95 protein-coding genes, 4 pseudogenes and 2 CRISPR repeat arrays (1 of these 101 running past the window's edge) are annotated in these 115,343 nt (G+C 39.8%); of the genes and pseudogenes, 27 read left to right on the forward strand and 72 right to left on the reverse strand.

What is annotated here, in order from left to right; all coding sequences use genetic code 11:
- The coding region (locus ACFSTH_RS06180; RefSeq protein WP_377793624.1) for an IS3 family transposase at positions 1–109 on the forward strand (109 nt) is incomplete at its 5' end.
- 55 nt (positions 110–164) lie between these two features.
- On the opposite strand, the gene ACFSTH_RS06185 is transcribed toward ACFSTH_RS06180, so the two are convergent.
- From ACFSTH_RS06185 to ACFSTH_RS06220, 8 genes are all read right to left on the reverse strand, one after another.
- Complete coding sequence (locus ACFSTH_RS06185) at positions 165–1,595, reverse strand: sensor histidine kinase (RefSeq protein WP_377770960.1); 1,431 nt, start codon at positions 1,593–1,595, stop codon at positions 165–167.
- Positions 1,579–2,268, reverse strand: a complete 690-nt coding sequence (locus ACFSTH_RS06190; RefSeq protein WP_377770725.1) for a response regulator transcription factor — start codon at positions 2,266–2,268, stop codon at positions 1,579–1,581. The genes ACFSTH_RS06185 and ACFSTH_RS06190 overlap by 17 nt, the downstream gene beginning before the upstream one ends.
- Before the next feature lie 126 nt (positions 2,269–2,394).
- A complete protein-coding gene (locus ACFSTH_RS06195) occupies positions 2,395–3,030 on the reverse strand; it encodes a TetR family transcriptional regulator (RefSeq protein WP_377770727.1) in 636 nt (211 codons plus the stop codon).
- A gap of 84 nt (positions 3,031–3,114) precedes the next feature.
- Positions 3,115–3,819 carry a response regulator transcription factor gene (locus ACFSTH_RS06200; protein ID WP_377770729.1) on the reverse strand — a complete coding sequence of 235 codons (705 nt, stop codon included), beginning with the start codon at positions 3,817–3,819 and terminating at the stop codon, positions 3,115–3,117.
- Positions 3,820–3,835: 16 nt separating this feature from the next.
- Positions 3,836–5,626: a sensor histidine kinase gene (locus ACFSTH_RS06205; protein ID WP_377770731.1), complete on the reverse strand. Its 1,791-nt coding sequence runs from the start codon at positions 5,624–5,626 to the stop codon at positions 3,836–3,838.
- 144 nt (positions 5,627–5,770) lie between these two features.
- Complete coding sequence (locus ACFSTH_RS06210) at positions 5,771–7,381, reverse strand: extracellular solute-binding protein (RefSeq protein ID WP_377770733.1); 1,611 nt, start codon at positions 7,379–7,381, stop codon at positions 5,771–5,773.
- A gap of 26 nt (positions 7,382–7,407) precedes the next feature.
- Positions 7,408–8,295 (reverse strand): carbohydrate ABC transporter permease, encoded by an 888-nt coding sequence (locus ACFSTH_RS06215; protein WP_377770735.1) that lies wholly within the window; start codon positions 8,293–8,295, stop codon positions 7,408–7,410.
- 33 nt (positions 8,296–8,328) lie between these two features.
- Positions 8,329–9,273 (reverse strand): ABC transporter permease, encoded by a 945-nt coding sequence (locus ACFSTH_RS06220; protein WP_377770737.1) that lies wholly within the window; start codon positions 9,271–9,273, stop codon positions 8,329–8,331.
- A 278-nt stretch (positions 9,274–9,551) separates the two neighbouring features.
- Here ACFSTH_RS06220 and ACFSTH_RS06225 point away from each other — a divergent pair, with 278 nt between their 5' ends.
- Entirely contained in the window at positions 9,552–10,982 is a 1,431-nt protein-coding gene (locus ACFSTH_RS06225; protein ID WP_377770739.1) for an endo-alpha-N-acetylgalactosaminidase family protein, read from the forward strand.
- 115 nt (positions 10,983–11,097) lie between these two features.
- On the opposite strand, the gene ACFSTH_RS06230 is transcribed toward ACFSTH_RS06225, so the two are convergent.
- Positions 11,098–12,003: an AraC family transcriptional regulator gene (locus tag ACFSTH_RS06230; RefSeq protein ID WP_377770741.1), complete on the reverse strand. Its 906-nt coding sequence runs from the start codon at positions 12,001–12,003 to the stop codon at positions 11,098–11,100.
- A 130-nt stretch (positions 12,004–12,133) separates the two neighbouring features.
- On the opposite strand from ACFSTH_RS06230, the gene ACFSTH_RS06235 reads away from it, so the two are divergent.
- Both ACFSTH_RS06235 and ACFSTH_RS06240 read left to right on the forward strand, forming a co-directional pair.
- Entirely contained in the window at positions 12,134–13,135 is a 1,002-nt protein-coding gene (locus ACFSTH_RS06235; RefSeq protein WP_377770743.1) for a Gfo/Idh/MocA family protein, read from the forward strand.
- Entirely contained in the window at positions 13,128–14,117 is a 990-nt protein-coding gene (locus ACFSTH_RS06240) for a Gfo/Idh/MocA family protein (protein ID WP_377770745.1), read from the forward strand. Before ACFSTH_RS06235 ends, ACFSTH_RS06240 begins: the two co-directional genes overlap by 8 nt.
- A 719-nt stretch (positions 14,118–14,836) precedes the next feature.
- On the opposite strand, the gene ACFSTH_RS06245 is transcribed toward ACFSTH_RS06240, so the two are convergent.
- The 3 genes and pseudogenes from ACFSTH_RS06245 to ACFSTH_RS06255 form a co-directional block, all read right to left on the reverse strand.
- Complete coding sequence (locus ACFSTH_RS06245) at positions 14,837–15,046, reverse strand: YgiT-type zinc finger protein (RefSeq protein ID WP_377770747.1); 210 nt, start codon at positions 15,044–15,046, stop codon at positions 14,837–14,839.
- Positions 15,047–15,092: 46 nt separating this feature from the next.
- Complete coding sequence (locus ACFSTH_RS06250; RefSeq protein ID WP_377770749.1) at positions 15,093–15,371, reverse strand: DUF4258 domain-containing protein; 279 nt, start codon at positions 15,369–15,371, stop codon at positions 15,093–15,095.
- A gap of 247 nt (positions 15,372–15,618) precedes the next feature.
- A pseudogene (locus ACFSTH_RS06255) lies at positions 15,619–16,041 on the reverse strand (family 4 glycosyl hydrolase); the annotation flags it as partial.
- Between the two features lie 30 nt (positions 16,042–16,071).
- Between ACFSTH_RS06255 and ACFSTH_RS06260 the strand changes: the two are divergent.
- A complete protein-coding gene (locus ACFSTH_RS06260; protein WP_377770751.1) occupies positions 16,072–16,410 on the forward strand; it encodes a helix-turn-helix transcriptional regulator in 339 nt (112 codons plus the stop codon).
- Here ACFSTH_RS06260 and ACFSTH_RS06265 read toward each other — a convergent pair.
- From ACFSTH_RS06265 to ACFSTH_RS06275, 3 genes are all read right to left on the reverse strand, one after another.
- Positions 16,403–17,251, reverse strand: coding sequence for a helix-turn-helix domain-containing protein (locus ACFSTH_RS06265; RefSeq protein ID WP_377770753.1), 849 nt, complete (start codon positions 17,249–17,251; stop codon positions 16,403–16,405). The two genes, ACFSTH_RS06260 and ACFSTH_RS06265, sit on opposite strands and share 8 nt — an antisense overlap.
- Positions 17,252–17,364: 113 nt before the next feature.
- Positions 17,365–18,216 carry a MurR/RpiR family transcriptional regulator gene (locus ACFSTH_RS06270; protein ID WP_377770755.1) on the reverse strand — a complete coding sequence of 284 codons (852 nt, stop codon included), beginning with the start codon at positions 18,214–18,216 and terminating at the stop codon, positions 17,365–17,367.
- A gap of 52 nt (positions 18,217–18,268) precedes the next feature.
- On the reverse strand, positions 18,269–20,122 hold the full coding sequence (locus ACFSTH_RS06275) for a patatin-like phospholipase family protein (RefSeq protein ID WP_377770757.1): 1,854 nt from the start codon (positions 20,120–20,122) through the stop codon (positions 18,269–18,271).
- Positions 20,123–20,326: 204 nt separating this feature from the next.
- Here ACFSTH_RS06275 and ACFSTH_RS06280 point away from each other — a divergent pair, with 204 nt between their 5' ends.
- Positions 20,327–21,316: an acrylyl-CoA reductase family protein gene (locus ACFSTH_RS06280; protein WP_377770962.1), complete on the forward strand. Its 990-nt coding sequence runs from the start codon at positions 20,327–20,329 to the stop codon at positions 21,314–21,316.
- A gap of 115 nt (positions 21,317–21,431) precedes the next feature.
- Here ACFSTH_RS06280 and ACFSTH_RS06285 read toward each other — a convergent pair whose 3' ends face one another.
- From ACFSTH_RS06285 to ACFSTH_RS06310, 6 genes are all read right to left on the reverse strand, one after another.
- A complete protein-coding gene (locus ACFSTH_RS06285) occupies positions 21,432–22,988 on the reverse strand; it encodes a stalk domain-containing protein (protein ID WP_377770759.1) in 1,557 nt (518 codons plus the stop codon).
- A 156-nt stretch (positions 22,989–23,144) separates the two neighbouring features.
- Positions 23,145–25,520 carry a FecR family protein gene (locus ACFSTH_RS06290; RefSeq protein ID WP_377770761.1) on the reverse strand — a complete coding sequence of 792 codons (2,376 nt, stop codon included), beginning with the start codon at positions 25,518–25,520 and terminating at the stop codon, positions 23,145–23,147.
- On the reverse strand, positions 25,517–27,292 hold the full coding sequence (locus ACFSTH_RS06295; RefSeq protein ID WP_377770763.1) for a CHASE2 domain-containing protein: 1,776 nt from the start codon (positions 27,290–27,292) through the stop codon (positions 25,517–25,519). The genes ACFSTH_RS06290 and ACFSTH_RS06295 overlap by 4 nt, the downstream gene beginning before the upstream one ends.
- A gap of 254 nt (positions 27,293–27,546) precedes the next feature.
- Positions 27,547–28,578 carry a formylglycine-generating enzyme family protein gene (locus ACFSTH_RS06300; RefSeq protein WP_377770765.1) on the reverse strand — a complete coding sequence of 344 codons (1,032 nt, stop codon included), beginning with the start codon at positions 28,576–28,578 and terminating at the stop codon, positions 27,547–27,549.
- 12 nt (positions 28,579–28,590) lie between these two features.
- Positions 28,591–29,124, reverse strand: a complete 534-nt coding sequence (locus ACFSTH_RS06305) for a chromate transporter (RefSeq protein WP_377770767.1) — start codon at positions 29,122–29,124, stop codon at positions 28,591–28,593.
- Positions 29,125–29,136: 12 nt separating this feature from the next.
- The gene (locus ACFSTH_RS06310) at positions 29,137–29,805 is read right to left on the reverse strand and encodes a chromate transporter (RefSeq protein ID WP_377770769.1); all 669 of its coding nucleotides are present in this window, start codon (positions 29,803–29,805) and stop codon (positions 29,137–29,139) included.
- A gap of 260 nt (positions 29,806–30,065) precedes the next feature.
- Here ACFSTH_RS06310 and ACFSTH_RS06315 point away from each other — a divergent pair, with 260 nt between their 5' ends.
- Positions 30,066–31,253 carry an ROK family protein gene (locus ACFSTH_RS06315; protein WP_377770771.1) on the forward strand — a complete coding sequence of 396 codons (1,188 nt, stop codon included), beginning with the start codon at positions 30,066–30,068 and terminating at the stop codon, positions 31,251–31,253.
- A gap of 7 nt (positions 31,254–31,260) precedes the next feature.
- Here ACFSTH_RS06315 and ACFSTH_RS06320 read toward each other — a convergent pair whose 3' ends face one another.
- From ACFSTH_RS06320 to ACFSTH_RS06335, 4 genes are all read right to left on the reverse strand, one after another.
- Positions 31,261–33,006: an ABC transporter ATP-binding protein gene (locus ACFSTH_RS06320; RefSeq protein WP_377770773.1), complete on the reverse strand. Its 1,746-nt coding sequence runs from the start codon at positions 33,004–33,006 to the stop codon at positions 31,261–31,263.
- Positions 32,996–33,793, reverse strand: coding sequence for a MerR family transcriptional regulator (locus ACFSTH_RS06325; protein ID WP_377770964.1), 798 nt, complete (start codon positions 33,791–33,793; stop codon positions 32,996–32,998). Before ACFSTH_RS06325 ends, ACFSTH_RS06320 begins: the two co-directional genes overlap by 11 nt.
- A 683-nt stretch (positions 33,794–34,476) precedes the next feature.
- A complete protein-coding gene (locus ACFSTH_RS06330) occupies positions 34,477–35,133 on the reverse strand; it encodes a hypothetical protein (RefSeq protein ID WP_377770775.1) in 657 nt (218 codons plus the stop codon).
- 134 nt (positions 35,134–35,267) lie between these two features.
- Positions 35,268–36,839: a sensor domain-containing diguanylate cyclase gene (locus ACFSTH_RS06335; protein WP_377770777.1), complete on the reverse strand. Its 1,572-nt coding sequence runs from the start codon at positions 36,837–36,839 to the stop codon at positions 35,268–35,270.
- A gap of 156 nt (positions 36,840–36,995) precedes the next feature.
- Here ACFSTH_RS06335 and ACFSTH_RS06340 point away from each other — a divergent pair, with 156 nt between their 5' ends.
- The gene (locus ACFSTH_RS06340; protein WP_377770779.1) at positions 36,996–38,159 is read left to right on the forward strand and encodes an alanine racemase; all 1,164 of its coding nucleotides are present in this window, start codon (positions 36,996–36,998) and stop codon (positions 38,157–38,159) included.
- Positions 38,160–38,276: 117 nt separating this feature from the next.
- Here ACFSTH_RS06340 and ACFSTH_RS06345 read toward each other — a convergent pair whose 3' ends face one another.
- Entirely contained in the window at positions 38,277–38,429 is a 153-nt protein-coding gene (locus ACFSTH_RS06345; protein WP_377770781.1) for a hypothetical protein, read from the reverse strand.
- A 153-nt stretch (positions 38,430–38,582) separates the two neighbouring features.
- Entirely contained in the window at positions 38,583–39,044 is a 462-nt protein-coding gene (locus ACFSTH_RS06350; RefSeq protein WP_377770783.1) for a thiol-disulfide oxidoreductase DCC family protein, read from the reverse strand.
- A gap of 441 nt (positions 39,045–39,485) precedes the next feature.
- On the opposite strand from ACFSTH_RS06350, the gene ACFSTH_RS06355 reads away from it, so the two are divergent.
- The 4 genes from ACFSTH_RS06355 (at position 39,486) to ACFSTH_RS06370 (ending at position 42,524) form a co-directional block, all read left to right on the forward strand.
- Positions 39,486–40,043: a S1C family serine protease gene (locus tag ACFSTH_RS06355; RefSeq protein WP_377770966.1), complete on the forward strand. Its 558-nt coding sequence runs from the start codon at positions 39,486–39,488 to the stop codon at positions 40,041–40,043.
- Positions 40,044–40,113: 70 nt separating this feature from the next.
- A complete protein-coding gene (locus ACFSTH_RS06360) occupies positions 40,114–41,367 on the forward strand; it encodes a ComEC/Rec2 family competence protein (protein ID WP_377770785.1) in 1,254 nt (417 codons plus the stop codon).
- Between the two features lie 20 nt (positions 41,368–41,387).
- On the forward strand, positions 41,388–41,603 hold the full coding sequence (locus ACFSTH_RS06365; protein WP_377770787.1) for a DUF3006 domain-containing protein: 216 nt from the start codon (positions 41,388–41,390) through the stop codon (positions 41,601–41,603).
- Between the two features lie 135 nt (positions 41,604–41,738).
- On the forward strand, positions 41,739–42,524 hold the full coding sequence (locus ACFSTH_RS06370) for a DeoR/GlpR family DNA-binding transcription regulator (RefSeq protein ID WP_377770789.1): 786 nt from the start codon (positions 41,739–41,741) through the stop codon (positions 42,522–42,524).
- 100 nt (positions 42,525–42,624) lie between these two features.
- On the opposite strand, the gene ACFSTH_RS06375 is transcribed toward ACFSTH_RS06370, so the two are convergent.
- Positions 42,625–44,031, reverse strand: a complete 1,407-nt coding sequence (locus ACFSTH_RS06375; protein ID WP_377770791.1) for a SulP family inorganic anion transporter — start codon at positions 44,029–44,031, stop codon at positions 42,625–42,627.
- Between the two features lie 112 nt (positions 44,032–44,143).
- Between ACFSTH_RS06375 and ACFSTH_RS06380 the strand changes: the two genes are divergently transcribed.
- Positions 44,144–44,683, forward strand: coding sequence for a recombinase family protein (locus ACFSTH_RS06380; RefSeq protein WP_377770793.1), 540 nt, complete (start codon positions 44,144–44,146; stop codon positions 44,681–44,683).
- Here the strand turns inward: ACFSTH_RS06380 and ACFSTH_RS06385 are convergent.
- From ACFSTH_RS06385 to ACFSTH_RS06405, 5 genes are read right to left on the reverse strand one after another with little or no spacing between them, the layout of a single operon-like run.
- Positions 44,680–45,453, reverse strand: coding sequence for a GntR family transcriptional regulator (locus tag ACFSTH_RS06385; RefSeq protein ID WP_377770795.1), 774 nt, complete (start codon positions 45,451–45,453; stop codon positions 44,680–44,682). The genes ACFSTH_RS06380 and ACFSTH_RS06385 overlap by 4 nt on opposite strands.
- Positions 45,454–45,484: 31 nt before the next feature.
- A complete protein-coding gene (locus ACFSTH_RS06390) occupies positions 45,485–46,507 on the reverse strand; it encodes a sugar kinase (protein ID WP_377770797.1) in 1,023 nt (340 codons plus the stop codon).
- On the reverse strand, positions 46,497–47,255 hold the full coding sequence (dagF, locus tag ACFSTH_RS06395; protein ID WP_377770799.1) for a 2-dehydro-3-deoxy-phosphogluconate aldolase: 759 nt from the start codon (positions 47,253–47,255) through the stop codon (positions 46,497–46,499). The genes ACFSTH_RS06390 and dagF overlap by 11 nt, the downstream gene beginning before the upstream one ends.
- 5 nt (positions 47,256–47,260) lie before the next feature.
- Positions 47,261–48,367: a DgaE family pyridoxal phosphate-dependent ammonia lyase gene (locus tag ACFSTH_RS06400; RefSeq protein WP_377770801.1), complete on the reverse strand. Its 1,107-nt coding sequence runs from the start codon at positions 48,365–48,367 to the stop codon at positions 47,261–47,263.
- Entirely contained in the window at positions 48,345–49,484 is a 1,140-nt protein-coding gene (locus ACFSTH_RS06405; RefSeq protein ID WP_377770803.1) for an amidohydrolase/deacetylase family metallohydrolase, read from the reverse strand. Before ACFSTH_RS06405 ends, ACFSTH_RS06400 begins: the two co-directional genes overlap by 23 nt.
- Before the next feature lie 219 nt (positions 49,485–49,703).
- On the opposite strand from ACFSTH_RS06405, the gene ACFSTH_RS06410 reads away from it, so the two are divergent.
- Positions 49,704–50,270: an SMI1/KNR4 family protein gene (locus ACFSTH_RS06410; RefSeq protein ID WP_377770968.1), complete on the forward strand. Its 567-nt coding sequence runs from the start codon at positions 49,704–49,706 to the stop codon at positions 50,268–50,270.
- 83 nt (positions 50,271–50,353) lie between these two features.
- On the opposite strand, the gene ACFSTH_RS06415 is transcribed toward ACFSTH_RS06410, so the two are convergent.
- The 3 genes from ACFSTH_RS06415 to ACFSTH_RS06425 are packed head-to-tail and all read right to left on the reverse strand — an operon-like array spanning position 50,354 to position 53,376.
- Positions 50,354–51,658 (reverse strand): ABC transporter substrate-binding protein, encoded by a 1,305-nt coding sequence (locus tag ACFSTH_RS06415; RefSeq protein ID WP_377770805.1) that lies wholly within the window; start codon positions 51,656–51,658, stop codon positions 50,354–50,356.
- 49 nt (positions 51,659–51,707) lie between these two features.
- Positions 51,708–52,538 (reverse strand): carbohydrate ABC transporter permease, encoded by an 831-nt coding sequence (locus ACFSTH_RS06420; protein ID WP_377770807.1) that lies wholly within the window; start codon positions 52,536–52,538, stop codon positions 51,708–51,710.
- Position 52,539: 1 nt separating this feature from the next.
- Positions 52,540–53,376, reverse strand: coding sequence for a carbohydrate ABC transporter permease (locus ACFSTH_RS06425; RefSeq protein WP_377770970.1), 837 nt, complete (start codon positions 53,374–53,376; stop codon positions 52,540–52,542).
- Positions 53,377–53,579: 203 nt separating this feature from the next.
- On the opposite strand from ACFSTH_RS06425, the gene ACFSTH_RS06430 reads away from it, so the two are divergent.
- Positions 53,580–55,448, forward strand: coding sequence for a sensor histidine kinase (locus ACFSTH_RS06430; protein WP_377770809.1), 1,869 nt, complete (start codon positions 53,580–53,582; stop codon positions 55,446–55,448).
- Positions 55,445–57,037 (forward strand): response regulator, encoded by a 1,593-nt coding sequence (locus ACFSTH_RS06435; protein ID WP_377770811.1) that lies wholly within the window; start codon positions 55,445–55,447, stop codon positions 57,035–57,037. The genes ACFSTH_RS06430 and ACFSTH_RS06435 overlap by 4 nt, the downstream gene beginning before the upstream one ends.
- Before the next feature lie 237 nt (positions 57,038–57,274).
- Here ACFSTH_RS06435 and ACFSTH_RS06440 read toward each other — a convergent pair whose 3' ends face one another.
- The 3 genes from ACFSTH_RS06440 to ACFSTH_RS06450 form a co-directional block, all read right to left on the reverse strand.
- Positions 57,275–57,451 (reverse strand): hypothetical protein, encoded by a 177-nt coding sequence (locus ACFSTH_RS06440; protein ID WP_377770813.1) that lies wholly within the window; start codon positions 57,449–57,451, stop codon positions 57,275–57,277.
- Between the two features lie 452 nt (positions 57,452–57,903).
- Entirely contained in the window at positions 57,904–58,782 is an 879-nt protein-coding gene (gene speE / locus ACFSTH_RS06445) for a polyamine aminopropyltransferase (protein ID WP_377770815.1), read from the reverse strand.
- 44 nt (positions 58,783–58,826) lie between these two features.
- Positions 58,827–60,191, reverse strand: a complete 1,365-nt coding sequence (locus ACFSTH_RS06450) for a multi antimicrobial extrusion protein MatE (RefSeq protein WP_377770817.1) — start codon at positions 60,189–60,191, stop codon at positions 58,827–58,829.
- Between the two features lie 177 nt (positions 60,192–60,368).
- Here ACFSTH_RS06450 and ACFSTH_RS06455 point away from each other — a divergent pair, with 177 nt between their 5' ends.
- On the forward strand, positions 60,369–61,175 hold the full coding sequence (locus ACFSTH_RS06455) for an endonuclease/exonuclease/phosphatase family protein (protein ID WP_377770819.1): 807 nt from the start codon (positions 60,369–60,371) through the stop codon (positions 61,173–61,175).
- Between the two features lie 313 nt (positions 61,176–61,488).
- Here the strand turns inward: ACFSTH_RS06455 and ACFSTH_RS06460 are convergent, their stop codons facing one another.
- Both ACFSTH_RS06460 and ACFSTH_RS06465 read right to left on the reverse strand, forming a co-directional pair.
- Complete coding sequence (locus ACFSTH_RS06460; protein ID WP_377770821.1) at positions 61,489–61,650, reverse strand: hypothetical protein; 162 nt, start codon at positions 61,648–61,650, stop codon at positions 61,489–61,491.
- A 378-nt stretch (positions 61,651–62,028) separates the two neighbouring features.
- The gene (locus ACFSTH_RS06465) at positions 62,029–62,988 is read right to left on the reverse strand and encodes a D-2-hydroxyacid dehydrogenase (RefSeq protein WP_377770823.1); all 960 of its coding nucleotides are present in this window, start codon (positions 62,986–62,988) and stop codon (positions 62,029–62,031) included.
- A gap of 178 nt (positions 62,989–63,166) precedes the next feature.
- On the opposite strand from ACFSTH_RS06465, the gene glpX reads away from it, so the two are divergent.
- Positions 63,167–64,141, forward strand: a complete 975-nt coding sequence (gene glpX, locus ACFSTH_RS06470; protein ID WP_377770825.1) for a class II fructose-bisphosphatase — start codon at positions 63,167–63,169, stop codon at positions 64,139–64,141.
- A gap of 88 nt (positions 64,142–64,229) precedes the next feature.
- Here the strand turns inward: glpX and ACFSTH_RS06475 are convergent, their stop codons facing one another.
- The 12 genes from ACFSTH_RS06475 to ACFSTH_RS06530 all read right to left on the reverse strand — a co-directional run bounded on the left by ACFSTH_RS06475 (position 64,230) and on the right by ACFSTH_RS06530 (position 77,582).
- A complete protein-coding gene (locus ACFSTH_RS06475; protein WP_377770827.1) occupies positions 64,230–64,487 on the reverse strand; it encodes a hemolysin XhlA family protein in 258 nt (85 codons plus the stop codon).
- Positions 64,488–64,664: 177 nt separating this feature from the next.
- Complete coding sequence (locus tag ACFSTH_RS06480) at positions 64,665–65,408, reverse strand: glucosamine-6-phosphate deaminase (protein ID WP_377770829.1); 744 nt, start codon at positions 65,406–65,408, stop codon at positions 64,665–64,667.
- A gap of 7 nt (positions 65,409–65,415) precedes the next feature.
- A complete protein-coding gene (locus ACFSTH_RS06485) occupies positions 65,416–66,678 on the reverse strand; it encodes a Gfo/Idh/MocA family oxidoreductase (RefSeq protein WP_377770831.1) in 1,263 nt (420 codons plus the stop codon).
- A complete protein-coding gene (locus ACFSTH_RS06490; protein ID WP_377770833.1) occupies positions 66,675–68,738 on the reverse strand; it encodes an alpha/beta hydrolase family protein in 2,064 nt (687 codons plus the stop codon). The genes ACFSTH_RS06485 and ACFSTH_RS06490 overlap by 4 nt, the downstream gene beginning before the upstream one ends.
- 63 nt (positions 68,739–68,801) lie before the next feature.
- Positions 68,802–70,028: a Gfo/Idh/MocA family oxidoreductase gene (locus tag ACFSTH_RS06495; protein WP_377770835.1), complete on the reverse strand. Its 1,227-nt coding sequence runs from the start codon at positions 70,026–70,028 to the stop codon at positions 68,802–68,804.
- A 52-nt stretch (positions 70,029–70,080) separates the two neighbouring features.
- Positions 70,081–70,911, reverse strand: coding sequence for a carbohydrate ABC transporter permease (locus tag ACFSTH_RS06500; protein WP_377770837.1), 831 nt, complete (start codon positions 70,909–70,911; stop codon positions 70,081–70,083).
- Positions 70,904–71,785 (reverse strand): carbohydrate ABC transporter permease, encoded by an 882-nt coding sequence (locus ACFSTH_RS06505; RefSeq protein ID WP_377770839.1) that lies wholly within the window; start codon positions 71,783–71,785, stop codon positions 70,904–70,906. Before ACFSTH_RS06505 ends, ACFSTH_RS06500 begins: the two co-directional genes overlap by 8 nt.
- Before the next feature lie 123 nt (positions 71,786–71,908).
- Entirely contained in the window at positions 71,909–73,270 is a 1,362-nt protein-coding gene (locus ACFSTH_RS06510) for an ABC transporter substrate-binding protein (protein WP_377770841.1), read from the reverse strand.
- Positions 73,271–73,780: 510 nt separating this feature from the next.
- Positions 73,781–74,956 (reverse strand): N-acetylglucosamine-6-phosphate deacetylase, encoded by a 1,176-nt coding sequence (locus ACFSTH_RS06515; RefSeq protein ID WP_377770843.1) that lies wholly within the window; start codon positions 74,954–74,956, stop codon positions 73,781–73,783.
- A 145-nt stretch (positions 74,957–75,101) separates the two neighbouring features.
- Positions 75,102–76,133: a LacI family DNA-binding transcriptional regulator gene (locus ACFSTH_RS06520; protein WP_377770845.1), complete on the reverse strand. Its 1,032-nt coding sequence runs from the start codon at positions 76,131–76,133 to the stop codon at positions 75,102–75,104.
- Between the two features lie 154 nt (positions 76,134–76,287).
- On the reverse strand, positions 76,288–77,316 hold the full coding sequence (gene splB / locus ACFSTH_RS06525; protein WP_377770972.1) for a spore photoproduct lyase: 1,029 nt from the start codon (positions 77,314–77,316) through the stop codon (positions 76,288–76,290).
- The gene (locus ACFSTH_RS06530; RefSeq protein WP_377770847.1) at positions 77,313–77,582 is read right to left on the reverse strand and encodes a transcriptional regulator SplA domain-containing protein; all 270 of its coding nucleotides are present in this window, start codon (positions 77,580–77,582) and stop codon (positions 77,313–77,315) included. The genes splB and ACFSTH_RS06530 overlap by 4 nt, the downstream gene beginning before the upstream one ends.
- A 151-nt stretch (positions 77,583–77,733) precedes the next feature.
- Between ACFSTH_RS06530 and ACFSTH_RS06535 the strand changes: the two genes are divergently transcribed.
- The 4 genes from ACFSTH_RS06535 to ACFSTH_RS06550 all read left to right on the forward strand — a co-directional run bounded on the left by ACFSTH_RS06535 (position 77,734) and on the right by ACFSTH_RS06550 (position 81,827).
- On the forward strand, positions 77,734–78,729 hold the full coding sequence (locus tag ACFSTH_RS06535) for a hydroxyacid dehydrogenase (protein ID WP_377770849.1): 996 nt from the start codon (positions 77,734–77,736) through the stop codon (positions 78,727–78,729).
- 36 nt (positions 78,730–78,765) lie between these two features.
- Positions 78,766–79,605 (forward strand): sugar phosphate isomerase/epimerase family protein, encoded by an 840-nt coding sequence (locus ACFSTH_RS06540; RefSeq protein ID WP_377770851.1) that lies wholly within the window; start codon positions 78,766–78,768, stop codon positions 79,603–79,605.
- 7 nt (positions 79,606–79,612) lie between these two features.
- Positions 79,613–81,022 carry an enolase C-terminal domain-like protein gene (locus ACFSTH_RS06545; protein WP_377770853.1) on the forward strand — a complete coding sequence of 470 codons (1,410 nt, stop codon included), beginning with the start codon at positions 79,613–79,615 and terminating at the stop codon, positions 81,020–81,022.
- A 157-nt stretch (positions 81,023–81,179) separates the two neighbouring features.
- Positions 81,180–81,827 (forward strand): metal-dependent hydrolase, encoded by a 648-nt coding sequence (locus ACFSTH_RS06550; RefSeq protein ID WP_377770855.1) that lies wholly within the window; start codon positions 81,180–81,182, stop codon positions 81,825–81,827.
- 71 nt (positions 81,828–81,898) lie between these two features.
- Here ACFSTH_RS06550 and ACFSTH_RS06555 read toward each other — a convergent pair whose 3' ends face one another.
- Positions 81,899–82,465: a TetR/AcrR family transcriptional regulator gene (locus tag ACFSTH_RS06555; RefSeq protein WP_377770857.1), complete on the reverse strand. Its 567-nt coding sequence runs from the start codon at positions 82,463–82,465 to the stop codon at positions 81,899–81,901.
- A 184-nt stretch (positions 82,466–82,649) separates the two neighbouring features.
- Here ACFSTH_RS06555 and ACFSTH_RS06560 point away from each other — a divergent pair, with 184 nt between their 5' ends.
- A complete protein-coding gene (locus ACFSTH_RS06560) occupies positions 82,650–83,423 on the forward strand; it encodes an SDR family NAD(P)-dependent oxidoreductase (protein WP_377770859.1) in 774 nt (257 codons plus the stop codon).
- Between the two features lie 179 nt (positions 83,424–83,602).
- A CRISPR array of direct repeats spans positions 83,603–84,425; the repeat unit is 32 nt; unit sequence ATTTCAATCCACGCACCTACGTGAGGTGCGAC.
- A 316-nt stretch (positions 84,426–84,741) separates the two neighbouring features.
- Here the strand turns inward: ACFSTH_RS06560 and cas2 are convergent.
- From cas2 to ACFSTH_RS06600, 8 genes are all read right to left on the reverse strand, one after another.
- Positions 84,742–85,032: a CRISPR-associated endonuclease Cas2 gene (cas2, locus tag ACFSTH_RS06565; RefSeq protein ID WP_377770974.1), complete on the reverse strand. Its 291-nt coding sequence runs from the start codon at positions 85,030–85,032 to the stop codon at positions 84,742–84,744.
- A gap of 46 nt (positions 85,033–85,078) precedes the next feature.
- Positions 85,079–86,110, reverse strand: coding sequence for a type I-C CRISPR-associated endonuclease Cas1c (gene cas1c / locus ACFSTH_RS06570; RefSeq protein WP_377770861.1), 1,032 nt, complete (start codon positions 86,108–86,110; stop codon positions 85,079–85,081).
- On the reverse strand, positions 86,107–86,766 hold the full coding sequence (gene cas4 / locus ACFSTH_RS06575) for a CRISPR-associated protein Cas4 (protein WP_377770863.1): 660 nt from the start codon (positions 86,764–86,766) through the stop codon (positions 86,107–86,109). Before cas4 ends, cas1c begins: the two co-directional genes overlap by 4 nt.
- Positions 86,756–87,619 carry a type I-C CRISPR-associated protein Cas7/Csd2 gene (gene cas7c, locus ACFSTH_RS06580; protein WP_377770865.1) on the reverse strand — a complete coding sequence of 288 codons (864 nt, stop codon included), beginning with the start codon at positions 87,617–87,619 and terminating at the stop codon, positions 86,756–86,758. Before cas7c ends, cas4 begins: the two co-directional genes overlap by 11 nt.
- 48 nt (positions 87,620–87,667) lie before the next feature.
- The gene (cas8c, locus tag ACFSTH_RS06585; protein WP_377770867.1) at positions 87,668–89,584 is read right to left on the reverse strand and encodes a type I-C CRISPR-associated protein Cas8c/Csd1; all 1,917 of its coding nucleotides are present in this window, start codon (positions 89,582–89,584) and stop codon (positions 87,668–87,670) included.
- Positions 89,581–90,303 (reverse strand): type I-C CRISPR-associated protein Cas5c, encoded by a 723-nt coding sequence (gene cas5c / locus ACFSTH_RS06590; RefSeq protein ID WP_377770976.1) that lies wholly within the window; start codon positions 90,301–90,303, stop codon positions 89,581–89,583. Before cas5c ends, cas8c begins: the two co-directional genes overlap by 4 nt.
- A 24-nt stretch (positions 90,304–90,327) precedes the next feature.
- A complete protein-coding gene (cas3, locus tag ACFSTH_RS06595; protein ID WP_377770869.1) occupies positions 90,328–92,784 on the reverse strand; it encodes a CRISPR-associated helicase Cas3' in 2,457 nt (818 codons plus the stop codon).
- Positions 92,785–92,920: 136 nt separating this feature from the next.
- Complete coding sequence (locus ACFSTH_RS06600) at positions 92,921–94,195, reverse strand: alpha-L-fucosidase (RefSeq protein WP_377770871.1); 1,275 nt, start codon at positions 94,193–94,195, stop codon at positions 92,921–92,923.
- 540 nt (positions 94,196–94,735) lie between these two features.
- Positions 94,736–95,096: direct repeats of the CRISPR family, unit length 32 nt; unit sequence GTCGCACCTCATGTAGGTGCGTGGATTGAAAT.
- 396 nt (positions 95,097–95,492) lie between these two features.
- Between ACFSTH_RS06600 and ACFSTH_RS06605 the strand changes: the two are divergent.
- Positions 95,493–96,120, forward strand: a pseudogene (locus ACFSTH_RS06605) (transposase); the annotation flags it as partial.
- A 257-nt stretch (positions 96,121–96,377) separates the two neighbouring features.
- Here the strand turns inward: ACFSTH_RS06605 and ACFSTH_RS06610 are convergent.
- The 7 genes and pseudogenes from ACFSTH_RS06610 to ACFSTH_RS06635 form a co-directional block, all read right to left on the reverse strand.
- Entirely contained in the window at positions 96,378–97,295 is a 918-nt protein-coding gene (locus ACFSTH_RS06610) for a hypothetical protein (protein WP_377770873.1), read from the reverse strand.
- A gap of 75 nt (positions 97,296–97,370) precedes the next feature.
- Positions 97,371–98,828 (reverse strand): peptidoglycan-binding domain-containing protein, encoded by a 1,458-nt coding sequence (locus ACFSTH_RS06615; protein WP_377770875.1) that lies wholly within the window; start codon positions 98,826–98,828, stop codon positions 97,371–97,373.
- Positions 98,829–98,841: 13 nt separating this feature from the next.
- Complete coding sequence (locus ACFSTH_RS06620; RefSeq protein WP_377770877.1) at positions 98,842–102,429, reverse strand: S8 family serine peptidase; 3,588 nt, start codon at positions 102,427–102,429, stop codon at positions 98,842–98,844.
- Between the two features lie 347 nt (positions 102,430–102,776).
- Positions 102,777–103,254: pseudogene (locus ACFSTH_RS06625) on the reverse strand (transposase); the annotation flags it as partial.
- Positions 103,200–103,499, reverse strand: a pseudogene (locus ACFSTH_RS21085) (hypothetical protein); the annotation flags it as partial. The pseudogenes ACFSTH_RS06625 and ACFSTH_RS21085, both read right to left, overlap by 55 nt.
- 32 nt (positions 103,500–103,531) lie before the next feature.
- Positions 103,532–105,067, reverse strand: a complete 1,536-nt coding sequence (locus ACFSTH_RS06630) for a response regulator transcription factor (RefSeq protein WP_377770879.1) — start codon at positions 105,065–105,067, stop codon at positions 103,532–103,534.
- A 4-nt stretch (positions 105,068–105,071) separates the two neighbouring features.
- A complete protein-coding gene (locus ACFSTH_RS06635) occupies positions 105,072–106,901 on the reverse strand; it encodes a sensor histidine kinase (protein WP_377770881.1) in 1,830 nt (609 codons plus the stop codon).
- Positions 106,902–107,086: 185 nt separating this feature from the next.
- Between ACFSTH_RS06635 and ACFSTH_RS06640 the strand changes: the two genes are divergently transcribed.
- The 3 genes from ACFSTH_RS06640 (at position 107,087) to ACFSTH_RS06650 (ending at position 110,264) form a co-directional block, all read left to right on the forward strand.
- On the forward strand, positions 107,087–108,436 hold the full coding sequence (locus tag ACFSTH_RS06640) for an ABC transporter substrate-binding protein (RefSeq protein ID WP_377770883.1): 1,350 nt from the start codon (positions 107,087–107,089) through the stop codon (positions 108,434–108,436).
- 98 nt (positions 108,437–108,534) lie between these two features.
- A complete protein-coding gene (locus ACFSTH_RS06645) occupies positions 108,535–109,416 on the forward strand; it encodes a carbohydrate ABC transporter permease (RefSeq protein ID WP_377770885.1) in 882 nt (293 codons plus the stop codon).
- Complete coding sequence (locus ACFSTH_RS06650) at positions 109,413–110,264, forward strand: carbohydrate ABC transporter permease (RefSeq protein WP_377770887.1); 852 nt, start codon at positions 109,413–109,415, stop codon at positions 110,262–110,264. The genes ACFSTH_RS06645 and ACFSTH_RS06650 overlap by 4 nt, the downstream gene beginning before the upstream one ends.
- 106 nt (positions 110,265–110,370) lie before the next feature.
- On the opposite strand, the gene ACFSTH_RS06655 is transcribed toward ACFSTH_RS06650, so the two are convergent.
- The 3 genes from ACFSTH_RS06655 to ACFSTH_RS06665 all read right to left on the reverse strand — a co-directional run.
- On the reverse strand, positions 110,371–110,697 hold the full coding sequence (locus ACFSTH_RS06655; protein ID WP_377770889.1) for a DUF4359 domain-containing protein: 327 nt from the start codon (positions 110,695–110,697) through the stop codon (positions 110,371–110,373).
- Positions 110,698–110,759: 62 nt separating this feature from the next.
- The gene (locus ACFSTH_RS06660) at positions 110,760–111,545 is read right to left on the reverse strand and encodes an aspartate dehydrogenase domain-containing protein (RefSeq protein WP_377770891.1); all 786 of its coding nucleotides are present in this window, start codon (positions 111,543–111,545) and stop codon (positions 110,760–110,762) included.
- Between the two features lie 238 nt (positions 111,546–111,783).
- Positions 111,784–115,343: the 3' portion of an InlB B-repeat-containing protein gene (locus ACFSTH_RS06665; protein WP_377770893.1), read on the reverse strand. It continues 2,320 nt past the right edge of the window; 3,560 of the gene's 5,880 nt are visible here — the last part of the coding sequence; its start codon lies beyond the right edge, outside the window; its stop codon occupies positions 111,784–111,786.

Here is a 115,343-nt window from a genome sequence, read left to right on the forward strand (position 1 = left end):
GGAATTATATGATTATGTGAACTGGTTCAACAAGCATCGCATCCATGGAACCTTAGGCTATTTGACGCCTGTTCAGTATCGCCAAGAAGCCCTTAAAAAAGTTGTCTGATTTACTGTTGACAATCCATTACTACCTAGTGAATCGGTGAGGTGACTATTACAAACTATTTATGATCATTCCTTTGAATAGAAAAACGGGAACCTTGTACATCACTACTTGTTACTGTAATCGACGCATCATTAGCTTCTGCTAACAAACGACAAATAGGTAAGCCCAAGCCAAGCCCTTGCTTCTTCTTCCGCTTACTATCTCCACGATAATAACGTTCAAATATAAAAGGCAATTCTGCGGCGGCAATCCCGTTACCATTATCGATTATTTCCAGCTTGTTATGATAAATAACTACACTTAACTGCGTAGCACCTGCATGCACACTATTATCCAACAAATTTAATAAAATTTGCTTCAAATGATACTCGTCAAACAGCCACGTTATATGTTGATCTACTTCTGAACGTAATGATATGATGATCGCTTGATTTGTATTTAATAAACGAAATTGTACGATCACTTGTTCAACTACAAATACGATCTTTAGCTCCCTTTGCTGAGCCGTTATATTGGATGATTCCAAATAAGAAAAATCAAGTAATTGATTGACCATTAATTGCAGTCGCTCTGTCTCTTGCATACTAATTTGCAAAAATTCAGCCGCTTCTTCCTCGATAACGACTTCTTCTTGCACCGCTTGAATCATCCCTCGTATCGACGTAATCGGCGTACGTAATTCATGAGAAATACTAGCGAGCATATCGGCTCGCATCTGTTCTAATTGTTGTAGCCGATTAGACATCGCTTGAAAAGCAGTAATCAACTGATTAATTTCCGCTTCTTTGATCCGTTCCGCTTTCGGAAGGTCTGGCTCATAATATCCACTCGTTATATCAATAGACGCATGAGATAATTGCCGTAACGGTTTCGTCAAGGAGCGAGCTAACAAATAAACGACTAGCCAGCCACATAAGGCGATCGCACCGATAGCAGCAATAAATAGCCAATACATATAAATATAGTGGGTATCCATTTTTTTAGTAACGTAATATTTGCCAGCCAACTGCTCATTCACAAAAAAAGCTACACCAACTCTTAAATATTTGCCCTTAGCTACAGTTAATAATTCCTTACTTGGCAGCGGCTCCTCGATAGCTGGCAAAGCAACTGACAGCAACACTTCCTTCGTTACACGATGGTTTTCGCCATACTCCTTTATTTGCTTATCTGCTAAATGATAGATTTGAATAAATAAATCCGCTGGAAAAGCAGGGACCATTTTAATAGCTTGCAGCTTATCCTGTGCATTCAAGCGTATTATTTTATTTGTTTGTTCTTGCTCTTTTGAATAATAAGATGCTAACAATTCGGCTCGTGCTTCCAACACAGCAAACTGTTGCTGGACAGCATTATCTTTTAACCAATGTAATCCAAGAAATAACACAATAATAAGTAAAGCTACTACGACCAATGTAAAGCGGCCTGTCCAATAGCGTAATAATGGTACTGTAGCACTTTTTTGTTTGTTACTGCTCCGTTTCATATACACGCAAACAATACCCTATCCCTTTCATCGTCATAATTTCTCCTTGTTGCTTCGGCCATAATTGTAATGCTTTGCGAATCCGTTTTATCGCTGCATCAACAGCTCGCTCACCGCCTACGAAGTCGATCCCCCATACTTGATCTAACAATTGCGCTCGACTAAAACATTGATTCGGATATTGCGCCATAAAACCAATCAATTGAAAATCACGAGGAATTAACGCTACTTCCTGCTGCGCGATCGTTAACTGCTGCTTCGTCGTATCTATTTGTAAACTACCTAAACGGATGTGATCCGCATCTGCCAAATATACGGAACGTCTTAATACCGCTTTTACTCGAGCAACTACTTCATTCGGATCAAATGGTTTGGCAATATAATCATCTGCTCCAAGGTCCAATCCTTCCAATCGATCTGTAATCGCCCCTCTAGCAGTAATAATTATAATTGGGCAGCCGCTTTCCAATCTTAGTTTTTGTAATAATGACCATCCATCTTCGGTTACCAGCATTAAATCTAGCAAAACCATATCGGGTTTAAAAGAACGAAAGACTTGCATCACTTCTTTGTCACCAGCATTACTTGCTACGATAAAGTCTGCTTTCTCCAAATATGCTTGCAGCAATTTCACTATATTTTGTTCATCTTCAATAAGTAATACTTTTTTCACTCGAGCCTCACTCCAACCAATCATCTATCGCTCTAGCATGGTACAATCCCTACTACTTTTCATTATATACGAGTAATATGTCAGTTAGATGACCAAACATCAAAAAAAAGCCAGCTAGCTTAGTCGCTACCTGGCTTCGAGTGATCGTTGTAAAAAAGCAATTACTTCTGATTTATATACTTCAATCGTATTTTGTTGTTCCTTACCTATATAAAAACGTTCCGCAGCATTTTCCACCAAATTAATAACCATTCTGGAAGTCCACTCCACATGCATATGAGCATATAGCTGCTTACTCTCGATTCCTTTTATTAAAATATGTTCAAACCAATCATAGTACGGCTGATAAATCGCTTCCCATTTTTCTAGCGAATTATCGATTGCTAATCCCGAATAGCACAGTACAATGACATCTCGATATGCTTCCGTAATATGAAAAGTTTCATCGACAAATACTTCTAGCTTGCGCCAAACATCACTTTCATGCTGCACTTTTTCTTTAATTGCACCTAACGTTATCGTTAGCAAATTATTCGCAATAGCTGGAATAAGTGCTGTTTTGGATTCAAAGTACAAGTAGAACGTTCCTTGCGCTACACCAGCTTTTTTGACGATATCAGAAATGGATGTCTTATCCAATCCTTTCTCTGATATAACCGCAATGGCTGATTGTAATATCTTCGCATACTTTCCATCTGCCGTTTGTTTTGCTTGTGTAGTCGTAGCATTCGAATCAGTTTTTTCATTAAATTGTTGCTCCATTCGGCTATCACCTCCGTCAATGAATGAATGTCATTCATTGTATCAGTTTTCAATGAAAACGTCAAGTTTCAGTCATCATGTCTATTATACCACTTCGCTATCTCGATATTGCCCCGGTGTCATTCCCGTCACTTTTTTGAATACTTTGAAAAACTGTCTTGGTCTATCATAGCCAACTGCTGCTGATATTTGATCGATCGGCAAATGGATTTGCGTTCGCAACAATTGTTTCGCTTGTTTAATCCGTAACTCACGCAAATAAGTAACAAAGCTGGTAGCAAGATCTCGTTTCATAATCGCACATAAATAATTTGGATGAATGCCAGCATGAGCTGCTACTTCATCTAATGATAAGTCTCGATCATAATGCTCATGAATATAGTCAACGATCGTATGCTTCAAGTTTTTATTAGAATCTGTTGCACCCAAATCCATGCTTACCTCTGCAATAATCGCTAACAATTCTTCTTTTTGCAGTGGTTTTAACAAATAATCTTGTACACCCAATCGTAGCGCTTGCCTGGCGTATTCAAATTCATCATAGCCTGTCAAAATAACGAATCGATCACAATTGTTGCGCTTTTTGCATTCCTCAATAAGTTCTAATCCAGACATTACCGGCATGTTGACATCTGTAATAATCAAATCAATAGTAAGCGATTCCAATTGTTTTAGCGCTTCTGGACCATTGGAGACGGCGACTATATCGATCTGTTCTATCGCTTCACTAATTATTTGCACGATGCCTCGAAGTATAATTGGCTCATCATCAACGATTAACAGTTTCATCACGTTACGCTCCTTTTTACTTACTGGAATCCATCCACATTTTTAAAGTCACTTTCGTTCCTTGCCCTTTATTTTGCTCAATAATTATACCAGACTGTTGTCCAAAATACATATTTATCCGTTCATGCACATTCGTTAAACCAATACCTATCGTGTCGTTGGACTCGCTGTTGCTAGAAGGATTGACAGACTCGCTTAGCGTAGCATCTTTATCTAACAAACTATGAGTGAGTGCCATCTTCACTTCTGCTAGCCTTGCTTCCGTCATCCCAGGTCCATTATCACTTATAGATACGATCGCATAATCTGCTTCGATTGTACATGTAATATAGATATGAACCGCTGCTAATGTTTGCGCTAGCGCATGAACAATACAATTTTCTACAATAGGTTGCAATATAAATTTCGGACAATGCAAAGTTTCGATTCGTTCATCATTGGTAATTTGGAAACTCATACGACCGCCGATTCTAGTTTGATGAATATGCAAATAATGAACGATATGCTGTAACTCGTCAGCTATCTTCACATACTCTTGATGTCGAGAAATACTATACCTAATAAATTTTGAAAAAACAAACGACAATTCGGCTACTTGCTTATTACCGTCCAATTGTGCCAGCATTCGAATAGTTTCAATCGTGTTATACAAAAAGTGTGGTTTAATCTGTGCTTGCAGCGCTGTATATTCCGCTTCCTTCCGCATAATTTCCGCTCGTTGTACTTTATTGATCAGTTCATCTACTCTTGCCAGCATATGATTATAGGAAGTTGTCAAATAACCAATTTCATCTTTTTCATTCACTGTACTCGTAAAGCTACGCAAATTGTTAGAATCTACTCGCTTCATATGTCTCGCTAATTTTGTAATTCTTCGACTAATCGACCTCGCCGACAAATAATAAACATAGGATAACATCATTAACAATGCTACTAATACAGCTAATAAAGTATACGTTTGCTTCTGAATATTAGAAAATACCGTTTCGCCAGAATCGATAATAATTAATCGTAATCCAATTTCGGACAAATAGAGCGCATGAATAAACGCCGGTGGCATTTTGCTGGTTGTATAAAATACCTCTTCGCTGCCTAGCAATCGATCTGTCCGTTCATTTTCTTCCTCTACGATAGAACGCAGCTGTTCTTTCGCTAGTACTATCGTATTGTTAGACATCAAGTAAGCTTGCGCCTGTTGATCAATAGGCAATTCAGTTATAAACTTCGTTACTATATGATGTTCGCTTTTGATTTCCATAAAGCCAACTTGTTTATCAAAGTTTTTGTTATATAATTTTTGATAAAATCGTAAATCAGACTGCCAAGCATCCCCATGAAAATTCAATTGCCATAGTCCACTTGCTGGTTTCAAACTGTTAATTTGTTGTAACAATTTCTGATCAGCAAATTCATCTTCTGACATAATTTCTGGCGGTACTTGCAGTATAGACGGCTGGTTCGAATACAAACTAATTTCTTTAATATGCGGGTTACCAAAATAAAGTAAAATGTAAATCGGTCGGATATATTTCAAAAAATCATAAACATAATCACCTTCATACCGGGGCAAGCCGCTTAAATAGTCATTAACGTTCGTATTATATTGAAACAATTGATAGGCTGATTCCATTTGAGTCAGTTGTACTTTCAAGTTATCATAGGACTGTTCAAATATTTGCTGTTTGCTTTTCACATATTGCTCTACCATCGTATTATATGACGTCGAGTACCACCACATCCCAAAAGCGATCACAGGTAATACAATAATAAAAAAATACCCGATAATTTGTTTTTTAACGATACCCAATGAAGTCACCACTTTTCCGACGATATGTTCAATGTATCAAATAATTCATCATTTGCATAGATATCCAGTTTGTTATAAGTAATCGCTTTTATTAACAATAAAGAAACCAGAGACTTTACAGCTCTATCCCTGGTTTCTTTCATACTATTTAAATAATTTTAATGATTCTACATATTTTTTATTCGCCCATTCTTCTAACTTTGCCATTCCCATTTTCTCTGCTTGTTCTACCATCTTTTGGAATTGTTGTCGTGCTTCTTCTTCCGTTTCTGCTAAATATACTTTCGTCTCTTCATTTTCAATCATCGTTTTAATATTTGTTGCAATCACACTTTCCTCGGTATCATTAGGTGGTGATTTGATAAGTCCCATCGCCCAATTAAATTCCGTGTTATCCATTAACTGACGCCGAACGACCACTTCTTCACTATCCGGTACGTACGTGCTAATTAGCTCATGAACAGCACTACCTGCCAGCATTCCCCAAGCAATTCCACGTTTACTCTTTTCTTCCTCGCTCATATAATTAAAGGTATAAATCGGGTAGCCATCATCAGGACTCATATTATAGTCCACACCTTCAATCCCGTAGAATGATAGTCTTTGTCCTTCCTCCGACATTAAAAACTGCGCTAATTTGATAGCAGCTGCTACATTTTTATTGTTTTTAGTAATAAATAGCCCTTGCCAGCCTGTATCCATCCGAATATAGCGAAATTCATCCGATAATTTTGTTGGGAAATTAGTCCACTTCATTCCTTGCGCTTCCGTCTCAGCATTGAGTGCATCTGCTACTTTCGTCGTCCACGTATAAGCAAATGCTTTACCACTTGTTGCTAATGCTTTCGTCTGATCTTCATTTTTTAGTGCATAGTTTTCAGCATTTGTAAAACCACGACGATACAGTTCATTCATAAACATATATGTTTTCTCAAGCTCTGGCGTTCGTAATGTGTGAATTATTTTTCCATCCTGCTCATCAAAGTGATCCCAAGCTGCCCCGAATTGCCATGCAAAAAAGTGCTTTTTCCAAAACGAGTTTAACGCTAAAGGAATCATCTCTGGATACTTTTGCTTTACTTTATCAAATAAGTTCAACATATCATCCAATGTATTAATTTCTGTTACGCCAACTTCTTCCGCTATATCTTTCCGATAAGCAATTCCCGCTCCCGATAATAAAGCATAATTTTTATTTTTTTCCCATTCTTCTGTCGTAGAAAAGTTGTTACGAATCGTGTAGAAGTTGCCATCTTCCATCGTATTAACCGCAATTCGTTCTTGATCGATCTCAAAATGTGGCGCATGTTCGTCAATTAAACTTTTCCAATCGTGCGATAACGATGGATCAGACATCCGCATCCATTGGTCACTCGTTGCTACCAAATCAGGCAATTCACCGGAGGCGATCATCAGTGGCAACTGTTTTTCATCTGCTGCAATCGTTACATTTAATTTCACGCCAGTTCGCTTCGTAATTTCTTTCGATACGCTACCTTCAAAATCTTTGACTGGCCACCAGTACTGGTCAATAAAAATATCCAGCTCTACTATTTCATCTTCCGCTTTCGCAGGTTCGCTAGAAGTTGCTGGCTGCTCTGTGTTAGCTGTTTCCTTCACCGCATTCGTTTGTTCCTGCTCGGTGGTATTTCCCTTCCCGCCCGAATTACTTGCACATGCAGAAAGAACCAACATCAGGCAAAGCATTATTATCGTACCCATCGACCAAAACCGTTGTCCTGCTCGTTTATTCATCGTTTCATTCCACCCCTTCAATAATTTTAACCTTTTACTGATCCCAGCATCATCCCTTGCACAAAATACTTTTGTAAAAACGGATAGACAGCCATCATTGGTACAATCGAAATAATCATCGCTGTCACTTGGACAGAAAACTGAGTCACAGCCGTTCCGGAACTATAAGAAGCTGTCGCTGCATCGCTAGGTCTAAAGCTAGCCTGATTCATTACTTCAATCATTCGAAATGATAACGTTCGTAACTTCTGACTTTGGACAAAATAAGCCGAATCTAACCAAGCATTCCACTGCCCAGAACCTAGAAACAGCCCCATTGTCGCTAATAACGGTAAAGAAAGTGGTAAAATTAAAGAGATAAATATTTTCAACTCACCCGCTCCATCCATCCGCGCCGATTCCCCTAATTCAGGTGGTATTTCGCGAAAAAAGGAGACCGCTATCATGAGAAAGAACAAACTTAACATCGATGGAATAATGTACACACCAAACTTATTAATTAACCCAATCGATCGCAATATAACGTAATAAGCAATTAACCCTCCCGATACGTACATCGCTACAACGAAAATAGAAAAATAAGTGCGGCGAAACATTAACCCGGGCTGAGCTAAACCATAAGCGACTAAACAAGTAAATAACACACTAACAATCGTTCCAATGATGGTTCGCAAAACCGATACAAAAAAAGCATCCACCCATTTTGGCTCTTTTAAGAAGTAGACATAATTTTCTAACGTAAATTGCCGAGGATAGAAATACATCCCACCGCCAGCAGCTGTATCACTACCAACGTTAAATGAAACGATAAGAATGTAATAAAATGGATAAACCATCATAATCGTGACGACAGCTAACAAAATATAATTGATCGTATCTACCCAAAAATCTTCCCTTGTACGCCACTTGCTCATCCACTATCAGCTCCTTCCTGCTCCGTACAACACTTAGTACAAACCTTCTCCTGACACTTTGCGTGATATATAATTACTACTCGTTACTAACAACACAGCTATCAACGATTGGATCAGATCAATCGCCGCTGCAAAGGCAAACCGCCCTTGTGACAAACCGATTTGAAAAGCATACGTTTGAATAATCTGTGATTTATCATGATTCAGTGCATTACCAAGTAACATCGACTGTTCAAAGTTAGACCCAACTAACCCGCCCCCAAGCATACTTCCAATCGATAAAATTAAAATAACGATAATCGAGCTTTTCATACCCGGTAAAGTAATATGCCATATTCGCTTCAACCGACCTGCCCCATCAATTTCAGCTGCTTCATACAATCCAGGGTCGATACCTGCAATCGCTGCTAAAAAAATAATCGTCCACCAGCCTGTTTCTTTCCAAATCGCCGTACCGACAGCTAACCCCCAAAAAGAATCTGGATTCGTTAAAACACCTATTGGCTTATTAATAATGCCAGTACTCAATAAAAAATCATTGATCAAACCAGTCTCTGTCGAAAAGAAAGCAAATGACATTCCCATCACGACAACCCACGAAATAAAGTGCGGCATATAACTTACCGTCTGAACAAATCTCTTTACAAAAGAATGCCTTACTTCATTCAGCATTAAGGCGAACACAATCGGAACTGGAAAAGAAAAAACCATTTTTAAAACACTTATCGCTAGCGTATTACGAACTAAATTCGGAAAATTATAATCGTTAATCAACTGTTCAAAATGTTTCAACCCGATCCAAGGACTCGTAAAAATACCGACGATACCACTTGTAATTTTGTAATCTTTAAATGCCATAATGACACCAAACATCGGTGTATATGAAAATATGAGTAAAAAAGCAATGCCTAGCCAAACAAAAACGTGAAATGGTAGTTGTCTTTTAAATAAACGTATCCGTTCTGTATTCGCTTTCATGCAAACCCTCCTCATTGCGACTACTTGCTTATATTGTAGTAAATCGCTTTCTGCAAACATAGCGTTCTTATTTAAGAATGGACGGTCATTTTTTAAGGTTTTATACATAAACGGAAGATAATACAGGAGATAACAACTAATATTACATCCTTTTTGTTGATTTAACACATTTTTCGTGGTTTTCACACACATTTATCGGATGTTATTTTTATGTTCTCTACGATATAGTAATAGATACGATACACATGTAACTTTACTTGGTTGAAGGAGTGAATGTAATGACTATACCTATTACTCATACAGCGTGGCGCAACATTTCGGGAAATTACTACGATTGGACGATTACGAAACAACCAGAAAGACCATACTTGCATGATTATTCCAAAACATTATCAATGAAGCTGGGAATGGCTAATCCCGATCAGCAAGGTGGTTCCATTGTTTACTGCACGTTTGAGCAAGCGCTTACTGTTATTAAAGAAACGGATAAACTAACGAGAGGTATCCCCAAAATATTTTATCTTGTTGGTTGGCAATATAATGGGCATGATGACAAATACCCAGCTTGGCACGAAGTCAACGAAGCGCTCAAACGACCGGAAGATGCGACTGCCCGAGACAGCTATTTATGGTTGATGGAAGAAGCGAAACAATATAATACAACTGTTAGTGTGCATGCCAATATGACCGACGCTTATCAGGATAGTCCGCTCTGGGAGGAATATACGAAGCAGGGAGCGATCGCTCGCTTTGAAACCGGAGAGTTTTTGGTAATTGGCAGCTATAACAATCGAGAAGCTTATCAAATTAGTTACAAAGAAGAATGGGAAAGTGGATTAGCGGTCGCACGTATCGATGCTTTAATTGAACTGCTTCAGCTTGACGAAGCAAAAACCGTTCATTTGGATGCTTTTTTTCCGCGAACTAACCCCAGTATGAATTATTCGGAAGAAGATCAATCGATCTATATGCGTAAAATCATTCGTTACTTCCGTGACCGTGATATTGATGTTACTAGTGAAAACTTTGGGCACTATCGTAACGATCCTTTTATTGGCTTACAACCGTGGTGCTGGTGGTTTGATATGACACGAGAAACGTTATTTATGGAACGACCAGCTGCTTTATTAACCGGTGCTTACATTCGAGACTACTGCTTGCCTGACATACCACGTCGTTATGATCTGGAATTTATGTTTGGGGCAACCATGCATGGGGAAGGCATTTTCTACGATGAGGAGAAAGGTACAATTGGAGATAGGTGGGATACTGCATTACTCGAAGAATTTTGTAAAACTACGCTGCGTTATCAATTTCTCAATCATTTCGAGCGATTGCAACTAGAAGGTGAAACGGAGCGGCGCATTGTCACATATAGCGATGACCTTGTACTCCATCTGTATGAACAAACGATGCATTACAAAGGATGTTTGCTACAAGAAAAAACCGATTTATTTATTCCGGCTCTTTGGCAAACTCATCTAGAAATTATCGCCTACAGCGACAGCGGCTATTTGTACCCACGCACCTGGACCTTGCCACCGCAGTGGCACCATGTGGATGCTGTCGATATATATACGATTACAAAAACAGGTCTTCAACCACTTCAATCCAGAGTCAAGCTAACGAGCAACTACCAACTCCAGCTTGATCTCGCTCCGAAAACAGCCCTTGCCATCGTACCCGCTGGTACTAACTGGGCAGAATAAATGTAGCCAAACTCCAATAACCAAACTACAAAGCAGGAATAACAACCTAACAGTTGCTTATTTCCTGCTTTTCTCTCTATCTATTCTGGCAAATCTTCTAGCGCAGTTATTTCGTTTAACGCTCACCATCAATTTTTTGTAAATACTGTTTCGGTGTACAGCCATTCATTCGTTTGAATAGGTTATAAAAATGGGTCATACTTTCTATTCCCACCATCCGAGCAATATCGGTAATTTTGTACGTACTCGTTACTAGTAGCCGTTCTGCTTTGGCAATACGTTTCCGATTGACGTAATCGACAAATGTCGAGCCCATCGCTTTTTTGAAATATTTGGAGAAATAAAAATAACTCATTCCAGCAATATCGCTCACTTGCTGCAAATCAATCGAATCACCCAAATGTTCCTCCACATATTCCAGTACAGGCTTCATCACGTTCGGGTCGATTAATTCATGCGGTTGCAGTAATCCTTTCGTATCCCCGCGCAACAATACAAGCATCAGATGTTTAATATACATCACCGTTGCAATTTCATAACCGCCTGCTTTATTCATCATCTCTTCATGTATATTGCGAATGAGCTGCGCTACTTGGCGCTGCACTTCCTTATTTTCTTGAAAAATGTAATTCAATCGTTCCAGCGGCTGATTCACTTCCGAAAAATGACGAAAGTATCGCATCATCGCTACATGAAAATAAGCTTCCAAATCAACATGCAGTACAATATAGACTAACTTCTCTTGAATCCTTGAAATGGATCGATGCAACTGCGAAGAACCGATGACGATGACTTCATCTTGCGCCAGTGTATACACTTGGTTAGGTGTTTGCATCTGATGCGTTCCTTGTTGCACCACAATAAACTCTACCTCTTTATGATGATGCCACTTCACTTTTTGTACGCCGGAAGCTATTTCTTCAGCCGTTAACGTTAGTTCATCAACTGTTTGTTCAAACTGCCAAACTTTAATAAACAATAATGGATTTTGATAATGAATTGGCTCTTTAATTATTTCCATTGTTAGCACCTTCTTGAGAGGCAAGACAAAATACAGTACAAACCCGACTATTATCGGCATATACTTATAAGCCCCAAAATTATACGATGTATACATTCCCTATTATACAATAGTTTAGGAGCGAGATACGATGAAAATAGCAATTGTCGGTTGTGGCGGGATGGGCAACGTTCATGCAAACAGCTATTTGAACATACCCGGTGTTACAGTGGTAGGCGTTCATGATATTATTTCAGACCTGTCCGAAAAATTAGCAAATCTAACTGGCGCAACGGTTTATGATAGTTATGATGCCATGTTAGAACAATCAGGTTGCGACATTGTAAGCGTTACATTGCCAAGTCATTTGCATATGGCGTTTTCAATACGTGCTGCGGAAGCAGGCAAACATGTAATTTGTGAAAAACCAATTGCACTTACCCTAGAAGATGCTCGAGTGATGATCGACGTTTGTCAGCAACAGAATGTTCATTTATTTGTTGGGCACGTCGTACGTTTCTTTCCAGAATATAATGAGATGCGAAACAAAATACAGGATAATTCTTTAGGTCGTATCGGCGTTGCGCATGCGAAGCGAATTGGCGCTCACCCCGGGACACTACGTCAATGGTTTATCGATGATCAATTAAGTGGCGGTGTTGTTATCGATTTAATGGTGCATGATCTTGACTTTATGCGCTGGTCCATCGGAGAAGTTCGTTCTGTATACGGATTGCGTACTGTACATGGCATGGTCGATTATGCCTCAGCAACATTAGTATTCGACAATGATGCAGTTGCAAACATAGAATCCTATTGGGGTTACCCTGGCTCCTTTACGACAGCAGCAGAAATTGCTGGTAGCAAAGGACTGGTCCAACATGACAGTTCGAACAACAAATCGATTAAAGTCGTCAGAACGACGACAGATGTAGAGAAAGGCCCGTTCGTTGAAGTGCCACAAAGCCCCGGCTATGTGTCTCCTTACCAATTAGAATTAGAACATTTTATCGACTGCATACGTAACGGTAGTGAGCCGATTGTATCCGCAGAAGATGCATATAAAGCACTTGAAATTGGACTTGCTGTAATGGAATCAGTAAATACAGGTCAAACGGTCTATCTTGCTAAAGGAGGCGCTCACAATGAGTAAACCAAAAGTTGGTATGATCAGTTTTGCACACTCGCACGCCTTTTCTTACTTGCACGCCCTACTTGCACTACCAGAAGTAGAAGTGATCGGTATTACGGATGAGAACGAAGAACGAGTAAAAGCGATTACGACAGAACACGGGCTTAGTTACTATAACGATTACAATGATCTACTGGCTATTGCAGAGTTAGATGCTGTCGTTATCTGTTCTGAAAATGTCCATCACGCAGAACATACTATTGCCAGTGCCAACGCCAAAAAGCATGTCATTTGCGAAAAGCCTCTCGGTATTTCTGTGACAGAAATGGAAGAAATGATCGCAACTTGTGAGCATAATGAAGTTCAGTTAATGACCGCTTTCCCATGTCGCTATATTCCGGCAGTCGTGAAAGCACAAGAAGCTGTACAACGTGGAGACATCGGTGAAGTACTTGCTATTAAAGGAACGAACCGTGGCACTATGCCTGGCAGATGGTTTGTAGATCCCGCCCTCTCCGGCGGTGGTGCATTACTAGACCATACAGTACACGTCATGGATTTAATGAATTGGATTACTGGTGCAAAAGTGAACGAAGTATATGCCTATGCTGCAACGTTATTTCATGAAGACCTGCCAACGGATGATACTGGCATGATTCATGTCAAATTCGACAATGGTGTCTTCGGCGTACTCGACACAAGCTGGTCACGTACAAAATCATTCCCAACATGGGGAGATGTAACGATGGAAATTGTCGGAACACTCGGTGCTATTTCTGTTGATAGCTTTGCGCAAAAAATCGATTTCTTCAGTGAAGATAGTGGAAAAGGTCACTACATCTATTGGGGCGACTCCATGGATTTCTATATGATCAAATCGTTCGTCACTGCACTAATCGAAGGTAACGCAGCTCCGATAAGTGGAGAAGATGGTTTAAAATCAGCTAGAGTTGCTTTGCTCGGCTACGAATCAGTGAAAAAAGGTCAGCCTGTTTTCATGTAACTTATAATCAACCACCCTTCTGATAAGCAGTAATGATGTTCAACTGCTATCAAATCAGAAGAGGTGTTTTTTCTTTCCATTATAGGAAATGTTTCTCGAGTACGCTAGGATGTGTCTGAGAACTAAATAATTTTATGCTATAATTTGAGAAAATGACTGGAGTATCAATTATTCGTAACCACTCATTACGACAAACTAGCTTCCTTCTTCCTTATGGAAAGGAATGCCGAGTTGTGCTTCATCTACGCACTATACTATTAATGGTTATTTCATGTCATAACTAGGTCATGTTCAAGATCAATGAATGGAGCGGTAAGCTTGTACGTTTTTTCGTACAAAGGTGCATTCTGATCGGCGGAATTTCGGTTGTTTGTACGTTTTATCGTACGAAACCCGTACGTTCAACCTATTATCGGGGTCACTTTATACGTTTTTTCGTATAAACTTGATTTTCTCCAATACTTATTTGAATGTTTGTACGTTTTATCGTATAAACTCCTACTACACTCCCTCTATTACAAATTTCACAGTAGATGTTAAGACCTCATGCGATAAAAGCCACGTCCGAGCGACCCAAGATCAATTGTTACAACACTTGGAAATGCACAAAACTGAACTCAAGATCGTCTTTTCACACTTATATACATGGATTCCTTTTTTAAACGGATGACGTGATGAGTTTTAGACACGTTCTAGATGTAAAAAGGAGCCTAATTGGGCTAGGCTCCTACGGCTTGCTCTTTATATGCTCTTTCCATACTTCTAATCGCCTGTGTGTCATTAGAATTAAAATATTCTTCTCCACAGTTGGAACATTTTGCTCCCTGCACCTTGACACTAATAATTCCTTCGATGTTTACTGGAATCTCAAGTTCTTGATTTGGAACTTCTTTGTGTCCACACATAACGCATTGGTCTATCGTGAACATAATAATCACGCTCCCTGTAGTAATAATTATACATTATTTTCAATTGCTAATCAATTACAGTTACAATAATTAATTTCGATGGATAATCGATTGAAACAACTACCGACCAATCAAATTTTCCAACGACTCGGTAATTATACCTATCTGCAATTACAGCAGACTCTGATACTTTTTTTATGTAAGTAGGATTTTTCAGAATGTAAATAATATCTTCTGTATTTATTCCTCTTTGGGACATTCTCAACCGAGCATGTCCTGTCTCAATGATTAAAGCATCGTTTTCTATCATACTCTGAATCATCGAAAATATTATTCGTTCATCCAACACTTCACCACATATCTATTATATTTTTTATTAGTATGACAACTTAATCTGCCTAATTAAGCGAGGTATGATATTCATTATCTAATTTGTCTTCACTATAATTTAAAACTTTATATGTACTCTTTAATGGTACTACACACAATTTAACAGCCTAGCACCGTTAGATTATCGGCACTAGGCTGTGGAGATAGCTTTTTATGGTAGTTATATTTTCACATTCACTATTTACTTGATATCATATCATTGACTAGACATACCAATAAGCAGGAATAATCTCTTTTTCACGCTCTAGTAGTTCCTGTATAATGTTATCGGTATCGCTAATGGAATGAACAAGTGGATCTGTCATCATCGCTCGTCTTAGCTTCGTAAAGCTTCTTTCTACTACCGCTTCTGCCGTTAGCTCGTGCGTATCTAACACCAACTCCTGCATTCCACGAATACCACGCGGCATCTCCCCTACAGCTACTGGCTTAACACCTTCCATAGAAACGTCGCATAACAACTCCAGAAAAGCATCATCGTTCATGTTGCTTACTGCCCCTTGATTGGTTGTGTTAATATAGTATTGCTTTCCGAGATCTCCTACCATATTTTCAATAACGTCCGTCGCATGATCTGGACCGAATGTTGCCATGAATTTAGTAATTGGAAGTTTTCCACTAATAAAAATGGCAATGGTCAATATATGGGAACGTTTGTGCCACAAGGACTAACGACAAAAAAGCAGGGGCTCGATCTCCTCCTGCCTGTGTTTGATTACATTCATCAGCATCTCCATCAACCATTACGAGTTGCTCAACTAACCAACATCGCTGGTATATCCGAAAAATATTTTATTACTTATTTTAAACATGCGCTAGACATTACACCCGGGCAATATATGAATCAAATTAAAATGAATCGCGCACGTGAATACTTATACGAAAATAAATATTCCATTCAGCATATCGCTTCTTTACTCGGTTATCCTGATCCGTTTACCTTTTCTAAAGCATTCAAAAAATACTATGACGTATCGCCGTCCAAATTTATGTAACCGCTATTTGTTTGCGATATTGGGTAGGAGATTGACCCACTTTTTGTTTAAACACTTGTGCAAAATATTCGGGATCATTAAATCCACTTTGATAAGCTATCGCTTTAATAGGTAAACCAGATTGACGTAGAAGCATCGTCGCTTGCTTCAATCGATAATGCTGCAAATATCGTCCTGGTGGCTGTTTTATTTTTTCGGCAAACACTTTAGTAAAATAACTACGTTCAAGCCCTGTATAGGCAGCTATTTTGGCAACGGATAATTCACTTTGGTCATAATGTTCATGAATATACGCTAACGCTCGTTCCATCGTTACTAATTGCTGATCGTCAGAAGAAGATGCTATTCTAGCACTATACCGTTCTCCTGTTGTTGTCACTAACAATCGTTCCAAAAACATAGCTAACCATCCATACAATAAACTGAGTTCCTTCGCTAATGTAGCAGAAGACGTTTCACCGCTCAGTTCATTTAGTTGAGTAAACCACTGCTCTATCACCGTCTCCTCTAACTGTGCTTGTAAATAAAGAGAATAATGTAGCTCAGCATGATCGATTAACGGTTTAACATACGCAGCTGGCAAACGACACCATTTTACTAACGGAGCTGGTTCGTCATGTGACTGACCTAAAAGCTCAATCGACGTTACATTAGAGTTGAACAGTATTCCATCATTTCTAGCTAGCAACAGCTCGCCATTGTACCCCGGACTTTTTACCTTCAACTGACTATTTCCATTCAGCGAATACAAAAAATAATAACTATCCAAATTTATATTCATGTTTGTAAGTTGTATAGCTGGAGAATGTCGAAAAATACCATTTTGCAATAGTTGCATCATACCCGCTCCTCCCTACAATAAATTCAAACCACACTAGGTGTTATTCATTGTACCGAATGTAAGGAGTGATGGATATGTGCATTTCTTAAGATGATATTTATAATTTATTTCTTTTAAAACATTTTGTCTGAAATCGCTTTTGCCGTTCGCTCTCTAGTAGCTATTGCTACCTCTTGCATCCGCAAAGCTACAGCGACATTCAATATATCGATAACTGCTAATTGAGATATTTTTGCTGTCATGGAACTACCTTGCATCGGTGTTTCTCTCGACACCATCAACAGTGTGTGATCGGCTAACTTCGTAATCGGTGATCGTGCATTACTTGTAATGGCTACCACTTTGGCTCCAGCTTGTTTTGCCAGCTGCAAATGTTCCATCGTATCTTTCGTACTGCCCGAAATCGATAAGCCAATCGCCACCATACGATCTGTCATCATAGCAGCGTCTATCGCTTGAAAATGTGTGTCTTCCCGTGCAAAACTACGTTTACCAATTCGTAGAAAACTAAGTGCTGCTTGCGCTGCTGTTAATCCGGAAGAACCTACTCCAAAAAAATGAATACTTTCTGCTTGCACGATCAAATCAACAACACGTAACAATTGCTCTTCTTGCAATAGTTCACGCGTATGTTCTAACACAGCAATATGCGAGGAAAAAACTTTACTTTTCAGTGTAGCTATATCGTCTTCTTCCGTAATTTCACTATGTAAATGCTCAATCGGCTTCACCAAATCCTGTGCTAACGACAGCTTAAAATCTTGAAACCCTTTAAACTTTAATTTCCGACATAACCGCAGGACGGTTGTTTCTCCTACATCTGCTCGTTCTGCTAATTCTGTTACCGAAAAATAAATCACTTGATCCGCATGCGCCATAATATATTTGCCTACTTTTTGCTCTGTTTTCGTCAAGCTTTTCATATAGCTTTCTAATAACAATATCGTTGTTCCAACCGTTTGCATCGTTCTCTTATCCTTTCCACTTCTATTTTATAAAGTAAGATTCAATCGTACACTATTTTTGGATGAGTGATTTAATATGCGCCATCGCATCTATAGTTACTTTTTCTCCAGCTGTTATACAACGATCCATATCTTTAAAACGAATGAATTGCACGCCCAAATCTGGTTTTAAAATAACATTAGCCAATTGCAATTCTTCTCGGACTATTTTGGCACTCATCATATCTATCGTATTTGTTATCGAATCAACGAAGTTTCGAACGAGCCCTCTCGTAAACGATTCCTCTATAACATTCACCGCAATGACAATGTCGGCTCCCATACTTTTCACCAACGCTGCTGGTACGGGATGGACGACTGCGCCATCGACTAATGTTTTATTTTCGTAATAGACAGGTTTCATAATCGATGGAATGGCACAACTAGCACAGATTGCATTCGCAAGCGATCCTTTATTCATAATATGTGCTTCGCCGGTTCTCACTTCAGCCGCCACTGCCGCATAGGGAATACGCAAATCTTCTATATTGTATGTTCCAATTTTTTTCTCAACAAAATCAATCATCGGTGTATTATCGACTAATGCTCGTTTCGGAAAAGTAGGCTTCACCAAATGTCCCCAATTCATCGTCGCCAATATATTCTGACATTCCTTTGCCGATAATCCGGCTGCATATGCCCCTCCAACAAAAGAACCAACACTAGTACCGGCAATAATATCGATCGGAATTTGTTCTTGTTCCAATATGTTCAATACACCGAGATGAGCCATGCCACGCAATGAGCCACTACCAAGTGCCAGTCCAATCGTAATTTTATCACCTGGCTGTTTAAATCGTTCAAAGCGCAAATGGCGACTAGTAATCATCCGCCCTTCACTTAATACGTACGCTTCGCGGATAATTTTTCGTAATTCATGTGCATTACCAGACAAAAATGGATATAACTCCAAAATACGGAGTGCATCCGGGCTAATTGCCGCGTCTGCTTGCAGCGCCCCTTCTTGCAGTGCAAAGTGATGAGCGATCAGAGCGATGTCTTCCGTTCTTTCTCTTAGTGGTGGGATGACAAGCTGCACCGTTCCAGGAAACTCCACTTGTTTCGTTGATAAATAAACAATTCTCGTCTCGAGCCCAGATTGCAATGCATAATGTTGCCAGTATTCCGGCAATTGGTCCGCGAATTTCACCACCAACGTTCCACCTCTAGCTGCCCTGATCTTCACATTCCACTCTTCATGGTCAAACTGATCGCCATATAATACGAGTAACGGATAGCTGCTACTCGTAGCAGCGTAGTGTAGTTTACGCGCAGCACTCATTTTTCCACAACCAGATTCCGCTATAATCGATACATGACGATCCGTAGTCGCTAATTGCTGTAAATCAGTAAATAATTGCTCCATAGCTGGGCTCGTTCCAAGTAATTCAACATCCGCTAATTGTTCCTCTGTTTGTTTCATTAACAGTACACTACGTTCAAATTCTTCCACTATTCGTTCATTCGTTTTTTGAATTCGTTTAATTAATAAATCTATCATTTGTTGTCGAAATGTACTATCTTCGTCCATTAACATCAATACAGCATTTCGATCAATCGCATACGCTGTTAACTCTTCTAGTGCTACAACGTTAGCCGTTACCGGATCATTACTTAAACACGATACTTCTCCAAAAAACTGTCCCTTTTTTAACGTTTCCAGCTCGACTCTCACTTGCGAACCTTGCTCTACATATACCGCAGCAGAACCAGATACGATCATATAAAAGCGATCACTAACAGTTTGTTGTAGCAAAATTAAATTGCCACGACCGTAGTGATATTGTTCTACTCGATGACCAGCTTGCTGTAATTTCTCAATCATCTCACTATGAAGCAACAACTTTTGTTCGTTATTCTCTAACAACGACATCCGTCCTCCATTCGAATTCAACCATCCTTTATACTATACTACATCTTCATCTCCTACTGAAAACATCTCATAAAACGATTATTGTGCGAAATATTATTGCGTTTATCCTTTCGTTACGATATAAAGAAAACAACTACTTGTCACTTTTCCTTATATAGATACTTTACTTTAACGTAGAGGAGAGCTACCATGAACACTTTGAAGGAACCATTCCAAGCATTAGTATTAGACCCGACGCAATCACTTCCAGTGTCTGTTCAACCTATAACTCTAGATCAATTACCTGCTGGCGATGTGCTTATTAAAGTAGTATATTCTAGTGTCAATTATAAAGATGCGTTAGCGTGCCAGCCTAATGGAAAAATCGTTCGTGCTTATCCGTTTATTCCTGGCATCGATCTCGCTGGTTACGTCGTAACGTCTACCGATGATCGTTTTCATGAAGGGCAAGCTGTCCTTGCTACCGGTTATGATATCGGTGTATCTCATTTTGGTGGGTTTAGTCAGTACGTTCGTTTGCCTAGCAAATGGATTGTACCTTTGCCCGAACAACTTTCGCTGAGAGAAGCGATGATCTATGGGACGGCTGGGTTTACTGCTGCACTATCTATTCAGCGGCTAGAGGAAAATGGCGTGCAACCACCAACTGGAAAAGTACTCGTTACAGGAGCGACTGGCGGTGTTGGAGGAACAGCTATTGCGATGCTGCACAAATTGGGCTATGACGTTGTTGCTAGTACTGGCAAACAAGCAGCAACATCCTACTTGCATTCACTTGGCGCGCAGGAAATTATTTCACGAGAAGCAGTAGTCGAGCATGCCGAAAAATCTTTAAACAAACAACTATGGCAAGCGGCAATTGATCCAGTAGGCGGAACTACACTTGCTAGTATTTTAAGTAAACTAACATATGGTGGTTCGGTCGCTGTTAGTGGTTTAACTGGTGGCAGTGCAGTAGCAACTACTGTGATGCCTTTTATACTGCGGGGAGTAAATTTGCTAGGTATTGATTCGGTGTTTGTTTCCTATGATGTTCGTGCGAAATTATGGGAACGGATGGCTACCGATATGAAACCAGCCATTTTAGATCTGCTCGTCGATCGAGAAATCAGCCTCATTGATTTGCCACAAGCGACAGAAGATATTTTACATTCCCAAACGCAAGGACGGATTATTGTACGCTTGTAATTTCAACGCATGGATGGCAAACAGAAAAATCCAACAATGTTGAAACTACAATCTACAATATTGTTGGATTTTTATTACTATTTGCTTATTCTTTTAATGTTATTTTCTTGCACAATTATTGTCCGACAAATATGATCGCATTAGTATCTGGCTCGACGATAACACGTAGCCCACTCACTTTTTGTAAACTTGTTAATTCTACGTACCCTTTGCCAGCAATAATTGGCGTATGCGGTTGGCGTAGCTTCAAGCGGAAAGAGCCGCTCGATAGCCCCGTCTGCTTCTTCATCTCTACTTCAAACGTTGCCGGATGCCAAATGACATCAGCCCCCCAACCTTCGAATAAAGCTCTGATTGGCACATACTGTTTTCCCTTCTCAACGTAAGGTATTACTTTTTTCTCAAAAGTAATGCGTTCCTGATCAAACCACACTTGTGCCGTATCTTCTCTATCTGCCAAAGGTAAAGAAGCAATAATGTCTTCATCTGTCGCTACAGGTACAACATGCGCTGGATCGAACAGAAGTTGCTTCCATTTACGATTTTGCGAATCAGCAACGATTAATTGACCAGCATCATAGACAACGTTACTAGGCAAATTAAACTGTGTTTGTGCTGGAGAACCACTTTTATCTCCCGCACCACCTTGCCCCGCAATATTTACTACTTGTCCATCCGTCATAATTGCTCTTATCCGATGATTCAAACTATCCGCTACGAGTAACATATCGTTTGCTTCCTCATAATACAGCCCTTTTGGGAAATGAAAAGCAGCTGTTAGTCTCGCTCCGTTACGGTAATCCCCTGTTCGGTAACCGCTCGTTTCGTCTACTGCTGTTAGTTGTCCCGCGTAAGTAGTTACTTGCCCATCCTTCACTGCTCGAATGAGATGATTACCACTGTCAGAAATATAGACAACTCCATCTTTTCCTAGAGCAATATCAGCAGGTTCGTTGAATTGAGCGACATCGCTATCACCATTTAACATTCCACCTAACTCTGACTGTTTACCGGCAAATGTCGTTACATCACCGTCTGGTGTTACTTTTCGAATGACGTGATTCATCGTGTCTGCTACATAAATATTATTAGCTGCATCGATAGCAAGTCCTGCCGGATGGTTGAACTGTGCTTCTTTTTTACTGCCATCAGCATAGCCCGCTACTCCTGTTCCAGCATGCGTATAGACGATACCATCTACAATTTTTCGAATCGAATGATTGCCAAAATCGCTAATATAAATAACACCTTTACTATCAACGACAACGTCACGTGGAGCAGAAAAATAAGCTTTATTCAGTACGTCATCTCGATAGCCACCAATCGGTTGTCCATATGCATCCGTTCCTGCTTGCAATCCCGCTACCCATAGTTGCTTACCATCTGCCGTTCTTTTTTCAACCGTATGTCGCCCACTATCGACGACAATAGCTTCACCTGTACTAGTAAAAATCATCGCTGCCGGTTCATACACTTCGATCTGCTCCGGCTCTAATTTTACTTTCCCTTGTTTGTATGTCGTTGGCTTCTTTTCGGTAGTTGATCCTTGGCTAGATGCAGCCCCAAATACTGTTGAATGTCCAATCCCTGGCATAAACAACGTACTACCCATCATCGTACAAACCACCACTACAGCTATTCCCGCTACCAGCTTGCGCTTATGTTGCTTCATCGTTTCACCTACTGTTCTTTACTATTGTTTACTATAACAACTAACTAACTTTCCTTTTTTCCGTTTACAAGCGTATCCCTTTTGCTCAGTACTTAGTATAACGATTTATACATATACGAAGATACTGAGCGATGGGGATACACGATCAAAAATAGACTAATTTACTTTATGTCTCACAACAAAGGATACTGTCTCATTGGTAGTTCCGCTCTCGGTATAATGAACTGTCAACGTTATTTCGACATTGTTTGGATCAGAAGCTGCTGCGATTGCATCAGCTAGCCACTGTTTTTGTAGTGTGACATTTATAATTTTGTCTGGGCTAGCAGCTCCGGTTACCGGTTGACTAGTGTACACCGCCGCTGGTAATTCTGCTACGGCACCACTGTCGACAGTATATTCTATCTGATTAATAACTGCACTGTCTGATAGCAACAAGTGAACTGGTACGTTTTGCTTCGTATAGATATACGTTGGCAGCGGTGGTGTTGAACTACCTGATTGGAACAAATCAAACCACAAATGTGGAGAAGTCTGTTGTCCACCACTAGACTTAGCTAACAGTCCATTTTGCAGCCACAACTGAAAAGAATCAGCTATATCTGGTAATCCTACCATTGCCATTCCATTCTCATCATTAAACGAACTTGTATCAATGTTTCCCACCATATAAAGTGGCTGTAGCACTTGCTGATTTGCTAACCACATCTGTTTCCATATGTCAGCCGTCGTAAATTTCACATCTGCAATTGGAAGCACGTTCACTTGCCCTGCATCAGGCACCATATCTAGCCATTGCTCCGTACCGACTACACTAATAGGGAGACGATTAGCAGGTGCTGAAGCATCTAATGCTAAATTCAATCTAGCGGAATTACTATTTAATATCGCTTCTCGCATTAATTGTAATGGAGCATTTTTAAGCGTCAAACGAAACTTCGCATGCTCAGCTGCAAAACCGGTTCCTATATACTCTAACGTATAGTCAGAAGTAGGTAGCTCCATATCTCCAACGCCATAATCTAAGAAAACAACTGGTGCAAAGTTCGCCACATCAATATCTCCTATGCCATAAGCATAAAGCAACATACTTTGCTCAGCCGGTACACTCGTAGTATTAATTGCTAGTTGATGGGTTGGCATGTCATAATTCCAGCGATATAATGGCAGCGTTAGTAACAAATTATCTGCAATAACTGTCTCGTTATTACGAGCTTTTAACGTATCTGCTTCTATATACAGCTCTAGTGGGGACATTTCCACTGGTAACAGCTGCGGATTATCCAATGCAATGACTAATACATTTTGATTAGAACCACCGATCGTCACTGTTCCTGTTACGTCGATTTTGTTACCCATCTGTCTAATTTCTATACTGTTACCTGTTAACGTTAAATTAGTGCCGTTAGCTGCAATTGGTTGATCAAATGGAATTTCAATAATACCATTTGTAAACATCGGCTCCTTCATATGTAATTCTCGTTCTAATACGATAGGAGCTGGTTGATACGGCATAACGACATCTAACATATCTCCCGCACTAAACTCCAGTAAAAACTGTTGCTGGTTGTTAGCAATGGCAGGCGGATTAGCAAAACCAGTCGTATCCATCACTAATCGACGATCATTTTCAATCGTGTAGTCACTATTTTCTTGTAGCCTTGTCAGCCCTGCTTCTCGACCATTCATCCCATTGTAATAGTTTACGCTGTATACTGCGTCCAATTGTTGTTGTCTGCCATTATATTCGATCACAAATTGCTGCGACTGTTCATAAATCGGTTCTGCTCGCACTAATGTCGGCTTGTTAGAAACAGGTGGAATCGTATAGTCACCGCCACCAGTATCCGATGGATCATAGACAATCACTTCTCGCGCTGGTTCCTCTACTGGTGTTGATCCCTCTTCTTCATAAAAGCGCTCTTCTTGCAGCTCGTCAAATGTACCAACCGTCCAATTCCCTTGTTGATCCATATGGAAACTTTGCTCTGGTGTTATAATAAGCGGTTCCATATTCGATCCATCCAACAAATCGACCTGCACCGTACCTTCCATTACACCAACCCACGTCCCAAATTGATCGTAATACACGTAAAACTCTGTACCCATTACTCCCATAATTGCCGTTGGTGTTTTCACTTGAAAGCGGGAATCGCCATCTAACTTTTTATTAATTTTCACCTTTACTTTACCGTTAATAAGCGATAACGTCGTTTTGCCATCGGCATCTTTTATACTTGTTAACAGCTCACTGACAACAAACTTTGTATTTGAAGCTGCTGTCACTTGTTTATTACTATCAATTAATAATTGCAGCTCGCTTTTTTTGCCGGTAGTAAATGAATCCCCTTGTGTAAAGGACATATTTTTAAATACGGAAAATTCCTTCTCTCCTCCACCACGTTTCATTTGAACGGTGCCCGAAAAAGTAGTAACTTTGCCCACTTTGGCTTTATCTTTTGCTACTGCAAGCTGGGGAATGAATAAACAGACGATGAGCAGTAACATCAGCAGCGTTTTACTAAACTTCACTTAAGTCCCTCCATTTCATAAATAGTAAGTAACTGATCTTTGCCTTTTAACTGTACTTCACCTAATGCCACTACCTTAACACTATCTTTTACTTGTTCATAAACAGCTTCACTTAATATAATTTGTCCAGGAAGCGCAATGCTTTCGAGCCGAGCTGCCGTATTGACCGTATCCCCGATAACCGTATAGTCCATCCTTGTTTTGGAACCGATATTTCCGACTACCGCTTGCCCCGTATGAATACCGATACCGAATGATACGCTTTGCCCATATCGCTGTTGCAACGCTCTTTCGAGTGGTAGCGCACCTTCCTTCATCGCCCATGCTGTTCTTATCGCCTGCATCGGATGATCTGGCTGCGTTAATGGCGCATTAAAGACAGCCATCGTCGCATCGCCGATAAATTTATCCAACGTGCCTCCAAACTTAAAAATACAATTCGCTGTTAAATCCAAATATTCATTCAATATTGCGACAATTTCTTCCGGCTCTACCTTTTCCGATAATGTCGTAAAACCACGTATATCAACAAACAATATCGTTAACGTTCTACGGCTACCGCCTAGCTTCAGCCCTTCTTCGCCACTTTGTAAAATTTGCTTCACCACTTCTGGAGCAACATACTTGCCAAACACTTCTGTCACTCGTTTCCGTTCCCGTAATTCTACAATATAGTTGTTAGCCACCATCGCAATATAAATAGTAGCAAGCATCGCCACCACATAAACGAGCGACATAATAAAGCCAGAACTATAAAGTAAACGAGCAGCGGATAAAAAGGCTATAATAGCAACTAACATAACAGCAAACGAAGCAATAACCGAGCGTATTCGGCAAATCCAGTAAGCAATAATAGCAGCAACTAGTAAAATACCACTATTTATTAACCAATGAACTTCTTGTTTATAATTACCTTCCAATATCGTTTGAATAATATTCGCATGTATTTCAACACCGTACATACTTTGTTTACTATCCAGTGGTGTCAAATAATAATCTTTAATTCCAGGAGTATATGTACCAACTAAAACGATTCGATTTTCAAAATAAGCTGGATCAATTTCCCCACTAACTACCATCCAATAAGGTACAACTTCATAGGTTTGTGGTTTAGTCGCAAATGGAATATGAAATCTCCCGAACTTATCCAGTGGAATTTGTTCTCTTGCTAGCTGCTTCCCATGATGAGCTGCATACTGCTCCGCAAGTTTCCAAGCAAAACTATCGATTCGCTGATCTTCATTATAAAATTGCAACAGAGCTTTGCGAACGACACTGTCCATATCCACAATCGTATTCAAATGTCCCACTTGGCTGGCTGCTGCTTCGAGCGCTGGAAATGGTGTTTGCATCTCTACAGCATAAATATCTCCTGTGGAAAACTCATCAAACACACCAAACTGCGCCAATACTACATTACCTGCACGCTTTACAGCATTAACGAACTGTTCATCTTCTATAGCATCCGTTGATGGCAAAGGGAATGTTATATCAAAGCCGATGGCAGCTACATTCGCCTCGGCAAGTTGTTCGAGCAACGTAGCATGTACGCTCCGCTCCCAAGGCCAACTACCCATATATTGCAAGCTTTCATCATCGATCGCCACAATAACAATATCATTATTAGCGGGTCGTTCTTGTTGCAACAATTGATCTTGCAATCGCAGATCTATGGTAGTTCCCACCTCAACATATTGCAATACAATAAAAACAACCGTTATAACTAGTAATAACCGTCCAAGTTTAATCCTTCTTCCACTCCTCTCCGTCAAACGAACTGTCCGATATCGTTAAACGATTGCGTCTTGTTTATTTTAACAACCTTTGTTACTAATTACATTATAATTTTCAGTTATTTGTCAGAACTTTATTATTTCTATGTATACGTTAACATATAAAGTGATTATTGTATCACGATTCGTTTACTTTTTCTGTAACGCACATTACATTATATAGATACAAAAAAACTACGGTACAAGCAAGCAACAGCTTACTTAACCGTAGTTTCCGCTTTATTTATAATGTTTTATGTCGATGCCATGTCCATATTCCGCACACAGCGAAAACCAATATTACCTGACGAACTATCTGGAGTATTTTTGTTTCTTGCTGCTACACGATATCTATTGCAATACGATTTGTGACAAAGATAGGAACCACCGCGCATCGATCTTTCTGTCCCTTGGGGAGGTCCTTGTGGATTAGGCTCCGCATGATGTTGGTAACTACGTGGGTGAAACCAATCTGCACACCATTCCCAGACGTTGCCTGACATATTATATAGTCCATAGCCATTAGGCATATAAGTATCTACTGGAGCTGTCCCAATATAACCGTCGCTGGCATGATTTTTGATTGGGAACTTCCCTTGCCAAATGTTGCATCGATGCTCACCATTAGGTTTTAACTCATCGCCCCACGGATATCTTCTTGATACAAGACCGCCTCTAGCAGCATATTCCCATTGTGCTTCGGTCGCCAATTGTTTGCCCGCCCACTGACAATAAGCGTTGGCATCATGCCAAGAAATATGAACAACAGGATGGTTCCACCTATCTTCCACATGAGAATCCGTTCCTTCTGGCTTACGCCAATAAGCGCCTTGAACGACGTGCCACCACGGTGTTTGTTGCGGGACACTCGTTACTTTTTCTTTTTCCGCGTCTGACAGTAACAGATGGAACACATAAGACCAACCAAATTGCTCTGCCTCTGTCACATAGCCTGTAGCATCAACAAATTGTTGGAACTGCAAATTAGTAACCGCATAGGGATCAATGTAAAATGGATCAATCGTTACTTCCCGAATCGGACCTTCTCCATCAGCTGGAAATCCTTCTGCATCTTCCGTTCCCATCAAAAAAGTACCACCTGCTAAATAGATCATTGGATTTGCTTGATCATCAAAAGATGCTTGTGTTATTACTTGTTGTTGCTCAGCACTTGTAGCAGATGCTACTTCCAATTTCCCATTGTCCCCTTGATGCTTGTTATGCGTTCGTGATACGCTGCAACATGATTTGATTGGTTCATTATTCTGTTGATTAGCTTGATCCATCTCCATACCTCCTTAAAAAATAAGCATACCGACTGAAGCGGCTAGTATAATCGTTATAAGCGGATGCCATTTCCACTTGGCCACTGCGAGAAAAACAACAACTGCAATGGCAAAGGTTCCAATCGTGCTTAAACTTAAAAATACGTTAGATTCCCCAAGAAAACCAAATTTAATACATGCATAAATGATAAGCCCTGTAACGACAGCACGCAAGCCGTAGAATATCGCTTTGAACCATTCTTTTTTTTGATGACGGAATAAAATACTAGCGAGTAAGATAACTATTAGCAAAGATGGCAGTACGATACCAGCAGTTGCTACAATCGCTCCCCAAATGCCAGCAGTATGATAGCCGATAAGTGTTGCTCCGTTCGTCGCAATCGGTCCTGGAGCTGAACCAGCGATCGTCATTATATTTTGCAAAGTAGCTTCATCTAACCAACCGTTTGTACTTGCCTCATATTGTACTAAAGGAATGACCGCATAACCACCGCCAAAAGAAAGCAAGCCTACTTTTAAAAATGTTATAAATAATTGCCACAGCAACGCTTTCTCCTCCTAACCATTTAGCTTCACGCCAGTTTGTTTATCTTTGGGTAAACGTGGAGCTTTCGTAGTTTGGTCTGTTTGTTCATCTTGATGAGTAGCGAACACTCTTTCTGTTGCAATGTTCAATCCTAATTGCTTTTTTACTTTCACAATAAGTAACCCAACTAATATGCCAGCAATAATAAGGTAGATCGGATTCATTCTAAATATTAATAACAACGCCAATGCTGTTGTCGCAACTGTAAAAGTGGCTTTATCAAACACAGCCGTACGATACATCCGATAAGCCGCCACTGCAATTAATCCAGTAATAGCTGCCTGTATCCCTTTCATAGCCGATATCACTAGTGGATGATCTTGTATTTGTCCATATACTAAACTCAATAGCAACACAATAACAAACGTTGGCATTGCAATGCCCAACACCGCTGCTGTTGCTCCAATACTTCCACCTAACTTGTAACCGATGAAAGCAGCTATATTAACGGCCACACCACCTGGAGCAGATCCAGCCACAGCGAGCATATTGCTCATCTCTTGCTCCGACAACCACTTTCGCTTTGTTACAATTTCTCGTTCGACTAACGCCATCATGGCATAGCCTCCACCAAACGTGACCGGTCCTATACGTAAAAATACGAGAAATAGCTGAACGATCAATTTTAGCTTTGCTTTCATGTTGTTCACCTCTTATCATCAAGCAAATTCTTGATGCTGCTCCTTAAATTATAACACTTAATTTCAAAATGAAAACATCTTTTCGATAAAAACATAATTTTACTATAATACATAGTTATCGCATCGGAATTAAGAGCGAATTCTAGCGTTTTCCTATAAAATTAACACTAATTAACAAAACTTACTTTCAATATAAAATAAAGTAGTCGTATTGTTGTTAGATTAGACTAATGGTAAAATAAGGGGGAGGTGACGGAACGATGCAGTTGAAAATAACGCCAGCTACCAAATTAGCTGTTTATCGCTACATGGCGCAACAAAAAGTAGTATCCAAAGCACAGCTGCAAGCTCATTTCGCTTTTCACAGTAGCAGCTTGACACGATTGCTTGATGATTTTATAGCGGAAGGGTTAATTGTTGAATCAGGATATGGACAATCTACCGGGGGTAGAAAACCGATTTTGTATCAGATTAAAGCGACTGCAAGCTACATGCTTGGGCTCGATATCTCACGCTCTTCCTCCACATTAGGTTTATTTGATATGACATTAACGCCACTTGCATTTGTTAGCTGGACGATGGATCAGTCGATGACACCGAAACAATTAGTTTCTCATGTCGTTTCGGCTGTTCAAGCGCTTCTCACTGAACATGCCATCACGGCTGAGCAATTGATTGGACTTGGCGTTGGTGCAGTTGGTCCGTTGGATCGCAGTAGCGGCACCATTATTAATCCATCCTACTTTCCAGCGATGGGCTGGAATAATGTCCCACTAAAAGCGTGGCTAGAAGAAGCACTTCAACTACCAGTACAAATCGAAGCCGGTGCTAATACTGCTTTATTAGCAGAGCATTGGTGTATGGAGCATGAGAATGCCCATCATTTGTTATATGTACATGCTGGAGTTAGTTTGCGTTCGGCGATGATGTCTAGTGGTTCTCTTATTCATGGAGCGGTAGAAAACGAAGACGCCATTAGTCAAATGATCGTACAAGCTGATGGCATTCGGCTGCACGAGCATAGTAACTATGGCGCTTTGGAAGCATATTGTTCGATTCAAGCGATAGAAAGACAAGTGTTATCCCAATTAAAACTTGGTCGCCAACCACTAAGTAACGCTGTAACACCTGAGCAACTCAATTTACAACTATTGTTAGATGAACTACAACACAATAATAGCTACGTTGTTCAACTTTTCGAGCAAGCAGCTACTTACCTTGGCATTGGGTTAGCTAATTTAATCAACGTATTTCACCCTGAAATTATTATATTAGGTGGTCCACTACACCATAAAAGCGATTTGTTTTTCAAAACAGCCATTGCAGCTGCCAAAAGTAGAATAATGAAAACACCTCTTTATGAACCTACATTTTCTCGGGGGAAACTGCAAGAGCGGGCAGTGACAACAGGAGCTGCCATTCTCGTTTATGCGATGATGCGCATGTAATGTCTAATTATGACACTTGTTGCTCGACATATTGTTGCTTCGCTAACTTGGCATACAACTTATGATGTTGTAACAAATCGGCATGTGTCCCGGTTCCTGTTACTATTCCTTGCTCCAAAACTATAATTTGATTCGCATGAACGATCGTTGATAATCGATGAGCGATAACAAGCGTCGTTCTATTGTTCATTAATTTTTCCATCGCTTGTTGCACTAATTTTTCCGATTCACTATCTAAATGTGCAGTTGCCTCATCAAGTAGCAGTATATCCGGATTACGTAACATTGCCCGGGCAATAGCTATTCGTTGCCGTTGCCCACCGGAAAGCATTACTCCTCTTTCTCCAACTAATGTTTGCAATCCTTCTGGCAAGCTGTTAATAAACGAAAGTAAATTAGCTTGTTCTAACGCATCCAATATCGCCGATTCTGTTACTTGCTGCAATCCATACGTCAAATTATAGTGAATGGAACCTGCCATAACGGGGCTATCTTGTGAGACATAAGCTATTTTTTGGCGCCATTCATCCAGTGGAATATGTTGTATTGCGCGCGCTCCATAGCGAATTTCCCCGTGATCAGGTAGATAGAAACGTTCTAACAGAGCAAATAACGTCGTTTTTCCTGAACCACTTGGTCCTACGATAGCCGTCATTTTCCCCGCTTCCACTACAAAATCAACTTCTTGTAATATCGGACGATCTTCTTTATAACGAAATTGTAGTTGTTGAAAATAAAGAGATGGGATAGCTTCTGCTCCCCCTTTATACGCATCATTTTCGGCAATAACGATAGCCTGCTCCAACGGTTGCTGTAATAACTGCGCCAAGCGCTCCGCAGCCCCTTGTGCTTTTTGAAACTGCGTAAAGAAGGATGCCATCTGTGTAAAGGGCATAATAATTTGAAACATGTACAATATAATAGCGACAAGCTGTCCACTAGACAAATCTCCTTGTGCCACTCGCACACCGCCATAACCGATAAGTAATACGAGTATAATTAACATTACCGTCATCATCAATGGAGATACGATGGACATAATTTTTGCTTCTTGTAACCCAAAGCGGAATAAGGAAGCAATTCGTCCTTTCCCTTGTTTTTCTTCCAACTGTTCAGAAACGGATGCTTTCACCAGTCGAATGTCACCTAACACCCGTCCCAAATCTCCTTGCAGTAAAGCTGTTTCTTCTTGCGTCTTTTGCGAAATCGAAAACATCTTACTACCGAGTGGCCATAATATAACAAATGCAGCCGGAATAGCGATTAACATAAGCAGCGTCATGCGCCAATCCATCCATAGTAAAATACTAATTCCACCAATGATCGATATGACTCCACTTAAAAATGAAATGACATGCCCGATAATAAAATCTTTCATAACATTAGTATCATTCGTCAGTCGACTCATCGTCTCCCCCGTACTATTATTGTCATAATACGGTACAGTAAAGCGGAGCATTCGCTCCCACAATTTATTGCGTAAGCCACGAATCATAAATTCTCCAACGTAGGACATCGCATAGATGCTAACGGCTGACATACTCGTCTGAATAGCAAATACTGCGGCTAATATACCTATTGTCATTACCTGTAAGCCAGTCACCGCAATTTCTTCCACAAGTCCCATCGTAACGAGCGGAATAAATAATGCTAATAGCGTTTCGACAATTCCAGCAACTAAAGCGACAGCTATAATCCATGTTTTGGGTCTATGCTGCCATATTAATCGAATAAACTGTTTACTATTCATCATGATCCTCCCACCAGCTTCTAAATGAATATTCTTCACTTACCTGTTCTAATACTTGCCCAATAAACACTTCTTCTTCTGGTAGAAAAGTCGTCGGAAACAATACTGGATCTAATGCTTTCTCCATCAATTTCGTTTTTTCTTCAACATTAAATTTCTCAGCTGCTTCTTCTAATACTGCAAATAATATAGGTAAACTTTTTCTTGCAGCCGCAAGTACATCTTCATCTTTGGGGTCTTTTCCTTGCTTACAAAATTCTACTAATTGCATCAGCATATTGGTCAGCTGTTGTTCCATTTCCAAACGACGCTCTTCTTCCCAATGAGTTAAAAAGAATAAATCAGCAGCTTCTTTTGATATATGTTCCACAAACCATGCTCGTTGTGCTTCTTCGTGTTGCAAATTATATATTAAAACTAACATTAAATTTCGATCGATCTGTTCAATACCTACTGCCATTCCTTGCATTCGTTCTATAATAGTAATAACACGATCCAGTTGCTGCCGTTTTCTTAGTAATAATCGATGCTGCTCCTGTAAACTAGCTTGCAATTCCTCACCTTCTTTAGACATTTGCTGCGCTATTTCCTCCAAAGAAAAACCAAGATATTTTAACGTTAAAATTTGTTGCAGCTGTAATAAATCATGTTCGGAATAAAAGCGATGCCCATGCTCGTTACGGTGTGATGGGCTTAACAATTGTTTTCGATCGTAATAACGTAACGTTCGCTCAGTCACACCTGTTAATTTGGCAAATGCACCAATCGAATATGATAATGGCAATTTCACTTCCAATATCACCAGCTCCTCTTGAACTTTTAATATTCTTCTCTATTTTATTCTCTATATGTTTCCCTTTCTGATTCATCATCAGTATAAGTGTTGACGTAACGTCAAGCGCAAGTTTTTTTTACAACAAAATATTTTCGCAAAAAAAGTATAGGTCTAGCTATCTAGAAAAACAGATTAAAACTAACGACTAACTAGGATTGTAGGATCTGTAGGGAAAAACGGATAAATGATCATGCGAAGGGGCGAGAAACATAGGAGGTGTAGGAGAAAAGGATAAATGGACATGCAAAGAGGGTAGATATGTAGGATTTGTAGGAATAAACGTATAAACGGACATGTGAAGGGGTGAGAAACGAAGGGTTTGTAGGAATAAACGTATAAATGGACATGCGAAGGGGTGAGAAACGAAGGATTTGTAGGAATAAACGTATAAATGATCATGGTTAGAGACGTAGGGTTTGTACGAGAAAACATATAAATTTGGATTGGAACTTGAAGAAAGGTTACATGAGACGCTTCAGCATATACACACGATTACACTGGATGGAATAAAAATATATTTTTCCATCCAGCTTCTTCTTTCGTGTAGGACTGATTAGACAGCCTCATACTATTCTACTTCTTTTACAACTGACATATTTGTTATTTCATCCGCATCTGCATCTATACTCTATTTATTATTAAACTGTCCATTCAGAATGAACTAATCCTACAACGTACCAGCTACCTTCATGTTCTTCCAACACAACGATCAGACTAGCCCAGTCAAGTCCTTCATACTTTTCGTCGAAGCCACTAAAGTGATAATCATAAAATTGCGCATCCGGGAAAATATCTTTCATATTCACTATCATGCCACCTGACATGACGACCTCATTCTCTTTCACTTCTTCGGCAGTCGTAAAGTCATGATTAAACAAATATCGTTTATAATAGTCTGCAAAGTTGAGCTTAATCGGATCTCCCGTTCCGTCTTGCACGCCCCACTCATAAACTTTTTCATCATCAAATGTAGGCAAATCAGCAGCCTTAAACGTTAAAGCAGTTTCTTTGTCAATATAAACATAGGGAGCAAATAGTACTCCTTTTTCCGGATGAACGACGCTTTGTAGTGCAGCGTGGTCTTTTTCCTTCAATGCTTTCAATACTTGTGCAGCTGCTTCTTCTTTCGTTAATGTGCTCACTGGTGTAGCAGTTGATTCATTGGAAGGTGCTTCTGTAGCTGGAGGCGTTGATGAGCCCGGAGACGTTCCTGGTGTGCCACCGTCGTTTGCTCCTGTTGCACTGCACCCACTTAATATCAGTAGTAAACTCCCCATCACTATCCATTTCTTCATGTAAAATCACCTCTCCTTAAATTATAACGACTACACTACTTTTGACGAAGCTAATTAAAAAAATGTTGCACTTTTAGCCAAATGGCTGTTTCAACGACGCTACTAACCTTTACTATGCTCCATAATAAAACAATTTATGAATATTGCTCCTGATAAGATACTGTTGTGCGATTACGACCATTTTGTTTGGATATGTACAATGCTGCATCTGCCTGTTGCTTCGTGAGCTCTACCGCCTGTTTATTCATCGAGCCAGCAATTCCTATAGATATCGTAATAGGCTTACCAATCGGAGTTATACTACTAGCTATATTCGTTCTAATCAGTTCAGCCAAAGCATATGCTTCTTCTGGTTCTCTTCCAGGTGATAAAATAACAAATTCCTCTCCACCATACCGACAGCAAATATTGTCCACTCCAGCATACTCTTTCAACTTTATTGCCAAAAACTGTAGCACTTCATCTCCCATGTGATGACCAAATGTATCATTTACTTGTTTAAAATGGTCAATATCCAAAATAATATAACTATACATCAATTCTCGCTTTTCCCAATCCTGCAAAACTCTATCCATCGATCTTCGATTGTATAATCCTGTTAGCGTATCTTTGCTCGCTTGATCAGACAAAATATCAATTTGTTGCTGCATAGATAAAACCATTTTTTCAATCGTCTTTTTTAATTGATTCGCTTCGTAATTCCAACTATGAATACGTGGTACTTGCAAGTCGCGCTCACTATCATTCGTTATCTCAGCAGAAAAATTAGCTAATTTATATAATGGATTAGATATGAATTTCGTAAATAATAAAACAAAGCATAGTAAAATAATAATGATAGGAACCGAAACAGTGATGACATTCCACACTAATTTATTCGATGACTCGGTTATATTCGTATAAGGTGTTTGCGAAACGATCCCCCAATCTACTTGTTCAATCGGGGCAAACCCAGTCAGCATGCGCTTACCTACTCGATTAATAATGACCCGTTCGCCCTGCTCACCATTTAACACTGTCTGAACGACCGCATTTTCTATGACCGATTCACCGATTCGTTCTTTATTAGGATGAAAAAGGATATAGCCTTGTTTCGATACAACGTAAAAATAAGAACCCGAGTGGAAAGACATTGGGCTATTCAGCAACACTTCAAACACATTGGATTCACTCAAATAAATACTGCCAGCCAGCAATCCACGAAATACACCTTTTTCATCAAATATAGGCTGCGTTACCAACACAAGATAGCGACCAGATACACCGATATAAGGCTCGGAAATAAGCGGTTGCTGCTGATGTAACGATAATTTTACTATGTCACTTTGTAACGTTTCCCCAAGTAACTCACTAGTATTTGGAAAAACTTCTCTAACAGTACCTGTCTCGTCCGCTATAAATACGACATTGAAAAATTGGCTACTATCTTTAATTAATTGCAGCATCTTAACGTTGTTATCATATGAAAAGGTAGTCGCAATATTAGATGCAGCACTTGCTAATGTGTTTTGGGCATTAACAAGTAATTCATTAGTTGTGTCCGCTATCTTTTCTGCATTTATTCGATTTAATTCCAACGTATTCGTCACCAATGCTTGCTTGTTACTTTCATAACTCGTTATACTACTGACCACTAATGTAATAAAGATGGATATGACAACGGTCATCGCAACTAAAAAATGTAGCGTAAAACCTTTTCTTTTCATAAAAACGCGCATTCCCCTTCTATTGTCAAAAAAATATATAGCTCATCTATTATAACGAGAATCATTCGAACTGAGAAGCTAAATCCCTTGTATCCTCTTATTACTCATGCGATACTTGACGTAGTTATTTAGACTTATAAAAATGGAGGTCTCTGTATGTCATTTGTTACAACGGAACAGCATCATAGAATAGATTCTACTTTACCAATCGACCCAGAATCATTGCAAACACCTTATGTTATGATTGATCTGGCAAGAACGAAACGAAATATACATCATATGACCACTACATTGCAAAATATTTCCCCACAAGTAACGTTACGACCACATATTAAAACACATAAACTTCCGCAACTAGCCAAAATGCAATTAGCTGCGGGAGCAATCGGTATTACTTGTGCCAAATTAGCAGAAGCCGAAGTAATGGCGGCGGCTGGTATTAACGATATATTTATCGGTTATCCTCTAATTGGTAAACTTCGCTTACAACGGGCGGCAAAATTACTACAAGCAGGGGTACGATTAATTGTCGCAGTCGACAGTCTAGAAGGTGCACAACAATTATCACGCGCAGCAAGTATTCATCACGTTACATTCGAAATAAGGTTAGAGATAGAAACAGGACTCCGGAGAACTGGTGTGACACAAGAACAAGTCGTTGCATTAGCTTTGCAAATCGCTACATTAAAAGGTATCCATATTACCGGAATCTTTACTTATAAAGGGGCAGTACTCGCCGAAAAGCCAACGACAGACTTAGCTGCCGCTGGCAAAGAAGAAAGCGATATAATGATCAAGGTGGCTGCAGCACTTCGAGAAGCTGGCATCGCTATTCAAGATATTAGTGTCGGTTCAACGCCATCTGCCCTACATGCTGCCAGTACGGAAGGAGTAACCGAAGTAAGACCCGGTACTTACATTTTTTATGATCGAATGCAAGCTGCCTATGGCGTTTGCCAACTGGAAGACTGTTCCGCATTGCTCTGGGCAACGATCGTTAGCCGTCCCGCACCAGATCGAATCATTATCGATACTGGTAGCAAGTCATTAGCTGCCGATATCCAGCCGCAGCAAGATCAGCTTTTTTTGCATGGCTTCGGGCATATTGTCGGTGACGCTGATGCTATTATCGAGCGAATGAATGAAGAACATGGAATGGTCACCGTTCGACCTGAAGCAACTTATGCTATTGGAGATCGAATTTCAATTATTCCAAACCATATTTGTACTACCATCAATCTGCATAACTTCGTTTATGTAAAAGATGAAGACGGCAAGTTATATCAATGGAACGTTGCTGCTCGCGGTTTAGTTTATTAAACAAAGCAAAGAGCGCTTCTTTGCACCATAATGGTTACAAAGAAGCGCCCTTAGGTTGACTGAGATGTAAATCGATTGCGCAAGGCTACTTTGCAGTAGCCTCGCCTTATCAACATATTACCAGCAAAGTGCACGAACGATAATAACTAACAAGATGAATAATACTAAAATACTACCAGCATTTGAGAAAGCTCCACCTACGTTACCATCACAATGATTACCTACAGGAAAATGCGAATTTGCGCCACCAGAAACATTTGCATAACTCATTTGGTCATCTCCTTTATTTGAATGTACAGTATCCTATGTCGATTTCCACAAAGTGTATAGGCGCTTTTACAAATTGTGCATTAGCTGATTTTTCAATTTACGGTACGAGTGCCTATAACACTTTCCCGTTTGTAGCATATATAGCAAAGCCTTTTATGATGATTGTATGTGCTCTAATTGTTGTTTCGTCTCAATAAATCTATTTTTAATTTCCGGTGTAGGAAGTAAACAATGATCAGCATTTGCAAAAAAACGATGACGATATTTAGCAATTAAGCGGTATACAGCATCTCGGATAAACGGTGGGACAATGATGAGCGGATATAAAAGGGACCACCAGCCACCTAGCTTGCGACAAATGGAAAGCGCGGCAGCAGAACGCATCCGCATTCGTTTTCGTTTAAAATCAATAAACAAGAAGCTATCTTCATAAGAAGCAGGTAACTGATATTGCTGTAACAAGTACTTCCCCGCCTCTGACTGTAATGTAACGAACGAAAACAATTGCTGATGATCGTACCGTATAAGAAACTTCGTAATATGTTGACACAGCGCACATTCGCCATCAATGACGATAATTGCACCATTTCCTTGGTTCAGCTGTTGTCGGTCCATCACGTTCCCTCCTCTTACTGTTCACGAACAAACTCATTTCTCATTTTACTAACAAAAATTCCGCTCGTTTCTTATATCGTAATCCACTATAACAATTATCGCAATGACAGCTTCATTTGCTATAATAGCAGTATCAATTACAAAAGGAGCAGATGAACTATCGAACGATATGATCCCGATCAAGATTTATATGAAGAGTTCGATCCCAACGATCCGAGCTTATACGAAGATAGCGATGAATCATCGTCTGATGAAAAAGCGAAGAAACGACCTTCTTGGATACGCAATCTGATTATTTGGGGTATTGCTATTACACTAGTTGGGAATATTCTGGCGTTTTGGCCACAAGTATATAATTGGAATTCCATTCAGTTTTTAATAAAAAATAACGTACTATCAGCCGAAGAACATATTCAAGACTATAAAGAAGCTGTCGTTATTATAAAATCTGGAGATAGCAAAGGAACAGGCTTTAATATAACTGCCAATGGGCTTATTATTACGAATGAACACGTCGTCGATGAAGCGAAGCAGCACCTTGTCTCTTTTGCCAATGGAAAGACCTATACGGCGGAATTAATTGCTAGCGTACCGGAACTAGATACAGCACTACTACAATTAAAGTCAAAAGAACCGATTACTGATTTGCCTACTTTACCGCTTGATCTACAGTTTAATAGTATGGAAGAAGCTAGTTTAATAGCGCAATCCGTCTATGTCGTTGGTAATCCACTTTTTTTTAGCCACATTGCTAACGAAGGAACACTTATTGGAAAAACGTTAACTAACAGTCTGGAATCCTACGCGCTAGTCATTGATGCCCCTATCTACAAAGGCAATAGCGGCAGCCCATTAATTAACGAGCAGGGAAAAGTAATTGGCGTTGTGTTTGCTACAACCAAAATGACTATTAATCAAAAATCAAAAAATGTCGGACTAGCTATTCCGATAGAACAAATATTGAATCATGAGCAATTTAAACCACTACTATTACGTTAAATAATCATCCAGCAGCACTGTATAGGAACATTCAGTCAACTGGAAGAGTTACTTAGAAAGGGCTTTAACTATGCAATCTATACTACAACAACGAACACTCTTCCGCTTTTGTTTATTTATTATTAGCATATCGCTTCTGTTAACGAGCTGTAGCTTCATAGATATACCAGCATCCAAGTCCGAACCAGCGCTATCGTTGCAGCAGCTTAATGAAAACCATGTTACCATTCACTTTATTGACGTTGGTCAAGGCGGTGCCCAGCTATTAATTGGTCCTAGCGGGAAAACGATGTTAATCGATGCAGGTAATAATGATAAGGAACAGCTTATCGTGCAATATTTGCAAGCAGAAAAAATTAAAAAAATTGATGTACTAATCGGAACGCATCCCGATGCTGATCATATTGGCGGGCTTGACGCTGTCATTGATCACTTCGAAATTGGTGAAATTTATATGCCTAAAATTCAAGCGAATACAAAAACATTTGAAGATGTGTTGCTTGCTATTAAACGTAAAAAGCTAACTATTAACACTGCAAAACATGGCGTAGCCATCGACTGGGAGCCACAAGTTGCTACGAAATTACTAGCTCCACTACAAACGTATAAGGATACTAATGAAATGAGTGCTGTATTGCAAGTCGTCTACAATCAGCATCGTTTTCTATTAACAGGAGATATTGAAGCGAAAAGCGAAGCAGATCTGTTGGCATCTGGAGAAAAGCTGACAGCTGATGTTTTACTAGTTAGTCATCACGGCTCCAATACTTCTACAAGCGCACCATTTTTGCAAGCTGTAAAACCTACATATGCGATCATTCAGTCTGGTAAAGACAATAAATATGGGCATCCTAATCATGATATATTAAAGCGATTAAAACAAGCCAACGTATCCGTATTCCGTAACGATCGTGACGGTCATATTGTGATCAGTAGTGATGGAGAAAATTTTCATATTGCAACTGGCGTAACACCTGGAACTTATTCGTTACCTACAGCGGCGATGTCATCTTCTGATCTGATAGAATCGATGCAGATCGCTGCAACTATCGACAACGATCAACCAGCGCAAAATAGTATCATAACTATTACAGCACAGGCAACAGATCAACAGGACCAACCAATCGTTAACGCTATAGCTGAACTGACACTTCATTATAAAACGACGACTTCTACCTATGAAGCAACGACCGATGAAAATGGTCAAGCTGTTTTTCAAGTAAGAATCGGTGGTGCTGCCAAAGACTTTGCGGTCAAAGGATACGTCCATGTCACGCATCAGCAACTACAAAACGAAGCAACCGTTCAATTTACTCCACAATAGAAGTGAAAGGATTGGCTTATATGCGCGGAATTATTGATAGAATAGAAGGAAATTATTATGTGATAGAAGTAGATAACGACATGTTAGATGTCGAGAAACAGCTGGTTGAACAATCAGCAACTGCTGGTGATGTTGTCTCGTGGGATGGATCATGTTGGAAAGTAGATGCCGCAGCGACCAAAGAGCGCAGTCAACAGATCAAACAATTAATGGATGGATTATGGAATGACGACTAATAACAAATAAAATGACAATATTCTCGGTGAACCTCTTTTTTCACTTGCTTTTACTTTAGATATATGAAACTATTACTTTATAAATAAGCAAAACCACATCATTCAACAAAGCAATTATTTTTTAGGAGGTTTCATATGTCACTAGTAGGCGAAGAGCGAAAAAGACATATTATGGAACGGATAGAAGCGGAAGAAAAAGTATCGGTCGATGAACTCGCTTCTACCTTTTCCGTTTCGCGCGAAACAATCCGGCGCTATCTCAATGAATTAGAAGCACAAGGAAAGCTGAAAAAAGTGTACGGTGGAGCAATACGAATTGCGTATGGTAAAGTCGAACCTTCCTATACGGAACGAGAAACTCACTATACATTAGAAAAATCACTGATCGGAAAAAAAGCTGCGGAGTTAGTACAACCTAATGAATTTATTTATATTGATGAAGGTAGTACGCCAATGAAAATAGTGCCGCATCTACTTGATATTACTAATTTAACGATTATTACGAATTCCTTTTCGACTGCCAATTTAATTAAAGATTACACGCTTCAAAATGCGTTTACGGGCAAGCTGATCTTTTTGGGTGGAGAAGTAAACGCCTATCATCAACGGGTGAGCGGTACTTTTTCTGAAAAAATGTTAGAACAATTCCATGTAGACAAAGCGTTTGTTTCTGTTGATGGTATGACGATGAAGCATGGTATAACAAGTCTTGACGCTGCCAAAGCTACGTTATCTAGTAGAGTGATAGCTAATGCGAAGGAATCAATTATCGTTGCCGATCATTCCAAAATTGGTGTACGTGATTATTACAAAATTGCAGATTTAAAAGAAATTGACTATATCATTAGTGACAAAACGGCTCCCATCGATTGGAGTTCTTATTTAAAATCAAACAACACCTACTGGATTACAGCAAAATAGCAGCTATCAAATAGCTCTTATAACAAAACAGGCATCGATAAGTAACGAATCGTGATATTATCAACGATCATTACGTAACGATGCCTGTTTTTCTATTCGTTTACATTTGCTGATAGATTGCTTTGCTGGCTGCATTCAATCCAACAATTTTCACCTGTTTCCCTTGCTGTTCTAGCTTTTGCTCCAGCTTTTGCACAGCAGCTACAGCGGATTCATCCCACAGATGGCTATTCGAAAAATCAATTTCTTGCGTGTCATCCGCAATTTGTTCCATCGCTTTATGAAACGATGTAGTAGAAGCAAAAAATAATGGCCCTTGTACAAGCAGTCGCTTTCCTTGTTTCGTCGCTGTTATTCTCGATAGTTTAGCTGCAAATAGTAAGGCGCTTAATATAACACCTGCAACAACCCCGATTGCCAAATTGTCTGTCATAACAACGATGACTACTGTCGTTATCATAACGAGAGAATCACTGCGCGGTGCTTTGGCCACATAACGAAATGTTCCCCAATCAAATGTACCGATACAGACAACAACCATAATACCAGCTAATACCGGCATTGGAATTTTTACAACGAGATCCCCTAATACTAAAATTAAAAATAATAAAAACAAGCCAGATACTAACGTAGATAATCTACCACGCCCACCTGATTTCACATTGATGACAGACTGACCGATCATCGCACAACCAGCCATTCCACCGAAAAATCCAGTAACGATATTAGCAATCCCTTGCCCTTTTGCTTCTTTATTTTTGTCACTTGTCGTATCGGTCATATCATCAAGTATCGATGCGGTCATCAATGACTCCAATAACCCTACAATCGCAAGTGCAAAGGCATAAGGTGCAATAATTTGTAATGTTTCCCACGTGAACGGCACTTGTGGCAATAAAAAGGAAGGAAGTGTTTTTGTAATCTGCCCCATATGGCCCACTGTTGAAATATCCAGTCCGGTAAAAATAACAATTGCCGTTAAAGATACGATTGCAATTAATGGTGCTGGAATTGATTTAATAAACTTCGGCACGGTATAAACAATAAGTAGTGTTAATCCCGCAAACAAATATGGCACATAATCATCGCCGAATATATGTCTTAATTGCGGAATAAATACGAGTATAGCAAGCGCATTCACAAAGCCGATCATTACTGCATTCGGAATAAACTTTAGTAGCCTCGATATTTTACATACACCAAATAGAAACTGTAACAAACCAGTTAATATCGTTGCTGCAAGCATATAATCGATGCCGTATTGTCGTACTAAAGGTGCTAGTACTAATGCCATCGCTCCGGTTGCTGCCGATATCATCGCTGGTCTACCACCAAATAATGATATAACGATAGCAATTGTAAATGAAGCATAAAGTCCTGTCATCGGGCTAACTCCGGCAATAATAGAAAATGCGATCGCTTCCGGTATTAATGCTAGTGCCACAACCATCCCTGATAAAATATCTGCTCGCGTATTGCCGAACCATTGCTGTTTCATCGTTTGCATAACTATCCCCCAAAATGTAAAATGAACAGTATAAGCATACCATCATTCTTCCCAATAAGGAACCGTTTTGGGAACGATTTTATATTTCATTTATAATTTAGGAGCTGAAAATGTGATTTATGGCTATATGCGACCATTAATTGACGACCCCGAATGTATACATCAATTGCAAAATCAACAAATCGATAGCTTATATAAAGAAGCTCATGGCTCTGCAAAAAATAGAGAAGTACTGGATAAATTATTTTTGGATGCTACTAGCGGAGATATTATAATCGTAGAGCGGTTAGCGATTTTGGCGGATTCACTACATCATTTGGAAGATGTGCTGTACGTGGCGAGGAAGGATAATATTACGATTCATTTTGTAAAAGAACAGTTTAGTTCGACTTCTATAGAGAAATGTAGCTTGCTTCAGTTAACCGGTCACTTCACTTTATTCCAGACCGAAATTGTCAGACAAGCGACGAAGCTTGGACTCGCCAAAGCGCAACAAAGCGGTGTCGTGCTCGGCAGACCACGTAAACCAGATGATAAATTACAAAAAGCGATGCTTATGTATCATAGCGGTCAGCATTCCTTGCGGGAAATAAAAGATGAAACGGGAATAAGCAAGTCAACGCTGTACCGCTATTTAGAAACGGAAGCTTAAATATAGTCCACGTGATAGGGCATGATCATCGTATTATAATGACCAATACTAAATTCGATTAAACGACCATGATCATCATACGAATAACGCTGCCTTTCCAGCAGTGGTGTCCCAACATCTACCTGTAGCTGCTCCGCCAAATGAGTAGAAGCTACCCGAATCGTAAATTGATCTTGAAATTTCATCAGTGTTATTTGTCGTTGTTTAATGAGATCATATAGCGAATCTATATGCTCCAACGTAGATAAAGCGAGATCACCGACATCTCCTGCCAAAAAGTGAGTGTAATGAATATATGGCTGGTCATTCAAGTAGTACAATCGTTCGATTGTCGTATACCGATCTGCAAACAGCTCCGCCAACGCATCATCATCGTGGTGCTGTTCCCGCTCTGCCTGCATAACAATCGCTATCGTATCCGCTTGCCCACTAGGAAACGTATCCCCTTGGTTTACGGACAGCCATCTACTATGGACCGTATGCCCTTTTTCTTGCAATAGTTCGGTAAATCGTTTCCCTTTTACCCGACCAGCAATCATTTCATTACGAATCACTTTCGTTCGTTTGCCACTGCTTGTCTCCAAGTAACCTTCTGTCACCAGCTCTTTTACCGCATTTCGCACAGTAATTCGGCTAATCTTAAATTCTTCTGCTAATTCTGGTTCGGAAGGAAAATCAGCTTGGAGCGGATATACGCCGTGTAAAATACGATCTCGCAAAATATTTTGCACTTGTATATATAGCGGACCTTTTTGTCGGCTTAATTGCATTCCTTATCCCTCTAATCTATATCGATCATTATTAGCGCTGCACATCACTTACCGTTAGCACTAGTGCTTGCTCTACTTCCGCAATGCTTGCAAGCGGTGTATCGCCAGCAGTCGTATGAGCTAACATACCGGCAGCTGCCGCAAAAGCAATCGTCTCTTGCTGACTCATTTTGGTCAATTCCCCGTGAATAATGCCGCTCGTAAAGGCATCGCCTGCACCAATTCTATCATAAACAGCAAATGGTTCGGTAGAATAAAAGGAAAATTGTGCTTCTTTGTACATATACGCTGCTAGCTCATGTTTGTTATCTCCGTAGATCGTTCGCTGCGTACCTGCAATAATTGGAATCTGATAACGCTTCGCCACTTGTGGAATAACATCGAGTAACTGCTCTTTACGATCCACCTGCTCTGTCGTAAAACCAAGCAATAACAACGCATCTTTTTCGTTCATCATGACGATATCCGCCAGTTGTAGCATTTTTTCATAATGCCCTTTCGCTTGTTCATAACCATCTTTGCCCCACAACGAAGGTCGATAGTTACAATCGAATACGATCAACTTTCCTCGTTTACGCATTTCTTCTGCTAATAAAAACATTTGACTTCTTACTAAATCATTCATCGCTAGCGTAATTCCACAAAAACTAATGACATCGATCTGCTCCGCAATTGCAGCAAAATCATAGTGATCGGTACTTGCAGTATTAAAACTACTTTCTTGACGATTCGTATACGTCACCCGTGATGGACGAACACCAAACCCATTTTCCAAAAAATAAGAGCCGATATATTGCCCCGCACGATTACTTAACTTGAGCGATAAACCAAGCTTCTTTAATGCCGATGCAGCTGCATCGCCAAGTGGATTGTTCGGTAATGTCGTCACCAAATATCCTTCATGCCCATAATTAGTAAGTGCAGCCGTCACATTTACTCCCGTACCAGAAAAGGATAACGCTAATGAATTGGCTTGTACTAGCAGTGCATGCCCAGGAACTTCCAAACGCATCATCACTTCACCGAATGCCGCAACACGATAGTTAGCGTTCATACTCATCCACCAATTTTTTCAAAATAGCTGTTAAATATGCCACATCTTCTACCTTTGTTTCACCAGTAGCTGCGTCAATAATAGAAGTGTATACATGCGGAATAATAATCGGCACATTTGCTTCTAGAGCAATCCGTACAATCGGTTCAAAATTTTCTAGATCTATCCCACCTGTTGGCTCCAAAGCAAATTGAGTTTCTGCACAAGCTTCTGCCAAAGCACGATATTCCGCTTCTGCTTTCAATCCATCCATTGGAAAAAACTTCAGTGCATTGCCGCCCATGTCACGAATAAGTGCAATTGCTGCCTTCGTAGGAACAATCGCTTTCTCTGTTTCCGCAGCACTGATTGGACCAGTCGAAATATTGACATAACCTGGCTTTCCTGTCGGTGAAACCAAGCTGTTAATCCAGCTATCATCATTCCCAGCATTCGCTCTTGTTGCACCAACCGCTGTATATACTTGATTAATATGACTGCCCGTATAGTGTTTAGCAATTTCAGCTACAACAGACGCCTGTCGATTATCGCCTGCTCCAAGCCCGATTGAAACCGCATCATCAATGACAGCACCATGTTCTTTCATTGCAACAGTAGCTGCTTCTGCTGTCGGATAGTTTTTGGACAACACTCCTACAACTACGTATCCTTCTGCTGCTTCATAAATTGCTTTAGCATTTTCCACACTGTTTGCCAATACATTTAGTGCTGCTCGTCCTTTATATAACCGATTGTTTAATTGATTCATCTCACTCATACCCCTTTTGTTATCAATTGTTGAATAGTTGTTACGATAATATCCATATCATCGCCCTGCAACGAACGAACATCAATATCAAAAAATCCTTGCTTCACACCATAATCACGTGTATAAATGGCAATGTCTCCTGCTTGCAACGACTGTGCTACTTCAACAGCTGTTGTACCACTTGTTTGTTGCTCAATTTGTACTCTACCTCGATAGATCGGTCTGCCCGCTTCATCTTGTACGATTGTTACAGTAACGCCTGGCAATTCATTTAGCACCATCATTTGCTGCAATATTACTTTTTCTTGTTCACTATTGTCTTGCTTGTCTGCGTACTCATCTAACGCTTGTAGCAATCCAAAAATCGCTTCTTTTCCAACTTTCATACTCCGCCCAATACCATATAACTGGACACGAAGCCAATCGATGTAACGCTCTTTTCCACAAACAAGTCCGCTAGTCGGTCCTTCAATTGCTTTCGAACCACTATAGATAACGAGATCAGAGCAAGCAACATAACGCTGCAAATCTTCTTCCGCCGCTGCATCAATAATAAACGGAATGTTATGACGCTGCGCTACTTCCCATGCCTCAACTTCCGAAATCGTATTTTTCTGAACCGCATGATGGGACTTAACATAAAGAATAGCTGCCGTTCGTTCATTAATCGCTTGTTCTATATGATGAGCTTTTCCTTCATTAGCAGAACCAACCTCGACTACTTTACCGCCGCCCAAATAAATCATCGTTTCGATAGGAACACCGTAATTAACATTATGCCCTTTGAACATAATTATTTCTGATTTTTCAATCGGTTGCTGGTGCAACTGCATACTTGTTCGCTCATCTCCAGCCGTTACTACTGCCGCTACTGATAATGCAACACCACTAGATGCAGAGTTAACGACTACTGCCGCCTCTGAACCGATCATTTGAGCAATATATTGACCTGAACGTTCCACAAGCTGCGCCATTTCTACATAGTTTTGCCCACCTTGCTTCATCGCTTCCATTACCGTATCTGTCGGTGCGGAAACGCCGAGTATACTCATTCTGCCACTAGCATTGACCACTCGCTTCAACCCATACTTAGCAAGTAAAGAACTTGTCATTAATCATTACCCCTTTCGGAACTATTAATTGATTCGCTTGCCGTTTCTCTCCACCACTATCTACAAAATCAACTTCCCCTTGCTCTATGGCAAATAGTGTTATATTTGCGGCTTCTCCCACTTGCATTCTACCTAGCTCTGGTCTATGTAACCAAGCTGCTGCTCTTGTCGTTACTGCCGCAATAACTTCCTCCAACTGATAACCTAAATACAAAAATTTACTCATCACATGAGCCAAACTAAACACTGGACCTTCTAATCGATTTACGCGATAAATGTCGCTACTAATCGTATTCGGATGAATACCATGCTGCTTGGCAACTTCCGCAGTAGCAAATGAGAAACTAGCACTGCCATGTCCAACATCTAGCATCACTCCACGTTGCCAAGCAGCAAGCAGCTCCGCTATCGGTTCACCACTAGCAGCAAACAAGTTGTTCACTTTGCCATGCAGAAAGTGAGTAATAATATCGCCTTCAGCAAGTAGCGGCAACACTTCTGTAATCGCAGGCGGTCCCGATCCAATATGCACCATCAGACGTTTATTACAAGCTACTGCCAGGTTTCTAGCTATTTCTAATGGTTTAATACCACTATCGCCAACGACTGTTTTACTGATTCTTGCTTTCAAACCAACAATAAATGATCCATATTGCTCACATGCTTCAGCAACTAACTGTTCGTCCATCCAAGCCATATTGGTTAATTCATCGACACGCTGTAATCCAATACGAGAAATATTAAGAAATGCGAGTAATCGCGTTTGTGCTGTTTGACCAATGTCATACAATTCCGCTATTTGATCGGCTCCACAGCTACCAGCATCAACTACAGTAGTGACACCTTGCGCTATACCAATCTGATCAATCTCATCACCATATGGCTGATGCTTCGCAAATGCATGTACATGCATATCGATCCAACCACTAGAAGCGTAGAGTCCCGCTAATTGATGCACAACGTAACCGGTATAAGCTCTCGTTCCCGTTCGTTCAATATGCGTAATCATACCTCGCTCTATAAATATATCAACAAACGGATGAAGCTGTTCTGCTTTTAACGACTGCTCATCTGTTACTAATCGACAATTGCATAATACAATCCGCTCGTCACTCACGTTTTTCCCTCCACTTCCTACTTACCGTTGTTGTTATTCTCATTAATAAAAGAGTACTGGAATAAAATCAGCATAACATACTGTTTTTTTAAAGTAAATAACGTTATAACGTTTGATAATAAAATAGAAAAAAATATGAGATTGCCTGTTTACGATATTGTAACAACTTGATATGATATAGATAATCTTAACAAATATAGGGGAAATTAGAGGGTGGCGATGAGTACATTGGAAAGCTCCACATGGAAAGAAATTTTAACTATCATTCGTGACATTTCAGAACCTATTTATGAATCGATCCAACAACCAGCAACGAAGATACAACTAGATGAATTGGAAGAAGCATTACAAGTAGCTTTACCAATTAGCTTTAAACAATACTTGACGACATTTAATGGACAATCTACTCATATTCCGTTTATGGGATATAACTATTTTTTATCTTGCGAACAAATTTTGCAACAAACGCAATTTTGGCGTAGTGCTTTTACAGAAGAAGACCGAGCAACGTGGGTAAAAGAAGATCGCATCAAGCCTGTCTTATGGGCACATAACTGGATTCCAATTACGGAATTCGAAGCTCACTCTTCGATTGTTTTAGACTTATGCCCTGGGAGAAACGGTACTGTCGGTCAAATATTCCAATATTATCCCGGAATGACTTATGAACATGTAACCGCTGTATCTTTTGAACAATTCTCTGCCGGCATTCTACAACGACTAAAGCAAAAACAGTATACATTAGAAGATGAAGTCATCTCATTTGATGATTACTATATTATTTAAACGAACTGCTCCGACTTTTCTTGCACAAAAAAACGACTGCCGCTACTACCAATGAGTAGTAATGACAGTCGTTTGTTATTTGATTACTTCGATAAATTTTCCCATGTGCTTTGGAATGCTTCGAGCATTTGTTCTTTCGACATTTGACCGCCTACATAAGCTTGCATCGCATTACCAAACTCGTTACTAGCTGCTTCACCGCTTGGGAATTTGAACCAATTCCAACTTAACGTTTTGCCCGCTTGGCTGTATTCCACAATATCTGCCGCTAGCTGACCAAGCACTTCATTATCTGCAGTAATGTTATCGAATGCTGGAATAAATTTGAATTCCTCTGTAATATAACGTTTCCCAATATCAGAGCTTACCATCCAATTTAAGAACGCTTTGGCTTCTTCTTTCACGGCTGAATTTTTGTGCACAACCCAGTTGTTTGGCACGCCTACCGGTAGTTTATCCATCGCTGCACTATCATTATTAATCGGCATTGGCAAAAATCCGATATTTAAGTCTGCATTCGTTTGTGATAACGCAACTTGCGTCCAATTTCCTTGTTGCGTCATCGCCGCTTTTCCTGTAGCAAATTCCGTAATTTGAGAGTTATAGTCGGTTTGTAGCGGGTTTTTGTTACCATACTTCAATGTTAAATCAAATAGATCCATCCATTGTGCAAATACTTCATTACCTGTTATTTTCTCTGCACCACTGCTCAAATAAGAAATGTACTTATCTGGGTCAGCTTGATGTGCAAATGGCAAGTTAACAAAGTGATTTCCGAGTACCCACCACTCGCCATAACCATTCACGAAAGGTGTAATACCAGCTGCCTGCAACTTTTGTGCTGCCGCATCTAACTCTTCTAGTGTTGTTGGTTTTTCCGTAATTCCTGCTTGCTCGAACAAATCTTTATTATAAATATAGCCGTATCCTTCTAGATTAAGCGGTTGACCATATAACTTGCCGTCTTTGGTCATCGGCTCTTTCGCCACGTCTACTAAATTGGCTACCCAAGGTTGATCCGACAAATCTTCTAAATGCTCTACCCACAAGTCAAGATCAGTAAATCCTCCATTATTAAAAATATCTGGTTTATCTTTCGAGTTAAATTTTGATTTGAGCGCAGCGCCATAATCAGCACCACCGCCAACCGTTTCTATTTCTATTTTTACATTAGGATGTAAACTCTCGTACTCTTTAATTAACTGCGTTAGCTGCTCAGCAATTTCCACTTTGAACTGAAACATTTTAATCACTACTTGCTTTTCTCCATCCGTTCCAGCTCCAGCGCCATTATTAGTAGTCTCTGTTTTTTTCTCTCCACCACACGCCGCTAACACTACCATCAATACTAACAACATACTCATCATAAAAACTGCTGATTTTTTCATTATTCATGACCTCCCCTATATTTTTCACTATTCCCTTGCTTCACGACCATTATCCTTTGACCGATCCAGCTGTAATTCCTTCAATAATTTGCTTTTGCAATACTAGCATAAACAATATAATTGGTGCGATTCCCATCACTAATCCAGCCAGCGCCATATCCCACTGTTTCGTATATTGCCCAAAGAAAGAGTAAGTAGCCAGCGGTATAGTCCGTAGTCCCGGATCGTATAAAAATAACGATGGCAGTAAAAAGTCGTTCCAAATCCAAAGCGTGTTAAGCATTACTACAGTAACAGTCATCGGCTTCAACAGCGGAAATACAATTCGCCAAAACACCCCATAATCATTCGTTCCATCAACGACGGCTGATTCCTCAATTTCTTTGGGAATCGACTTAATAAAACCGTGGTACAAAAAGATATTCAATGATACTCCAAAACCGAAATAGGCTAAGATTAGTCCCCATGTGCTGTTCATAATATGAATTTCGCTCGCTACTTTTACCAGTGGAATCATAATCGATTGAAATGGAATAACCATCGCTGCCACGAATAAAAATAACATCAGATTATTGAAGCGTCCCGGATAGCGAACCATCCGATAAGCTGCCATGGAGCTAATAACGATTAGCCCAACGTTACTAAAGACTGTAATCAGAAACGAATTGAGAAATGCACTAGGAAACTTCATAATTTCCCATACTCTACTGTAATTACTCCAGACGAATGCTTCTGGCCAACCTGCCGCGTTACTCATCAAATCAGCAAAGCTTTTGACCGAGTTGACGATAACAAAGTAAAACGGGACTAAAAATATAATGGCAACAATTATACCGACTAACTCTAAGCCAAAATGCCGAGGGGAATATACTTTATTCATCTTAACTCTCCACCTCTTTTCGCTTCGTCAAATACACTTGCGTCATCGTAATAATCGCTACGACTATAAAGAAAATTAACGCTTTTGCTGTACCAATACCAAATCTGTTATTGCGGAACGCTTCATTATAAATATTTAACGCTACCGACTCTGTCGAGCCGAACGGTCCACCTTTGGTTAACGATAAATTAATATCGAACACTTTGAATCCCCAAGATATCGTTAGGAATAAACAGACCGTAATCGCAGGCATAATAAGCGGTAATAAAATACTTTTTAACATTTGCCATTTCGTTGCGCCATCTATTTTTGCCGCTTCCACTAATTCACTTGGAACATTGACGAGTGCAGCGATATAAATAATCATCACATAGCCTGACAACTGCCACACACTTACAATAACGATACCCCAAAAGGCAGTCGCTTCTGTTCCGAGCCAAGGAAGTAGAAAAAAACCAATATTCGTCCAATCACCCACTGCTGCAAATCCTTTGACAAAGATAAAGGACCAAATGAATCCTAACAATAATCCGCCAATAACATTCGGCATAAAGAAAATTGTTCGTAGTACGTTGCGCGTTTTGAGCGGTTGTGTTAACAATAGAGCAAGTAGAAACCCAACCAAGTTAATGAGTATTAACGTTGCTAACATATATTTGGCTGTAAACCAAAAAGAGTTGCTAAATGCGCTATCTTCAAACAAAATATACTTATAGTTACTAAAGCCGACGAACGTTACTTCCGATGTCACGCCATTCCAACTCGTAAAGCCATAATAAATGCTCATCAAAAATGGAATAACGACAATAATAATGAAGAACAATGTTGCCGGCCCCATAAATACCAATTGTTGCAAACTAGTCGATAAACGATTCTTCTTTCGATTTGGCAACACGATCACACTCCTTTATGATCAGCATTTTGTTTGCTTTTTTCTAAGTATAGGCTGGAATGTGAGTAGTGAACACTGACGAAGATGACATAAAAGGTGGAATATATTGACCTGGGTACGATAATTGCGGAGACAACGGGAGGAGGATCATGATGCAGTTGATAAAAAGTAGTTTACAAAAAAAATTAGTGTTATTTTTACTAACTGCTGTTATCGTGCCTATCTCGATTTCGATTTTCGTTACGTATCATTACACTAAAAAAAATGTACAGGAAACATCCATCGCCCACAATACAGCATTACTTAATCAAGGAAGCTCTAATATTGGGCATTACATGCAGCGGATTCATCAAGTGATGATGCTCATTTATCAAGATGCCAGTAATAAAAGTAGTTTTTATCAAATTGCTGGCAAGCAGCAGTTATCCTATGCCGATGAACAATCGCTCTATGTTGCTTTACAATTCATCATGAACTCTGTTGCCGAAGCAAAACAAGTCTACGTTCATCTCGATCGACCACAGCAATCTTACCGTTTTTCCTATAGTTTACTGCGATCTGCCACAGGAGAAACGTTCGATATTGACGATTATATGGGGAAACAAACATCACTAACAACGACCGATTACTATTTGCAACCGACCCATACTAGCCATACTTATGACATTAATAAATTCTCGTTTGAAGTTCCTGAACAAGTCATGACGTTTCATCAACAAATTTTAAATAGTCCGAGTGATAAAACGATTGGCACTTTTGCACTGGATGTCAAACCAACGATGATTAATCAAATTAGCGCATCACTGTATGCCAAAGAACAAGAACAATTTTACTTGTTACACGAAGATGGTTCTGTTCTTTATGCCTCTGAATCGCTTGGGGAACAACCGCTTGCGATAACGACTGATTGGTTAAATCAACTTGATATAAACGAGCAACCGTCCGGTTATTTGCACGTATCGGATGAGCAGTTTAGCGGGATACATTTATACAAGACGATCGAAACACCATTTGCTAATCTTATTATGTTAAAGCGCATTCCTGCATTCGTGTTAACTCAAAATGCCAAACAATTAACGGTTATTAACAGTTTAATTGTTGTCGCTTGTTTAATCGTGGCAGTCATTGCCACCATTTATATTTCTGTTCATTTTACAGCACCGATCAAGCAGCTTTTACGCTATATGAATAAAATTGAATTTGGGCAGATGGAAGCACCATTACATACTAACCGAACCGATGAGATTGGCATCCTTTCTCGCCGTTTTCATCAGCTTATTCAGCGCCTAAACCTACATATCAACAAAGAATATCGACTAGAACTAGCCAATCGGACGAACCAGCTTAAAGCACTGCAAGCACAGGTTCAACCTCATTTTATGAATAACGCTCTACAATCCATTGGCACATTAGCATTACAAAATAAGCAAAAGAAAATATACCAGCTCATTGCCGCCCTAGGCAAAATGATGCGTTATCAAATGAATACAAACGAAGCGCTCGTCCCGCTCCAAAGTGAACTCGACTACGTTCGTGCCTACTTGGCACTGCAATCACAACGGTTTGATGATAAACTAACGTTCCATTTTGATATTGACGAACAAACAAAAGCGACGCAAGTACCAAAAATGATTTTGCAACCGATTGTAGAAAACTGCTTCAAGCATGGATTTATTGCGCAAAATAATATGGGAGAAATAACGATTATGAGTGAATGGATACAAGGGGAGCTTGATGCGGAGCTTATGATGCAACGGCAGTCGGAACTACGGATAACGATTATGGATAACGGAATAGGAATAGATGGAACGGCACTCGAAACACTACAATTTAAACTCAATCATCTACATGCGCAGCCTACAGCGACAGAGCAAAGTGGCATAGGACTAGTCAATGTACTAGCACGTTTGCAATTATATTTTTCCGAACAAGCAGCTATTCGGGTAGCACAACAAACACCACATGGCTTACAAGTCACTTTAATCATTCCGATGGCGGAGGAAGGGGAACAACGATGATATCTGCTTTAATTGTTGATGATGAGAAACATGTAAGGGAAGCGATCGAACTACTCATCGATTGGGAAAGCTATCAGATAACGAAACTTTTTTTTGCACCTGAAGGTGCTACCGCTATCGAAATTATTAAACAAGAACAGCCCGATCTTATCTTTACCGATATGCTGATGCCGATGATGGATGGTTCGGAGCTACTGGAATGGATTCAAATACATCACCCTGCTAGCAAAACGATCGTTATTAGCGGGCACGACGATTTCGGCTATATGCGGCATGCAATTAAATATGGTGGGATGGACTATATATTAAAACCGATTGATGAAGCAGAACTAAACGAAGCGGTACAAAAAGCAGTCGCTAGCATCCACGAGGAACGACAACTGTTGCAGCAGCAACAACAACAATCGATACAAATTAACCAGCTTAAACCGATGTATCGTGACAAAATATTAAGTTCCTTATTAGATGATGGACAATTATATGCGACATTTGCTGCCGAACTAGAGAAAGAAATAGCGTTATCCCCATCCACTGCATGGATGCAAGTCGCTTGTCTTTCGCTCGATACAGTGCCGCAACTGTTCAAAGATCGCTTTGCTTCCAATTTGGATTTACTGATTTTCTCACTAGCCAATATTGCAAATGAACTGTTAGGACGAGATCCATCGGGTTATGCCTTCCGCAATACGAACAAACCCGAGCAATTAGTATTTCTTATTTGGCATGATCTAACATATGCTGAGCAATTGATAACTGCGGTTAATCATGCTTTTTTCGCTACATACGGTGTCCGCTTCAACTTTGGACTTGGTTTACCTCAGCCATTTCCACTAAAATTACCACAAGCATGGCAAGAAGCAAACGCCGCTTTACAACAACATAATTTACTAGATACGCAAACAACGATCCATCATTACGATGCACAGCAATCCACTTTTACAGGACTACATTTTTCAAAATACCAGCACCCTTTACGGCTTGCCGTACAAAGCAACAATAAACAACAGCTCGCCAATACGATTGCAGACTGGTTTCAACAATTACAACAACTGACTTGCATTACAAAAGACCAATTAGAATTATGGACACATGAATTTACTGTTTTCTGTACGAGCTGTCATACGCAGCCCACGCAACAACCAGCGGTGACTATGTCATCCTTTGTAGTACCACTTCATGCCGATGGACATCTATCTTTGGCGATGTGGCAACAGCGATTAACGCAATATCTCTATTCCTTTGCTGAACAGTTATCTAACGTACAGACACCAATGAATATGGCGGAACAAATTGCTAGCTACATTGCAGATCACTACCAGCAAGACATTTCGTTGCAACAAATTGCCGAACACTTTTCACTTAGCAAAGAATACGTTTCCCGCAAATTCAAACAAGATACAACCGAAAACATTTCCGACTATATTGCACGTATTCGCATCGACCATGCCAAACAATTGCTAACAAATCCAAACTTAAAAATCATCCAAATTGCGGACATGATCGGCTACAACGACGAAAAATACTTTAGCAAAGTATTCAAAAAAATGGTGGGAATTTCGCCGAATGAGTATCGGCGTAAGTTGGAGTGAGGTTTACAAACTAATCTTTATAATTAATTATAATCAACCTAACAACTACTATCTATGCCAATCCATTCTTTACAAGCGTATCCCTTTCACTCAGCAACAATACAACGTACAATTTTATATTATTTCGGGTCACTGAGCGATGGGGATACACGTTCAAAGAAACAAATTGCCCGCAACCATCCCCCAACCACAAAACAAACCGCTGCCAACTATTTATGTAGCGACAACGGTTTGTTATTATTTATTTGATTGTGTTTTTACTTCGTCCAGCGGCAACTCTAACATTTTAGCTATATCTTCTGGTGTCAGCCCTTTGTTTAACATTTTCCCGATTATTTCCTTTTGTAATTCTATTCGTCCTTCTTGATGACCTTCTTCATAGCCCCATCGTTTCCAAGCTGGCATTAGTTCCATTAGTTGCTCACCTTCCTCTGTATGTTTTCCTAATAATTCTTCTGACCATGCATGAGCTTCGATTAACGGCGACGTGAACAAAGACTTTATACGAAATATAGTATAAAAGGACAGCGATTAGCGATAATATTAGAGCTTTGTGTGAAAAAACGTATAAATGGGCAGGGACTGGTCGAGAAAGTGAACGATTGGTATGAGAAACACACTTTAGGAGAAAATTTCTTTATGTATCTAGCCAAAATCGACTAGTAACTATTATTTATTTGTTATAAGCTCGCAATCACTATCCACAATTTAACAAAAGCGTATCAGTCAGCTGACACGCTCCTTCTACCATCTACTTGCTTGCTCGTTCATTTAATCTACTATTCGTAGCGGATTCTCTTTCTATCTACTACTCACTAGTCCGACTCTTTAATTCTATCTACCACTCACTTGCTCACACATCAATCCTATCTACTACTCACTAACTCTCCCTGCAAATAGTCTTGCACAAACTGTGGAAGTTGAAAACAACTATTTAGAATAGCTTGGTTGATATATTTTGTTTCTTTATCAAAAACGACTTGTTCTACGGAGCGAAGCGGTTGTTTGGAGCCAATCGTAAAACTCCATAGTCCACCCGGATACGTCGGCACAACAGCCGTGTATAATTGGTGATGTGTAAATATGTTACCGATTCGATCATAAGATTGCTTCATAATATCGGGTTGGAATATAGGTGATTGACTTTGACAAACCATTATTCCCCCATCATGCAGCGCACGGTGTAAGTTTTCGTAAAAAGCAGATTCAAATAATTGCACTGCTGGTCCTACTGGATCAGAGGAATCTACAATAATAACATCATACTTTTCCTTTACTGACTTCACGAACGCTACGCCATCGGCAAATATAAAGTTAACACGTGGATCGGACAAATTACCGGATACTTGCGGCAAATATTGTTTACTCGCTTTTACAACCAGTTCATCTATTTCCACCATATCAATTTGTTCGACCTGCTTATATTTGGCGACTTCTCGAGCTGCACCACAATCTCCACCACCGATAATAAGTACACGTTTCGGATTCGGATGAAGAATAAGTGGAACATGAGCAATCATTTCATTATAAATGTGACCATCTTCGGCAGTAGTTTGTACCGCTCCATCTAAGACGAGCATGGGACCAAAATCATCAGAATCTAGTATCATCACATGTTGAAAATCACTAGTTGCTTCAAACAATACTTCTTTAATTTTGTAACTAATTTTCAAATTGTCCCTATCGTCCTCGGTCAACCACAGTTTACCCTGTGTCTGTTGAATATACTTTGGCAACCGTTTCATTTTCTACCTCCTAAAAGTATAGTAACTTTCATTGTACCAAAATTTTAGGGTGATAAGTAGGCACTATCCTTTTTCAAGGAACGAATAAACAATAGAAGAACGACTAATTCCGCTAATAAACCGAGCGATTGCGCAATTGCTCCAATCATACCATTCCAGCCCGGAGCAAGAAATACGAAGACTACAAGTAACGTTACTGTCGTAATGACATTCATTACCTGAGAACGGAACATCGCTTTCGTCTGACCGATCAACATAATATAACCATTGCAAATATCAATCCAAGGAAAAATTAAACTAAACAGAGCAAGGATTCGCAACGTATGTAAGCTAGCAGTTAATAAATCACCACTTACCCCCATCACATGTGTCAATATAAATGGACCGATGGCAGTAAAGCCCAATAAACAACTCAGTATTCCAGGAATCCATGCAACGATAAACACAAAACGCTTCGACGTTTGTGCATCTTTACGATAAAAGTTCAATATTATTTGATGCAAATAAGAAAAAAAGCTGAGTACTAACATATTGACACTAGTAGCTATCGAGAAAGATGCTATCGCCAGCTCAATATTGCTTGTTTTACCTAACATTGCATTAATTGCTGGACCAATAATCGCTGCCAAAAAAGAAGAAAATAATAACGGGCGATAGAACTGAAAAATTGGTTTTTTCGATGTGATAGGGTGATCGGCTTTCTTTTCGGGAATCACTTTTCGCAATAATTTTCTGCCTTCCCATACCGCCATCGCAGCTTCTATCATCATCCCAACCAAGAAGATAAAGGCTCCCACTATACCATTAATCAACCCAATATGAATAAAGTAAAGCGACAATCCGTACATAGCAGCAAGTCTAAAAATCATCCCAATCGTTAACCACTTCGTTCGCATATTGGAAATAATAATACCATGATATAATCCACGTATTCCCGAAAATACCGCTACAAACATCAATACACGATACACTTGTATAATCGGTTGCAATAGTGCATCATCAACGCCAAATAAGTAAAGAAAAACCCACTCACCAAGCGGTGTATAGGCTATTAATAAACAAAGTAATATAATACTGGCAAAAATATAGAGACTCATATTCGACAAAGCACGAAATGATACCCGATCTCGCACTAGTGCGGAACACGTTTGGCGCAACAATATTAACGGTCGTTCTGTCAACGTTGTAAAACTAAGCGGAATAGCATAACTAGCAATAATAAATTCTGGATTAGGTGCCCTAGCTAACGTACTATTAATGATGACATGAGAAATCGTAACTAATGTAGACGACAAGCCTAACGGTAAAAAGAAGGAAAGTAACTGACTCGTTTTAACCACTTGTTTGGGCTGTTGTTGTTTCGCAGCAGCTTTACCTGACGGACTCGCTAACTCACTTTGTTCGCTCATAAGCTTCCTTTCTTGTTGCTATTTCATCGATTGTATTTACAAAACCTTATTATTCTTCTATTATAGCAGTAAATTTCGAAAAATATTAGCTTTGACAACGTTTTCTCTCTATGCTTAAATAAACCTGTATCATTATTTCCTATAGTACACCATAATTTATAGAAGCGAGGGTTTTCCATGCAAATTAGAGTGATGAGTTTTAATATTCGAACCAAAACACCTCACGATGGACAGAATGCTTGGAGTTATCGCTGTGAACAGTTATGTCAACTAGTTGAACATAGCGGTGCAGATATGGTAGGTACACAAGAAGGTCTGCTGTATATGCTCGAAGATATGGAACGACTACTACCAGACTATAAGTGGTATGGTCAGTGTCGCAGCGACACAGGCGAAGATGAGCATTGCGCCATTTTTTATCAAGCAGATAAGTGGAAACTAGTAGATCAAGGGACGTTTTGGCTATCGGAAACACCGGAAGTAGCTGGAAGTCTCGGTTGGGGAGCAGGTTGGCCTCGGATTTGTTCGTGGATTACAGTAGAAAGTACAGTCGATACTAGTAAAAAACTACATATATATAACTTACATTTGGATGTGTTTAGCGGCTTGGCTCGTTATGAAGGAATGCAATATATTTGGTCGATTATAACAAAAAAGAGACAGCAAGATCACTTACCGTTCATCCTTACCGGAGATTTTAACGACGTTGCCGAATCAGCAACGATGGAATGGCTACATCAAGCAACGATGCAAGATGGAGATAATACGATAACCGTTCAGGACGGGCATCAATATTTTTATCAACAATCGTTACAGCCAGGTAATACGTTTCATGGGTTCGAAGGTGGCTTCAACGGAGAACCTATCGATTATATATTTGCCAGCAGCGATTTAACAATAACATCCACAGAAATTAGACGAGACTCTGTCAAAGGACTATATCCTTCCGATCATTACCCAGTTGTTTGTACGATAGAGTTATAGAGTTATAGAGTTATAGAGTTATAGAGTTCTTGACAACATAACTTACGTATTGATATTAGAAGGTGCTATCTACTAAGTCCTAAAATGAAACAAAGCTGGTTAGAAAAACGTATTGTTTTTCCATCCAGCTTCGTTTGTCCTATCGTGTCTAGAAAAGTACCGTGGTGGTTTCCTTTCGCATTCGTGCATGTTGCTTACCTGTTACTATTTCATACAAACGCTACGTTACTAGCCACTTCCCATGACCGTTTATACGTTTTTTCACACAAACGCTTCGTTACTAGCCACTTTCCATGACCGTTTATACGTTTTTTCACACAAACGCTTCGTTACTAGCCACTTCCCATGACCGTTTATACGTTTTTTCACACAAACGCTTCGTTACTAGCCACTTCCCAAGTCGTTCATACGTTTTTTCACACAAACGCTTCGTTACTAGCCACTTCCCAAGTCGTTTATACGTTTTTTCACACAAACGCTTCGTTACTAGCCACTTTCCATGACCGTTTATACGTTATTTCACACAAACGCTACGATGCTCTTCTAGATTCTAGAAAATAGCGTAATAAGAGAACTCAAAAAGCTGCCAGTAGTCCGTTTTCATTGACTTTCTGGGCAACCTCATCTATTGTTATAACCTAATTCTTATTCTTGCTAAGTAAGACTACTAGGATTAATATAAACTTGATACACCTCACCAATAATGATGAGGTCATTAAACTTAATAAAAATTTTTTCCATAATAGTAAAATTAACTTTAAGATTCTCTTTGATTACTAAGACGAACAGTTGTTGTTGTAACATTTTTGAAACTTTCGCCAAATGATCAGTCTGTTTTACCTAGTATAAATAGTTAGTTCCCCACTATATTTCTAGCTTCGCCCGCTTGAAAAGCGACAATATTATCTATACAAATTTGCATTAAACGTTCTCGTGCTTCTTTGCTTGCCCAAGCGATATGGGGCGTGATGATACAGTTATCCGCAGTAAGTAGCGGATTATTTCCTGCTGGTGGTTCCGTCGATAGTACATCAAGTGCCGCTCCAGCTAATCGACCTTTATTCAGCGCCATAGCAAGTGCTGCTTCATCTACAAGTCCGCCACGTGCTGTATTGATCAAAATAGCCGACTGCTTCATCAAACTTATCGTTTGTTCGTTAATCATTTGCTGCGTATGTACGGTAAGTGGACAATGCAAACTAATCATATCGGATTGTGCTAACAATTCCTCTTCTGTCACATAGCTTTCCCCATATAGTGATTCAGCAGGAGAACTAGCTCGGCGCACGGTAATCACTTGCATTCCAAGCGCTTGGGCGATCCGCCCTACTTGTTGCCCAATTTGTCCATGACCAATAATGCCAAATGTTTTACCATATAATTCTGTTATCGTTCCTTTTGTAAAAGAGAAATCAATACTATTCGCCCACTCACCACTGCGCACCGCACTAGCGTGATCGTGGACACGATTCGTTAACTCAAACAGTAAAGCAAATGTTAATTGTGCCACTGAATAAGTACTGTAATCTGGAATATTCGTCACAATAATTTGACGCTGCTTTGCTGCGGCGATATCCACAACGTTGTAGCCGGTAGCAAGGACTCCGATATATTGCAGCTTAGGAAGCTGAGCTAATATTTCTGCTGTTAGCACTGTTTTATTTGTCAAGACGATTGCTGCATCTTTTGCTCTCATCACTACTTGTTCTGGAGCAGTTCGGTCGTAGATTGTAACATCCCCTAATTTCTCCAACGCTGCCCAGCTTAGATCACCAGGATTAAGCGTATAGCCATCAAGTACAACGATTTGCATCTAAATTCCTCCCTTTTTATCAATTTTCATTTATTGTATCATAATTGATGTGCTATAAAGGCGCTAGTATAAGGGCGTTTGATCAGAACCAACATTGTTTTTTGCAAATTTCTATGTTAAAACTGAACTAATACAAAGCACTATCTTTATTGTTGTATAAAACTTAGGGGGAACAATAATGGAGAGAGAATTAGCATTAGAAATTGTGAGAGTAACGGAAATGGCAGCGCTCGCTTCAGCACCATGGCTAGGGAGAGGCGATAAAAACAGTGCTGATGGAGCGGCTACTTCTGCTATGCGGGCCATGTTTGATTCTGTATCTATTGATGGAACCGTTGTCATTGGAGAAGGTGAAATGGATGAAGCACCGATGCTCTATATCGGTGAAAAAGTCGGAAATACGATGGGACCAGAAGTTGATGTAGCGGTCGATCCTTTGGAAGGAACTGAAATCGTTGCCAAAGGGTTAAATAATGCGCTCTCTGTTATCGCAGTTGCCAGTAAAGGACAGCTATTACACGCACCAGATATGTACATGGAAAAACTTGCATGTGGTCCGGCACTAGCTGGCAAACTAAGTATAGCTGATCCACTCGAAACTACCGTATATAGAGCAGCAGAATTGCTCCAAAAAAATGTAGCGGATATGACTATTATGGTGTTAGATCGTGCTCGTAATGAATCCATTATTAAATTGCTGCGTAAAATTGGCGTTCGAATTAAATTTTTGAGCGATGGTGATGTTGCAGGAGCGATGGCACCAGCATTTAGCGAAGCAGGCGTTGATCTCTACGTTGGTTCAGGAGGCGCTCCCGAAGGAGTATTAGCAGCCGCTGCGCTCAAATGTTTGGGTGGAGAATTACAAGGAAGACTAATGCCAGCAGATGCTACCGAATATGAACGATGCATTACAATGGGAATCCATGATCCGTATCGCATTTTGACGATGGAAGATATGATTGGTACAGAGGACGTTATTTTTGCAGCAACAGGGGTTACTTCTGGGGAGTTTCTTGGAGGTGTCCGTTACCTTGCCAACGAGTCAGCCGAAACGCACTCGCTCGTTATGCGTGCCAAAACGAGAACGATCCGCTTTATTCGTACTATTCATCATTTGCCAAACAAAACCAAGCTGCTAGAAGTAAGTCCTTAATGTACAAAAGTAGATAATATACTATTGCATATAAATGGTTGTGATATAGTGCGCTGCGCTTACCACAACCATTTATTTTTACTATTGGTTACAAATTTAAACCGCCACCGATAATAAAACTGACAACAGCAACGACGACAGCTCCAGTGATAGTTCGCCATAACCATTTTTGATTATCTTCTATTTTCTCTAAACGGCTAATAGAATTTTTAACAAGCGACATCGCTTCAATAACTAATTGATTAGCATGTCTACTTCTATCAAACTCTTTATTCATATCACCAAGTTGTGTTTCTACTCTAGTTAATCGTTGTAATATTTCTAACTGGATCTCCTTGTCAGGCACACCAACCGCCTCCTGCTTATTAACATATTAATACGCAATTGGTTTTATTACGTATGCTGTAATATATGTGAAGATAGCCAACAGTGCTTGGACATATTTTCTTATGTTCATACAATAAATAACGCTCCCTTGCTAAATGATATTAGCTTGGGAGCGCATTATACTTGCTCTATTTAATTATTCGTCACACCACTGCACTACTTTCGAAGCGGAATGTTGATCCAAATATAATTGCCAATTGTCATGTGTTTTTAATATAGTAGCCGGTACGAGTGGGTCTACTTTGCCGCTCAATGTATTTACTACGGCATCCGCTTTTGCCAAATTTGGAACGACAGAAATGATATGCTTACTTTTCAGTATTTGTTGCACACCCATCGTAATCGCTTGTTTTGGTACATCATTCAACGTAGCAAACCAGCCTTCGCCCACTTGTTGCATTTTACATGTATCGTTCAAGTTTACTACTTTATATGGTGCTTCATCTACAAAATCTGCCGGAGGATCATTAAATGCAATATGCGCATTTTCGCCTATACCAATCAATGCTAGATCAATAGGAGCTTTAGAGATTTCTTCATTCAGTCGTGCTACTTCTTGTACAGGATCCACTTCCCCATTAACCAAGTGAGCTTGTTTAATAGACACAAATTGCAAAAATCTTTCTTTTAAATATTTACGAAAACTCGCAACGTGTGACTCTGGCAAACCAATATATTCATCCAAGTGGAACATTTCAACTTTGTCCCATTTGATATCCATCTTAATAAAGTGCTCCAAAAAAGCAAATTGTGATGCACCTGTTGATAATACGATACGTGCGTTTCCTTGTTTAGCAATGGCTGCTTCTAATATTTGCGCACTTACTTTTGCTGCCTCTAATCCACTTCTATCTGCTGTACCAAAAATGTTAATTTGCATCGTGTATTCATTCCCTCTCCAGTTTGAATTCATCCAGTTGAACCATTCTTTTCTCTACCCTTGAACGTTCTGCCGCAAAGGCCATCAAATGACTTTGTACAGAAGCTTTTGCTGATGTTGCACTGCTTTTGCTATCTCTATTTCTTAGCGTACGTGCAAAATCTTCGACTAATCGGCGATCTCCACCGCCATGACCGATATGACCTTCCGGATCAACTAGTTTAATTACTTCTTGTTTCCCGCTACCGAAACGACGAATTTCAATTTCATTTGTTTCCATCGTAGCTCTAATCTCGCCTTCGGTTCCCATCAATTTCAACGTACGATTGGACTTTTCCGTAAAAGCACTCATCGTAAATACAGCACTTACTCCGTTATCGAATTCCATCGCAACTACTTGGTTGTCGACAACATCATTATCACTGTGGAACACACAACGACCGAAAGGTCCTTCTTGCATCGCTTTAAGCTTTGCTTCATAGCTTGGATCACGAGTTGCTGCTTCCGCTTTCCACCCCCCGTTTTCAATCATGTACGTATCCGGAGCATAGTAGACACAAGTTTCCTGTACAGGACAACCTTCGATACAATATTTCGGCGCACCTGGAGGCGCATTTTCTGGTCGAAAATAAGATAGTCGTCCATAGGAAGCAACGCTAGAGCATGCTCCACCAGCAAACCATTGAATTAAATCCATATCATGACAGCTTTTCGCTAATATCATCGGTGAAGAATCTTCGACCCGGTTAAAATAACCACGTACATAGCTATGCGCTTGATGCCAGTAACCAACGTTTTCGTTATGTTGAATCGTTACTAGTTTTCCTATTCTTCCATCCGTAAGCAACGTTTTGATCGTTTGAAAAAACGGCGAATAGCGTAGTACGTGACAAATCGTCAAAATACGATCGTGTTTCTCAGCTATTTGCTCTAATTCAATACATTCCTGCCAATCTGGTGACATTGGTTTTTCTAGCATGACATCATAGCCTGCTTCCAATGCTAACTTTGCTGGCACATAATGGTCCTTATCTCGTGTACAAATAAATACGGCATCTGATTGTTTCGGCTGTGTGAATAGTTCATCCCAACTATGGAACACTTTCTCGTCCGCAATGCCAAACTGATCTTTTGCTCGATTACGTTTAAATTCGTCCAGTTCCGCTACTGCTACTATTTTCATTCCCGTCTTGTGATCGGCAGCATATTTACTGTAAATCATCCCTCTAAGGCCAGCCCCGATTAGCGTAATGGTTATCGGCTTTGTCATTGTTTTTCTCCCACCCTTTCAGGCAACTGCTCTAAGTCTATATATTTTAAAATCTTTGGAAAGATAACACTCATTACATCTTCTTCTGCTTGCATATGATCAAATATCCACTTCTCGACTGTAAAATCAGACCGTTCTATGAAATGATGCGGCACAACTGCTAGTACAGCTGCTAGCTTCGTATACAATTCAAATAATCCACATCCATATAGCACAACTTTTTGCTGCTCGTCTTTGATTAGATGCTCTCGAACAAACTGTATCGCTCGTACAACATCATACGTTCGCAGAGCTGCCAAACTATCATTTAGCCATAGCAATTCATCTGCAAGCTTGTGTACTTTTCCAAAAAAGAGATAGTTTGGTTTGTTATACAATGGATGAGGCTCATGCGGTCCTTCGCCAGATACATTAACAACTAATACGTCTTCCCCATCATTACAACGTGCTTCGATCCATGTCCAATATGGTTGCAGCATAGTCGTACCACGTGGCCAAACAGCGACTGCTATCGGTTGCGATGAAGACGACGTTTGCCGATTACTCGATGGTACTTTGCGAAACAAATAGCCACTATTTAATACATCTTTTTGCGACCACCACAACCAATATTGCACTTCAATCTCATCTATCGTATCTACTTTTACAAAGCGTGGCTTAAAATTGACTGGCTTGCGGGCGCAATGATCTACTACTCGTTGCTCTAGCCACTGGAATACTTTTTGCGCATAATCTAACGGCTGCTGCTCATATTGTGCTGTTCGTTGTTCACCAAGCTGTTGCCCCAAAATACGTAGCTCATCTGTAATCAGTCGAGCATCTGCGATACTCGTTCGCACTTGCCCCGTTGTTGTAACAAGCAGTTGTTCCGTTGTCATCGCTGGTAACGGTTCAATCTCGGCAGCTGCAAACGATGTCAGCCACAATTCCGAAGGCAGTTGCTCTTTCGCTTGCAAGTGACGAATAAAAAATGTCGCTGCCTGACAAGCCAATCGATCGGTATAGCGGTGGAGTGATTGATCAGTCGCTAGCTGTAATAACTCTGCTTTGGCAAACATCTCCCAATACTTACGACTATTTGCCACCGTTTGCTCCGCCCCTTCTATAGGAAAGAAATCATATGCAACAGCACAAACTAACGTCGGCTTCGGTGCAAATGCTAGTAATATATCTTCATGATCAAAGCCAGCAGCCGTGAAGCCAGGCCAAACTTGTTCTGCATCCTGTACTCCACCAGCAAGCAAATACTGCTCTCGATTCATAATGAAGGTAGCTGGAGCTGCCGCCGCAATCCGTTCATCGGTCAGCATCATCATTGCCGTCTGCGTTCCGCCACCAGAATTTCCTGTCACTGCTATTTTGCTCGAATCAACATCAGCTCTACTAACCAAATAATCAATCGCTCGCTGCGCATCATCGACAAAATAATGAGCAATACTAGTTGCTAATGCATAACATTGCACGCCTAATCGCTGATGTTCACCAGTACCCCATACGGGCTGATCTTCGCTATCGGTCATACCGCTTATCCGTTCTCCTTGCCCGATTGGATCGATGGCTAGTACGATCATGCCAGCTTGCACGAACCGTAAACATACGCGATGATAATAGTCCGAATGCTTCGCTTCATATTCATGCCCACTTAAAAACAACACTGCCGGATACGTATTTGGAGCTATATCCATCGTACAAACTGGCTTGTATAAAAGTGCTGTAACAAAATGTTTCGGTCGCACTTCCAGCAGCAGCTTTTCGACGATGTAATCATCATGCTCGATCGTTGTCACTAGTTGCACAGGTGGAGCTATTGGTCGCTTAACTGATTGCTGCTTCTCTTCCATACCAATTGACTCATAGAATGCCTGTTTCACTTGTTGTTTACGATTTTTCCACGAATCAATCGTAGTAATAGCTGCTCTCGCTTCTTCGCCAGCACGAAATGCTCGTTCTGCTCGTTTGTATATATGATCACGTAGCTGATCTTTCGTTTCATATAAGGTGCACACATATTGCTCCAATTTTTCTAAGTGGCTCTGATGTTGGTTTGCCAAGCTGTTCATCCTATTGCTCTCCCATCTATTCGCTGCACAAGCAAACTATTAGCCGTCTTACGCCTGCCACGATTAACCTCGTAATTCACTAACCGTTGGTATTTGCAACAATGGATTTCCTTCGGCAATCGAACGGTTGGCAGTTACACCAATCATCAATGATTCTGCACCTGCTGAACTATTTGCTTGTTGCCCTAATGGATCACTTACACCACCTTCAAAAATAGCTTGCAGTAGCTTCGCATCTCCGCCACCATGACCGCCAGCTTCCGAAACAACTTCCATAATTTCTTTTGAACCATCTTCTTTATATAAAACAATCGTGTTCTGATCCGCTTCTTTCATATCTGCACTACGATAAATGTTACTTAATTCCAATCTACCTTTGCTACCATTAATCGTTGCTCTGAATCCTTCATAAGGGCTATAAGCAACTAAAGAATAGTTCAACAAAATACCATTGGCATATTCTAAGTTGACGCTCATCGTATCGTAAATATCAATTCGTTCATCGAACAAACAACGATCTCGATAATACCCATCCTCTGCTTCAGCACCAACATAATATTGATTCATAAAATCGTCTTTCGTAATATCTTTATAAAATGCGCAATCGGCAGTGTAATCGCAAGTCATACAACGCTCACCTTTTGGTTGACCATGATCACCATATACTCTTCTTTTTCCAAAAGCTTGTAGCTGTTTAGGTGCACTATTTGCCCACCAAGTTAAAATATCAAAGTGATGCGTCGACTTATGAACGAGTAAGCCCCCGCTTTTGCCCAGTTCTGCATGCCATCTACGGAAATAGTCCGCACCATGATCACGATCCAAAAACCATTCCATGTTCATATGATAAATGTCGCCAATAATGCCATCTTGCAATAGCTGTTTCACCGTCGAAAAGTATGGTGCGAACCGTAAGTTAAACGTCACCGTCACTTGCTTACCACTTGCTTGTTCTGCTGCATAAATTTGTCTCGTTTTCTCTTCATCAATCGTCATCGGTTTTTCCGATACAACATCACAACCAGCATGCAAAGCTTCTATTATATAGTAGTGATGCGTATCGTCTGTACTCGCAACAATTACTGTATCTGGTCTTGTTTTAGCGAGCATATCGTGAAAATCAGTAAATACTGGAATACCACCGCACTCCTTGCTTAGCAAGTTAGCACGTACTAGGTTAGTATCAAATACTCCGCAAAAATCAACGATATGGTTCCAATCCTTTGCCATAGGTTTCGCAAACATAAATAAAGCTCGTGAACCTGCTCCGACCAGCACATATTTTTTCATAGCGAATGTCATCTCCTGAACGTAACGTCTAGTAACTACTGTTTTTTTGCTATTAACCTTTTATACCTGTAGAAGCGATCCCTTCAACAAACTGTTTTTGGGCAATTAAATATACACCGACCACTGGAGCTGTTGTAATAACCGATCCCGCCATCAACAGTGCTTGATTGACGTTCTCTGATTTCAAATAAAGTAAACCAAGTGGCAACGTATATAGTTCTTTTGTCTGTAAATAAATAAGTGGTCCCAAAGTATTGTTCCACGCACCCATAAATGTAAAGACTGCAAGTGCCGCCAAAGCTGGCTTAGCCAATGGTAAATATATTCTAAAGAAAATTCCTGGCGGGCTACTTCCATCAATAGTTGCCGACTCATACAATTCCTTTGGAAGTGACTTAAGAAATTGATGCATCAAAAATATGCCGAATGCTCCTCCTAAGAAACTAGGAACAATTAAAGGTGCGAATGAATCTAGTCCACCTAATTCCTTCCAAATAAAGTACGTAGGAATCATTGTTACTTGACTTGGAACCATCATCGTTGCCAGCATAATGACAAATAGTGGTCCACGGAGTTTAAATTGGTACATCGCCAGTCCGAATGCCACCATAGCGGACGAAAGTAGTGCCCCGACCAAATCAAAAACAACGATAATGAAACTGTTTAGTGTGTATCGACCAAAGTTTACTTTATTCCACGCTGTCACATAGTTGCTAAAATCGATAGGACTAGGAATTAATTTAGGTGGCATTTCTGCAATGGCTCCGACTGTTTTTAGTGACGTGGAGAGCATCCATATAAATGGAAATACCATCACAAATGCTCCCGCTAGCAACAATATATACAACACTATTTTTATTGGTAAAGGAGTATTCTTAGTCATAGTGCACCCACTTTTTCTCAAAGTAACGTTGGAACAAAGTGATGGCTAAAATAACGAAGAACAATAGCCAAGCTGTTGCAGATGCTGGACCCATTTTGAACAATAAAAATGCATCACGATAAATCGTTAAGTTTGGTACCATATTCGCTTCAGAAATTCCTGTAGTAATACTGCCGAACAATCCTAAAAATACGTCAAACGCTTGGAAAGCAGATATGGTAGATAAAATCATGACAAGGAAAATCATCGGTGTAACAATTGGGAACACAATATGAGTAAGTTGCTTCCACCCAGAAGCACCATCAATTTGCCCTGCTTCCAACACTTCTTTCGGAACATTCTGCATGCCGGCAAGTAAAATGATCATTGATTGACCGACACCTTTCCAGACATTAACGAGTGCAATCGTTGTAATAACGATGATCCAGTTTTTGTTATCGAGCCATCGCACCGGATCAAACCCGATAAACTCTAGCACCCAGTTAATAACTCCATACTGGTAATTAAACATCCATGACCATACGACACCACCAGCTAGCCAAGGAGTAACAACCGGTAAGAAATAAAATAAACGGAATAATGACTTGCCACGAATGGCTTGATTAAGCAAAAAGGCTATTAAAAAGGCAGATAACGTTTGGATCGGTACGAAAATTAAAGCAAAGACGAATACGTTACGCATCGAAATCCAAAACTCTTCTTTTTTCAGCACATTTATCCAGTTATCCAGACCTACCCATTCTGGCGCGTTAAACAAATCCCATTGCGTAAACGAAATATAACCAGAGAAAATAAACGGAAATAATACAAATACCAAAATATTCAATATAAAAGGCAAGGTAAAAATATAACCCCAATATCCCTGTTTATGCATAAGCCGACCACCTTTCCTAAAACTTACCGATAAACAGAATTAAAATAGCTAGCAATAAGTTTATGTTTTTCATAGGAAGGGTATCATAGGACACCCTCCTTGTTTATCATTTCGACGATCAGCTTATTCGTTTTGATCTAGTACTTCTTGCACTTTCGGGTGAATGTCAGCTAAAGCTTCTTCCACTGAAATATTGCCGTGAACAATTGCTTCATTTACTTGCTGTTGTACAATCAGGCGCCACTCACTCCATGATGCGTTTTCATCTAACGTTGTACCACCTTCAGCAATACCATCGGTGAAAGCTTTTTTGTTCGCTGGTTTTGTTGTACTTTGCTCAATAACATCATAAGCAGACTGCTTGACAGGTAATGTGGAACCACTCTCTGCTACTATTTGTTGTGCTTCATCACCTAAATAAAATTTCAAAAACTCCCATGCCGCTTCTTTTGCTTCATCTTTTGCTCGAGAAGAAATTAACCAAGTATTTGCTACCATCGGAACATAACGTTTGCCATCTACCGCTTTTGGCATTTTCACAACATCCCAATCTACATCAGCAAAACTTTCGTTCATATTCACTTGCAAACTATATTGCATAAAGAACATAGCAGCCTTACCACCTGCAAATACTTCCATATCTCCGCCATTAGCTTTTACAAAATCATTGTTTGTGAAGTATCCTTCTTTAATTCCTTGATCTAATTGCTTCAATCCTGCAAGTGTTTCTGGACTATCAAAATTAGACTTTTTCATTGTTTCATCTAGTGCTGATCCACCAGCTTGTTTCATCCACGGATACCAACCATTTGTAATCGCATAAGAGCCGATAAATCCATATTGCTCGACATTTTTACCTGTACCAATCGTTAACTTCTTCGCACTTTCAATCAAATCATTAAATGTCCATTCATCCGTTGGCAAATCTACGTTAGCTTTTTCGAATGCAGCTTTGTTAAATGCTAGCGCAACCGGATTGATACCATGTGGAACTCCCCAAACGTTACCTTCTGGTGAACGAGCAGAGAACAAACCATCAATATACTGAGCAGCATCAATGTCACGTGCAAGATACGGTGTCAAATCTTCTGCAACGCCACGTTTTCCATAACCGAGAACTGCTGCGTTTTCTTGAAACCAAACGTCTGGCATCGTATTACCAGCAATTTGTGCTGCAATTTTTGAAGTAAAGTCTCCCCAAGGCGCTTCTTGAATCGTTACATCAATATGCGGGTGAGTTTCAATAAACTTATCCATAATTTCTTTACTCGTAACATCGTAGCTACCTGGCAAACCAATTTTTAATTTTACTTTTTTAGCCGGTTTTTCAGTCTCATTATTTTTTTGCCCGCTTGACTCCCCTGACCCATTCGTAGCACTTCCATTTGTCTCATTTCCATTGCTACTTCCACCGCCTCCGCCACATGCTGCTAATACCAACATCATAGAAAGCAGTACGAGAAACAACCCTTTTTTACTGTTCAAACTAATCACTCCTTTTTTATCATCCATAATTCTATATAGAGAACGATTACAACAAAGTAATCGATTTCTAACTATTTAAACCTACTTACTAATTACGTCATACAAAACAATCACTATTTTTTAGAAATACATCTCAATCTATCCTAAATTTATAGTTACACTCTTTTAAATACCAATTATACTAAATGTTTAGATATTATTTTAGTAATCGATTACTTGATTAGTTATTGTTTGTTTACTTTTTCGATTTATAAACATATAAACGATTAATGGTTATTTCATGTTATAACTAGGTCATGTTCAAGATCAATGAATGGAACAGTAAGTTTGTACGTTTTTTCTTATAAAGTTGCATTCCGATCAACCAAATTGTGGTTGTTTGTTTGTTTTATCGTATAAAATCCTTATGCTTAACCTATTATCGGAGTCGCTTTATATGATATTTCGTATAAACTTGAACTCCTCCAGTACTTAATTGAATGTTTGTACGTTTTATCGTATAAAATCCTACTATACTCCATTCTCGGCTTTATATACGCTTTCACCATGAACAACTGTTTCTACAATCGTAGGCCTAGCATCTATCGTTTGCTCATATTGAAATATCGTCAAATTAGCTTGTAATCCCACTTGCAGTTTTCCGATTCTATCGTCCATCTGCATCACTTGCGCTGGTCTGCTCGTCATCGCTTCTATTAACTCAACCATATCCATATCTGTCTTATGCAATACCGTTTCAAATCCATCAATAAAAGACATCGCCGATCCTGCTAATATGTTCGAATTGCTCAGTGTATGCAGCCTTCCCGCTTCCGTTAGTCGTACTTCACCGCCGATCAAACTGCGATAAACACCAGGCTTCATGCCACCGAATTGGGTCGTGTCACTAACGAAAATAGAACGCTTTCCTTTTGCTCGTAGCATTACCTTCAATACTTCTGGACTCAAATGATGTCCATCTGGAACAAATGTCGCCCATAGTCGATCTTCCGCTAGCTGTTGCCAAATATAATTGGGATGTCTTGGTAACATCGGCTCCGATCCATTGCCTAAATGCGTACTGACCGTTGCGCCAGCTTCAACGGCTGCTGTAATTTGCTCCCCGGTCGCTTTTGTATGCCCAATTGCTACAATGACGTTGTCAGCAACTAATTTCTCAATAAATGGTATCGCACCTTCTCGCTCTGGCGCTAATGTGACCATCCGAATCAATCCATCAGCTGCTGCTTGCAGTTGTTCGAATTTCTCCCAATCTGGATCACAGGTATGTTCTCTTGGATGTGCACCTCTACTACCATCTTCACTCGAAATGAAAGGTCCTTCCAAATGAATACCTGGTATTGCAGCTCTATTAACTTCTGAGCAATTGCGATAAGCAGCAATGGTTGCCAATCCTTGCTTCATTCTGTCCATAGCTCCAGTAATAACAGTAGGCAAATATAAGGCAGTGCCTTCTTTATAGAGCGCTTTCGTAGTTCCGGCAATATCTTCTTCTGTCATTTCTTGTTTGTTCAAATCATAACTACCAAAACCATTCACCTGAAGATCAAACCAACCTGGTGATAGCCAAGGAAGTTGTTGTTGATCTACTTTTATTGGACGTATAGAAGTAATGACTCCTTGTTCAGCAACTACTTCTACAGCGTCTCCCGTCATAATATCTCTTCCTCGCCAGCTTCTGCTCATTGTTCCAATCTACCTCCTAGCACCAGCAATTCCTTCTATAGAAATCGATTTCTATCACTTATGATACATAACTCTTGTAAGACTGTCTAGTTTTTTTTGGACTTTCTAATAATGTTCATAATTTAGATATTTTAATGTCAGTAAATTACTGTAATGGTTTCACCGATTTTCGAATGACTAATTGTGGTTGCAATACGATGTCATAGGCAGCTACTGCTTCATTATTAATTTTATCGAATAACAATTTGCAAGACATTTTTCCCATTTCATAATCTGGTTGCTTCACGGAAGTTAGTGCGGGATGAATCATCATGCCAAAATCTATACCATCAAAACCAATGACAGATATATGCTCAGGTACTTGCATATTTTTGTCCGCTAATCGATTAATAACACCAAATGCCATCATATCGTTACATACAAATAATGCCGATGGTTTGTCGGACAACGCCAATACTTTATCTGCTAGTTTCTTCCCTAGATCGAAATCATGGATAGCATTATATAGTTCTTCTGCTCCAGATTCTATCGATACCGGCGCTAAACCAGCTTCTTCCATCGCAATTTTATAGCCTTTGTAAATGCTTCTTCGACTTGGACGGTCAAGTTTAGAGGTTAAATAAGTAATCTGGCGGTGACCTAGTTCAATCAAATGTTTCGTTCCCATGTAACCGCCTTTCTCATAATTAAATTTAATTTGAGAAACTTGATCCTCTTCAATCACTTGGTCAATCGCAACAACATTTAATCCCATTTGCATACAACTACGCAATAATGTTTTATCATCACTAATCGATGAAATAATAAGCCCTTTAATCTGTTTTTGCATAATCGTGCGGATATATTCTTCCTCCAAAGCAGGGTCCTGCTGAGAATTACAAGTAATAACAGTATAGTTATTTTCTCTAGCCGTTTCCTCAATGCCTTGTACAACCGAAGAATAGAAAGGATTACTTATAGATGGAATAATAACTGCTATCGTCGTGCTCGTATTATTTTTCAGCTGCTTGCCTAACATATTGGGAATATAATTGGATTCCTCAGCAATTTTTCTTATTCTTATTTGTAACTCTTTGCTAACAGGGTAGTTGCTATTACTTAATACTCGCGATACGGTTGCCGAAGATACTTTAGCTATCTCTGCAATGTCATGTATAGTAATCGGTTTCTTTGACATGATACTTTCCTTTCACTTTCTATTGCAAAATACTATGCCAAACGCTAGCTTACTAAGGTAAGAAAGTTATTTGGACATTTCCTTTGCTAATAGTATACTCCGAGTAACAGCAAAAAGTCGAGTTTTTGTTACTTGTTGCTGAGGATAGCCATATTCATGTAAAATATTCTAGCTTCGCTTGTGGAAAGTATTTTTGCATCGCAGAGTGAAGTACTTGTTTGATTTGTTCTTCCTCATCTTTTTGATATATATATTTACCTATCCCATATTTCCCCCACTTGTAGCGCCTTTTTGCTTCATCCAATTCTAATTTCGTCATCGGATAGTTCTGCTCAATCACTCGCTTGGCAGGCTTCGTAAACCGATGCTGAATAAACTCAAATGTTATATCGCTACGAACTTCTTTGTCTAATTCTGCATCTAACCGTGCAAACATTGCTTCATATCCTGCTTGCCAACCTTCGTGTAAATAAATTGGTGCCACAATAAAACCAAGCGGATAACCTGCTCGAGCCACTTTCCCAGCTGCTTGAATGCGTTGCTCTAACGATGAGGTGCCAGGTTCAAAATATTTAATGACATAATCAGCATTTATACTAAATCTAAATCTTGTTTTACCGTGATGTGCTGCATCTAACAAATGATCAACATGATGAAATTTAGTAACAAACCGTAATTTCCCATGTTCTGTTTGCCCAAAATGCTCGATTGCCCGCTTCAAAGTGTGTGTCAGATGATCGATACCGACGATATCTGAAGTACAAGATGCTTCAAATCTTGTAATATCCGGAGCTCTCTCCAACATATATTCATCTGCTGCTGCTAAAATTTCATCGACATTGACATAGGTACGAATATACGGCTTGCTGCCCATCGTTGTTTGCAAATAACAATAATGACAATGTCCCATACAACCAGTAGCAAATGGAATCGCATATTCTGCAGATGGCTTTGATGTATCAAACTTCAACGTTTTGCGAACGCCAACGACTAAAGTTGCTTTAGCAATTCGATAGCGCTGAGCATCGGAGTCACCGGGTAAATTGCGTATTTGGTTATGTGATGTCGTATAGCGGATTTCTAATCCCATATGAGTAAACTTCTCTAGCAATTGTTGTCCAAGTGGATAGTCCAATGCTTTCGGTTCAAAATAGACAAGTTGTGGTACAAAAGGTCCTCTCATTGCCATTCACCATCCTCTGTCATACTGAAACCAAAACTATCTTGAAATGCTTGTTCCGCTTCTTGTTCTGTGGCAAACACCGCAACCTCTTCTGTTAACGGATAGTACGTATCATACAAAAATATAGCTAACTCATCTGCATTTTGCGGATGACTAACAACCGCTGCGGCTTGCACGTTAGCAACATCCTGTACATGAGGATTACGATAAAGAATATAAACAATGTCCCCCGGTTGATACGTTTTTCCTTCTTCATTTATAAACATGTGTAAAACCTCCATTTCATCATCATTTACTTTAGCAATTTTTTGACGTTTCGAACAAAATGACAAGTAATGCATCTTTAATGACATTCGTTCTAGACTATCGATCTGTTATATTGACTATAAATCCAATCTCTAAGGAGGCAATATAACAATGACAACTGTAGGTATATTATTACCCAAAAGTATGCAGTCTACTATATTTTCTGAAGAAAGTCGTAAACAATTAGAAGCAATGGCACAGGTAAAATGGAATGAGACCGATCAACATCTCTCCGAATTAGAAGCAGCTGAATTATTAAAGGATTGTCAGGTAGCTGTTAGCTCTTGGCGTACAGCACCGCCAACAAGATATATACTAGAAAATTGTCCTTCTTTAAAGCTGTGGCAACATGCAGCCGGTTCGGTAAAACGTTTTTTCACCACGGATATCAAACCACTAATGGAACAAAATAATTTGCAAATCGCTTCCTGTGCTCCCGCTATCGGTAAAACAGTCGCTGAAATGGTTTTAGGCGAATTAATTATCGGGCTACGCCGAATTATTCCTAATGCTCAGACGAATCAAACCGAGTTCCGTCAACCGCAACCTAACAAATTGTATTTGGCTGCTTCCACTATCGGTGTTATTGGAGCTTCACAAGTTGGTCGTCAAGTGCTACAGCTGCTTCGTCCATTCGGTGCTAATATTTTAATCTACGATCCGTTTCTTTCAGCAGAAGCTGCTACGGAATTAGGTGCGACCAAAGTCGATGACTTAATGGAGCTATGTAAGCGCTGTGATGCGATTACGATGCATACTCCAATGACGGTAAGTACTCGTCATATGATGGGCAAAGCACAATTCCAAGCGATGAGAGATGATACCGTATTTATCAATTCCTCTCGTGGAGATTGTATTGACGAACAAGCGCTTATTCAAGAGTTAGAAAAAGGACGATTGTTTGCATTTTTAGACGTATCTAGCCCTGAACCTGCCGAAATGAATAACCCGATTCGTAACTTAAGCAATTGTATCTACACTTCCCATCTTGCTGGTGGTGAAAGTTATCATATCGGTAATCAAGCAGTCGAAGATATTCGAGCTTTTATCCAAGGGGATAAACCGAAAATGATCGTGACGTGGGATATGCTTGAGCATTTAGCGTAAAACAGATCGCACATACGTTCGTAAGGAGAGATATTGATGAGTAAGATGTTATATAGCTTGTTTCCAAAGTTTTTTCAAAAATGTAGTGTGGAGCAGCTAGCAAATATTGCGGTAGAATGCGGATTTGACGCGGTTGATCTGATGATTCGTGACCAATACTGGGTAACAACGGAACAACTAGTAACAGAAGCTCCAGCTTTTGTAGCAGCAATGCAGCGCAAACAACTACAAGTAGAATTTGCCACGACTGCTTATACACCTACTATGCTTATTAACGATGAAACACCATTAAAAGTAATGTCTGACATCGGTATCCGAAGTTTTCGCATGGCTTATTTTGTATATGACCAGCACCAGCCTTTATTTGCACAAGTAGAACAAGCTCGAAGAGAAATGCAGCAATTAGCCGAATTATGTGAAAAATACAATATAAAAGCTGTCTATCATATTCATCATGGTGATCAGATGCTCATCCATCATTCCTATGCTGCTTTGGCATTAGTCGATGGATTGCCATCGCAATATATCGGAGTGATGCCTGATCCTGGCAATCAATTTTTTGAAGGTAGCGACAACTGGCCACGTGCTTTTGCTACGTTAGGCAACTATTTGGCTGCCATTGGAATAAAAGATGGACGTTATCGGTGGGACGAAACAGCTACATCGACGGAAAGTAAAGGATGGAGCAAACATTGGGCACCTTGTCAGGAAGGTGTTACGAATTGGCATCATATTGCGGAACATTTGCACAAGGTCCATTTCGACGGCGTACTGAATTTCCAACCTTTTTATCATGACAGCAATTTAAATCTCCTTATCCCTACTTTGCAACAAGAAGTAGCTTACATGAGAGAGGCAATGACTACAAAGAGGTGAATAACTTTTGAAACAAACAGATATGACCATCAACGGTGTTTCCTTGTATGAATTACCGATTGAAACGAGAGTTCCACTGAAATTTGGCGCTGAAATATTAACAACTGTAACCTGTGCTAGAGTAAGTGTCCAAGTAACTAATCGTGATGGAAAAGACGGGATCGGCTGGGGCGAAACTCCACTAAGTGTACAATGGGTCTGGCCTAGTTCCTTGAGTTATCATGTGCGGGAACAAGCACTCAAACAATTTTGTCAGTGGATCGCCAAAGATTTAGTCACTTGGACAGATGCTGGGCACTCGTTCGAAATTGGGTTTACTTATCAGCAAGAACGGTTGTTTCAGCTACTGGATCAATTTAATAAAGGCGAACAATTGCCGGAACCTATTCCGCATTTAGCAGCACTAGTTTGCTTCTCTCCATTTGACATTGCATTGCATGACGCTTTCGGTATCGTTAACGAAGTACCTATCTATGAAACGTATAATAGCAACTATATGAATGCTGATTTGAGTACTTATTTGCAGCCTGCTGCTGGTACGAATGTTGATTTTACAGCATTATATCCAGAGCATTTTTTACAGACAGCCCCTAGCAAACAATTGCTCGCTTGGCACTTAGTCGGTGGTAAAGACTTGTTGTATCGTCATGAGTGGGATGCTACCAATGATGATGACGGCTATCCCTATACGTTAGAAGATTGGATCGAGCGTGATGGGTTGCAATGTTTAAAAGTAAAATTAACCGGTAACGATGCGGACTGGGATTATGATCGACTCGTACAGGTAGGAAATATATCGCTGGAGAGCAACGTTACTTGGCTTACTGCTGATTTTAACTGTCAAGTTACAGACTGCGCCTATGTCAACGATATTTTCGATCAGTTGATGATGGAGCATCCACGTATTTATCAGATGATATTGTATATTGAACAGCCATTTCCTTACGATTTGGAACAAAATCAACTTGATGTTCGGAGCGTTAGCGCCCGCAAGCCATTATTTATGGACGAAAGTGCGCATGATTGGCATCTGGTAAAGTTGGGTCGGGAACTGGGCTGGACGGGTGTCGCTTTGAAAACATGTAAAACACAAACCGGGGCACTACTAAGTTTATGCTGGGCAAAAGCGCATGGGATGACGCTGATGGTACAAGATTTAACGAATCCAATGCTTGCCCAAATTCCGCATTTGCTACTCGCTTATTATGCAGGCACCATTATGGGAGTAGAAACGAATGGCATGCAATTTTACCCTGCTGCTTCCCACTATGAAGCTGTTATACATCCCGGGCTATATGATCGAAAAAACGGAAAAATAGACTTACAAACGTTGGACGGATATGGATTTGGCTATCGAGTGGAGGAAATTAATCGACCACTATCTCAGCCCGTTGTTACTTTTATTCATCCAACATAAACTTAAATACTAGCTTTACTAGTATAATCATTTCCTTTAAAGCATTCTTCCTATATAATAGAAGCGTACGTTCGCTAATCATCCTGTAATATAGACAGTTTTTTATTACTGCAAGGCAGCTTAACTTACGTTTCTATTACAACAACTAGGGGGAAACATGAAAGGTAAAACGCATCTCATCATCGGAGTCGCAATTGGTACAATAGCTGCTATGCATCATTTGCCAGAACAAAATAACAGTCTTTACTATATTGGTGTAGCTGCTTTTTCTGCACTTGCTGCCGATTTGGATGGTCCAAGTATATTAAGTAGTAAACTTACTAAACTAAGTAAATTTATCCGTTCATTCGCTCTGTGGGGCAGTATCATCTACTTTGCTATCATCGCCTATATGTACTTTATGAGCATGCATGTACCACTACTTCTAGCAGGGGGAGCTATTGCTGCACTTCTAATCGGTCTGACGATGAAGCAAGGCATTATTCGTAATGCGCTAGTTAGTGTCATTGGTCTTTACTGTATTTATCATGGCATTACTAACAATCAGCAATGGCTGGTTGGTCTGGGAATATTTATCGCTTGGGCACCTTGGCTCAAGCATCGGGGATTAACTCATACGATTTGGGTCATACCGATGTGGGGCTGGATTGGCTGGGGACTGGAACAACAATTAGCGATTAATGGATTAGCAAATACAGCGATGATTGGCTACCTCTCTCACCTTATCGCCGATACGCTAACACCAAGTGGTGTCAAATGGTTATTTCCCATTTGGAAAAAATCTTTTAAATTAAAGTTGTGGTGATGCATCACAGGTTCATCACTGCACTCACTGAAGGCTAATAAAAGTTAGCCTTCTTTTATGTACTGACCTCATTACATTGATTTGTTAAACTTGCCTAATGGAAATAACGTAATATGTGTCAGCCATCTACTCATTTCTAATACTGATTCTTTCCTTCCATTCTCCAGCCAATACAATATAAGACCGACAGATCCATTGGCCATAAACGTTGCTTCCATCACATTATCTGTAAACAGTAAAACTTCCCTTTTAATCACTTCATTTACCCGCTCTCGAAACTCATTTTCTTTCAAAACCTTCTGATATAACTCGGCATATCTTTCTATATGATCAAACATAGCGGTATGAGCTGGGATGGGCTTCTCCTGACTTTTATATTCCTGAACTGCCACTTCATAAACATATTGTGGATACTTCAAAGAACTAATGAATTTACTTAACAAATCATCATATAAATGCATTAATATATCTTGCTTATCTTGAAAATGAAGGTAAAAGGTAGACCGATTGACTTCTGCTTCGCGAACAATATCTCTAATTGAAATGGCTTCTTCCCCATTAGTAATGATTAACTTGGTTAAAGCATCTATTAATAAACGTCGTGTACGAATAACTCTAGGATCAACACTTCTAACCACTATCAAATCTCCTTTCATCCGATACTTTATCATCAATTTTTATAGTTTTGTCTACTATGCAACACTTTTTCACTTATTACTGATTGAACAATTCAAGCGCTTCTCCTAACATAAATGATAGACACTGTGTTGTCTACTAAGCAAATTACACTCATAAATAATCATATTGGAGGAGATTTTTTATATGGCTAGATTAGAAGGAAAAGTTGCTATTATTACTGGTGCAGCGAGTGGGATGGGATTAGCAGGGGTACAGCTATTTGCCAAAGAAGGTGCAAAAGTAGTTGCTACAGATGTGGATGTAGAAAAGTTAATCAACAATACGAAAGAAATTTCGGAAAACGGCGGAGATTTATTGGTATTGCCTTTAGATGTATCCGATCAAACGTCATGGAATACAGTAGTCGATAAAACCATTGAAACCTACGGTAAAATTGACATTCTCGTAAATAATGCAGGCATTCACATTGCCAAAGGTATTTTGGAAGCGGAACTTGATGATTGGAATAAAGTAATGTCCATCAACACTACAGGTGTTTGGTTAGGTATGAAAGCTGTCATTCCTCATATGCAAAAAATAGGTGGCGGTTCCATCATTAATACTGCTTCCATTGCAGCGATTATTGGTGGGATGGGCGATGGGCATGGCGCAGCATATAGTGCTTCGAAAGGAGCAGTTCGCTCATTAACAAAACACGCTGCTCAATGGTTTGGTGGCGATAACATTCGCGTAAACTCGGTTCATCCGGGAGCTATTTTCACAGGATTGGCTGAAAATGTTGGTATCACATCACAAGCAGAAATGGGTGCAAACTATGAAGGACGTTCTGCCTTAAAACCATTTGCAGGAGAGTCTATGGACATTGCCAACGCATACCTCTATCTCGCATCAGATGAATCAAAATACGTTACTGGTCTCGAATTAGTTGTCGATGGTGGCTGGATTAGTCGCTCCTAATATCGTTTCAACTTAACTATATAAATAAAGAAAGAGTTAGAAAACACTGGAGAGGTTATAAGCCTCTGAAAGTGAATTCTAGCTTTTTTTCTGGAATTTAAAGGATGTTCGCTGATAATATTCTTGTTTTTTCAAGCTTTTATAGCGTATCCCCTTGGCTCAGAACTACTTACCAACTCATTTTAATCTACGCACCTACGTGAGGTGCGACTAAAACGTCCGACGATTTTTGAAATTTTTATTGTATTTCAATCCACGCACCTACGTGAGGTGCGACCCAATGACTTCAATAGCTGATTCACTTTCGTTTCTATTTCAATCCACGCACCTACGTGAGGTGCGACAATATTCTTATTCCCCTAGATTAGCTATTGTAATTTCAATCCACGCACCTACGTGAGGTGCGACTGGTTGGAGTGGGCAATCACAATTGCTTTTAAAAATTTCAATCCACGCACCTACGTGAGGTGCGACTTTATCCTAGCCAAAGCATCCCTACGTTGCCCATTTCAATCCACGCACCTACGTGAGGTGCGACTGCTTCAGGAGTTCAGACAATGATGATTTACCTATTTCAATCCACGCACCTACGTGAGGTGCGACTGCATTAGTGCCAGAGTCGCGTTTTGTTGGTCAAATTTCAATCCACGCACCTACGTGAGGTGCGACATAATACGATTACAGGTAATACATGTAATGATAACGATTTCAATCCACGCACCTACGTGAGGTGCGACGTAATCCAAGTAGAACAACCGAAACTATTAAATATTTCAATCCACGCACCTACGTGAGGTGCGACCAAACAATTGCCGATTATCTTGATGTTCCTATTGGATTTCAATCCACGCACCTACGTGAGGTGCGACTTAAATAAAAATAGCGCCCTAGACTTCTGCCTAATTTCAATCCACGCACCTACGTGAGGTGCGACCCAATACCTGAAACAAGCAAAAAGCCTTTCACAGACATTTCAATCCACGCACCTACGTGAGGTGCGACCGCGAAAGTGAGCAAAATAGCATAAGTTTGTAGCTGTTGCGTAGTACGGAATAGCTTCAAACGACTAGGTTGACTCTACTTTTCGCTTAATGTGTTCAGTATAGCATATTTTCATAGTAAAGTATGTTTAATTTTTCTAGTTATTTGGTGCGAATCCCCCGGGGTTTTCATGTGTGCCTCACATTCGCACCAGAGGTTCGCACTAGTTATTATGCTATTTTGGTATTGAGTATTATTTTATTATTTTTCATACTATCCCTTTATTGAATTCATAAACCAGTTCTCCAATTGTGGGATTTAAGAGAGATCTGTTGTTTTATAGAATGAGTGGTCCTTCCAAATCTAGCGATGCTTTAATACCGATATGTTCCACTTTACTTTTATAGTTTTTTCCGAGTTGGTAGAAGCGTAAGCTGTCCTGCTCTTCATCGATAATATCGATTAATTGTAATTTTAACAAGGTGAACTGTGTTTGATCAACTATGCATTCGAATACGGAATTTTGCACGCGTTGTCCATATGAGAGACATGTTTTTGCAACTTGACGCAATCTGCGCTGACCATGATGATCAATGGTGCTCACATCATATGTAATTAATACTAATATTGTAATCACCTACTTATCTATTGTGCTCTTCAACTACCTCCTTCAACTACTTCCATAAAAATGGTGGATACTCGTCCAAATCTCCTCGCAGATAACGTGCTAACAATAATGATTGTACGTGCGGAACGAGTCCCCATGCTATCGATTCACCTAGAAACGGGTGGGTTATTTTGTCTTGCTTTTTCAGTTGCCACGCTTGCAAAAATTTCTTCCTCGCTTCATCTTTCAATATGACGGCACCATTTTCTTTTTTTACAAAGTCTGGTGCACTTACTACTTTTTTATTAATGAGCGAAAGCACAAAACGATCCGCATATACGCCACGCAGTTCTTCCATCACATCCAAAGCTAAAGATGCCCGCCCCGGTCGATCTCGGTGTAAAAAACCAACGTAAGCATCCAGTCCTACTCCTTCTAATGCCGATCGCATATCGTTGGCAAGTAACGTGTAAGCAAGTGACAATAGAGCATTTACGTTATCTAACGGTGGTCTTCGAGAGCGAACTTTAAAATAAAAATCTTCCTTTTGTTGCAATATCATACTGTCGAATAGTTTGTAATAACTAACTGCCGCATGCCCTTCTAATCCTCGCAAAGTTTCTAAATCCTCACACGCTCGCACCGACTTCATCGTTTGAGTAAACTGCTTTGATGTCGCTTTGAAGTCCTCTACCGATATACGCAAGGGATGATCACGAATAGTTCGTTCCATCATCCACTTTTGATTGTACAATTTGCCCACGATAAAATTACGAGCAATACGCGCGGAAGCTTGTGTATCTTCTGAAAACAAATATTGCGTCTTTCGCAAGACGACATTTCCTTTGCTTTCACCTATTACTCTAGCCAAAAACCGCCCATTCATCGTCAGAAATACAATTGATATATTGCGCTCTGCACAATATCCCATCAAAGCTGGGCTTGCCCCTGCATAGCCAAACGTAACGATAGATTCTAAATTATGCAGTGGCAGCTTCGCCACAACTTCCTGTTCTCTTTGCAATACGACATTATCACCATCGAGGGTGAGATAGCTGTTCGGCTGTGATACGTACAATGTATTTAGCAACCTTTTCACTCGCTCACTCTCCCATCAATATAACTTTGAACCGACGAGCTGCGCATCAATTTGGGCAAACAAATATGTTTCAGCGAGCAGCTTTTGCAGAATGGTCCCGTTTTTACTTTTGGCGTATGTTTTGCTTGATAGTATCGTTGCATTTCGGTAATAATTGCGATTGTTTCTTGCTTCTGCTGTTCCGTAATATTAACTTGTATGCGTTGTTTGGTTTCATTGTAGAAGATAAACCCTGTACTAATTTCGGTCACTAACATTTCTTCCAAACAAAGCGCTTGAGCGACAATCTGTACGATATCTTCCTTGCCTCTTTTTGGTTTGCCTCGTTTATACTCTACGGGAACGACTATATATTTCCCACCATACCCCGCTAGTTCTACGCCTTGTTCATCTGCCACAAATTCGACGACATCACATCTACCAGTAATGCCATACGTCCTGGATTGTACAGGCATGGCCCGAGCAATTATTTTATCGCCTCGTTTTTCACGAATAAATGGTTCGTCCGCTTTTTGATGGAGATGCTGCCCCTCTATCGTCAGTACATTTTCTTCCCATTGTTGTTCAATATGAATGAGCGCCCATTGTCGCTTACAAAACTGAAAATGCTGTATACCAGATAGTAACAAATAATTGTTATCTGAATTATCTCCCATCTATTACTTCTACCTTCAAACCATCTAATGGTTGTACAGTAAAATCATAGTCTGTATATTGCTTCGCATGTTCCGTTAATCTCTCCCACGTAAGCGAACGGTGTACTTTTGCAGAAGAATATTGCCCTATCTTAGACGTATGCTCCCACCAATAAACCGTATTTACTTCCATACTCCCCTCGGGACGAGCAGACGACGCATCATTTTCAAATAGTGAAACTAACGCTTGCTTTATTTTCTCAGCATCTTCATTCGTAAATGCTGTTTTCTCCGCTAATTGCGTATTGATACTCCCATAAAAAACATACACACCAGCATCTACCCGATGCTTCATGCCCATCGTATCCGATCCTTTGGCATCACCTGGTTCTGAGTTAACACTTTTTGTAATTTGCGTACTCGTAATATCTATCGGATCAAGACTGGTTGCAGGATGAAGCGATATTGGTCCTCGCACACCTTTCGATACACTATCACCACTTTTTTCACCTTTAAATGCAAATACTTGCCCGAATCCACGAACGTCAATCCATTGATCACATGCTGCTAGAGCAAATTGATCAGAAGAACTTTTTTTTGCTTTCATCAGCTCTTTTAATGCTGGCACAGCATCTGCGCGTTCTCGTAAACTAGTAAACTCGTCTACTTTGCGATCGTTCGATTGTACAAATATCGCTTCTCCCATATCTTGCAATCTATTGCGAATCTTTCTTTTGAGAGCTACATCCGAAATTTCACCGAATCCGTCAAAATTTTGTCGGGGACGATTACCGTTAAGCGGATCACCGTTAGGGTTAGCATTTTTTATAGATAATACAACAGCAAAATCAATTTTATGATCAAGAATAGTCATAATTTGTCTCTCCTTTAATAGTTTTATTTATTCCATACCTAATTTCACCTAGATTTCAGTTTCTTCTTCGATAGCCGCTGCCGCTTTTGCGCCACCTTGATATAATTCATGACGTTGGCTGTAAAACCCTAACAAATAAAGACTCGTTAATGGCTGGTTGTTAAACTGTTCTACCGGCATCTTTGCACCAATTTCGTCGATAATTTTGTTCCAATACGTTGCCTTCGTTCCCAATCTTGCTTGATAGGGTTGTAAGCTTTGTTGAATGGTAGACCACGTTCTAGCTGGATGACGAACAAAAGCATTCATATATCTAATCGCATTCGTTGCTCGTTGCTCTCCTCCTAGTGCGTTTCTTTCGAGTACATCCGCTACAGCAAGTAGCCGTCCGAATAAGTAGTTACGATCTACATTTTCCTTGTCTAGCGCCACATTCATTCCCTCCTGTTTGTTCACTAAAGCACAAGCAATACTTAATGTTTTTTCCCATTCCCATCGTTCCATTGCAACCGGATTAGAAGCTCGCTGTACAGCACTCTGCACAATATCACGGGGAATCGTTTGTTGACTGCTATCTATCATGCAAGTAAGCATCCGTTCCATTAAACCTTTGACGAGCTTATCGTCTGCGCGGGGTCCATAGGCGGCAAAGGCAATATCTTTGGTCGCTGGCGCACCAAAAAAACGGACGAACTCTCCTTGTTCATTTTTGCGATATCTGTGTAGCCAAGTACAGGTCGTATGCCATTGCTCTAACCGCTGCAAATACAGTTCCTTGTCCATATTGCGATAATAGATTACTGCCATTCTTCCCGTCGTTGCTGAATCAAGTACCATAATATTAATTGGCGTATGCTCCAATCGTTGTTGCATCGCTGATAAACTATTACGATAACCACTCATCGCTTTTGCTACTTCTTGCGCTAATTCTTCGTAGGTGTGAACAGCCACTCCTTCTTCTAATACAGCTGTCGGATCGAGCGAAAAAAAATCATCCATCATATCTGGTAGATCGAGCTGCTCGTTACCCCATACTAAAAAGACACGTTCATCTACTACTTTCGCTTGCCTGTTTATTAACCACTTCAATGCGTTATGCGCTTTTTGCGATACATCATAGCCGATGCTAGCCGCTTCATTTGCTATATCGAATCGTCCTCGATACGTAAAGCCAGAGGAATCATTGGCTGAAATTAATTTTGCTTTATCTGCCGCATGCCTTATTTTATTAGCATGTTTCACTGTTCCAGGCTGCGTATTGCCAGTCACATAACAGATATCTTGCTCACTTAACTGATCGCTATAAAATCCGATATATGAGTCATACATCTGCTTGTCATTCCATACCTCTGTCAAATGCTCCGTCGGCGAGTAAACGTTAAACCGTACGAAAGCATCCTCCTGATCGCCAGCAACGATCGAAAAAATAGCTGGTCTAATAGAAGCAAGTGACTCATGCCGTTTTTCCCATTTTGTAATCAACCGTCCATCATCATTTACATATAAAATATCATGAGCAACTAAGTCAGCAATAAGCTGTCCTTTTTGCAAATAATGGTACATACTTTTCACTTTATTGATCCCATGTGGGGAAGAAGCCCACAAACGTAACTGTTCTATATATTTCGTATGATGTTCTAATTTCTTATTGTTACGTCCAAATTGTCCGTAGTCACCTGCAACGTAGCTTAACTTATCGTGCAAAGGATACGGATAATTCGCACTCCCTGATCGACTGGCGGAATCTTCCGTTGTCGGAATTAACGTACTCATCTCTTGTTTGGTAAGCACCGTTGCGCTATGGAAGTTTCCGTCCTCTGTTATTTGCACTTCAATATGCGCATTTTGCGTCGTATGTCCGATAGGTAGTAGTGCATATTCCTGTCCATTAAACTTTTTCTCTACTTTCCCAATAGCAGCTTGATTCGCTTCGTACGTTTCATAGAGTTGGAGTAGCCAGCTCATATCGCCCCCTCCTGTTGCTTTAATTGATCCCATAACAAATCAGCCGCTTCGATATTTTCCTTCTGAAAATTCTTCATGACCGCTTGACGGATCGGACGAACTAACGTACATGCTTCTGGTCGGATAAAATCAATCGTGCCATGCTTCATCACCGGATTCCACAACCTTACTGCGAGCTCTTCTTTGCCCGTTTCATCAGGATAGTTGATCCCATGAATCATCGTTCCGAGATAAATGTCCGGATAGGCATCGTAATAGCTCTCTCCTTCACCGAACACACATGGCTCCACGTAGCCCTGACATTCTCTCGCACCAAGAAAGATGTCACGTCTTCCCCCTACTTTGAGCGCTCGCTGCAAAATATTGTGATGTTTATGTTCATTTCGATCAAACGCTAAATCATCACGGTGCAGATTGAATTCAAAATGAGCTTTCACTTGATAATGAACGTCTCGCAAATAAGCATAGTGCGCCAGCGTATTACCACCGCCGTAATCCAATGGACGCATCCCCTTCGACTCCATTCGAATCGGCTTCATTACTCGCACCGCATCAATATACATAATTAAAGTTGGTTTCCAATATATACTCTCTACAATACCTTGTAACGCACTATAAGTAGGTACTTGATAACTGAGCTTTTCACCACCTAATTTTGTCAACGGATCAGTAAATAAGGCATAATCTCCATACACTTCAAACTCAATCGCATTTCTAATTTTCAACCGGCGCACCTCTCTCCTTTAATAGGCTAAAAACTCACTTTCACTATTCCCTCTCACATCAACACCAAATTCAGCGCTATACGAAGTTTCCAATAAAGCAAATACTTTTCCATCAAAAAGAGAGACGATTCCTCCCTGCTGATTCAATGCCCGTAGTTCTCCTTCATACAAATTAACCGTATATTGCTGGGCTAGTTTCAACCAATCCGACAGCTCATCGATGTCCAATTGACCATTCAATGCAGCTATTATTTCTTTCCCTTTCGCTTGATAGGGTACAATAACCGACTTCGTATAATTAGCGATCACTGCAAAATGATCTGCTGCCGTACGCATACTGCTCGTCATAAACAAAGGCAATGCTTTCTTGTATTGCGCGACATAAGCTTGATAATATGAACGTTGCTCCTGTCGATGACCTAACAACAAACTCGTCATATCTTTGCTCAATGGCTGGATTGGATAATTCAGCTCGCCAGATAATTTGCTATAAAATCGTTCAAAATACCACTGTATCGCTGAAGCAGACAGCAAGTCACCACCATGCATGGTAGGGTCGTTTGTTACATCTATTAATATCTGTTTCGTAATCTCTTTGCCTACTCTTATTTCGGTTAATCGATCTAATCGTTCTTCTGCATGGTCGATCAAGTAAACATTTCTCCGCTCCCACTCGCCGTGTCGGTTACACCTTCCAGCCGCTTGCGCCATCGAATCCAATCCAGCTAGCGAACGAACAACGCACTCGAAACTAATATCTACTCCCGCTTCTATCAGCTGTGTACTAACACAAACGACCGGTTGCCCCCCTTTCAATCGTTGCTTCACTTCTTCTAAAATCGCTTTTCGATGAGCGGGACACATCGCAGTGCTCAGATGATAGACCTGCACCGACAGATCTGCTAACAATTCATATAAACGAGCAACGACTGCTTTCGTATTCAATATCACTAGCACACTCCGTACTTCTACTAACTGCTCTACGACAAAGGATGCTAATTGCGTCGAATCCATCGTTTCTTTTGTCGCCAGATCTACCATTTCCACTCGTTTAAACGCTGTTGCTATTGCAGGCAAATGAGACGTTATTTCCGTTTCTTTATTTATTTGCAATTTATGTTCTACAAAGTTTAATGCTGGCTGTGTCGCTGTACAAAGCACGATCGAACTGGCTGCATAATTACGTAAAAAGTTTAATGACCAATTGAAAAGCGAGACCGTATGAATCGGAACCTTTTGTACTTCGTCAAAAATAATAACCGCTTCACTCAGTTGGTGTAATCGTCTAATGTTACGTGATCCTTTCATATAAAAAACATTTAAAAACTGAACCATCGTCGTAAAAATAATAGGAGCATCCCAATTATCTTTGGCAAGTTGCAGTTTCTGGACAGTGTTACTCCAGCCATCTAGCTGTTCATCATCCCCACTATCTTCTATCACATTAGAATGATGCTCTAACAAATGCTGATCGTCCGCAATAATTTGCCGAATCTCCTGAGCGTTTTGTTCCAATATTGTCGTGTAAGGTATGATATAAATAATCTTCTGTTTGCCATGCAAGATAGCGTGCTTCAATCCATAACGAAAACTAGCTAACGTTTTTCCACCACCTGTCGGAATCGATAACGTGTACATATCAGTAGCTTTCTCTGCATAACTATCACAATTTTCCGACATTTCTGCTCGCAACTGATTTATTACAGATTCCTGGTCGGAACCTTCTTTAAAACTAGCTAACTTTTTCATTAATTTCACATAGTAACCTTCCAATAACTGCTTGCGCTCTGCTTTCTCTTCCTCTAACGATAGAATCGGCTCGATGACCTGTTCTTCAAATCGCCTCGTATTCGTCCGATCAGCATCAATGACAGCACTGAACACATATTTCGACAAAAACAATAGTTTATTTTCCAGAGAATCGGCTACTGATTTATGCAAATAAGACTCTATTTCCTCTGCTGCTCTAGCCGCGTAACGATCTAATTCTTCTTCACTCATTACTTCTGCAAAAAACAACTGACAAGCTTGTTCATATTGTAGTTCTTCCGCTGGTTTGTCTTGCACACGCTGTAAGTATTCTGATGCTAACTGCGGACTAAGAAAATCTCGTAAATACGAGTGATGCGATATAATCGCATTACCTGCCACTTCTGCTACCATATACAAATATTTCGCTTGTGGTTGATCATGATGTTGCGTATGATAGCGATCAAACAACAGTTTACCTCCTGCTGTCGAATGATCGATGCTTCCTCTCTTTTGTGCTCGCTCCGGATGAAACACCGCCTGCCATATATAATCTTTAAATTGATCTGTATACTTGCCCAAATCATGTAATAAACCAGCTAAACCAGCAACATGCTTCACACCGATCTTCGCACCAAATTGTTCTGCTAGCTGCTGTACGCCAAGCAAATGCTCTCTCACCGATTGAATCGCCTGATCCTGCTCCCGTATATGTGCGATATACATTGACCCGCTCCTTTCACCGTAATACCAGAATATGTATTGACATAATTCTACACATTTCCCAAAAACCCTGCAGATATCAACAAAAAAAATAACGACTAAGAGCAAAATTCACGCTTTAGTCGCTTTTAGCCACTATTTATTTATATTCAGGAAATATCGGTTGCTGTTCAAACTCCACCGCTATCACCGTATTCCATGTATCGCATAGGTTGGTTGGCACATCAATTTCTAATTTGCTTACCACAAAATCCCCTTGTCCACCACCCAAATACCCACTCACATTTATCGTACGATAAGTAAGCTCCTGCGCACTATTTACCGCATATACTCGCTTCACTGTTCCCCCAATATTGCGTAATTCTACAGGAAAACGTGGAAAATCTAGAACGTGCAAATAAATCGTACTCCCATTCCTCGTCATCGGTCCATAAAAACTAGCTGGGTAATGTACAGGTACAGGAGAGCTACCGTAGATACTTTCGCCAGAATGAGCTAACCACTCCCCTATTTGTGCCAAGCGCTCTGTCGCTTCCTTCGGCCAAGTTCCGTTCGGATGAGGTCCTACATTTAATAGTAAATTTCCACCTTTGGTCGCAACTTCAAGTAACGTTTCTTTTAACTGATAGACACTTTTATAGGCATCCGAGTCAGGATGATACGCCCATTGCTTGTTCATCGTCATACTTACTTCCCACCAACCATCTGGAGGATGGACAGGAATAAACTGTTCTGGCGTTGTATAATCTCCTGCTTCCGGTAGACGATCATTAATAACAAGATGAGGCTGGAGGTTTAACATCATTTGTTTCACTTCGCTACTCCGCCAACGATCTGCTCCAAACCCCGGTACATCAAACCATATAAGATCAATACGACCATAATTCGTTAATAATTCTCGTAATTGCTCAACAAACCGTTTATGAAACTCCCACCAGCGCTGTGGTGCATAGACGTTCGTTTTTGGTGACTGGATACCTTGACGAATCGGAATTGTAGCAAAATCAGGATCATACCAATCTATCGTTGTAAAATATAACCCTACCTTCAAGCCCTCTGCTCGTGCAGCTTCTACAAACGGCGCTATCAAATCTCGCTTCGGTCCTCGCTGCACCGCATTATAATCTGTAGTAACTGTATCAAACAAACAAAAACCATCATGATGCTTAGCAGTCAGTACGATATACTTTGCTCCCGCTTCTTTTGCTGCACGTGCCCATTCGATTGGATCATATTGATCTGGTTGAAATTCGTCCGCCAAACCTTCATATTCAGCAGCTTCCAAATATTGATGATTGCCTTTCATCAACGGCCAAGACGCTTCAATGCCTCGAACAGCATAAGGACCCCAATGAATAAAAATACCAAACTTCGCTTCCGCAAACCACTGTGCTTCTGAATGTGTTGCTTTCATAGTTATCATCTCCTTTTTTTATTTCATTCACAATCTGCTAGCTACCACTTACCATTACTCACATTTTTATAACCATATTGCTTTAACCTCATCCTATCACGGCATCAACTAACCGTCTTTGTCTATTCGTTCTATAGTTTAGCTAATCGTTCGGTATAATAACGGAGAGTAAAAACAACCTTGTTAACTAGCACAACCACTTGTCCTTTCTCACCACTTATGCATAACATCTTGCCATATCATATTTACACTCAAAATAACTATTGATACAATATTAGTTACAATTATAAAAAGATAAAATGATAAAATATAGATATATCCTGCCATAGCAAAATAACATACAAATCAGTGCGAACCTTTGGTGCGAATGTGAGGCACACATGAAATCCCTGGGCGATTCGCACCAAATAACTAGAAATATTTAACATACTTCACTATGAAATATGATATACTGGAAACATTAAGTGGAAAACGGAGCCAACATAGTAGTTTACAGCTACCTCATAGCTGCAAAATTATGCTATTTTGCTCACTTTCGCGGTCGCACCTCATGTAGGTGCGTGGATTGAAATCAACCTAGCATTCTGGCTTTGATTGCGTCTGGCACGTCGCACCTCATGTAGGTGCGTGGATTGAAATGATTTGTCGGCGATGTTTACGGTAATTAATCATTGTCGCACCTCATGTAGGTGCGTGGATTGAAATATTCTTCCACCTGTCATAAAGCGCCTTGCTATAAGTCGCACCTCATGTAGGTGCGTGGATTGAAATACCATACGCACTCGCAACTCCGTTGTTATCAAGTCGCACCTCATGTAGGTGCGTGGATTGAAATACGTTGATTTATTAAGTTACTGCCAGCAACATACGTCGCACCTCATGTAGGTGCGTGGATTGAAATGACCTCAAAACGGTCATCTTGCGTATCGACAGCGTCGCCCCTCATGTTGCGTAAATTAAAATTGCATATGTTGCAATCGATATTTAATATTGGTTGCAGGTAGTTCCTCACCAACTACACGAGTTAAAATGCAAATAAGCCGCCCACAACGGCGACTATCATGCTTCGGCATAGAAGTGGTCATGAGCTAGAACAAAGCTAATGATTACACTTTACTCCTGTGAAGGTAATTTTTTGCTTAAAGAGTAAAGTGTAAGTGAGATGCGGACAAGACCAGTATTTTTACAATAAGACGAACGAATTAAGGCACATTTCCTCGTTTATTTCCTCTTCTTATTAAGTTACCACTTAATTGAAAAAAACTTAACGAATTACGATACCTTCGATTTGATTGTACTTTTCTCCGAGGAATTGCAAAGTGTTACGGATCTCAAATCAATTAATTTCTCACAGTTAGGCAGACGTTTATCAAATTCCTACCGTTTTTTTCGAAATATATATCTTAACTTGGTAGCACAAATTCATGCGCAAAAACTAATTTTGCAAGTAGAAGAAAAACAACAACACCGCTTAAGATCATGGATTCGAGTACCTTGCCATTGAACTTACATAACCATAAATGGGCTAAGTTTCGAAAAAAAAATCTGGCGTAAAGCTACATGTACGACTAGTGTTTATGGAAAAAGGTTGCTCCTATCCCGATCAAGTCATGCTTACGAATGCTATCGAACATGATCGGGGTCAACTGGAAGTGTTAGTTGACGACCGAGCATGCATGTATGTATTCGACCGCGGTTACTTAGATTATGAACGATTCGATCGCATGACAGATGATGGATTTTTCTTTGTTTCCCGTCTACGAAAAAACGCGGTTGTGCTTCAACTGGAAAGCTTTACTCTAGGGGGAAAATCACCGATCTTGTCGGATGAAATGGTCGTGCTCGGTACCACATAAAATCGTTCTGAAAATGTATTTCGCTTTGTACTGAATTCAAAAGGGAGTGAACTATATCTATTAAAGAATTGCAGGCTTCCCTATGGAAATCTGCTCAAAACTGGCTGCGTAAAATTCAAGGGAAAGGAGTTACTTAAACTATTTTGTTTCTGTCTCCCCAACCCGATGTTTACCACCTTTGATTACATGTTTTAATTTTTTCATTCAATCGAGAATAATTTAACAGAATATTCTGTTAAATTATTGCTGCCTGTAAATCATTTCTTTCATGATTCACAGGGCAGCAAAACTTCATAATTCGTGTGGGTGCCAACAAACGCTTTTCCTCAATGAACATCCTTCCTATTCAGATGACAAAAATCCAATAAGGCATAAAAGATTTGCAAACTCCGATAAGGCGAAGCGGGACCTTCCTTTTCCAATAGTTTATCCAATGCAAGGAAAACATCTCGTTCCAATTTATCACCGTAAGCATCCGCTGGTGAACCATCCGTAACCCTCTCAAGCGCATACGCAAAAGTATTACATCGATTGCGTTTTATCTCCGTTGGTTTGTTGCTAGAGTTTCGCCACGCCCATAATGCCGCCATATCTCGAAAATAGTGCAAATGATACATCTGGTAAAACTCCGAATCATACGTAAAAAGGCCTTCTGCCTCCTGCTGTGCGACAAGGTCAGCGGTAGTTAAAGCCTGCCCTGAGCCATTAGTCAAATCATTACCGATTTTATTTCGAATTGTAGCATAATGAAGCAGTTTGTCATTGCCGTAGTAGGGGTTGCGGTTATCAAAATCGAGAGTCCAGAACTCTCTCTCTGCCGGAGTCGCATATGCAGGAAGTGCGAGCTGTCCGCTAATAATTTCCTCTTGCCGAACTTCTGGAAAAACAAGTAGTTCTCGCGATTTCTTCTTAAGTCGCTCTTCCAGAAACGAGTACCAGTAGCCGGTATCATCGTCTACTCGAAGTCGCTTTAATAACGGCTTAATCTCGAAAAAAAATTCAGCAATCTCATGATGCGTTTCTACGGGCGCATAGACCGTTTTTGTCACGTCAGAAAATCGCAGCTTGGAGTTAAAGCATATCGCAATCGACTCGCACCGAGGGTGTGGCGTAACAACCATATGATCCGAACCGCTACTCTCAACCTTCCAGCCATGCGTAAGGGTAAATTGTTGTACTTTTGCTAAGATGGCATGAACATGATCCATCGAAGCTGCTGTGCCTTGATACGCGATAGTTGTCATTTCGTTCTCCTCACTATTGTTATTTGCCGAGGAGTTTCGTAGATCAGCAACAAAACTCCTCTGTATCTATCATTTCTATGGAGTTAAAATTATAGCAAGTCCACCTGGTCCTGAAACAGGGATAAGTAAAATGCCAATAACCGCTTTTCCTACTCGATAGGTCACATAACCTGCGCCTATAGCACCAGCTGCAACCGCAACCGTCTCGATATCCGGTGCCGTTTGTTTCACTTTATTTTCATTCGCTTTTGGTACAGGCACCGGTTGTGTTGTAGGTGTTTTGCTTTTATCTACAGCACTATAGTAAACCATACCGCTCTGGTAACTAGCCATAGGACCTTTATTCCCACCTGGGCGAACATACAAATACTTTGTCGTCGACCAATCTATACTTATAGGCAGGATGGACCTACCTGTCCTTAACGGGAAGTATGACTGAACTGTATTAGCACTGCGAATAATGTATCGTTGTAATTGAACAGCTCCATTCCTCTTGCTCGTTGCAGAAGCATTTTCATTGTATCTGTTGTTGTCAGGCTTGACCTCCCATACCTCACGCGTTTTTTTGTCTACAATATCAGCTCTTCCCGTCCCGCCATTCACGCTACCGCCGGGAACACTGACTTCGGCGCATACACCGGAACTGGTCGTACATAATCCGCCAGAATTATACCTGTTATTTCGGAGTTGATAAATGACCGCTTGCTGCACAAGATCATGTTGTTGCCGATAATAATTAATCTGACTCAGCGCTCCCAATCCCCGAACATTACTTGTCCCTGAATTAAACAAAGCGTGATAGGTTGCTGCATCTACATTGCCTGTGATGCTAAGTCCACTGGTGGATGCCTGAAACAACTTTACAGCTTCCATAATATCACCACCAAATACGCTGTCCTCTTCTGGAAAATCAATATACCCATACAATTCCAAAACCCGCTGTATGACCAGTACGTCAAATCCGCTTATGGGATTACTAGAATTATACGACAAATTTCTATTTAATGGAAAATTCGAATTTCCACCTAACTTATTAACCGCATAAGTTGAGTATGGATTCATAATGATATAGTCCACCCGTGACAAATTGGCAAGATTGTGCAATTGCTCCTGTATCTTCACTTTCTCCGAATAGGATCGAAGACCATTCACATATTCATTCTCTGCTAACTGCCATGAAGTTGAGATTGCATCAATTCTGTCTGTTATTCTACGATCCTTGATATAAACATCCAATGGTTCAGCCTGTATAGTGATCATGCCGTTGTTTGAACCTTCGGAAGGAGCAGGTACAACAACAACACTTTGATTTATCTCCCCTTCAGCATTGTATGTGTATGTAATAATTTCTTGGGCGCCATTCAGATAAAGTATTGTTTCTTTGACAATTTTTCCATCATTTACTTCATAGATGCTGGAGGATGGCTGATCGCGATCGATGGTTGCATTTGGTTCCGCTGAGACAACACCTAATCCTATGATCATCGAGCTGATGATAAGCCAGCTCAGTATCTTAATTAAAGACGCTTTCATAGTATACTCCTTCCTATTGCACGGTTAATGTGTAAGAGACGTTGGATATCTGGGAACGGTAGGCTCTTACCTTGATTGAATATGTTTGGTTTGCTGTTAAGGAATGTGTGATCGAAAAATTCAAGTTGCCTGAAGAATCATCATTATGTGCGATGACATTTTTACTGGAATCGTACAATGACCCCATTGTATCTGTACTTCCCGAAGTCGAGAATGTATACGCACGACTTACACTTGGAGTAAAGATATAGATATCTTCATCCCCAGCATAATTTATCATTCGATTCAAAGGTGAATTTAACAAAATATTCTCTCCGTCTACATTGTCATCCACTTGTGTTGCTAACAGACTATAATTGCCAATCGATGCTTCGTAATAGTGATACACTTTTAAATAATAAGTTCGGTTGGCATACAGTTCAGCAGTCACGTTAGACGTAAGCAGCCCGTTAAAATCATCGTTAAAGGCGATATCAATATCTTGTTGATCGTATAACTCCATAACTGTATCCATATTGCCAAATGTTTGGAAGGAATATACCCCGTTTGTGAGAGGTTGGTACGAAAATACATTTTCTTCGTCTGGCACACTTATGTTGGCATTGTACATGGTGTTCAAATGAATTGCAGTAGGCAAAACATTCTGCTGAGTCAATGAGAGTGTGTAGGGTCCTGTGTTAGAGCTTGAATAGTGTCTGACGTGTATGTAGTAGACTTGTCCAGCACTCAGGTTATGCGTAATTGCAAAGTTGCTTCCATTGCTATCGTCATTAAATGTAAGCTGATTGCCGTTGTTATCCAACAAATAACCATAAGTATCCGTTGAACCTGTCGTGCTTATCGTATATATTCCAGGAGATGCCACTGTAAACTTGAAGTAGTCCTGATCACCACCGTAGTTGATAGTAGCCTCAAGTCCATTTCCCAGAGTGATAGTTCCTGCGGTAAGCAACGTGTTGCCATAATCATCATAAAGAATGCTACCACCCAAGGCGTTTGTGATTAATTGTTTTTCAGAAGCGCTGAATACGGATAACACATCGTAATTAGAGAAATGCTTCAAGGTGCTGATAAATAAATTGAATTTCCCAGAATTGGAAGTCGGTAACTGATTTGCAGGAATTGTCGACAGTTCTCTAAATGTGCTTTTAAATGGCGCCCAACCGATTATATCTTTTAACTTAATAAAACTATATGTAAGCGCATCATGGTGATAGGTACCCAATGCGAAGGTTTTGTCGTAGCTCCACTGGGAGTCTGTCTTGTAGTAATTTTTCAGTTGGGATCCAGTATATTTGACTCCTCCGTGATAGACAATGCCATTGTTTTGCTCGATGGCATAATACATTTTAAAGTTTGCCCAAAACTCTCCATTAAAGTTCCAGACATTCTGGTCAAATTCGTGAGATATCTCATGTGTAATACCAAATGACCAATCATCGTTATTGTTAATGCTCATCAGTTCTTTCTTGACCCCGATCTGGCTCCATAAAATCGGATTTCCTGATGTCGCCCAATATCCTGGATGATTATTACGTGTCGACTTGATCTCAATCTTCTGACCGCCGTATGGAACAATGTCTACCAAATCCTGATAAGCTAGATAAACAGTATCAAGATGATTGAGCCATCTCGTAAAATTTCCGGAGGTAATAACACTGGTGTCAACACTTTCCAAGTTCGTGTACACATACGTCCCATCTCTTCTGTTAAGCACTTCTGGTGTAACATATGGCGTTTCTATCTGGAAAGAAATATCCTTTCGTAGCCAAGAGTTAGAACTGTCTGTGTACCAGAATAACTTTACAAGGTAATGACTGCCCTCATCCAGATTTTCGACTTGATAGCTCCCACTTGCACTGGACCAAGTACCTGTAATGTCTATCCAAGTTCCCGTCTTATTGTCATAATAAGACAATCCATTCCCGTACTGACCGGATATGGGGAAAGTTGCGTTTACAGTCATGGAAGTGCCGGTAATGTTACTCACAGTTAAGGAAGGGGTCGCCTGAATGCCTTCCATATTTTCCGGATAGGTAGTGTCGGTTATACTTGGCGCTTCCGGAAGCATGGATTCTGGCAGCGTGGGAATGATATTCAGCAGGTTATACAAATCTTCTTCCACAGTACTGCCCTCACTGCGGGTGTTTTCATCCACCGGAAACACGAAATCGCTGATGCCTAACCGAGCTAAAGCCTTGTGGGCATGTACCATCATTTCGGAAGGGATTTTTCCGGTTAGTGTAGATAGTCTCAAACCATTAGACTCTAATACACTCTTGGCATTTTGCACACTCAAAGATGGATCCGCCGAGAAAAGTAAAGCCGCCGTACCTGTAACATATGGAGCTGCCATCGAAGTACCGCTTAAAAAACCAAACTGATTGTTTGGCAATGTACTCATAATGTGAACTCCAGGAGCTGCCAAGTCTACACTAGAACCATAATTGGAAAACTGCGCCAAGTCGCCCCGTTGATTTACTGCCGCGACATTGATTATATTTGGAATTTCGAAACTTGCAGGATAAAATGGCTGTGTATTCAAGTCTTTTCCGTTATTTCCGGCGGCACTGACGAACAGTATATTCGAATTTTGCATGGCATCCAATAACGCTTGGTTGTAGTCCAATCCACCCCAGCTGGTATTAATAATTTTAACTCCCATTTGTTGAGCGTATTCAATCGCTTCAATGGCATCGGATGTGTATCCGTAGCTTCCATGTATGAATTTCAGCGACATAACCTTTACTTGAGGAGCAATACCCACAACACCATCACCATTGGCACTGGCAGCGATAATTCCAGCTATATGGGTTCCATGCAAATCTGCAGTGTCGTTGTCAAACACAGTATGATCACCATTGGCAAAGTCATACCCCGATACATCGTCTATATAGCCGTTTCCATCATCATCCAGCCCATTGCCTGGTATTTCGCCACTATTTATATAAATAGTGGAACTCAGTTCAGGATGTGTAATATCAATCCCTGTATCCAGTACACCGACTATAACATCGGGACTTCCTGTTGAAATTCCCCATGCTTCTGCTGCCCCTACATCGATGTCTGGTATCCCGTCCTGACCTGAGATATGTTGTCCGCTATTGTGCAGTGACCACTGGCTACTCCACAAGGAATCGGTCGGAAATGTAGCAGGTAGTAGCCGATAGTTTTTCTGGGCATAAATAACGTTGGGATCCTTTTTAAATTCATTGATTACTTGACTAATGTCTTCTTTCCCCTCGACCACCAAAAGTTCTGTCTTCTTGCTCATTTTTTTGGCTTGATCAGCTCCTTCCTTTACTGAAAACCCCCTTTTCACTTTGTTTTTTGTGCCCTGAGCCTTGGTTTCGTCTTTGTATTTAACAATTATCTCCTTGTCCTCTCTACTTGGGATATCGTATTTTGAATTTTGTGATATTTTTTCAGAGCTTGCTTCTTTGGAAACTATTTCTTTTTTGCTATTGGTGTGATCCAAACTTACAAAACTATAGTCATTACTACTACTTTCTTTAGCAATGATTGGTTCATTGAATGATGCCATGTTTACGATCAGCGACATCAATCCGAGACTCAAGGTCAACTTTTTAACCCAATGCATGTCATTCACCTCACTAAAAATAAATGTTTTATACTTAAAGCTAAAAAGCAACACCGTAACCCTGCTATCCTGTCTTTCGACATAAAAAATCACTCCTATATTTGTAATATCTTACTTAACCGAAATATAGCACAAACAACTTGTCGAACATTGTCAAAATTTCTGGTATTTATAAATTTTAACTAAAATTTTGTTAATCCATTCTCGATTGAATGAAAAAATTAAAACATGTAATCAAAGGTAGTAAACATCGGGTTGGGGAGACAGAAACAAAATAGTTTAAGTAACTCCTTTCCCTTGAATTTTACGCAGCCAGTTTTGAGCAGATTTCCATAGGGAAGCCTGCAATTCTTTAATAGATGTAGTTCGCTCCCTTTTGAATTCAGTACAAAGCGTAATACATTTTCAGAACGATTTTGTGTGGTACCGAGCACGACCATTTCATCCCGGCAAGATCGGTGATTTTCCCCCTAGAGTAAAGCTTTCCAGTTGGCGCACAATCGCGTTTTTTCGTAGACGGGAAACAAAGAAAAATCCATCATCTGTCATGCGATCGAATCGTTCATAATCTAAGTAACCGCGGTCGAATACATATATGCATGCTCGGTCGTCAACTAACACTTAGAGTTGACCCCAATCATGTTCGATAGCATTCGTAAGCACGACTCGGTCGGGATAGGGGCAACATTGTTCCATAAACACTAGTCGTATATGTAGCTTTACGCCAGATTTTGTTTGACGAAACTTAACCCATTTATGGTTATGCAAGTTCAATGGCAAGGTGCTCGAATCCATGATCTTAAGCGGTGTTGTTGTTTTTCCTCGGAGAAAAGTACATCTTTAACAGTGAAAACCTCAAGAGTGCTTATTTGACAGGCATTCTCGCTGTTTTTTGGGTTCTCAAAAGTGAGTACTATTTTTACTATCTTCGTATCGGTTCGAAAATCGAAAGTATCGTAATTCGATAATTTTTTTTCAATTAAGCGGTAACTTAATAAGAAGAGGAAATAAACGAGGAAATGTGCCTTAATTCGTTCGTCTTTTTGTAAAAATACTGGCCTTGTCCGCATCTAACTTACACTTACTCCAAAATAAAAAGCAGTTATTCCATACAGCTTTTTTTGTATTCTTTGGGAGTTTGTCCTGTTATTTGTTTGAACAATTTACTGAAGTAAAAAGGGTCTTGGTAACCAACCATGAAGGCAATATCTTTAAAAAACAAACGAGGTTGTGTTTTAATGAGATGCTTCGCTTGCTTTATTCTAATGTGAATTAAGTAATCGATTGGACTATAGTTATATTTATGCTTGAATATTCTACCCAAGTTAGATGCACTTCTATTAAAACGTTGTGCCAAATCGGCAAGTGTAATGTTTTCTGTAAAGTGACTCTCTAAATAAGTTTTAAGTTCTACCGTCCAGCCTTCGTCTACTGAAATATCACTATAGTAAGTATCGATATAATAACCGAATAATTCTAATACAAGTTGAATTGCTTCCTGCTGGTCATCTGCCGAAAAAACAATTTCTTCTGCCTCATTAATCCAGTATGCATAACTAGCTTCACGATTTGCTACAATTTCCTTACCTTCCTTGCTTTGATGCTGTTGTAGATAATGAAATAAAAATGAGAGGGTTTCACTCCATTGTTTTCTGCTAGCTTCTTGCCACTTCACATCTTGCAGCACCTCAAATAGAGCATCTAAAAAAAGCTGCTTTTGTGACATGGTCAAATAAATAACGAGTTGCTTTTGTGTCGTTTCTGCTATCGGTAAAAGTAAGTTATCCAATACAACAGGTTCAGCATCTATCACCTCAATATATGATCCTTCAAAAGGGAAACGTAACATCGCTGTTTTTCTTACTTTGTGCAATGTACCATGCAGATTGGTTTGTAGTTGATGAGTCATCGCTATAGTAATAGCGACATTATGATCCGCTACACTCGATAATTGTTGCTTCAAACGGTTCAAGCGTTGTTCACCCACGCTGTATACACCAACTACGTATAATTTTTCATTGGACGCTCGATTATAGGTATTATAAATTTTCTCACCATTTTCCAACGTCTCTTTTAACACGTCATCGTATACATCTACTTGCATCAACCGTTTTTTCTCTATAGGCTGCCATATGCAAACTACAATATAATAAGCATAATAAAAGTATTCTTGCATAGTAAATAAGCTAGAGAGCTGCTGCGAACGAGCTGTACTTGTTAACGTAAATTGTTGCAGTAACTCCTCTTCGATTAACTGCTGATTAGCATATAGTGTTTGTTTCACCTGTTTTAAAAAAGGAGCAATATTGTCAGCCGTAGGAGGTTTAATTAAAAAATGATTGACTCCCAATTGTAGTGCTTGATGCGCAATTTCAAAATCACGATAGCCTGTAATAATAGTACATAACATCTCTGGATATCGTATTTTTACATGCTCAATTAATTGGATTCCATCCATCACTGGCATGTTAACATCCGTTATTAATAAATGGGGCTTAAGTACATCTAGCTCAAACAAGGCATACTCTCCATTTTCATACTCCCCGACTATTTTAAACTGATTGTCCATGCTCGTTATTTTTTCTCGTATACTTTGTAAAATTAACGGTTCATCTTCTACTATAACCACTCTAAACATCCTATCAATACTCCTTTTCTTTATCGTTCACTCTTATCCTTATTTCAGCACCTTCTAGCAAATTCACTACTGAAAACTGAACCGATTCTTTGTAAAATAACGCTATTCTAGTAAGTGCATTTTCCATCCCAATGCCGCCAATCCCTTTTTGACTAAGGTGCGCTACCTGTTCGTATTGTCCTTCGTTTAATTCTGTTATCGTTTGTTGACTCAAAATCATCGCTTGTTCTGAAAATCCTGAACCATTATCTACTATTTGTATATACCAATCATGCGGATTATCGTGTCGTAAAGCGACGATTATTTTAACGTACCATGGAGGATGAATAGATCGAAAACCATGCTCAAAACAATTTTCAATTAACGGTTGTAAAACAAGCTTAGGAATAAAATATGTAGCAACAAGCGGATCAATTTCTATGTCATATGTAAAGTACTGTTGATACCGCATTTTCATCATTTCTAAATAGTTTGTCGTAAATGCTACTTCTTCCGCTATCGTATAATCTTCTTCCATCGGTCTACCTATATATTCCATCATTCGAACCAGTTTATAGCACATACTAGCCGCTTCCTTCGCATCTGATAACTCTGCTAACATGCCAATCGAAGTCAATGTGTTATACATAAAATGAGGTTGTAATTGTGTTTGCAATGCTCTTGTATGGGCGACATTTTCACGCTTCTGCGCTTCGATTAACTCCGTCACAGACTGGTTTAACCGCTCTTTCATGACAACATAAGCATCAAATAACTGCTGCATTTCTATGGATGCATTTTTGTAATATTTCGTAGTAATCGGCCACTTGGCATTCAAATTATTTAACTCAAAGTTGCGAATATCACGATGAATAATTCGAATTGGCGCAGCAATATTAAACGAGACAACATATGCGATGAGCAATGCTAGCAATTCAGCCGCTACTCCTACTCCAATCGTTAAATTACGCAATTCCGTTATTGGCTCTAGTACCTGTTGTTTATTTTGAATCGCAGTAACGGTGAGTCCCGTATAAGAAGAACGGATAGAACGAGCAATAAACTCTTTCCCCTCATAAACTATCGTTTTCTCTTCCATTTCATCCATCACTGTTCCTACGATCACATCCTCATCAAACGCAGACGTAGCATCCGTTGCCAGTGGATAAAACTGACGACCATGTTCATCAACAATATAAATACTTCTATCTGCTTGCTGGCTAGCCTCTCCAACAATTTGTTCTATTAACTCATATTTCTGTTGTACTTCCACATATTGCGGAGCATATAACCTATTGTCAGGGAATAGACGAGTTAAGGAAAACACAGCCGTATCCGAGTCATACCATGGATCTAACCCTGGCGGACTCAACCATTTGTCACCATTTAACTGTTTTACTTGCGCTAACCAATCTGCATCTAGCACTCTATCTACTAAATCAGATACAACATTACGTTTTAAACCTACACCGATAAAATGCCCTTCATCATTAAACACATTTATTTGCTGGGCAATATAGGATGGTCCATTGAGCGTAATTAATATTTCTTCCATCCGTTTTCTAATCTCTACCATTTCGTAAGGAGAAGGCTGAGCTGCTAAGTTTCTAAATTCTGTGTTAACCGTTGCGTTAAAAATGATTTGTGCCGAAATACGATCCATATCTTTCACTAATTGCGACATCGATGTATCGATGCGTTGCAGTAATTGATTGGAAGAATCATTCCATCGTTCCCATACCGATCCGTACATTTGGTAATAAAAGATAACCACTAACAGCAAAATAATAAATGAAATAATAAGCGAATAGGAAACAAATAATTTCGTCCGAAGACTTGGCGTGCGTCGTTTCATTGTTTTCTTCCTTTGAGATAATTTTGAGATACAAACGAAAAACTACAAGTTTTTTAAAAGAGATGTTCCATGTACGTTAGCAATGAAAGCGGTTAAAATAATTATAAACTCTTATATAAACTTTAGCAAAATTTAAGTAAACAGAGGGTTGCAAATTATTTTTTATGAGGGGGAAATTAGAAATCATGAAAACAAAACGTAGTATCGTTACTTTTTTGCTAGTAGGCTTAATGATTTTTTCTGTCGCTTGCAGTAGTAATTCCAACAGTTCCAATAGTTCCAACAACAACCAATCCAATTCTTCAGCTAAGAGTAATAATACAAAAGGGGAAACTAAAAAACCGGTAACACTCAAAGTGCTAATGAACACGGAATGGATAGAAGGTCGCAAATTGCAATTTTTTATCGATGCTTATGAAGAAGAAACGGGCAACAAGTTAGATGTGCAAAGTGTACCTGATGGACAGTACAGCAACTTAGTAAATACTCGGCTTGCTACTCGTGATTTGCCTGACGTTTTATTTTACTGGGGAGAAGGAGCGAAAGGCGCCTTGCTACAACCAGAGAAAAACTTCGCCGAATTAACGGATGAAGAAATGATTACTAGAGTTGTTTCTGTCGTAAAAGATGATCTCGCTGCCATGGGGCAAGGCAAAATATATGGGCTACCTGTCACCACGTTAAACGTAACCGGTATTATTTATAACAAAGATGTGTTTGCAGAACATCAAATTGAAATTCCACATACGCATGAGGAACTGCTCGCAGCAGCGGAAAAGTTAAAAACAGCTGGCGTTACGCCATTTTACGATGCTGGTAAAGATGCTTGGCCTCTACAAGTCTATACGCTAGGTGCATTTAGTAACATTATTAAAAAACAACCGGATGTACTAGACAAAATCAACACCAATCAATTGAAATTTACTGACTTACCTGAATATGAAAAAATGCTTGCAGCACAATTAGAAATACATGAAAAAGGCTACACCAATAGTGATTTATTTTCTGCTACTTACGATATGTCCATTGAACAAGTGGCTACTGGGAAGTCCGCTATGATCGTCAATGCAGACTGGGCAATACCAATTATACTAGAACGTTTTCCAAATGCGCCGATTGGCATGTTCCCTGTTCCTTGGGATGGTGAAGGTGATAACTATACCGGATATTTACCACCAATTGTAGCTTACGCCATTAAAGATAGCAAAAATGAAGCCGCAGCTGTTGAGTTTTTACGTTTTATCGCTGATCCTGACAGACAAAACGAATACAACAACCTTATTAAAGGAATTCCTTCCTTTTCGGGTGTAGAAGCGGAACTAAATCCTGGTACTGCAGAAATGTATACGTTATTAGAGCAAGGAAATGCTAGAGTCAGTTTCAACTCTGGCGTACGTTATACGTTCCCTGATTATGAGTTTCTAATGCAAGACCTTTATGGTGGGAAGAAAACGCCTGCGGAAGTAGCACAAGTGGTGCAACAACGTATGGAAGAAACAGCTAAAAATGCGGGAGCAGCAGAGTTTACGAACTAAATATAGCTTTAACAACTATGCCTGTATGCTTCATGCTTACCTAGATGCAAACAGGCATAGTAGCTTTATACTAAGACTAGTAAGGAGTGGAAAGTACATTGGGTAAACGACTGATCAAACTACGCTATCCGGCATGGTTTATCCTTCCTTTTTTAATTATTTTTGGCGTGTTATATCTATTCCCTACGTTGTCTGGCTTTTATTATTCTTTTACAGATTGGAATCTACTACGGGATACTGATATTCGCTTTATCGGCTTCGACCAGTTTCGGATGCTTTTCCAATCCGGTGAAATTTGGAATGCGCTAGAGCATACATTTATTTATGCTGCACTAGTAACGGTGTTACAAAACGTTTTTGGTTTTGGTCTAGCACTTGTGCTTAATTCTGTCATGCCTGGTAAAACACTACTACGTGCTATCTTTTTTACACCGATGATATTAAGTGCCTTGATCGTTGGTTATATGTTTACTAGTATTTATCATCCGACAGGTTTACTAAATCAATTTTTATCCACCATCGGTTTAGGTTTTCTGCAACAAGAATGGTTAGGTAATGCGGATATAGCGTTATATTCCGTTATTATGGCAGGTGTTTGGCAATCAACTGGTTTTTCTATGGCAATTTACTTAGCTGGATTACAAACAGTTCCTAAAGATATGTTAGAAGCTGCTGAAATAGATGGCGCTACTTACTGGCAACGGTTAAAGAGTATTCTCATTCCATTTGTTGCACCTTCTTTTACGATTAATATCGTCTATTCCACCGTCACTTCGCTAAAAGTGTTTGATCTTATTTTTGTCATGACCAAAGGGGGACCTGGCGATTCTACCGAAGTAATGAACAGTTTTGTACTGAAACAGTTTGGACGTGGAATGTATGGCTATGGTACTGCTGCTAACTTAATACTCTTTCTCATTATTACTGCTGCAGCGCTGCTTATTTTATTTTTCACTCGCAGAAAGGAGATGGAAGCATGAGCAAACAAGCTACCCTTTCTTCCCATACACAAAAGTATACGGCAGCAGCTTGGATTCGCACCATTATTATGTTAATCCTTAGTTTAATTATTATTATTCCACTGGTGATGGTCTTTCTCGGGTCTGTCAAATCTCCTGCGGAAGCAGCACAAATGAATTTGCAGTTGCCAACGTCTTGGAATTTTAGCAACTATGCGGAAGTGTTTGTCAAAGGCAATATGTTGCGAGGGTTTATTAACAGTACCATTATAACGCTTTTCTCTGTCATTACTATTTTAATTATGGCATCGATGGCTACTTATATTATTGCTAGGCGCAATGTTTGGTGGACGAATCTGCTGTATTTTTTATGCGTTGTCGGACTTATCGCTCCGCCAAGTATGATTCCAACGATTAAAGTGATGCGTTCCCTTCATATATATGGAGAGTACTATGGGTTAGTGCTGTACTATACCGCTTTGCTAATCCCGTTTGCCATCTTTATTATGACTGGTTTTATGAAAGGGGTACCTCGGGAGTTGGACGAAGCTGCTACAGTAGATGGAGCTGGCGCCAGTAGAACGTTTTTTACCATTGTACTTCCTTTATTGCAACCAAGTTTAGCGACTACAGCCGTATTCCTATTTATGTTTGTTTGGAATGACTTCTATATTCCGATGTTTTTGATAAATGACAGTTCGATGTATACGATTCCCTTTTCTATCTTCTATTTCGTTTCACAGTATGGATCACAATGGCACTATATATTCGCAGATTTAATTATGGCAGCATTACCTGTATTGCTCTTATATGTTTTCTTACAACGCTATATTATTGAAGGAATGACCGCAGGTTCGGTAAAAGGTTAATCCGTTATTCTATCAGAAAAAACAAAGAAACAGGATAGCAAGCTGTTACACTTGTGACCCTGTTTCTTAAACGTTTTATCTACTTATGCAATACTATACTTCTCGTTTACTTCAAACGAATAAAGTTATTATATAGACCAAGGGCGGTCATCTCTTTCGAATCTAAAATATTAGTATTGCAAACTTTGAAGAGTAAATAATCTTTACAAGAAGTGGTGTTGTCTACAACGAAAGATCCAACCATGTTAACGCCGAGATTTACAAATTGCTTACCTATTTCTTTATTTTTCCCTTTGTTTATCTCTGCGTTTAACTCTTGCTTTAATTCTTCTTTTACCCAAGCGATATAGTCATCCTTCGTAGGTTTCGTTATTACAGCTACAAATAATAAAATGATGACTATGACAACTATTGACTTTTTTAAGTGAATCACCTTCTATAGAATATTAGTATATCTGTATTAAGTATACATTTTATCCATGATAAATGGTAGATCTAAAACACCACAGGCGACACGATATTACGAAGTACAGCTACTATACTCCAACCAGCGATGCGTGGTGTTCTGGAGTAAATATTCAGATCGGTTTTTACTTCTTCTCCTTCAATTTCAATTTTGTACTCATCACCTATGAAATTAGGAGTAGCATCAATATTGAGCGTAGTCTGTTCAGGACCAGCACTTGCCAAAGCTGTAGCGACAGCGACATTAAAGTGAAAAGGTAATACTTCGATCGCTTTCTTCGTCGTTCCACTAAATACTTGTGTTGGTTCTGTAATTTGAAGTAGTTCTTCTGTGAAAAATGGGGTGAAGGATAGTGAACGTAGTGACTTCTTCGATGTCATTGTTGCTTTAATCGGGCTCATCAACGCAGCCGTACGCAATACATCGAACCCGCCCACAGCACCACTTGCAATATATATTTTTTGCTTATTTTCTACCGCAGTTTGTTTCACTCTATTATAAAAAGCAGTATCTGCAAATACCCCTATCGTTATGACAACCAAGCTTGCTCCACCTTGTAAAACTATTTCCGAATAATCTCTCACAGCCTCTGGCGATGCAGCTTCCGCTACAATATCTGGCTCTAACGCTAGCAATTCTTCTATGCTATGACATGGCTTGCACTGGAAATGCTCGGCAAATGTCTGTGTTTTCAAAGGATTTCTACCATAAGCTCCTACTAACTCATACTCTGGCAAATATCCATTAGCATGTGCTTCAGCAACTATCGCATTCAAACGTCCACAACCTAATAAAGCTAGTTTCACTTTTTTCATCGAATTATAATGCTCCTGTCTCCTATATTAAATCCAACGTTATTATTCCGGTTACCCATCACCCATAGTAGCAAGCTTTATGGCATTAAGCAAGGAATGACAGTTCATATAAAAGACATTACCACCGTGCATGCCCCATAAGGGAACGCCCAATGATAATGCCCATTCAACCATTTCACACTACACTACATTACACTACGATCAAAAACAATTCATTATCAATCATTGCATCTAATTGTTACAACCCCAATGCTCTTATGATGACAGTTACAGCTTGTGCACGAGTTGCATTCGCATTCGGTTTAATCGTTCCATCGCTGAAACCACTCAACAAACCATGCTCTGCTGCTGTAGCAACATAAGATGCTGCCCAGTTAGAAATCTTCGTTGCATCTTTAAATTTCTTATCGAGCGCGCCTGCTTTAGGGTCCAACTCAAATGCCTTCACAAGCATAACAGCCATTTGCTCTCTCGTAATAACATCGTCCGGTCTAAACGTTTTATCTTCAAAACCTTGTACAAATCCGTGCTCTACTGCCATTGCAATAGCATCCTCTGCCCAATGTCCGTTAACATCTGTCATTCTTAATTTGGATGACTTTTCTAAGTCCAACACTTTAACAAGCATCGTTACAAATTGTGCTCTTGTTACATTACTATCTGGCATAAATGTTTGATCTACAAAACCATTAACTGCTCCTAAACGAATCAGCTTGTTAATATTTTGCTCAGCCCAATGTCCTACAATATCTTTTAACTCTACTACTGGTTTAATCTCTGGTTTAATCTCTAGTTGCTCTTTCATAACTGCAAACTTGGTAACATCCATTGTCGTGCCACTAATTGTTCCCGTTATATAATTAACTTTTACATTATCTAGTTCCACCCATTTGTTCGTCTTCTCATCTAATCCAACAATAACTAGTTTTGTATTAGTTGAATCAACTGTTTTAGGGTCAAACTTCATTGTAATCGTAATTGGTGCTGCAAAAGAACCTTTTGTGTTTTTAGTAACTTCAATAACAGAACCAACTAATTTTTCTTGTTGTAATTTCCACTCATTTTTAATTTCTTCTGCTTTTAACTTTTTAATTTTAATTTGTACATCACTATTCGCTGCTTTGGCAGGTACATTTACCGTTAATCCTTCTGCCTCTACTTTACCACCAATCCCTTTCAGAATCGTGTTTGGATCGCTTGGTTTAGTTGTTGGCGTTGGTATTGATGGTGTTGGGTTTGGTGTTGGTGTTGATTTCAACTCCCATTTTGCGTACAGCGTGATATCTGCTTTTACTGTATCTGTTTCAACGTTCCATTTTTCTTTCAACTCTTTATCCTTGTACCAACCTAAGAAGTTATGACCTACTTTAGTAGGACTTGATAGGTTTTCTAGCTTTGATCCTTTTTGAACTATCCTATCATCTACTGTGATGCCACCATTACTTTCAAATGTAACAGTAACCGTTTCTGTTGGTGTAGTATCTTCTTCCCATTTTGCGTACAAGGTAATATCTTCTTCTACTGTATTATTTGCAAAATCCCATGCTACGTCAAATTCTGTATCTTTATACCAGCCAATAAATTTATGATCTTTCTTTGTTGGTCTCGCTGGTTCTGCTATCTTCGATCCACTATTAACCGTCTTCGTATCTACCTTGCTACCGCCATTACTTTCGAATGTAACGATAAACTGTTCTGTTGGTGTAGTATCTTCTTCCCATTTTGCGTACAAGGTAATATCTGCATCTACGGTATCATTAGCAAAATCCCAAACTTCACCAAACCCTGCGTCTTTATACCAACCAAGGAATTTATGGTCTTTCTTTGTTGGTGTCGCTGGTTCTGCTATTTTTGATCCACTATAGACCGTCTTCGTATCTACTTTACTACCGCCATTACTTTCGAATGTAACAGTAAACTGTTCCGTTGGTGTAGTATCTTCTTCCCATTTTGCGTATAGCGTGATATCTGCTTCTACGGTATCATTTGCAAAATCCCATGCTACGTCAAATTCTGCATCTTTATACCAGCCAATAAATTTATGATCTTTCTTTGTTGGTCTCGCTGGTTCTGCTATCTTCGATCCACTATTAACCGTCTTCGTATCTACCTTGCTACCGCCATTACTTTCGAATGTAACGATAAACTGTTCTGTTGGTTTAGTATCTTCTTCCCATTTTGCATACAGTGTGATATCTTCATCTACTGTATCTTTAGCAAAATCCCATGCTACGTCAAATTCTGCATCTTTATACCAGCCAAGGAATTCGAGATTACCATTTACTGGTTTTTGTGGTTCTGCTATCCTTGATCCAGTTTCAACCGTAATGGAATCTACTGCACTCCCACCGTTGCTGTCGAAACGAACAGCTGATTTTGAAACTCTTCCCTCTAAACCAAAACCATCATTTTCAAACGCATCAACAATAACATAAGTATTGCTAGCTTTTTCATTCTTCTTACCAGTTACTTTAACTTCTATTTTATGTTCACCTAGTTCAAGTTTATTACTTTCAAAAAGTAGTGCACTATACTGTTTAGTAGGTGAATACAAATCAACTTCTCCAACAGTTTCTCCATCAATTTTAATTTCAGCTATACCCATATCAGGTCTCATATGGCCAAACAATCTTACTTGTGTACCATTGAAAGTATATTCAGCAGTTGCACCTGGCTCGTTACTGAAATGTTCAGTCCCTTTGTAACCTGGATTTATCCCCCATTCGCTCTCGTGTTCACCCCAAGTACCGCTATATTTCACGTTATTGTTATTATCATCCACTCTGTAATACTCAAAATCATCGTTATCTGTTAATCTTACTTTCACCGTATTAGAGTACTTATCCGAAAGTTTCACTTCCGGCATATAATTGCCCCAATCCCAAGTGTAATGATTATCTTTATAACTCCACTCATTGTTTACTAGCATTGCTGAAGTTGGCGACGATACTTCAAATCCATCGACTACTATAAATGCATCTACTGCATTCTTATTTTTCTCTCCGGTTACCTCTATTTTTATAGTATGCTCTCCATTTTCTAAATCAGATTTGTTAAACAATACTTTTTCATAGAGCTTAACCGTTGCGTACGTATCGATCTTTTCATCCACTAATTTACCATCGATGTACACATTAAATTTACCTGTATTGTTGCTCTTAGCTCCATATAAACTTATGCTAGTACCTGAGAAAGTAAGTTCTACAGATTTTCCAGCTTCGTTACTAAATTTCTCTGTTCCGTTCAAACTATCCTTGAATACAGCACTTCCATTACTTTCGCCCCATCCTGACGAATATACAATTCGGCTATCGCGATCATCGATAAACTCAGTATTATAAGTGATCATCCGAACTGCATCTGTTCCATAAGATTCTGCTCTAAGTCTATTTTGTGAATCTCTCAATATAACAGAACCGTAATTAATATTTTCTTTCATACTTCTGAAATCATTCGATCCACGGTCGCCTTTATCTCCAGCACCATAGAGGAAGAAATCTTGTGTATCTTCTGACCATGACCAAGTAGGCTCTTGTTTATACTCATTTTTACGACCGCCATCTTTCTTAGCAAAGCCAGTCGTTCGACCAATATGATCCTCTGGATAAGCTGACCATAATCCTTGTCTATCCCAGCTAAACTTGTCCACGTTATCAACCAAATTATAAATAATTCCTGCTTCTGTTTCTCCACCTGGTAAATTGGTCACTGTATATTCATTAGTGATTAGCCCTGCATTATCAATTTTCAACGTAAATACGACATTGACATTACCATACTTACCTGTAATTGTAATAA

This window comes from Paenibacillus yanchengensis, assembly GCF_042684845.1.
GTDB classification, from domain to species: Bacteria; Bacillota; Bacilli; order Paenibacillales; family Paenibacillaceae; genus Pristimantibacillus; species Pristimantibacillus yanchengensis.

Excerpts from the sequence above, each read along its gene's own strand:
- ACFSTH_RS06245 (WP_377770747.1), bottom strand. The coding sequence starts at position 15,046 with ATGTTCACGATAGACCAATGCGTTATGTGTGGACACAAAGAAGTTCCA.
- ACFSTH_RS06620 (WP_377770877.1), bottom strand. The coding sequence starts at position 102,429 with ATGCATTGGGTTAAAAAGTTGACCTTGAGTCTCGGATTGATGTCGCTG.
- ACFSTH_RS06530 (WP_377770847.1), bottom strand. The coding sequence starts at position 77,582 with ATGTTTATAAATGAAGAAGGAAAAACGTATCAACCGGGGGACATTGTT.
- ACFSTH_RS06310 (WP_377770769.1), bottom strand. The coding sequence starts at position 29,805 with ATGAAAGCAAAGCTAAAATTGATCGTTCAGCTATTTCTCGTATTTTTA.
- ACFSTH_RS06340 (WP_377770779.1), top strand. The coding sequence starts at position 36,996 with ATGTCATTTGTTACAACGGAACAGCATCATAGAATAGATTCTACTTTA.
- ACFSTH_RS06415 (WP_377770805.1), bottom strand. The coding sequence starts at position 51,658 with ATGAAAAAATCAGCAGTTTTTATGATGAGTATGTTGTTAGTATTGATG.
- ACFSTH_RS06235 (WP_377770743.1), top strand. The coding sequence starts at position 12,134 with ATGAAAATAGCAATTGTCGGTTGTGGCGGGATGGGCAACGTTCATGCA.
- ACFSTH_RS06210 (WP_377770733.1), bottom strand. The coding sequence starts at position 7,381 with ATGAATAAACGAGCAGGACAACGGTTTTGGTCGATGGGTACGATAATA.
- ACFSTH_RS06450 (WP_377770817.1), bottom strand. The coding sequence starts at position 60,191 with ATGAGCGAACAAAGTGAGTTAGCGAGTCCGTCAGGTAAAGCTGCTGCG.
- ACFSTH_RS06600 (WP_377770871.1), bottom strand. The coding sequence starts at position 94,195 with ATGAAAGCAACACATTCAGAAGCACAGTGGTTTGCGGAAGCGAAGTTT.
- ACFSTH_RS06330 (WP_377770775.1), bottom strand. The coding sequence starts at position 35,133 with ATGAAGAAATGGATAGTGATGGGGAGTTTACTACTGATATTAAGTGGG.
- ACFSTH_RS06315 (WP_377770771.1), top strand. The coding sequence starts at position 30,066 with ATGCAGTTGAAAATAACGCCAGCTACCAAATTAGCTGTTTATCGCTAC.
- ACFSTH_RS06220 (WP_377770737.1), bottom strand. The coding sequence starts at position 9,273 with ATGAAAGCGAATACAGAACGGATACGTTTATTTAAAAGACAACTACCA.
- ACFSTH_RS06285 (WP_377770759.1), bottom strand. The coding sequence starts at position 22,988 with ATGAAGCAACATAAGCGCAAGCTGGTAGCGGGAATAGCTGTAGTGGTG.
- ACFSTH_RS06435 (WP_377770811.1), top strand. The coding sequence starts at position 55,445 with ATGATATCTGCTTTAATTGTTGATGATGAGAAACATGTAAGGGAAGCG.
- ACFSTH_RS06440 (WP_377770813.1), bottom strand. The coding sequence starts at position 57,451 with ATGGAACTAATGCCAGCTTGGAAACGATGGGGCTATGAAGAAGGTCAT.
- ACFSTH_RS06635 (WP_377770881.1), bottom strand. The coding sequence starts at position 106,901 with ATGAAACGACGCACGCCAAGTCTTCGGACGAAATTATTTGTTTCCTAT.
- ACFSTH_RS06640 (WP_377770883.1), top strand. The coding sequence starts at position 107,087 with ATGAAAACAAAACGTAGTATCGTTACTTTTTTGCTAGTAGGCTTAATG.
- speE (WP_377770815.1), bottom strand. The coding sequence starts at position 58,782 with ATGAAACGGTTGCCAAAGTATATTCAACAGACACAGGGTAAACTGTGG.
- ACFSTH_RS06410 (WP_377770968.1), top strand. The coding sequence starts at position 49,704 with ATGAGTACATTGGAAAGCTCCACATGGAAAGAAATTTTAACTATCATT.
- cas4 (WP_377770863.1), bottom strand. The coding sequence starts at position 86,766 with ATGGGAGATAATTCAGATAACAATTATTTGTTACTATCTGGTATACAG.
- ACFSTH_RS06375 (WP_377770791.1), bottom strand. The coding sequence starts at position 44,031 with ATGCAAACGATGAAACAGCAATGGTTCGGCAATACGCGAGCAGATATT.
- ACFSTH_RS06320 (WP_377770773.1), bottom strand. The coding sequence starts at position 33,006 with ATGATGAATAGTAAACAGTTTATTCGATTAATATGGCAGCATAGACCC.
- ACFSTH_RS06500 (WP_377770837.1), bottom strand. The coding sequence starts at position 70,911 with ATGACTAAGAATACTCCTTTACCAATAAAAATAGTGTTGTATATATTG.
- ACFSTH_RS06225 (WP_377770739.1), top strand. The coding sequence starts at position 9,552 with ATGACTATACCTATTACTCATACAGCGTGGCGCAACATTTCGGGAAAT.
- ACFSTH_RS06215 (WP_377770735.1), bottom strand. The coding sequence starts at position 8,295 with ATGAGCAAGTGGCGTACAAGGGAAGATTTTTGGGTAGATACGATCAAT.
- cas7c (WP_377770865.1), bottom strand. The coding sequence starts at position 87,619 with ATGACTATTCTTGATCATAAAATTGATTTTGCTGTTGTATTATCTATA.
- ACFSTH_RS06185 (WP_377770960.1), bottom strand. The coding sequence starts at position 1,595 with ATGAAACGGAGCAGTAACAAACAAAAAAGTGCTACAGTACCATTATTA.
- ACFSTH_RS06300 (WP_377770765.1), bottom strand. The coding sequence starts at position 28,578 with ATGGATCAAGCTAATCAACAGAATAATGAACCAATCAAATCATGTTGC.
- ACFSTH_RS06485 (WP_377770831.1), bottom strand. The coding sequence starts at position 66,678 with ATGACAAAGCCGATAACCATTACGCTAATCGGGGCTGGCCTTAGAGGG.
- ACFSTH_RS06535 (WP_377770849.1), top strand. The coding sequence starts at position 77,734 with ATGACAACTGTAGGTATATTATTACCCAAAAGTATGCAGTCTACTATA.
- ACFSTH_RS06335 (WP_377770777.1), bottom strand. The coding sequence starts at position 36,839 with ATGAAAAGAAAAGGTTTTACGCTACATTTTTTAGTTGCGATGACCGTT.
- splB (WP_377770972.1), bottom strand. The coding sequence starts at position 77,316 with ATGAGAGGACCTTTTGTACCACAACTTGTCTATTTTGAACCGAAAGCA.
- ACFSTH_RS06390 (WP_377770797.1), bottom strand. The coding sequence starts at position 46,507 with ATGAACGCTAACTATCGTGTTGCGGCATTCGGTGAAGTGATGATGCGT.
- ACFSTH_RS06425 (WP_377770970.1), bottom strand. The coding sequence starts at position 53,376 with ATGGGGCCGGCAACATTGTTCTTCATTATTATTGTCGTTATTCCATTT.
- ACFSTH_RS06270 (WP_377770755.1), bottom strand. The coding sequence starts at position 18,216 with ATGCAAACGGTTGGAACAACGATATTGTTATTAGAAAGCTATATGAAA.
- ACFSTH_RS06365 (WP_377770787.1), top strand. The coding sequence starts at position 41,388 with ATGCGCGGAATTATTGATAGAATAGAAGGAAATTATTATGTGATAGAA.
- ACFSTH_RS06610 (WP_377770873.1), bottom strand. The coding sequence starts at position 97,295 with ATGACAACTATCGCGTATCAAGGCACAGCAGCTTCGATGGATCATGTT.
- ACFSTH_RS06195 (WP_377770727.1), bottom strand. The coding sequence starts at position 3,030 with ATGGAGCAACAATTTAATGAAAAAACTGATTCGAATGCTACGACTACA.
- ACFSTH_RS06540 (WP_377770851.1), top strand. The coding sequence starts at position 78,766 with ATGAGTAAGATGTTATATAGCTTGTTTCCAAAGTTTTTTCAAAAATGT.
- ACFSTH_RS06350 (WP_377770783.1), bottom strand. The coding sequence starts at position 39,044 with ATGGACCGACAACAGCTGAACCAAGGAAATGGTGCAATTATCGTCATT.
- ACFSTH_RS06505 (WP_377770839.1), bottom strand. The coding sequence starts at position 71,785 with ATGCATAAACAGGGATATTGGGGTTATATTTTTACCTTGCCTTTTATA.
- ACFSTH_RS06430 (WP_377770809.1), top strand. The coding sequence starts at position 53,580 with ATGATGCAGTTGATAAAAAGTAGTTTACAAAAAAAATTAGTGTTATTT.
- ACFSTH_RS06495 (WP_377770835.1), bottom strand. The coding sequence starts at position 70,028 with ATGAAAAAATATGTGCTGGTCGGAGCAGGTTCACGAGCTTTATTTATG.
- glpX (WP_377770825.1), top strand. The coding sequence starts at position 63,167 with ATGGAGAGAGAATTAGCATTAGAAATTGTGAGAGTAACGGAAATGGCA.
- ACFSTH_RS06550 (WP_377770855.1), top strand. The coding sequence starts at position 81,180 with ATGAAAGGTAAAACGCATCTCATCATCGGAGTCGCAATTGGTACAATA.
- dagF (WP_377770799.1), bottom strand. The coding sequence starts at position 47,255 with ATGAATCAATTAAACAATCGGTTATATAAAGGACGAGCAGCACTAAAT.
- ACFSTH_RS06650 (WP_377770887.1), top strand. The coding sequence starts at position 109,413 with ATGAGCAAACAAGCTACCCTTTCTTCCCATACACAAAAGTATACGGCA.
- ACFSTH_RS06480 (WP_377770829.1), bottom strand. The coding sequence starts at position 65,408 with ATGCAAATTAACATTTTTGGTACAGCAGATAGAAGTGGATTAGAGGCA.
- ACFSTH_RS06630 (WP_377770879.1), bottom strand. The coding sequence starts at position 105,067 with ATGTTTAGAGTGGTTATAGTAGAAGATGAACCGTTAATTTTACAAAGT.
- ACFSTH_RS06345 (WP_377770781.1), bottom strand. The coding sequence starts at position 38,429 with ATGAGTTATGCAAATGTTTCTGGTGGCGCAAATTCGCATTTTCCTGTA.
- ACFSTH_RS06370 (WP_377770789.1), top strand. The coding sequence starts at position 41,739 with ATGTCACTAGTAGGCGAAGAGCGAAAAAGACATATTATGGAACGGATA.
- ACFSTH_RS06615 (WP_377770875.1), bottom strand. The coding sequence starts at position 98,828 with ATGAAAGCGTCTTTAATTAAGATACTGAGCTGGCTTATCATCAGCTCG.
- ACFSTH_RS06420 (WP_377770807.1), bottom strand. The coding sequence starts at position 52,538 with ATGAATAAAGTATATTCCCCTCGGCATTTTGGCTTAGAGTTAGTCGGT.
- ACFSTH_RS06465 (WP_377770823.1), bottom strand. The coding sequence starts at position 62,988 with ATGCAAATCGTTGTACTTGATGGCTATACGCTTAATCCTGGTGATCTA.
- ACFSTH_RS06360 (WP_377770785.1), top strand. The coding sequence starts at position 40,114 with ATGCAATCTATACTACAACAACGAACACTCTTCCGCTTTTGTTTATTT.
- ACFSTH_RS06200 (WP_377770729.1), bottom strand. The coding sequence starts at position 3,819 with ATGAAACTGTTAATCGTTGATGATGAGCCAATTATACTTCGAGGCATC.
- ACFSTH_RS06230 (WP_377770741.1), bottom strand. The coding sequence starts at position 12,003 with ATGGAAATAATTAAAGAGCCAATTCATTATCAAAATCCATTATTGTTT.
- ACFSTH_RS06265 (WP_377770753.1), bottom strand. The coding sequence starts at position 17,251 with ATGATGCAACTATTGCAAAATGGTATTTTTCGACATTCTCCAGCTATA.
- cas8c (WP_377770867.1), bottom strand. The coding sequence starts at position 89,584 with ATGAGCTGGCTACTCCAACTCTATGAAACGTACGAAGCGAATCAAGCT.
- cas3 (WP_377770869.1), bottom strand. The coding sequence starts at position 92,784 with ATGTATATCGCACATATACGGGAGCAGGATCAGGCGATTCAATCGGTG.
- ACFSTH_RS06520 (WP_377770845.1), bottom strand. The coding sequence starts at position 76,133 with ATGTCAAAGAAACCGATTACTATACATGACATTGCAGAGATAGCTAAA.
- ACFSTH_RS06660 (WP_377770891.1), bottom strand. The coding sequence starts at position 111,545 with ATGAAAAAAGTGAAACTAGCTTTATTAGGTTGTGGACGTTTGAATGCG.
- ACFSTH_RS06560 (WP_377770859.1), top strand. The coding sequence starts at position 82,650 with ATGGCTAGATTAGAAGGAAAAGTTGCTATTATTACTGGTGCAGCGAGT.
- ACFSTH_RS06515 (WP_377770843.1), bottom strand. The coding sequence starts at position 74,956 with ATGAGCAGAAGCTGGCGAGGAAGAGATATTATGACGGGAGACGCTGTA.
- ACFSTH_RS06455 (WP_377770819.1), top strand. The coding sequence starts at position 60,369 with ATGCAAATTAGAGTGATGAGTTTTAATATTCGAACCAAAACACCTCAC.
- ACFSTH_RS06490 (WP_377770833.1), bottom strand. The coding sequence starts at position 68,738 with ATGAACAGCTTGGCAAACCAACATCAGAGCCACTTAGAAAAATTGGAG.
- ACFSTH_RS06385 (WP_377770795.1), bottom strand. The coding sequence starts at position 45,453 with ATGCAATTAAGCCGACAAAAAGGTCCGCTATATATACAAGTGCAAAAT.
- ACFSTH_RS06400 (WP_377770801.1), bottom strand. The coding sequence starts at position 48,367 with ATGACAAGTTCTTTACTTGCTAAGTATGGGTTGAAGCGAGTGGTCAAT.
- ACFSTH_RS06240 (WP_377770745.1), top strand. The coding sequence starts at position 13,128 with ATGAGTAAACCAAAAGTTGGTATGATCAGTTTTGCACACTCGCACGCC.